This is a genomic window from Methylobacterium sp. Leaf469, assembly GCF_001424745.1.
Taxonomy (GTDB): Bacteria; Pseudomonadota; Alphaproteobacteria; order Rhizobiales; family Beijerinckiaceae; genus Methylobacterium.
Genome location: NZ_LMRE01000012.1, coordinates 166,028 through 278,738, shown reverse-complemented (window position 1 = coordinate 278,738; position 112,711 = coordinate 166,028). Strand labels below are relative to the sequence as shown.

Below are 112,711 nucleotides of genomic sequence, written 5' to 3'. Positions count from 1 at the left end.
GCCGAGTACAGGAAGGTCGCCGACGCGCACGCCCGCTCGGAGCTCGACAAGCAGCGCCTACCGCTGGCGAAAGCCCGCGCCAACCCGTTCCGGATCGACTGGTCGGGCTACCAGCCGAAGAAGCCGAGCTTCACCGGCACGCGGGTCTACTCCTCCTACGAGGTCGCCGATCTCGTGCCCTACATCGACTGGACGCCGTTCCTGCAGACCTACGAGTTCAAGGGCCGCTACCCAGCGATCTTCGAGGATCCGAACCAGGGGCCGGCGGCGAAGGCCCTGTTCGACGATGCGCAGGAGATGCTCGCGCAGATCGTCGCCGAGCGCTGGTTCAACCCGAAGGCGATCATCGGCTTCTGGCCGGCCAACAGCATCGGCGACGACATCGCCCTCTACACCGGTGAGAGCCGCTCCGAGAAGCTCGCGACTTTCCACGGCCTGCGCCAGCAATTGTCGAAGCGCGACGGACGTGCCAACACCTGCCTGTCGGACTTCGTCGCTCCCGCCGACACCGGTATCGCCGATTACGTCGGCGGCTTCGTGGTCACGGCTGGCCTGGAGGAGGTTCGTATCGCCGAGCGCTTCGAGCGGGCCAACGACGATTACCGCTCGATCCTGGTGAAGGCGCTGGCCGACCGCATCGCCGAGGCCCTCGCCGAGCGCATGCACGAGCGTGTGCGAAAGGACTTCTGGGGCTACGGCGCCGATGAGACCTATGCGCCCGATGACCTCGTGCGTGAGGAGTATGCCGGCATCCGGCCCGCCCCCGGCTACCCGTCGCAACCCGACCACACCGAGAAGGTGACGCTGTTCGATCTGCTCAAGGCGGAGTCGCGCATCGGTGTGAAACTCACGGAATCCTACGCCATGTGGCCGGGCTCCTCTGTGTCGGGCCTCTACATCGCCCATCCGGAGGCGCATTACTTCGGCGTCGCCAAGGTCGAGCGCGATCAGGTCGAGGATTACGCGCTCCGCAAGGGCATGGATCTGGGGCAAGTCGAGCGCTGGCTCGGGCCGATCCTCAACTACGATCCGGCCCGCTATCTCGCAGCGGCGGCGGAATAGGGTACGAAGCTCCTCCTCGCTTGCGGGGAGGGGCGATGATGGTTCGGACGTCGAAACGCGCGGGAGTGTGTCCGGGCAAGGCTTGACCGTGGGGACGGCTGCGCTTCAATGCCCGCCGAGACTTTGGCGAGGCCAGACGGAAGGGCGCCCCGATCGTGTACCGGCTGACCAGCCCCGTGCTGTCGACCAAGATGCCCGCGGCGCTGGCGGTCATCACCCTCGGCCTGCTGGCCTCGGGCTGCACCGGCTTCTCCTACCTGTCGAAGACCTATGTCAGCCTGACCCCCCAGGTGGTCACCATCGGCTGCAAGGATCCCTACGAGGTCTACGACCAGCGACGCCTGCGCAAGATGCTCATCGTCTCCAATTCCCTGCGGGAGGTCACCGGCTGCGGGATCGACGACCGGCTCGAGGGCGGCGACCCAGCCCTGACCCGAACCAAGCGGTTTCGCGATGCGGCCCGCACCTATCTCGACGAAACCGTGCGGGAGGATTGCCGGATCACCGGCGAGACCGTGTTCACGGATCTCCAGACGGAGTTCGCCTACACCTGTGCCGGTCCGATCGAGCCACGCGGGACCAAAGTCCCGCGCCTGCCGGGTCGCAACCGCGTCGGGCTCTGAAGGCTCGGCCCCGAAGGATCAGGTTTCGGGCGGATGCTGGAACGTCCGCTCGATGGCGTCGCCCGATGCGGCCAGCAAGGCACGCGCGAGGATGCGGGCTTCGTCCCGGTCGAGGGCGAGGATCGCGGTGAATGGCTGACCGGCGACATCGGGCAGGCCGATCTCGAGCTGTACGCCATCCGCGCTCTCCGCGACCGACAGGCTCCAGTCCCGGTCGTGTGACCCTCGGCTCATCGTCTCGTCACCCTCGTGGCGGGTGCGTCCCGCCGTTCCTGCATGACCGATCCCCTGCGATCAGGCCAGTCTCGCCCGGCGATTGACGTCGCGCCACCCGGTGGTGTTTGTGCGCCCCGACCCGCCCGGTTCATCGCCGGGTCCACAAACCTTCGAGAAAGACACCCATGTCCGAGATCTGGTTCCGCACCGGCGAAGCCACCGTGCTCGCCGCCGAAGGGCAGTACACCGATGCCATGCCAGAGGTGCTCATCGGCTCCACCCGTGGACCCGCCGGCCACGCCTTCGCGGGTATGATGGGGCAGGTTCAGGGGCACACCCGGATGTTCGTGGTGCGCGACCTCAACCAGCTCGTGCGCCCGGCGACGATGATGACCACCAAGGCCACCATCCACACGGCCGAGTACGTCGAACTTCTCGGCGGCGTGGTTCAGGCCGCAACGGGCGATGCCATTATCGACTGCGTCATCGAAGGCGTGCTGCCGAAGGATGGCCTCGACGATCTCTGCATGATCATCATGATCTGGCTCGACCCGCGCTGCGCCAAGGATACGAATCTCGACCACAAGGACCTCTACCGTACGAACTACGAGGCGACGAAGCTCGCCATCGCGCGTGCCATGAAGGGCGAGCCGTCCATCGACGAACTCATCGCCAACCGGAAAACGGTGAAGCACTACGCGTTGGAGGACGTGATCGAGTATTGAGCGCGAACGCCGGCCGTACGCATCGAAATGGTGGGCACGGCCCCTCGGGGATCGACGGTTTCGGGCCTTTCGCGGGCGGGCCCGCGACGGACCCCGACCGACCCCTACACAGACAGCCCGCATGGAGAACCGGAACCGGATGCCCCTCAAAATCATCGCAGCCATCGCGTTCGCGATCGGCGCTGCCTCGGCGGTCCAAGCTCAGGGCCTCGCACGCGGCGCGCAGGATGGCGCAGAACGGGGCGGCAATATCGCCGGCCCCCTCGGAGCGGCCGTCGGCAGCGCCATCGGGGGCGCCGTCGGCACGGCCAACGAGATCCTGGGGATCGATCGGCGCGAGCGCTTCCGCATCTATACGCAGGGCGAACGACGCCCCTCCTTCGCCCACAAAGGGCCGATTCAGGTCGGAACGGTCCTGCCTCCGAACGGTGTCGTGTACTACGACGTCCCGCCCGAATTCGCCCTGAAGGGTTTGAACTACACCATCGTCAACGATCATCCGGTTCTGGTCGACCCGGCGACACGCCGGATCGTCGAGGTGATCGATTGAGCTTGGATTAGGAACCCTGTTCCATATCGGCATTTCCGAAGGCCGGCGTGCCGCTTCGGATCCGATCTTCTGGAAAACGGACATGGCCGGCCCGGGCGGACGTATCCAACCCGAGCCGGCCAAGCCGAATATCAGTGGCCGGTCCTTCGCGAAGGACCGACGGCGTTGTCAGCGGTCGCGACGCTCACGCACCGTGCCGCGCTCCTCGCGGCGCTCCATGCGCTCTTCGCGCCGATCCGGATCGACACCGAGGACGCCACCGACCGTGCCCGTCGCGGCTCCGACCGCACCGCCGACGATGCCACCGACCGGCCCGGCCGCGCGATTGCCGTCCTCCACGCCGCGTTCCGCGCCGCGTACGGTTCCCTGGGCCTGAGCCGAGGCCGACAGGGCCAGGGGTGCGAGAACGAGGGTGCTTGCGAGAATGAAAGCCTTCATGGCCGTCTCCTTGATCTGCTGCGCTGGAGGCCCCGCGGCGTGTCGCGCCGACGGGGCCAGCTCATGAGGTCAACGAACGACGGCCGGATTGGTCCCCATCTCCGACACTTCTTGCCGCGAGGGAGGACCAGCGGGGCTTCCGAGCCAACCGATCAGCAGCTCAGCCGGCGGCCTTCGCGGCGGCCGAACTTCTGATAATGCGCCAGCGCCGAGGTCAGTTGGCCGGCACGCAGGGCTTGGGCGACGTCGGGGTTGCACCGCACGTAGGAGCGCTCATCGAACCCGCCACCACCGCCCCGATCCGCATAGCCCGAATCGCGACCACGCGACCCGCGTCCGCGATCGTCGTAATCGTCGTCGCGATCACGGCGTCTCTGCCCATAATCACGATCGCCATAGCCCGAGTCGCGCCGGTCATAACCGTAATCCCGCCCGCCGTAAGGCTGAGCCTGTGCGAGATCCACCGGGACCAGCAGGCTCATGCCGACAGCCGCCACTGCAAAAAAAGTTCTCATCGTGTGTTCTCTCCCCAACTAAGCACCACAACGATCCTGGGCCGTCGTCGGTTCGATCATCGGCCTCAATGCGCGAATGACGATCTGCCGAAGAGCCCGACGGATAGGATTGGCTCGGCACGAACCGCGTCGTCAGCAGCGGCAATCTAATCTGGCACTCCGTAGGACTCGACTGATGTGTGAGCCGTTTCTCGGCGCACGAATACGTAGATGGCTTCGCGTCCGGTGTCCGAACCGTCGAAATCGCCCAGCACACCCGCGAGGCTGAGGCCGCACCGCTCCGCATTCCTGACGATCTCGGTTCGATCGACGGCATGATAGACGAGTTCTTCCCGCGACTGCCGCGTGATCGTCCCGGCGGGATCGATCAGGGTATACTCCATCACCTGACAGAATCGGCCGGTGTCCTCTGCGAACGTTCGCGCGACCACGCGGATACGGACGCTGTCCCCGGCCGCATTGTACGGACCGGACAGTTCCTCGTCGCCGAGGGGCTGGCGCAGCATGGCATGGGCGGGCAGATGGATCGCCGCCTTGCCGCCGGGTTTCAGATGCCGGGCGACGACCGCCAGGGCGTCCGCTCGCGCGGTGGGCGTGCCCAGATGCGCGTAGCCGTAGAACGGGATGATCGCTCCATCGAATTGGCGGTCCAACACGATGCGGGTCATGTCGCCCTGCATCAGGGCGATGCGGCTTCCCACCTCCGGCGGCAGGCGCTCGCATTTCATGGCGGCGCGCTGGATCATCGCGGGCGCCAGGTCGACGCCGAAGACGCCGTAGCCGCGCTCCGCCAGGGCGATCACGATCCGGCCGGTGCCGCAGCCGAGTTCGAGGACCGACGATCCGGCGGGGCCCACGATGTCCGCATAGAAGTCGATATCGCCCCGAAAGGGATAGGCGCTCGAGACGACATCGTAGAACGCCGCACTCAAGCCGGTATCGTCGTAGTAGGGGAGGTTGCTCATCGCATATCCAAGGAGGCTGACCCGTCGCCCATGGGCGGCCGGTCAGACGTTCCGTTGTCCTGCCGCACGATGGAAGCGCGCCTCAAGTGCCGGTCTGCTCGCGGCCGATGCGGCTGTGACGGCGGCTCCAGCTGAAATAGATCACGAAGCCGATGGCGAGCCACATGAGCAGGCGCAGCCAGGTCTCGCCATCCAGCGACACCATCATGGCAAAGCAGCTCACGATACCGAGGATCGGCACCAGGGGGACCAGGGGCGTGCGATAGTCGCGTCGTGCATCGGGTTGGGTCCGGCGCAGGATGATCACGCCGGCACAGACGAGCATGAAGGCCAGCAGCGTACCGATGCTGGTCATGTGGCCGAGCTGGCTGATCGGAAGGAAGCCGCCGAGCGCGCTGGTGAAAACCATAAAGAACAGGTTCGAGCGGTACGGCGTCTTCCAGGTGGGATGAATCTTGGAGAAGAAGCCCGGGAGCAGCCGGTCCTGGCTCATGGAGTAGAACACCCGGCTCTGGCCGAGCAGCAGCACCAGGATCACCGTTGAGAAGCCCGCGATGACGCCGAGCGTCACGAGGCTGCGCAGCCACGGAAACGGCGTCTGTGCGATGGCGGTGTTCACGGGCGCCGCATCGCCCCTCATCTGGTCGTAATGCACGAGGCCGGTGAGCACGCCGGCGAACAGGATGTAGATGACCGTGCAGATGGCAAGGGAGCCGAGGATTCCGATCATCATGTTGCGCTGGGGGTTCTTGGCCTCCTGCGCCGCCGTCGATACGGCGTCGAAGCCCACATAGGCGAAGAAGACGACGCCCGCGCCGCGCATGATCCCGCTCCAGCCGTACTCGCCGAAGGTGCCGGTGTTCTCGGGGATGAACGGCACGTAGTTCTGCGCCTTGATGTAGAACAGGCCCACGCCGACCACGACTGCCACGACGGCGAGCTTGATCATCACCACGACGGCGTTGACCCGGGCCGACTCGCGGATGCCGATCATCAGGAGCGCCGAAGCCGCCACGATGATCAGAATCGCCGGCAGATTGACGAGGCCGTGCGCCGTCACGCCATCGACGGTGTAGGTCTCGAACGGCGAATGGACGAGGCTCGGCGGGAGGTTGATGCCGAGGGTGTCACGCAGGAAGCGGGTGACATAGCTCGACCAGCTCACCGAGACGGTGGCGGCCCCGACCGCATATTCGAGGACGAGATCCCAGCCGATGATCCAGGCGACGAGTTCACCCATGGTGGCATAAGCGTAGGTGTAGGCCGAGCCCGCCACGGGGATCATGCCGGCGAGTTCGCTGTAGCACATGCCGGCAAACGCGCAGGCGATGGACGCGATGGCGAACGAGATCACCACGGCCGGGCCAGCGTGTTCGGCCGCCGCGATGCCGGTGAGGGAGAACAGGCCGGCGCCGATCACCGCGCCGATCCCCAGCGCGATCAGGCTCCACGGCCCGAGGGTGCGGGCGAGCTTGTGCTCGCCGCCCTCGGCATCGGAGTTCAGCCGTTCGAGGGATTTCGTCCGGATGAGGTCGTCCGCCAAACCGCCGGCCATGCAACGTCTCGCTGTTGGAAATCCGTGAGATGGCCGCGACGTTAACGCAAATTATCCGATGTACCAGCCGGTCGCCGTGCGCCCGTGGCGGTTGTCCCACGCGAGGGCCATCAACGCGTCCGGGCAGCGGCGAACGAGCCCTCGATCAGATCCTTCAGAATGTCGGTGGCGGAAGCCGTGATCGCGGCTCCGGCGGTGCGTGGCATGCCGGCCACGAAGGGGGGCTGCGGAGCGTACTCAGCCACGAGCTGGCTGGTCCGGGCGTAGTCCGGATCGCGCAGGCGCGCGGACAGCGCCAGGGCGAAATCGAGACCGGCCGAGATGCCGGCGCTCGTCACGCGATTGCGGTCGAACACCACCCGTTCATCCACGGGGATCGCACCGAAGAGGGGCAGGACCCCATCGCGCACGCACCAGTGCGAGGTCGCCCGGTATCCCGTCAGCAGGCCCGCCGCGCCGAGGATCAGGGACCCGGTGCAGACGCTCGTGACCCAGGCCGCCCGCCCGGCGCGATCGCGTAGGAAAGCGAGCAGCCGCTCATTGCGCATCTGGTCGGGCGTTCCATCGCCGCCGGGCACGATCAGGACATCAAGGTCCCGCGCACAGGTCTCGAAGTCCGCGGTCGCGACGATCTCGAGTCCGGTATCGCTGGCGACGGGGCCGATCCGCTCGGCCACCAGATGGAAACTCGGACCCGCGAGACCAGCCAAAAGGGCCTGGGGCCCGACCACGTCCAGGGCCGTCATCCCCGGAAACAGCACCATGGCGATCTGCCGGAAAGGCGCCGGGTGGGCCGTCGTTTCGGCGAATAACGGCTGGCTACCCGTTGCGGAAAATCCGGCCGACAGTATGCCCATCGTCGCGAGGGTCACGGCCTCGCGACGGCTCGGTCCGGCATCGGCCGCCGGCCCGTGTTCGGGGCCGGCGCGACGTCCCGCAGGATCAGGCGGACTTGAGATGGGCGGCGAGATGCTTGTTCATCTCGAACATCGTGCACTTATCCTTGCCGAAGACCTTCTTGAGCTTGTCGTCGGCCAGGATCTCGCGCTTGTTCTCCGGGTTCTGAAGCTCATGCTTCTTGATGTATTCCCAGACCTTGCTGACGACCTCGCCACGGGGCAGGGCGGCATCACCGACAACGGCCGCGAGCTCGGGCGACGGCTTGAGCGGCTGCTGGAGAGCGTTCGGCTTGGCGCCCTCGCCCTTGGGGGCGGCGACCTTCTTGCCCTTTGCGGCGGTCTTCTCGGCGGCCGGCTTCTCGTCGCCAGTCGCGGCGCTCTTGTCCGCGCTCTTGGTGGCACTCTTGGTCGTGGTCTTGGCCATGGATTTCCTCCAGAGGTTCGGCAGCGAGCGCCGGTACGCCCACGGCACGAGGCCTCGGAGCGCATAGCTGCAACAACTAAGCAGTGTTGCGACCGTTCCAAGGGAAATCCGCCCTGTGCTTGGGAGCCGTCCACAGGGAGCGCGCCCTATCAACAGGATCGCTCCCGGCGCACGTGGAGAAGTTCAAGGCGCACATTCGAGATCTTGATCGGTGTCGGCGTTGTACTTTGCCTTGTCCGAGCGCGAAGCCAGCGATTCCAGCGGGCGGTAGCGCTCGCGCGATGCCGAGCCAAGGCCATGACTTGCAATGGTTTTCTCGAATTCTCGCAACGCCGGCCGGTAGGGCGGAGGTCTACGGCGATCCCTTGTTCCGGCGGCGACCGACCTCGCCGGAATACGGCCGGCTTCAGCCGAGGGTGCGCGGCGGACTACGCGGTTCGTCCTTGCCCGCGAGGAACGAACTAATTTTCGCCCTTGATGGATCGACCGCCCGACGCGGCTTTTGCGCCTTCCGGAAACGGACGGTTAAGCCTCCGAGGCCGAGGGTCCGGCCATGATCATCGCCGTCTTCGCCCTCGCCCTCTGTGCGGCCCTCGCTCTCATCGGCGGTCTTGGAGCCGTCATCGCGTCCGAGTCCGGCACCGTCTCGGACGCGCCGCACGGCGCCGGGTACATCTGAGGTACCCTTCCAGGGAGAGCGATCCGGGAACCGGGGCGGGGCGCTCGCGCGTTTGCCGTTCCAGACATCCCGGAGCGACGAAATGCCGACCGATCTTCCCAATGAGCGCCCGATCAGGCCAGCCGGGACCCTCGAACTCGATCCCAAGGGTGAAGGAGTCGCCATCGACGAGACGCCGCGCCTCATCGCCTCGGACAAGGTCGAGGGTACGGCGGCCTACGACGCGGACGGCGCGCATCTCGGCACCGTGCATAATTTCATGGTGGACAAGGTTTCGGGACAGGTCGCCTACGCGGTGCTGTCGTTCGGCGGCTTCCTCGGTCTCGGTGAGAGCTACCATCCGCTGCCGTGGCGCTCGCTGCGTTACAGCGTCGAACTCGGCGGGTATATCGTCGACATCGACAAGGATACCCTCGCCCGAGCTCCGACGCACGGGGCCGGCGAAGATCCGTTCGCCGATCCCGCCTTCGGCGGACGCCTCGACGATTATTACGGCGGCCGTCGCTCCGCGATCTGAACTGCCTTAGGACAAGGGCCGGCGCATCGAGCGCCAGCCCTTGGACGCGCAGATCCCGGGTGGCCTTAGAACTTGCCGCCGACGCCGACGCCGCCCGAACCGAGGCTGGGGGTCATTCCACCGCTGCCCGAGCCCGAACGCCCGTCCGCGCTGCCTTCGATGTCCTCACGGCGAATGCGCCGCTCTTCCGACGCGGACGCGCGGGCGACGCCGCCTGCCGAGCGAGGCAGATCGAGTCGCCGCGTCGGCGTGGTCTGGATCTGGTTTCCATCGGCATCGACGCGGGCCGAGCGCGGACCCGATGCGTTCGGGACCGAGCCACGCATCGAGGGCGGCGGGCCGACATCGCTCTCCGGCATCACGCCGCCGCTACTGCCGAGCGCCTGGCAGCCCGCCAGGGCTGCGGTGAGGAGCGCCGCGGCGCTGGCGTTTCGAATGAAGGGCATCGGCTCAAGTCCTCGGACGATCGGGCACCCCCACACGGTGGGGTCTGGGCGAAGTTTCGCGTGTGTACGACGCGGGTTTGACGAAAACCAGACGAGGCGGATCGATCCCGACGACACAGGTCGGGAGATCGGATTCCAGCGAGATCCGTGACCGCGCCGCGAGGCGCTGGGACGCAGCCGCACTCGGCCCTCGAATTGGCCGATTGCGAACCGCAAGGCGGAATGGCAGAGCTGTGCGGGACCCTGCGCGGATCCGCGGAGTCGGCCCGGTTTTTGCCCACAGATTTTTGGCCGATGGTCCTTGCCGGATCTCGCCTTCACAACTTCGCCTTGGTCATTGCGCAGTGACACGAGACCCGGACATGGGACCCGCTCCGTTGTGGGAACCCGCCGGATGGGTCCGTGTCCTGTCCAAGGGCCGGCGCGATCATCGCTCGGGGAACGCACGTGTTCAGATTTGTCCGGATGATCGCCGCGACGACGATCAGCCTCGGGGCCGCCTCCGCTTTCGCCGAGGATACGCCCCCCGGCAGCAAACCCGCCGAGGTACCCGCTGCGCCCGCAGGGCCGAATGGGGCCGCTCCGCCTGCACCGCAGGCGCCCCCGGCGCCGACCTCCGTCCAGCCGGCACCTGCTCCGACGGGCGCTGCGAACCCGGCTCCGGCCCAAGCGCCGGTTCTGCCCACGGGGACTCCCGCCACGGTCCTCGACACGGCGGATTACGAGGGCGTGCTCGGCAAGGCCGTGCGCAGCGCCACCGGCGAGGACATGGGCCGGATCATCGACATCATCCTCGACAAGGACGGCCGCCCCCGCGCCGCCATCATCGATTTCGGCGGCTTCCTCGGCGTCGGCTCACGCAAGATCGCGGTGGATTGGCGCTCCATGCGCTTCACCTCGGACGGCAAGCCGACGCGCCTCGTCCTGCAATTGTCCCGGAATCAGGTCCGCGTCTCGCCGGAATACAAGGCGGGCGAGCCCATCGTGGTCCTTGGGCCGGCGAGCCCGGCTGTCCCCGAGGGCGAGCCGCCGGCTGCCGCCCCCGTACCACCCGCTGCGGCCCCGGCTGCCGCGCCCGTCGCGCCCCCGGCTCCGACCGCCGAGAAGATGCCCGAGAAACCGGCAGAGAGAACGCCGGACAAATGACGGTTCCCCTCCCGAAGGACCGGCGCCCCCTCAAGCCGAGGGAGGTCGTCCGGTCCGAATTCCGGCCGCGCCCGATGCCTCGGCGCGAGGCCCTGGCCGATGCCGCGGAGGGTCCCGCCGACATGAAGGCGATCTCGCGCACCAGCAGCCAGGGCCTCGATGGGTTCGCGTTCTTCGTCGCCAACCTCCAGACGGGGTTCGGGCCGTTCCTCGCCGTGTACTTCACCCAGGCGAAGTGGACCCAGTCGGACATCGGCTTCGCGCTGACCATCGGCAGCCTCGTCAGCCTGCTCGGTCAGGTCCCGGGCGGGGCCTTCGTCGATGCCATGCGGTCGCTCCGCTTCGCCGCCGGCTTCTCGGTCGTCGCCATCGCGCTCAGCGCCTTCGCCCTGGCCATGTGGCCGAACTTCCTCATCGTCATTCTCGCCATGGCCGCCCATTCGGCGGCGAGCTGCATCCTCACGCCGGCCATCGCCGCCATCAGCATCGGTCTCGTCGGCCATGCCCGGGCCGGTGAGCGCCTCGGGCGCAACGCGAGCTTCTCGGCCCTGGGCAACGCCGTCGCCGCCGCCGGCATGGGAGCCTGCGGCTACTATCTTTCCAACGACGCGGTGTTCTACCTCACCGCTTTCCTGATGATCCCGACGCTGGTGGCCCTGTCGTTCATCCGGGCCGACGAGATCGGCCCCGTGACCGTGGCCAAGGCGCCGGGTCCCGCCCCTGGGGCCGTCGCGCCCCGGCGCGACGGTGTCGTCCGCGCCCTGCTGGCGAATCGGGCACTGATGTGCTTCGGCGGATGCATGATGCTGTTCTTCCTCGCCAATGCGGCGATGCTGCCCCTGGTGGGCAGCATGCTGACCCTGCGCGCCAGCGAAACCGCGACCGCCCTCATCGCCGCCTGCATCGTCGTTCCGCAGGTGGTGCTCGCGGTCTCGGGGCCGGCCGTCGGGCGCGCCGCCGAGCGTTGGGGCCGCCGCCCGCTCCTCCTCATCGGGTTCGCCGCCCTGCCGATCCGCGGTCTGCTGTTCGCCTACACGAGCAGCCCCGAACTCCTCGTGGCGATCCAGGTGTTCGACGGAATCTCGGCCGCGGTGTTCGGCGTGATGGTGCCCCTCGTGGTATCCGACGTCACCCGGGGCACCGGGCGCTTCAACCTCGCGCTCGGTGCCGTCGGCACGGCCATGGGGATCGGGGCCGCCCTGTCCACATCGCTCGCCGGCATCATGGCCGATCGCCTGGGGAGCCATTCGGCCTTCCTGGGCCTCGCCGCGGTGGGCTTCGCCGGCTTCGTGATGATCGCTCTGATCATGCCCGAGACCCGACGGTCCACCGTCGCTTAATCCCCGGGGTGGGGACTGGGCGGCATTGAATTCGCTTGCCGCTCAAGCCGCGTTCAGGTTTCTTCCTTGAGAACGGACGAAGCTGGACGTTAGCGTGCAACGCTCGACCGAGCTTCGCGTTGCGATCCTTGGGGGCACATAAGTCGCGTGCGGATCGCGCACGGGCTTCGTTCGAGGGACGGCAGGCGCGGGTCTGCTGGAAAACGGGATTGTCACCGCGATGGAAGACCTGTGCGTCTATGCAGACAGGCCGTTCGCCTTCGTCGCGCGCTACCTGCGCCGCCGGGCACTGCCGCATCTCGTGATCCTGTGCGCCGTGCTGGGCGCCGTCGGTTTCTCCGTCAGCACGGATTACGCCCTCAAGGGGGTCGTCGATGCCCTGAGCAAGGGGCCCGAGGCCGGCCTGATCTGGGGCGCGCTCGCCCTGCTCGTCGCCTTCATCGCCGCCGACAACATGCTCTGGCGCGTCGCCAGCCTCACGGGGTCGTTCACGTTCGTCGGCGTGACCGGCGACATCCGCCGCGACCTGTTCCGCCACATGACCGGGCATTCGCCCTCGTTCTTCGCCGATCGCCAGCCCGGCACCCTGGCCTCGCGCATCACCGCGACCTCGAACGCGATCTTCACCGTCGAGAACATGTTCGTGTTCAACGTGATGCCGCCTTGCGTCGCCGCCTTCCTGTCGATCCTCTACATCGGCACCGTCAGCCTCACGATGGCCCTGGTGCTCGCCGGCATCTTCGCCGCCGTCGTGTTGCTGATGTTCAAGATGGCGGCCGCCGGTAAGCCGCTGCACCACGATTTTGCCGCCAAGGCGGCTTCCGTCGACGGTGAGATGGTGGATCTCGTCGGCAACATGCCCCTCGTGCGCGCCTTCTCGGCGTTCAAGCGCGAATACACCCGCTTCGACGGCACCATCGGTGTCGAGATGCGCTCGCGCCGTTCGTCGCTGCTCTACCTCGAGAAGCTGCGTATCGTGCACGCGATCCTGACCGTGCTGGCCGTGCTCGGACTGCTCTATTGGGCCATCACCCTATGGGAGGCGGGGGCTGCATCGAACGGGCAGGTGGTTCTCGTCTGCACGCTCGGGATCCGCATCCTCGCCGCCACCCGCGATCTCGCCGTCGCCCTCGTGGACGCGACCCAGCACACGGCCCGCCTGTCGGAGGCCCTGCACACCCTGCTGCAACCCCACGATCTCACCGATCACCCGGAAGCCGTGCCCCTGTCGGGGACCGGCGCGGAGATCACGTTCGACCACGTCGCCTTTTCGTACCCCGACGGGCGCGCCGTGTTCACCGACTTCGACCTCGCCATCCAGCCCGGCCAGCGCGTCGGTCTCGTGGGCAAGTCGGGCGGCGGCAAATCCACCTTGTTCTCCCTGCTCCAACGCTTCTACGACGCGCAGGGCGGGCGCATTCTCCTCAACGGACAGGACATCCACCGCGTCACGCAGGACTCCCTGCGCGAGGCGATCACGGTGGTGCCGCAGGACGTGTCGATGTTCCACCGGACCCTGCGGGAGAACATTCGTTACGGCCGGCCCGACGCCTCTGACGAGGACGTGTGGAAGGCGGCCGCCGCGGCCCATTGCACCGATTTCATCGAAGCGCTGCCGGAAGGGTTCGACACCATCGTGGGTGATCGGGGCGTGAAGCTCTCGGGTGGCCAGCGCCAGCGCATCGCCATCGCGCGGGCGATCCTCAAAGACTCGCCGATCCTGCTTCTCGACGAGGCGACGTCGGCCCTCGATGCCGAGTCCGAGGAAGCGATCCGTCACGCCCTCGCCAACCTCATGAAGGGCCGCACGGTCATCGCCATCGCGCACCGCCTCTCGACCCTGAAGGACTTCGATCGAATCGTGGTGCTGGAAGGCGGCCGCATCATCCAGGACGGCTCGCCCGACAAGCTCACGCATCTCGACGGGTTCTACCGCGAGCTGATGAAGAAGGAATCCATGTCGCTGTCGCTGGCCGCGGCCTGAGGGCTACAGCCTCGGGCGGGCGACCTGGAGAGTCTAAGGCCCGCTGCCGCCCAACGTGCGGATCGCGGAGATGATCGCGTTGGCGCGGTAGGGCTTGGTGAAGAACACACTGCCCTCCGCGAGGCGCGGCGGCGTCTGGGTAAAGCCCGTCGCGTAGATGATCGGGAGGCCGGGCCGCAGGCGGCGTGCCGCTTCGGCGAGCTGCCAGCCGTCCATTTCACCCGGCAGACGGATATCCGTGAACAGGACGTCGATGGCCGCATCGCTTTCGATGAACGAGAGAGCGATCTCGGCGGTGGTCGCCTGGGAGACGGTGAAGCCCGCATCCTCGAGTTCTGCGGCGACCACTTCGAGGAGCATGATCTCGTCCTCGACGATGAGGACCCGTGGAGCGGTTTCGGTCATGGGATGTGTCGCGGCTCCGGTCAGGCGAAGCGGGGAGGGGGCAGGGCGGTCGTCAGCAGCGTCGGCTCTTCGAGGATTCGCGTCACGGGTCGTGCCGCCGCCTCGAAATGGCGTGGCAGGTAGACTTGCACCGTGGTGCCTTCGCCGGGCCGGCTGTCGATGGCGATATGGCCCCCCGACTGCTTGGCGAACCCGAAGGCCTGGCTCAGGCCCAGGCCCGTGCCTTCGCCCACGGCCTTGGTGGTGAAGAATGGCTCGAAGGCGCGCGCGGCGACCTCCCGGCTCATGCCGCAACCCTTGTCCGTGACGCTGATCAGAACGTGATCGGCAGCCGGCAATCCGACCAGACCGCCCGCTTCGGCGGCAGGTACGTTGCGGGTACGGATCGTTGCCCGCCCGCCTTCCGGCATGGCGTCCCGGGCGTTGACGGTGAGATTCAGCAGCACGTTCTCCAGCTGATTGGCATCGACGCGCACGGGCCACAGGTCGGGTGCCAAATCCATTTCCGGCGGCTCGGCGGTGTTCAGGGCGCCGCGAAGCAGCTCGGTCAGATCCTCGATGAGTCCGTTGACGTCGAACCGGGTCGGCTGCAGGGGCTGGCGCCGTGCGAAAGCCAGCATCTTCTGCACGAGGCTCGCGGCGCGCTCGGCGCCTTTCAGGGCATTCGTGCGCGCGCGTTCGGCGCCGCTGTCGAGGGAAAAGCGTTCGAGGCGGTCGAGGTTGGCGATCACCACCCCGAGCAGATTGTTGAAGTCGTGCGCGACGCCGCCCGTCAGGGCGCCGATGGCCTCCATCTTCTGGGTCTGCCGCAGCATCGCCTCGGCCTGCTCGCGCTCGTGGATCGCCGTCTGGAGGGCTGCGAGGGCGGCATCGCGCTCCGTGACACGGGCAAGGAGCTCCGCATTGGCGCGGCGCAGGGTCTCGGGGGAGGGGAGCGCCAGCGCGCGCGGCAGCAGCAGCCAGAGCAGAATCGCCGTGAGCAGCGAGATCACCGCCGTGAACGCCTTCACCAAGGCCTCGGCGGCGTAGTCCGGCACCCATAGGGTCCAGATCGCGAAGAAATGCGTGGTGCCGCAGGCGAGGATGAAGCTGGCGAAGGCCCAGGCCATCCATCCGAACGCGACGTCACGGCGCTTCGTGACGAACACCCCGAGCGCCACGGGAATCGTGAAGTAGGCCAGGCCGATCACGAAATCCGAGACGACGTGCGTCCAGATCAGCTCCGGCCGCCACAGCAGGCAGATGCCGTGGGGGGACAGGTCGCTTCGGTCGAGGAAGCTCCCGAGGGCATCGAGCATGGCACAGTCTCAGGGTCGGTTTGCAAGGCGTGCGACGCACGATGCGGATTCGCGTGACGACGATGGCGCGTTTTTGCGATCCGCGAAACCGGATCGCCGCGCACTGGCGCCCGGTCTCCCGCCGCGCGCCTACTCGACGATGATTTTGTAACCCTGGCCCATGCGCAGGGTCGCCCCGCGCTCCAACCCATTGAGGACGAGGAAGCGGTCGCTGGCCCGGTCGGACACCAGCATGCGCTGCGCGAGCGTATCCACGGTGTCGGTGGGCGTGGCCGTCACCACCTGCACGCGCAAGGGGCGTAGGGATTGGGTCTCCGCGGCCCCGACGGCCGCGAGGCTTTCCGTCCAGCGTCGGAAGGCCGCGTCCGGGTCCGTCATGCCCTTGGCGGCCATGATCATCCGGAAGGTCGTCTCGCCCATGCGGATCGCGGCGAGGCGGAAGGTCCAGTCCTTGCCCCGCGACAGGGCGGTGACGGCCGGATTTCCACCGATGGCCCGGTTCTCGAGGGAGCCGGGCTCGATGGCATCGTTCCAGGTCGCCTTCAGCACGTCTTCGAGACCCTGTCCGGCCGGGTTCTCCACCTGATCGAACAGGAGGCGTCGGCTGCCTTCGGGAGTCGTGCCGAGGACGGCGTTGCGGGTGTTCTCGATGGTGAAGCCATCCGGCACCTCGAAGGCGATGCCGAGGCCGGGATGCAGGAAGCGGCGGCCGCGCACCAGGCCGTCGCCCGGATTGTCGCCGTAGGCGATGCCGTCCACCGCCGCGAGATAGCGCGCGCGCTCGTCTACCCCGAGGCCGGGGGCGCCGATGAGGCGTGCCGCCCGCGTCACCAGGGTGATGCGCTCCTGCGTACCCGGATGGGTCGCGAGCATGTCGGGTTCGCCCGCCTGCCCGGTTCCGGTCTTCATGCCCGTGGTTCGGCTGAGCGAGCGCAGGAAGCGCCCGGCACCGAACGGGTCGTAGCCGGCCCGTGCCAGGGTCTTCACCCCGACGCCGTCCGCCTCGAGTTCCTGGTCGCGGGAGAACCGCGCCAGGGCGAATTTGGACTGGCTCTGCAACTGCGCGCCCGTGGCGGGATCGTTCAGGACGTCGGCGACGACCTTGCTCACGAGCTGGGAGCGGAGCGCCAGTTCCGTGCGAGCCGTCGCGTGGCGCAGGGTGACGTGCGCGATCTCGTGCGAAAGGACGGCGGCGATCTCGGAGGTGTCGCTGGCGAGCGCCAGTAGACCCCGGGTGACGTAGAGACGGCCGTTCGGCAGCGCGAAGGCATTGATGACCGGCGAATCGAGGAGGGTCACCGCATAGGTCTCCTCGGGCCGGTCGGTGGCCCGCACCAGCCGGTCGGTGAGCTCGGTCAGGAGTTTCAGCGCGGCCGGAGCCCGATACTCGCCCCCGAAGGACGCGACCAGCTTGGCGTGATCGGCGTCGGACGCGGTGCGCTCGCGGCCGGTGACGCGCGGCGCCCCCGCCGGCACGGCGACCACGGCGGGCTGCAGGGTGGCACCGGTCTGATCGCCGATGCAGCCCGACAGCAGGGCCGACAGCAGGGCCGACCGGAGGAGAGCTGTCGCGCATGCGCCAGCGGTGCGGCCCGCGGGCGCCGCCAATCCGTTCGTGATCCTGTGCGCCCGCGTCATACCGTTCAGCGCCCCTGCGCCGTATCCAGGATTTCGATCATGTCCGCGCTCGCCACATCAAGGGTCGGGCCGCGCCAGACCTCGACGATGCCCCGAACCCGGACGAGACGGCCACGCAGGGTCGCCGCACTCAAACCACGTTCCTGCAATTGGCGCCAAGTGCGTTTCGACACGGTTACGGTCAGTCCGTCCTCGCCCCGCCGGGCGAAGTCGAGATAGGTCCGCCGCGGCCGTTCGCCGACCCAGAGGACCCGCCCGCGCGCCACCACGAAACCGCCGAGGCGCAGCCTCAGGGCGGCACCGTCCTGGGCATCCTGCTCCGCCTCCCGCCACAGGCCGCGCCCGGCCTGACGCGCGCCGGATTCGACTGCGAGCAAGCCGGGGCGACACAGGCTGTCGCGCTCACCGGCATCGACGGTGGCGAGGCCCGCTTCCACGAGGCCGCCGGCGAGATCGAGGGCGCCGTCCGCCACGCCCGCGTCGACATGGGCGCGGCCCCAGCGATCGGTCTCTCCACGCGCCACGAGGATGAGAGGAACGCTCCGCTGCGTCTCGAGCCAAGCGGCCGCAGCCCCTGCGAGTTTAGGATTATCCGGCCAGCGCAGACCGTCGAGGACCCCGCGGGCGCCGGATGCGAAGACGAGTTCGCCCCGGAGGCCGACGGCAGTCAGGGTGGTCGTACCGAACGGAGTGGTCCTGCATTCGGGTGCGACGGCCATGGCGGGAACCGCTCCGCAGACCCCGGAGACGCAGACCCCGGAGATCAAGAATGCCAGGATACGCGTGCCGAACGCGCCGCCGCGCCGCCGCTGCTCCGTCATGGTGAAACGATCCCCGTGGCCTCGGCGGGCATTGTGGGAGATGGCGGAGGCAGGACAAGCGCGGCGCGTTCCCAAGCTGTCGTTTCGACCGCCCTGCGGCAGCCCCGCAACAGGAGTGGCGCAGCCCGGTTGGCCTGATCCGGGGTTGGTGTTACGAAGACGCCGGTGAGTCTCCGTAGCTCAGCTGGACAGAGCACAGGTTTCCTAGACACAAATTGGGCGCCGCGAGGGGAAACCGCGCGGCGGATCCGCTCAAATTCGGGGAAAGCCCGAGGGTCCGTGTCACAGCGGGCCCCGCCGATCCCGAGCCAAGCCCATCGTTCTCCGCGAGGCGTGCGACGGGAAGGTGTAGAGACTAGACGGGCGGCACCTAACGGCTTCCTCGGAAGCCCATGGTGGAGGGATAGTCCAGGCCACGAACGTGCCCGCAAGGGGGCGGCGGCGGAAGCCGAAGTGGTATGAAACCTGGGGTCGCAGGTTCGAGCCCTGCCGGGGACGCCACCATTCACCGAAGCCCGTGCCGCATACTTGCGGGATCGCGTGGCCCTTACCCGTCGCGGCGGGGGATGGCCGAGCTTTTCCTCCGAGATCCGGTGGAAGGCCGCGTTACGGAACGAGCAGAATGGCTGGCCAGAAGACCGACGCGCGGGACGTGCATGTGGGTCGGCGCATCGCCGAGCAACGCAAGAAGGCGTCGTTGACCCAGAAGCGGGTGGCCGAGCGCTTCGGCATGTCGGCCGCGCAGCTTCAGAAGTACGAGAAGGGCACCAACCGGATCAGCGCGCTCCACCTCGAGAGCTTCAGCCGGATGACCGGGGTGCCGGTCACGTACTTCTTCGAGGACCTCGTTCACACGGACGAGGAGGCTGCCGTCGGGTTCTCGGAGCCGCCACAGCAACCTTACATTCCAGGCGACAGTTGGCAGGGCCTCGCGGACGCGGTGGCCCGCCACGTGTCGGAGCATTTCTCCGATGCGCGGCGTCAGGAATTGGCGGCGGCTGTGCAGGCGCTCCATGCCAAACTCAAGGCCTGATCAAAGCTCACTTTGTTCTTTTTAAAGAACGCGTCCGGTTTTTCGGCTTGACCGTCCCCATGGGCGGTGCGAGAACCCCGGCCTTCCGTAGGCCGGGGTAGACGCATCGCACGAGGCGCACCCGAAAACCGGGTATGCTGTCCATGGCACGTTCCAATTATCTGTTCACGAGCGAGTCCGTCTCGGAAGGTCATCCGGACAAGGTCTGCGATCGGATCTCCGATACGGTCGTGGACGCCTACATGGCGGCGATGCCTGAGGCCCGTCTCGGCGTCGAGACCCTGGCGACCACCAATCGCATCGTCATCGCCGGCGAGGTGCGCGGTCCGGATTCCGTGACCTTCGAGCACCTCGAGCACCTCACCCGTGAGGCCGTGAAGGACATCGGCTACGAGCAGTCGGGCTTCCACTGGAAGAACAACGACATCGCCATCCATCTCCACGCCCAGTCGGCCGACATCGCCCAGGGCGTCGATTCGTCCGGCAACAAGGACGAGGGCGCGGGCGACCAGGGTATCATGTTCGGCTACGCGTCCGACGAGACGCCCGAACTGATGCCGGCACCGATCTACTACGCCCACAAGATCCTCAAGGACCTGGCCGACGCCCGCAAGGGTAAGCAGGGCGATGCGGCCAAGCTCGGCCCCGATGCCAAGAGCCAGGTCACCGTGCGCTACGAGAACGGACGCCCCGTCGGCGTGACGCAGATCGTCCTCTCGACCCAGCATATCGACGAATCCCTGGATTCGGCCGACGTGCGCGCCATCGTCGAGCCCTACATCCTCGCCGCCCTTCCGAAGGATTGGGTCTCCGAGGAGACGGTCTGGCACGTGAACCCCACGGGCAAGTTCGTGATCGGCGGCCCCGACGGCGACGCTGGCCTCACCGGCCGCAAGATCATCGTCGACACCTACGGCGGTGCGGCTCCGCACGGTGGCGGCGCCTTCTCGGGCAAGGATCCGACGAAGGTCGACCGCTCGGCGGCCTACGCCGCACGCTATCTCGCCAAGAACGTCGTCGCGGCAGGGCTCGCAACCCGCGCCACCATCCAGCTCGCCTACGCCATCGGCGTGGCCAAGCCGCTGTCGATCTACGTCGATCTCCACGGTACCGGTCAGGTCGACGAGGCCAAGCTGGAAGACGTTCTCATGAACGCCTTCGATCTGTCGCCCCGCGGCATCCGGACGAAGCTCGGTCTCAACAAGGCGATCTACGCCCGCACCTCGGCCTACGGCCACTTCGGCCGGGCCCCAGAGGCGGATGGCGGCTTCTCGTGGGAGCGCGTCGATCTCGCCGACAGCCTCAAGTCGGCTTTGTCCTGATCCCATGACCATGGGGCGGGATGAACTCCCGCCCATCGCGGGCGGGGATGCCGTCGAGGGCGCTGACCGTGCCTTCTTCGGACGACGCAAGGGCAAGCGCCTGCGCGCTGTCCAGGAGCAGCGCCTCGAAGAATTGCTTCCGAGCCTGCGGGTCGTTCTGCCGGCACAGGGCGAACGTCTCGATCCGATCGGCCTGTTCCCGGTCCCGGTGGACGAGGTCTGGCTCGAGATCGGCTTCGGCGGCGGCGAGCATCTCGCGGCCCAGGCCACGGCCAATCCACGCATCGGCTTGATCGGCGCCGAGCCCTTCGTCAACGGCGTGGTCAAGCTCCTGCGCGCCGTCGACGACGGGGGTCTCTCGAACGTTCGGGTGTGGGACGAAGACGCCACTGCGTTGCTGGCGGCGATTCCCGACGGTGCCCTGGCGCGGGTCTACCTGCTCTATCCCGATCCTTGGCCCAAGCGCCGACAGCGCAAGCGCCGCTTCGTCTCGGATGAGTCCTTGCGTGAGATCGCGCGTGTCCTGAAACCCGGCGGCGTGTTCCGCTTTGCCAGCGACATCGACGATTATGCCGGCTGGACCCTCGTGCGTGCCGCTCGCTGCCCCGCGCTCACCTGGACCGCTGTGCGCGCGGACGATTGGCGCGTGGCGTGGTCCGATTGGCCGGGAACGCGCTACGAAGCGAAGGCCCTGATCGCCGGGCGTGCGCCCACCTATCTGGAATTCCGGCGCGCCTCGGCGGATTGAGGGGCTTTCCGACGGGGCTTCTTTTTTCCGGGGCAGAGCCCTTCTCGTTTCCGGGGCAGAGCCCTTCTTGTTTCCGGGGCAGAGCCCTTCTTGCAGGGGTGGAACCCCCCTATACAGGGGAAGGGCCCCCATTGCGGGGGGCACAACCCCTCTTGCCTTCCGTCGCCCGAAGGCTTTGCATGCGCTCGGTGCGTCGGTTTCCCAAGATCGGCGAAGGTCTTCCCGAAGTTCTGGGAAGCTTGCATGCGGCGGGGTGCCGTTGAGCGAGGTTGCGGTTTGAGCGACGTTGCGGATCACAACGGGACGGCGCCGCCTCCACCGCGCGCGAACGATCCCGCCGACGTAGCGTTCACTGGGGCCGTGATCGGCCTTCTCGTCATCGGCCTTGGCGATGGCCGTATTCGCACGGCCAACCCCCATCTCTGCCAACTCTTGGACTACCCCGACGGGGGGCTCACGGGGGTGGAACTCACCCGCCTCGGTGAAACCGCCCTGCCCGTCACGAACGGCATCCGGCGCTGGCATCGCGCCGATGGCGGCATCCTCGATGTCCATGTCCGGTCCTCGCCCCCTACGAATGGCGTCCAAGTGGTCGTGGTCGATGCGGTGGACGCCGACGACCTGGTGCCGGCCGTCGAGAATCAGGCAGCCCTCACCGCGGCCGGCGTCGGCGAATGGCGCTTCGATACGGCGACCGGCCTCATCTCGCTGTCGCGACGCGCGGCCTTCATCCTCGGCGACCGGCCAGGCGTCCGGTTTTCCTGGGCGACCCTGCGCGGCCGCCTGGACGCGGAGGAGGTGGGGCGGATCGAGACCCAAGTGCGATCCGCCCTGGCGGAGGGTGGGCCCTTCGCCCTGCAATGCCGGTTGCGCCGGGCCGACGACGGAACCGAGATCCATCTCGGCTTGCGGGGCGAGGCGAGCCGGAATGACGGTGTATCCGCCGGCATCGTCGGTGTCGTGCAGGACATCACCGCACAGGTCGTCGCCCGCACGGCCCTGCGCGCGGGGGAGCAACGCCTGCGCATCGCCACGTCGCTCGCCGCCCTCGGGATCTTCGAGTGGCACATGCTCGACGATCAGGCGGTCTGGGAGAACGAGCGCATGTTCGCGATCTTCGGGCGCAGCGTCGAAGATGGCGCCGTGGGCAAGCGCGAATTCTTGGAGCACATCCTCCACCCCGACGATCGGGCGGCCTTCCGCTCCGCGATCACGAACGCCCTGCGCGGCGATGCCGTGCTCAAGGCCACGGGGCGGATTCGGCGCCGCAGCGACGGAGCGTGGCGGATCATCGATCTCGCCGGGCGCTTCGAGCGCGATGCCCCCCACCGGCTGCCGCGCCGGCTCATCGGGGTCGTGGCGGACGTCACCGAGCGGCGCATGGCCGAGGAGCGCCAGACCCTCCTCATCCGCGAACTGCATCATCGGGTGAAGAACACCCTCGCGACCGTGCAGGCCATCGTCGGCTCGACGGCCCGCACGGCCTCCAGCATCGAGAGCTTCTACGAGGCCTTCGTCGGGCGGATCATGTCCCTCGCCCACACCCATTCGGTGCTCACCGAGGACACGTGGCAGACCGCGTCCCTGCGCACCCTGCTCGCCAACGAGTTGCGACCCTACGCCGACGGTGACATGGACGGGGCCGGGGATGCCCGGATTCACCTGAAAGGTCCGGCCGTGGATCTCACGTCCGAACTCGCCGTCCCCATCGGCATGGCGATCCACGAACTCACCACGAACGCGGCGAAATACGGAGCGCTCTCGACCCCGGATGGACGTGTGGTGATCACTTGGGATCTGGTGCCGGACGGCCCGGCCGGGACCCTGCGCTTCGAGTGGCGCGAGAGCGGCGGTCCGACGGTGCGCGCGCCGACGCGCCAGGGGTTCGGTTCACGCCTGCTCCAGCGCGTACTCACGGCCCAGGTCCGGGCGGACGTGACGATCGACTATCCGCCGGACGGTTTTCATCTCCGGATGCTGGCGCCGTTGCCGGCACGCAGCACGGTTCTGGACCCCCGCGGCTAAGGGGGGGACGAGGAGGCGCCTCAGGCGGCCCCCCGCGCATCGGTTTCGCCGCCGGCTTCCACGAAGGCCTTCAGCTCGTCGAGGGAATCGAAGCTGAAGCGTCCACGCGGCGTCTCCGCTTCGATGGAACCGTTGGCGTACATCACGTACGTGTTGCCGCCGGACGCATAGGTTCCGACGATCTCCGGTTTGTCCTCGACGGCGGGCGTTTCGGGCACCGGCGCGGGCTCGGGGGTGATGTCGGCCATCGTATCCAGGGTCGGATACAGACGGACCGGCTCCCCCGGGGCGTCGGTGCCGGTGTCGAACAGGGCCATGGCGCGATGATCCTCCGGCGGAGCGGCCTGCGCCGCGACCGATTCGGGTTCGTCAGAGCGGGGCTCGGCAGGCGAGATCTCGGCAGAAGAAGTCTCGGCAAACGTTGGCTCGGGAGCGAGGGGCCGCACCTCGGCGCTCGGCGCCTGCGCGTCCAGCGGCGGCAGGAGATCGGGTAGCAGCGGCTCCACGGTCTCTGGGGGCGGCGGGGCAGGAAGGTCGATGTCGGGCGGGAGAACGAAGGTCGGCTCCGGCCCGCGACCATGGGGCCCCGCGCCGAATTTCGCCTGGTCCGGTTCGGCGGCAGCGAGTGCCTGGGCTCCGAGGCCGGCGGCCCCGAGACCCAATCCACCCATGGCCATGCCGCCCATGCCGAATTCGCGGCTTTCGGGGCCACCGAGGCTCGGACGCTGGCGCATCGGCCTTTCGCCGAGGGCCGGCATGGCAAACGCCGGTTCGGAGACCTCGGGCTCGGGTGGGCGTGCCGCGAGACTCTCGACCGGGGGCGTCGCGGCCCGCACCTCGCCCAGGCGCCGCCCGAGGCCGCGCAGGTGGCTCGCCACCGTGGCGAGGCCCAGAACCACCGCCCCCGCAGACGCGGTGGTCGCGCCGGCGACGGTCATCGCCATACCGCTCTCGAGGCGCACGAAGGGAAACCCCTGAACGACCGATGCAACACCACCGACGATCATCAGGACGGCAAGCGCGAACAGCGCAATGATCATGGAACTCTCGAAAAACGCCCGCACCCGGAGTGCGGCGCGCACAGTAAGGCCCTGCCGGCCTTTTGCAAAATCGAAACCCCGGACACAGGCCATGGGCCGCTCGGGCGTTGCCGCCGTGTCGGCATCCACTTAGGTATCGGCGCGTTGGGTGTGCGGATGGCCGGCGGATCGTCCTGCCTGCCTTCGCATTCCCTGACGTAACGACCCGGAGATTTGCCGATGACCTTCACCCTGCCCGAACTGCCTTACGCCTATGACGCGCTCGGCCCCTACATGTCGAAGGAAACCCTCGAGTTCCACCACGACAAGCACCACAAGGCCTATGTCGACACGGGCAACAAGCTGCTCGAAGGTACGGGTCTCGAAGGCAAGAGCGTCGAGGAGGTTCTGACCTCCGCCTACGGCAACAACCAGCCGCTGTTCAACAACGCCGGTCAGCACTACAACCACATCCACTTCTGGCAGTGGATGAAGCCCAATGGCGGCGGTGCCGTGCCGGGTGCCCTTGCAAAGAAGATCGACGAGGATCTCGGCGGCTTCGAGAAGTTCAAGGCTGACTTCATCCAGGCCGGGATCGGTCAGTTCGGCTCGGGCTGGGCCTGGCTCGCGGTCAAGGACGGCAAGCTCGAGATCCAGAAGACCCCCAACGGCGAGAACCCCCTGGTGCACGGCGCGAAGCCGATCCTCGGCGTCGATGTCTGGGAGCATTCCTACTACATCGACTATCGCAACCGCCGGCCCGACTACCTCAAGGCGTTCATCGAGAATCTGGTGAACTGGGAGCACGTGGAGAAGATGTACGGCGAGGCCATCGCCTGATCGTTTCTTGACTGCGCGCCGCGAGCCATCGAGGCTCGTGGCGCCTCTTTCGGTTCGCGCCTCGACACGCGGCCATTCCCCACGAAGGCAGCCCGCCCCCACAAGAGGGGCCGAGCGCCCCGAAGAGCAACATCCTTTCTCGTCTCCCCGATTGTCTCCATGATCCGCTCCATCCTCTCCGTCGGCGGCTGGACGCTGGTGTCACGGGTCACCGGGTTCGCCCGCGACGTGGTGATGGCGGCGATCCTTGGAGCGGGTCCCATCGCCGACGCGTTCGTGGTGGCGTTCCGGCTGCCGAACCACTTCCGTGCGATCTTCGGCGAGGGTGCGTTCAACACCGCCTTCGTGCCGACCTACGCCGGCCTGTCCGAGGCCGCCGAGGCGGGGGCGGCCCGGCGCTTCGCCGACCGTATCTTCACCCTGATGCTGCTGGTCCAGGTCGTGTTCCTGGCCCTCGCGATGCCGGCGATGCCGTGGGTGGTCAGGGCCCTGGCACCGGGATTCTCCGAGGATCCCGAGCGCTTCGCCCTGGCCGTCTCGCTCACACGGATCACGTTCCCCTACCTGCTGTTCATGACCCTGGTGACGCTGTTCTCCGGCCTGCTCAATGCGCAGCGGCGCTTTGCGGTGGCGGCGGGCGCGCCTGTGCTGCTCAACCTGTCGATGTTGGTGGCGTTCAGTCTGGCGTTCCTGTTCCCGAACGCGGCCTACGCCGCCGCCTGGGGCGTGTCGGTCTCCGGCGTGCTGCAATTCGCCCTGCTGTGGTGGGCATGCCGACGCTCCGGCATCGCGCCCTCCCTCGTGCCACCGAGCCTGCGCGACCCCACCATGACGCGGTTTTTCAAGGTCCTGGGTCCGGCAGTGATCGGTTCGGCCGGGTTCCAGATCGCGTCCTTTGCGGACACCATCATCGCGAGCTTCCTCCCCACCGGCGCAGTCTCGGCGCTCTGGTATGCCGACCGTCTCTACCAGCTGCCCTTCGGGGTCATCGCCATCGCGGCCGGCACCGTGCTGCTGCCGGAGATGAGCCGGCGAATCGCCGCCGGTGACGCGGCGGGCGCGCATGCGGCGCAGAACCGGGCGGCTGGTTTCTCGCTCGCCCTATCGGCTCCCTTCACCATCGCGTTCCTGACCTTGCCGGGTCTGATCATGGTGGCCCTGTTCCAGCGTGGCGCGTTCGGTGCCGAGGATGCGGCACGCGCCGCTTCGGTGCTCGCCGCCTATGGGCTGGCGCTCCCAGCCGTGGTGCTCCTGCGCAGCGCCCTGCCGAGTTTCTACGCCCGCCAGGACACGATGACGCCCCTCATCGCCTCGCTCTCGGCCATCGCGATCAATGTCGGATTCAAGGTCGTGCTCACGGGCCCTTACGGCGTCACCGGTCTGGCGCTCGCCACCGCCATCGGGCAGTGGGTCAATCTCGCGATTCTGGTGGTGCTCGCCTGGCGGCGCGGCTGGATGGCACCGAGCCGGGGGCTCGGCATTACCCTCGTCGGCGTCACCATCGCGTGCGCCGCTCTGGCCGTCGTCGCCCGCTATGGACTGTCGGTGGTCGAGGGTGTGGTGCCGGCTCTGCCGCATCTGCGCGAAATCGTAGTCCTCGGTGTGCTCGGCACCGCAGGAGCCATCGTCTATGGACTGATCCTCCTCGCGACCCTTCGGGTGTTCGGCCTGCGCCTGCGCAGGGCTTGACGATCCGGAGTGCGGCGCACCTGCGACGAGGGAGATCCGATGCCGCGGTAGAATGAGCTTACAGACTCGGACGGGCTCCGGATTGCGCGCCTCGGGCAGGCAATCGAACGAGCGCGGAACCCGGCCGATGAGCAAGGACGCCCCCGGGAATTGAGTCGCATCGGCGCTGCCCTCGACGACCCTAGATCGAACCGATGCATCGTACCTTCACCATGACCCGGGCCGCCGGGCTCGAGCGCCTCTCCGATTTCCTCGAAGGCCCCGGCGCCGCATACTCTGCGGACCGCAACACCGACCGGGGGCTGGGCAACGGGCCGAGCACATCGATGCTCTCGCCCTATCTGCGCCGGCGCCTGATCACGGAGGCGGAAGTCGTGGCCGCCGCGGATCGGGCGTTCGGCGATGGCGGAGCGGAGAAGTTCGTCTCCGAGGTCTCCTGGCGAACCTACTTCAAGGGACATCTGGAGACCCACCCGGCGGCCTGGACGGACTTCCTCGCCGAGGTCGGACACGGGCATGAACTGCTCGCCGCCGAACCCGGACTGCGCCGCATCCACGAATCGGCCATTGAGGGCCGAGCCGGCATCGACGGGTTCGATGATTGGGCGCGCGAACTCGTCGAGACCGGCTGGCTGCACAATCACGCCCGAATGTGGTTCGCCTCGATCTGGATCTTCACCCTGCGCCTGCCCTGGGCGCTCGGGGCCGCATTCTTCATGCGACACCTCGTCGATGGCGATCCGGCCAGCAACACGCTGTCCTGGCGCTGGGTCGCTGGCCTGCACACCCGCGGCAAGCACTACGTCGCCCGTGCGGAGAACATCCGACGCTACACGGAGGGACGCTTCGACCCCGTCGGTCTCGACGAATACCCGGACGCCCTCGACGAGCCGATGCCGCCGCGGGAGGTGGCGTTGCTGCAGGCAGATCCGATGCCGGAAGGCGATGTCGCGCTGCTCCTGCACCTCGACGATCTCCACCCGGAGAGCCTGCCGCTCCGCGGGACGAAGATCGTCCGGATCGGAGGTCTGATCGTTCATGCCCAGGGTGCGTCCGATCGTGTCAAGGCCGCGGACGAGGCCGCGATGGCGGATGCCTTGGCCCGGGCGGCGGCGCATTTCGCGTGCCCGGCGGCCCCGGTCGGGAACGGCTGGGCGGACGGCCTGCCGGTGGTGACGGCCTGGGCTCCGGTCGGACCATCGGCGACGGCGATGCCGGATGGGTGCTTACGCGTGCGGCGAGCCTGGGACGATGCGGCGTGGCCGAAATCCACGCGCGGCTATTCCCGTCTCCGCTCGGCGATCCCGGCCCTGCGCGGCGCCTGACTTCGCATTCTCCGCCGTGTCGCCTCGCGATGAGCAAACCACTCCCGATCGGTCTCAGGCCCCCGGATCGTCAAGACGGAAGACGGAAGACGGAAACGATGCATCAGCGGGGACCCGTGGCGCTTGTCCGGAGGTGCCCGTCCGCAGATCCAGCAAAGTGAGCACCGAAGCGAAACCCAGGAGCGACGTCCCGCCGGTCACCGGCTGTGCGGGCGCGTCCCGCGGGCGGACTGGTGCGAGCGGCGGCGGTGCGCCCGGGACGATCCGTCACCCCACGGGCGTCGGCGGAACGGACTGCCGGGGAACGTCCATGACCGTTCAGGGCTCGCCCGTGCCGGTATCGGCCAGCGGGGCGATCGTCTAAATGTCTCTCGCGAAACTCCCGCTGCACCGGGGCGCACAGAGCGAGCGCTGGCGGTGATCGGGAGTTTTGTGAGGCCTCTGAGCCGTCGCTTCGCGAACTTCCCTCGATTCTCACTGGCCGGGCGCGGCTGGGGTGCGCGGAGGCGGACCCTCTCTCGCTCTCGGCCGTTGCGTTTGGGCGTGGCGGTTGCGGCGCTGTTCCCACGGAAGCGGACGGCATGGACATCGAGAACGAGCGCCTACGCACCGAGAACCGCGAACTCCAGGCCGAGATCGCGCGGCTGCGCGAGCGGAACATCTCGCATGTGCGTCGACCGGAGAGCGGTCAGCAGACGTCCGCGGCGGATGTCGACCTCCTGTTCACGGCTGCGGAGAAGACCCGCATGCCCCAGATCGTCACCGACCCCAACCAGCCCGACAATCCCATCGTTTTCGCCAATCGGGCTTTCCAGGATCTGTGCGGCTACTCGGCCGAGGAATTGATCGGCCGCAACTGCAGGTTCCTGCAGGGACCGGACACCGATCCGGCCGATATCGCGCGCGTTCGCGACGCCATCTCGGCCCGCCGCGATGTGGTGGTCGAGATCCTGAATTACCGCCGTGACGGTTCGACGTTCCGCAACGAACTCTACGTCAGCCCGGTCTTCACCCCGGAGGGCCAGCTACGGTACTTCTTCGCCAGCCAGCTCGATGTCACCCGGTTCCGGACCGAGGAGGGCATGCTCGCCGAGAGCGAGGCGCGCTACCGGACCCTGTTCAACGCCCTCGACGCCGGCTTCTGCGTGATCGAGATGCGTTTCGACGCGGAGGGAAAGGCCATCGATTACCGCTTCGTCGAGGCGAACCCTGCTTTCGCCCGTCATACCGGGCTCGACGACGTGGTGGGCAAGTGGGTGAGCGAGGTGGTGCCGGACCTCGAACGGACCTGGCTCGACACCTACGGGGCCGTTGCCCTATCGGGGCAGGCCGTCCGGTTCGAGAGCGGGGTCGTGGCGCTGGGGCGCTGGTTCGAGGTGCAGGCCCTGCGCATCGGCGAGCCTGTCCAGCACCGGCTCGCCTTGCTGTTCAACGACGTCACCGACCGCCGCCTCGCGGAGGGCGTCCTGCGGGATACCGCCCGCGAACGGACCACGGAACGCGATCTCGTGTGGCGTGCCAGCCGCGATCTGCTCGTGGTCTGCGGTTTCGATGGCATCTACCGTGCGGTCAATCCGGCCTGGACCGAGATGCTCGGCTGGTCCGAGGGTGACCTCGTGGATACGTCCTTCGACGACTACGTCTACCCCGACGACAAGGAGGCGGCCGCGGCGGCCTTCGCACAGCTTCGCGCCGGCGAGGTTCTCGACAACCTCGATGTACGGATCCGGGCGGCGGATGGCAGCTATCGCTGGGTGTCGTGGAACGCGATCCCCCAAGGCGATCACTTCTATGCAGCCGGTCGCGACGTCACCGAGCGTCGCGCCCTGGAAGAGCAGCTCCGTCAGTCCCAGAAGCTGGAGGCCGTGGGTCAGCTCACGGGCGGCGTCGCGCACGACTTCAACAATCTGCTGACGGTGATCCGGTCCTCGACCGACCTCCTGAAGCGTCCGGACCTGTCCGAGGAACGCCGGCAGCGCTACATCGGAGCCATCTCCGACACGGTCACGCGCGCCGCCAAGCTCACGGGCCAGCTCCTCGCCTTCGCGCGGCGTCAGGCCCTGACGCCGGAGGTGTTCGACGTCGGCCGCAGCGTCGCTTCCGTCGCCGACATGGTCGGAACCCTGACGGGTGCGCGCATCCGGGTCGTCACCAACGTCACCCCGGTCCGGAACGCCGAGGGCGAGGACGTCCCCCACCTCATCGATGCCGACCCGAGCCAGTTCGATACGGCCCTGGTCAACATGGCCATCAATGCACGCGATGCCATGGGCGGCGAGGGTCGCCTCGATATCGGCGTGCGGCGCGCCTCCGGCATTCCGGCGGTCCGGGCTCACCCGCGCATCCCGGGCGACTTCGTCGCGGTGTCGGTCCGCGACACGGGAACCGGAATCGCTGAGGGCGACCTCGACCGGATCTTCGAGCCGTTCTTCACCACCAAGGGCGTCGGCCAGGGCACAGGTCTCGGCTTGTCCCAGGTGTTCGGTTTCGCCAAGCAGTCGGGTGGCGAAGTTCTGGTCGAAAGCGCGCCCGGCAGCGGCACCACCTTCACCCTCTACCTGCCCCGCGCGATGGGGCGGCACATGGCCGAAGAGACGGACGACGAGCCCGAGCCCCTCGCCGACGGCCATGGGACGCGGGTTCTCGTGGTCGAGGACAACGAGGAGGTCGGCGCTTTCGCCACCCAGGCCTTGCGCGAACTCGGCTACGAGACCGCCTGGGCGATGAACGCCGAGAAGGCCCTGGAGATGCTGCAGGCCCCCCCGGGCTTCGACGTGATCTTTTCCGATGTCGTGATGCCGGGGATGAACGGCATCGATATGGCCCGCGAGATCCGGCATCGCCATCCGGGAATGCCGGTGGTGCTCGCGTCTGGCTACAGCCATGTCCTGGCCGAGGAGGGCACACACGGCTTCCCGTTCTTGAAGAAGCCCTATTCGGTGGAGGATCTGTCGCGAATCCTGCGGCGGGCCGTGAGCCGGGCGGCCACGGGAGCTTCGCGGCAGCGACGCTGATCGCGCCGCTCGCTCGAGGCATTCGGGCTCGAAGGAGAAGGCAAGCGCTCGGTTCGGCCTTCGACGATCGACCGTAGAGCCCGCGTCGCCGCGTACCCGAAGACCGCGCGCGTCAGCCTGTCCTGGTGGTTGAGCCCTGACGGTTGAGTCCGTTCGGGGGGGCGGTTGCGGGATAAGACGCGGTCGACGCGCATCCCGCCGCTGGGGCCGGAGGTGGCGGCGCGCGTGGTGGCTCTGACGCAAGGCGATCCGCCCGGCGCGACCACGCATTGGACGGCCGCTGCCATGAGCAAGGTCGCGGCCATCAGCGTTTCGTCGGTGCAGTGGATGCTGGAGCGGGCACGGTCTGCAGCCGCATCGGGTCCGGTAGTTCAAGCTCTCCACCGATCCGGCCTTCGCCGCCAAGTTGCGTGACGTCGTTGGGCTCTACGTCGACCCGCCCGCCCGCAGGACCCGTTGCCGATGAAGCCGGGCAAGCCGACGACCCGCACCCACGACTACAAGCGCCACCGCAGGAGTTTATCCGCTTCCTCAATGCAGTCGAGGCGGCGGAAACGGCGGGCAAGATCGTCAACGCGATCCTAAACAACTATGCCGTTTGGCTGGACACCAATGGCGTTGGCGATGCAGATGGCCCCGCTCGTGGCGATGTTGACGAGGCTGGCACCGCCGAAATTCACGCCTCCGCCGGTAATCGTCTAGCTCTGAGCAACGGTGCTGAAAGTCCAGCTATCCGGCGTGATCGGGCCGACCCGTACGTTGATGGCGGTGGCGCCCGTGTCGGTGAAAACGGCAGACCGGCCCGCTTCGATCGGAGCCGTCCCGTTATTCCGATTGGGTCCGGGGCTGTAATCGCCGGTCGTCGTGGTGGCGCCTGTGCCCTCTCCAAATCGACGATTGCGCGTGGGCCATGCCGGTCCCGACGGCGAGGGACGCGGACCACCAGCCCGGAACGGGCGAGCACGCCACGCGCCCGGACGGCCAACACCGCAACCGCCCGTAGGGTCTCCCGCAATTGCCGCCGCCCGATCCGCACCGCCGGGCGCACCTTCCGGATGCGCAGGGGGTTCAGCCGGGCGACGAGGGCGGCCGGAGTCTCGACGGCGAGGGCCAGCCAGCGGGCGATCCGCTCGCGCAGGAGCGTCGCGGCCACGGGCGGCACCGTCGGGGTCTGGCACGGCTGAACGCTAAACCCGACAAGGGTTGTCGAGGCCAGCAGGAGATCGCGCGCCCGGAGGCGGGCCGATCCGACCGTGATGTTGCTGCCTGTCATAACCCGACCCTTGACGCCAGACCGATCCCGTCGGTCCCGTCCGACGGGAGGTTCGGCGCACTTAACCTCCGCTGGCAGCGGATGGCGCGCTATTGCCGATTGTCTGAGCGTTCCGATTTTCCGGATTGCCCATCCAGTTCATCACACGATCGAGAGTAGGTCGGTCAAGCGAGCCCGCCGGTCTTCGGCATCCCTGAGCTTTGCGGCCCGTCTCGGTGCGAAAGCTTGGCTACGCTCGGCACGATCCAACGGCGGTGGGATGTGGGCTAGCCCCTGGGCGCCACAGCGCATCTGCAGGCGCAGCGAAGCGTGGGCCGATCTGGCTGGACTCCCGGTTGCGGTCGGCTGGGCAGGAAGCCTCGGCCGAGATGAGCCTTAGGCGAATCAATCTGAGGTTGCCGTTGGGAAGGGTATACCTGGAACTGAAGTGACGACCGTTACTGCATAAATATTGAGTAACGAATCGGGGTGTACATATTCTGCGATAGCTATCCAGTCTGAAATTTGGTGTCGGAAGCAGATCGTTGCCCGAAAATCCCAACAGATCGATCGAGCGCCAGCGGGCGCCCCGGAACACAACGAACTGGATTGGCCTCATTCGGACCCCCGATGGGGCTGAGACGCCCTGTACGGTGAAGGATGTTTCAAGCACGGGCGCCAAGATCGGCGTGCCGGCGCACATCGAGCTTCCGAACGATTTCATGCTGAAGATCATCGGCATGGACTACGTCTGCTCGGTCAAGCTCGCGTGGCGCGCCGGAAGCCTTGCGGGCGTGCGGATCCTCCAACTCGCCAAGTTGCCCCCGAAGCCGCTGACGCCGCAGCAGCAGGCCGAGGCCGCCGACCGGGCGCCGCATCAGTCCTTGGGAACCCGGCGCGGTCTGCGTCGTGGTTGAGGCCATCGGCACGGCGCCGGCCGACCGCGCGAAGCGCGTCCTCTGGGTCACGGACGATCCGGGCCGCAACGCCGCGCTGATCCCCCAGCTCGCGCCGGCTTTGGCCTGCCGGATGCACGATCTCTACGCCGATCCGGCTCCGGCTGAGCCGTATGCGACGTTGATCTGCGACGTCGTCGATCTCGATGAAGGCGCCATGATCCGCCTGCGCGCCCTGCGCGCCCTCTCGCGGATCAAAGGGCCGCTGATCGTCGTTCAGACACACGAAAGCCGCCGTACCCGCCTCCAGGCCGTCGAGTTGGGGTCCACGCACATCCTGCCGGCCCCCGTCGACGTGCAGCGCATTCGCGCCGCCCTCGGGGTGGCGGAAGCGCCGCCGACGCCGCTCGCTCCGCATGTCGCCGCACAGGCGGCACGGGTCAGCGCGTTCTACACCGACGTGTTCGTCGCCGATCGCCCGATCACGCCGACCCTGATCGACAACGGCACGGAGCTCGTCGCGCGCGCGATCGGGGAGACCGGCATCCGGGACTGGATCGGGGCGATGCACCGCTTCGACGACGCCACCCACCAGCACTGCCTGCTGGTTGCCGGCGTCGCGGCGGCCTTCGCCACGCATCTCGGCTTCGGCGCCCACGAGCGGCACCGCCTGACCAAGGCCGCACTCGTGCACGATGTCGGCAAGATCCACGTGCCACCCGCGATCCTTAACAAGCCCGGCCGCCTCGACGACGCCGAGTTGGCGGTGATGCGGCTCCACCCCGGGCAGGGGCACGCCATGCTCGCCGGGGAGGGGTTCGAAGCGGAGATGTTGAGCGTGGTGGGCTCACATCACGAATTGCTGGACGGGTCGGGCTACCCGGACGGGCTGAAGGATGCGGAGATCCCCGACCTGGTGCGCCTGATCACGGTCTGCGACATCTACGCGGCGCTGATCGAGCGGCGGTCCTACAAGCCGCCGATGCCGGCGGCAAAGGCCTACGCGATCCTGACGGAGATGGACGGGCGCCTGGACCCCGTGCTGGTGCGGGCGTTCGCGCCCATCGCCGGCGGGTTCACCGACTGATCGGGCGGTCGATCCCGCGCCCACCCCGCAGGTGCATGGCCTCGGCGAAGTGGATGCAGGCGGTGGCATCAGCGGGAAAAGCCGTTGTGCTGGAAAGCCGCCATCGCGGTGGCGACACGCGTTTCAGTCGAGGTTTTCCCGCTGGACGGCTCGGTCCCTAAACGTCTCATGCCATTGCGGATTCCGGCATTGACTGTACGTCCCGGGTTCGGTGTGTGTCCCATACGTTGTCTGCGCGTCGACTTGTTCGGTCGTCCCGGGGAGATCCATGCGATGTAAGGCGTTGACGATGCGAGGCCTGGACATTGGTCTTCAGGGCGGGCGCCCCGGCACTCGCCATCGTCATGCGCGTCGCCTCGGCAAAGGAAGCGCGGGCATGTGATGGGCTTCCGATGGGTTCGACGCTCGGCATGCCACTCATACTGGGCGGAACGCGCGTTGTGTTCCACATATAGCCCGAGAACAGCCGTTGCCGATCACGACATGGACTGCCGTAGTACTCCCCCCAAAGGCTCCCTGCCGGCTCGAACCGTTCCGCAGCTGGACCAAGCGATATCGTCCCCGTTCAGCACGAACGTCAGTGGATCAACCACTGTCCGACAAGCACCAGGGTCGCCGAATAGACGGCCTTGTGATCCTCATCACTCACCAGAATCGTATAGGCGAGCCGATCATTGCTGTTGCAGGCCTGCTCGCGCGCGATTTCGGGCAGGACTCGCATCGCTTGCGATTTCACCTCGTCCAGGCTGGAGCACTCGATGCCGACCGCATCGAAATGTGATGTGCCATCGTGAATGTCGAAATAGTACAAGGCCACAGATTCACTCCGCGCTTGTCTGGCGAGAGCAATTTTCGCTCTCGCACGCTGCGTCTCAAGTATCGAGACGGGCTGGGGCTATAGCTAGTCAGGTCATTTTCCGGTGGCTACTGATCTTATGTGCGACCGGGTAACAGGCGGGTACGCTTTGTTCGGCCTAGGCCGCATGCCTGCTCTTGATGCCCATCACCGTGTAGCAGGTCCGGTTGCGGCCGTTCGCCTTCGCTTCGTAAAGGGCTGCGTCGGCCAGACCGAACAGGTCTTCGGGCGTACCGCCCTTCCATGGCAGGCTGAAGGCGAGGCCGATGCTCACGGTGACCGGTCCGACATCGACGCCATCAGCCCAGACGACGAGCTCGCCGACTGCCGCGTGTACCCGGTCGGCGATCCAGGCGGCTCCCTCCGGTTCGATGTCCGCCAGGAGTATGGAGAATTCCTCGCCACCGACGCGGGCGACGAGATCGTTCGGGCGACGTGCGCTCCGCTCCAGGGCGCGGGCGAGCGCCTGCAGAACTCGATCGCCGACGGCGTGCCCGTAACGGTCGTTGTAGCGCTTGAAGTGATCGGCATCGATGGCGAGCAAGGCCACAGCGCCGCCGCGACGGCGCGCCTCGTCCCAGATCCGTTCCGACGACTCCTCGAAGCTGCGCCGGTTGTGCAGCGCCGTGAGCGCATCGGTGCGGGAAAGGCAGGCCAACTCGGCTTCCGCGGCAGCGCGGCGCCTGAGTTCCCATCCGACCAGGAGCGACAGCCCGACCGTGAGGCCGCACAGGACCAGTACGAGGGCGCCGATCACAAGAGCCTTCGCCCGCCACTCGCCCTCTATTTCCTGCGTGTGGAGGGCGACGTTCAGGATCAGCGGTAAGTCGGCCACCTGCGTGAAGGTGTACAATCGCTCGAGCCCGTCGCTCGGGGTGATGCCGACGAAGCTTCCGCGAACCTCGCGCAGGAAGCGTTGGACGTTCGGCGAATCCGCGAAGTTCGGGGCGAGCACCGAATTGGGCTCGGGATGGCGCACGAGGCGCGTGCCGTCGTGCAGGAACAGGTTGATCGTCCCTGCCCGTCCGAGTTTGATCCGGTCGAACAGGCGGTTGAAGTAGTGCAGCGACAGGCTGCCGAGCACGACGCCGCCGAAGGAGCCGTCGGCCTTGTCGATCCGCCGGCTGAGCACGACGATCGGTGTGCCGCTGAGCTGTGAGATCAGCGGCCGGCTGATCTGGAGGCCCAGGTGGGGGTTGGCCTTGTGGGCCTGGAAGTAGGGGCGTTCGGCGCTGTTGAGGCGGCGCACTGGCCAACTCGCGGCGTCGAAGGCCACATCGCCGTTCTCGTCGAGCACCAGCATCACGCCGAGGTCCTTGGCATTGACGGCGCGGTCGAACAGGATGCGTTGGCGGAACTGCGGCGCGATCTCGCTCAAGCCCGGCAGCTTGAGATTGTCGACGATGCCGAGCAACGCCAAGTCGATGATCTCGATGTTGCGATCGATGTCGCGCTCGATCACCTGCAGCAGGTTTCGGGAGGTTTGCTCCGCCTTGTCCCAAGCGTCCTGACGAAGTTCCATCAGCATCACGACGCAGACGCCGAGCATGCCGAGAGGTGCCAGGATCCCGAGCCCGATCCAGACCCGGGCGGACCGGAAACCGGGTGCGACGGTTGCTGCCACCGGCTTGACCACCCGCGCAATCGCGGGAGCGATCCGCGTTGTCATGCCGGCGATCTGCGGCATCCGGCCCATCGGCAAGTCCTCGTGTGGTGGTCTTACAGGAACATCGCGTCGACGGCGTCCTGGCTGACGGCAGCCGTGCCGGGCAGTGCGGGACCGTTCAGCAGCGATTGTTCTTCATCCGGCCTAGCGCCGACCGCCTTGCGGGCTGCCGGTCTGGCCGACCCCGTCGTCCCGGCTTGACCCGTCCAGAGGCGCCGCATCTCACCGACCCGCTCCTCGACATAGGCGATGGTGCGAACGACCTTCGAGATCCGCTGCCCCGTGAGATCCTGAAAATTGCAGGCCTCGAAGATGGCCTGCATCTGGCGCTGGATGGCCTCGGCGTCCGCCCGGGTCGCAACGTCCTGCGTCCGTCTGGCTATCCCACGGGCGAGGCCGTCCACGGTCTCGGAGGCGGTGAGGATGCTGTCGGTGGCCTGCTCCGTGCCGAGAACCACGGCTTGCAGTTCGTCGCAGGCTCGCCCGGCCTCATGCTCCTGTTGCAGTTCGGCGATTTCCCGGTGAGTGCGCACGATGGCTTCGGAAATGGAAACCAGATGTTGCTGCAGGCGAGCGGTACGATCGTCGAGGACGGGCTTGCTGCTGATCATTGGGTCGATCGCTACTCGCTGGTGGTGCGCCACCATCGATAACCTATAGTTGTTAAACAAATCGGAATTGAACCCTGTTCTCCATTGTTCGGTGATTGATGGGATATTTCAGGATGAGTTTGTGTTTGCGGCTGACCGAAGACGCTGTGTCGGAAAAAGCAATCACCCTCACGATTGCTGCAATATCTTAGTATTGAACCAAAAATCGTTTCTCTGTCTCCGCCCGATCGAATGCCCCACGGCCAAGTCGGCGTGGGCTCGGTGTATCCCCCACACAGCCTGCCCCGGCTGATGACGTCGTCGATGAGTGCGACAAGGCGGATAATCACATCATTGTCCGTCTCGCAGCCGGTCGGACCGGCTCCTACGCTCGCGTTCGTTCGAGGAAGCGCGAGCCGAACCAGGATCGAGACTGGCGGAGATCGAGACGTGCGGTCCTTGTGGAAATCGTCCGTCGAGCGGCGACCTACGCGATGAGGGATCCCGACGGTCGGACCTTTCGACGATGCCGGCCGGATCGAATAGGGTCACGTCGCGATCCGGCTGGATGGGAACGACGAAAGCAGCGGGCTCTTGCCCGTGATGCCTCGACGGCTCGGGCATCGCTTGTCCGGACCTCGACGAACGGGGGTGTGGATTCCTCCGGTCCGACTCGTCACGGAACAGATCGGAACCGAACATCCGGCGTCCGGTCGTCCGTCGAGATCGGTGCCTTTGCGAGAGTATGGAGCGATCGCGTTCCAGCAACGAACGGGCCGGCTGCGGTCCCAGTCCGAAGCCTACTTGAACACCTGGATCATCGCCGGGGTGAGGATCACCACGAACAGCACCGGCAGGAAGAACAGGATCATCGGCACGGTGAGCTTCGGCGGCAGGGCCGCGGCTTTCTTCTCGGCCTCGTTCATCCGGGTGTCGCGGCTCTCCTGGGAGAGCACACGCAGGGCCTGGCCGACGGGCGTGCCGTAGCGCTCGGCCTGGATGAGGGCGGTGGTCACCGCCTTGACCGGGTCGAGGCCCGTGCGATTGGCGAGATTCTCGAAGGCTTGGCGCCGGTCGGGCAGGAACGACAGTTCGGCGGTCATCACCGCGAGTTCCTCGGCGAGCACGATGGACTGGGTCGCGATCTCCGTGCTCACCCGTCGGAAAGCGTGCTCGACCGACATGCCGGATTCGACACAGATCAGGCTGAGGTCGAGGGCGTCGGGCCAGGCCTTCCGGATCTCGGTCTGGCGCTTCTTGGTGGCGTTGTGGAGGTAGAGCTCGGGCATCTTGATGCCGAGAAGCACGGCGGCGATCACCATCATGGCGCGGATCGCCACGGGCTGGTCGATGACGTTGAGGACGAACAAGTAGAGGATCGACGCCACGAGCATCGCGATGGGCGTCACCATGCGGAAGAACAGGAACCCGGTCTCGGCGCCTGGGGAGCGGTAGCCGGCCATGAGGAGCTGCTGTCGCGCCGTCTCGGTTCCGAGCCAGCGGCTGAGGTTGAACTGCTCGACCACGCGCTTCATGTAGGCTTTCGGCGCCACCCGAAGGGTCGCCTTGGCGGCGGTGTTCGACAGGCGTTCGCGCTCGCGCTGGCGCAGCTCGTCGCGCTCCTCCCCGACCATCTTCATGCGCTTGCCCAGGCGATCGGGCTCGATCAGGGGCTGGAGCAGGGCGAAGGCGGTGGCTGCCGCCGCGATTCCGGCGAGCGCCATTCCGAGGAAGCGCGGATCGATGAGCTTGTGGGCGAGGACGTCCAGCATGGTTTTCAGGCTTTCGCGCGGTCGCGCTCCCGTCAGAAGTCGAAGCTGATCATCTTCTTCATGGTGAAGATGCCGAGCGACATCCAGATCGCCGAGGCGACGAGGCCGATCTTGCCGATATCCGTCGTCCACAGCAGGGCGATGTAGTCCGGGCTGGCGATGTAGGTCAGGGTCGCGACCACGAACGGCAGCGCCGCGATGATGCCGCCCGACGCCTTGGCCTCCATGCTCATCGCCTGGATCTTGCCGGCCATCTTCTTGCGTTCGCGCAGCACCCGGGAAAGGTTGGCCAGGGCCTCCGAAAGGTTGCCGCCGGATTTCGCCTGGATCCCGATGACGATGGCGAAGAAGTTCACGTCCGAGACGGGGACGCGCTCGTGCATCTTCACCAGGGCTTCGCCCAGGGACAGGCCGAGGGTCTGCGACTCGACCACGATCCGGAACTCGGAGCGGATCGGCTCCTCGGCCTCGCGCGAGATGATGCGGAAGCAGTCGCTCACGGGAATACCGGCGCGCACGCCGCGCGTGATGATGTCGATGGCGGTTGGCAACTCGGCGATGAAGCGCGCGACCCTGCGCTTGCGCCAATGGGCGAGAAACCACATCGGCAGACCGAGTCCACCCGCGAAGATCGCCGCGAGGGTCGCCGGAATGCTGCTGATGGTCAGATAGGCGACGAGGCCCAACAGGAAGGCGAGCACGCCCGAGACGACGTAGTACTGCTCCCGGCTCCAGGTCAGGCCGGCCTGGGCGATTCTGAGCTCCAGGCTGGCGCGGGTGCCGGCCTTCTTGGCCTCGATCTCCTTGAGGCTCTTCGCCACCTGCTCGCGCCGGCTGGTGGTGACCGCGCGCGCGCTCGCCCCCGGCGTCACCACGCTGATCGCCCGGCGGCGCTGGCTCGCGCGCTTCTCGCCCGTCATGAGCGGGGTCAGCATGACCCAGGCGACTGCGCCGGCGGCCAGGGCGGCGAGCCCGGCGGCGAGGGGCAGGTTGGCGTTCACGGCGTCACCGTGGGGATGCGACGGACCCCGTCGCTCAAGAACGGGTGCCTCACAGGCTGCCCTCCTCCAGTACGGCGGCGGCGTCGAGGGCCGCAGCCAGGGCCTTCTCCTCGCCGTAGTACCGCGCCCGTTCCCAGAACCGCGGCCGCCCGATACCGGTGGAGCGATGCCGCCCGATGAGCTTGCCGTTCTGATCCTCGCCGAGGATGTCGTAGAGGAGCAGATCCTGGGTGATGATCACGTCGCCCTCCATCCCCATCACCTCGGTGATGTGCGTGATGCGCCGCGAACCGTCACGCAGGCGGGTGGCCTGAACGATGATGTCGATGGAGCCGCAGATCATCTCGCGCAGGGTCCGCGACGGTAGGGTGAACCCGCCCATGGTGATCATCGATTCGAGGCGGCTCAGGGCCTCGCGGGGCGAGTTGGCGTGTAGCGTGCCCATCGAGCCGTCGTGACCGGTGTTCATGGCCTGGAGCAGATCGAAGGCCTCCGGGCCGCGAACCTCGCCGACGATGATCCGTTCCGGCCGCATGCGGAGGCAGTTCTTCACGAGATCGCGCATGGTGACCTGGCCCGAGCCCTCCATGTTGGCCGGCCGGGTCTCGAGGCGCACCACGTGGGCCTGCTGGAGCTGCAGCTCGGCCGCGTCCTCGCAGGTGATGATGCGCTCGTCGTGGTCGATGTAGGCCGTGAGGCAGTTCAGCAGGGTGGTCTTGCCCGAGCCCGTGCCGCCCGAGATGACGACGTTGCAGCGCACCCGGCCGATGATCTGCAGGATGCGCGCGCCCTCCGGCGAAATCGCCCCGAAGGTGACGAGCTGGTCGAGGGTGAGCTTGTCCTTCTTGAATTTACGGATGGTCAGCACCGGTCCGTCGATGGCCAGCGGCGGCGCGATGATATTGACGCGCGAGCCGTCCGGGAGACGCGCGTCGCAGATCGGCGAGGCCTCATCGACGCGTCGGCCGACCTGGCTGACGATCCGCTGGCAGATGTTCATGAGCTGCTGATTGTCGCGGAACCGCACGCCCGTGAGCTGGATCTTGCCGCCGACTTCGATGAAGGCCCGGTTGGCGCCGTTCACCATGATGTCGGCGATGTCGTCGCGCATCAGAAGCGGCTCGAGCGGACCGTAGCCGAGGACGTCGTTGCAGATGTCGTCGAGCAGGTCTTCCTGCTCGTTGATCGACAGGACGATGTTCTTGAGACCGATGATCTCCGAGACGATGTCGCGGATTTCCTCACGGGCGGATTCGGCATCGAGGCGAGCGAGCTGCGCCAGATCGATGGCCTCGATCAGCGCGCCGAAGATCATGCTCTTGGTGCGGAAGTAATCCTCGGATTTTGCCGCCTCGACCACGGGCTGGACGGGCACCGGCACCTCGACGCGCGGGCGCCCCGCCGGTTCCTGGTGGATCGGCTGGGTCGCGACTGGACGCGGGGCGAGGTGCATGGGGGCGACCTGAGCGGCCGCCGAGCCGTGTCGCCTACCGAACATGGGGGATGTCTCCGGTCGAGGGAGCTGGGACCGGGCGGCGATGCGGATCGCGCATCACGACGCCTTGCGGCGCTGCAGCCGCGCCAGGAGCGGCTCGAGAAGGTTCGCGCGCGGGCGCCGCGTCTCGGAACGCCCCACGAGGGTGGCGGCCAGCGCCGAGAACACGTCCGTGACCTTGGCCCCGGCCTGCACCTCGGCGATCATCTGGCCGTTGTTTGCCGCCGTTCCGAACAGGGCCGGCTCGAAGGGCAGGCTCGCGGTGATCGGGGCGTCGAGGGCCTTGGCGAACTCGGCGACGCTGATCTCGGGGCGCTTCGACATGCCGACGCCGTTGAGGACGACGCGCGCCTTGGCGTCGTTCGGGCGGTTCTGCTGGAGCAAGGTCAGAAGGTTCTTGGTGTTGCGCAGGGACGCGAGTTCGGGTGCGCTCACGATCAGGATCTCGTCGGCCGAGACGAGGAGACGTTTCGACCAGGCGGTCCAGACATGCGGCACGTCGAGGACGACGCACGGGACCGTGTTGCGCAGGAGGTCGATGACGGCGTCCATGGCCTGTTCCGACAGGTCGATGGTCCGGTCGAGGGTCGCGGGCGCGGCGAGAAGGGTGAGGTTGTCGGCGCATTTCGACAGCAGGCGGTCGAGGAGGTTCGCGTCGAGGCGCTCGGGCGAGAACACCGCTTCGGCGATGCCCTGGGGCGGATCCTGGTTGAAGTTCAGGCTCGCGGTGCCGAAGGCGATATCGAGGTCGGCGATCACCGTCGCAGTGTCCTGCTCCCGGGCGATGGTCCAGGCGAGGTTGTGGGCGAGGGTGGACGCGCCGACGCCGCCCTTTGCACCCACCACCGCGATGGTGCGGCCGACGGGCTTGGCGCCCGGGGCCGAGAACAGGTCCGATATCGCCTGGATCAGCATGATCGGATCCACGGGCGCCATGAGGTACTCGCTCACCCCGCGCTGAAGGAACTGGCGGTAGAGCATCACGTCGTTGACGTGGCCGATGACGATGACCTTGGTGCCGGCGTCGCAGACTTCGGCGAGGGAATCGAGGCATTCGATCGGGCGTGACTTGGCCCCTTGCGTCTCGATGACGATGACGTTCGGGGTCGGCGCATGGCGATAGGCTTCGACGGCGGCGGCACCGCCGCCCATCTGCACCTTCACGTGAGCCTTCTGCATCCGCCGGTCGGAGCTCGCGGCTTCGATCACGACAGCCGTGTCCTGGGTCTCGCAAAAGGCCTGGATCGTGATCCGCGGCACCGGGGCGATGAGGCGCTCGGGTGTCTGGTTCGGGTCCACCATGGCTCTGGTTCCGGTTCAGGTTGCCCCGAAGGGCGCATTCGGGAGTCGCGGGTTTCGGTCGATCGGCACGTCTTCGGACTCGGCACCCCGGAGCAGGCGCCGCGGCCGGGGGCTACTGCGAGACCTGGGATTTCACGTCAGCCTTGCCATCCTGGCGCCAGGGAATTGACGGATCATTGCCGGCCCGCAATTTCTCGATGTTCTTCGTGCGGCGGACGGTGTCGATGCGCCCCTCGGGACGGCCGCGCACGAGATCGATGGGATCGGCGACTTGAGCGGCGATGTTCGACTGCGTCGAGCAGCCGAAGTTCCAATGGGCCTCGTTGCGCCCGTTGAAGGCGGCGTCGCCGACCCCGAGATCCTGCGGCCACGATCCGCACTGGCCCGCGACCTTGGCCTCCATCCGCTGGAAGCTGAGGCGCAAGGGGGCGACGAGGGTCGGGGTTGCGACCGCGTAACTCGTCACCACGAGTTGTCCGGGGGCCAAGCCGCCCTCGGCGCTCATTCGGCGGATGGCCGCGCCCGTGCGTTCGACGGCGGCCCCCATGGCGGGGGCGACGCCCCGCGGCATGTCGAGGACGAGGGTGCCGCGGCCGTAGCGCCGGAAGTCGACGAGGAACGCATCGATGTCGGCGGCCTGGCGCGGATCGATGTGGCCGGTGCCGGTGACGAACACGTCGAGGCTGCGGCCCGCATCCGTGAGGGCGATGGGGTGCCGTGCCCGGTAGTCCGTCGGATAGAGCGAGCCCGTCGTCGCCGGAGCACGGTTCTGGCACGCGCCGAGGAGCGCCGTCAGGGCGCTGATTGCGGCCAGGGCTTTGAGCGTGGAAGACTTAGGCGTGGGAGACGCGGGCATGGAAGGGGTCCTGGCGGAACGGGGGCCGGGTCTTTGAGCGGGTAGGACTAGTCGGTGATGAAGCCGACGCGGCCGCGATAGGCCGGTCCGAGCGGACTTGCGCCCGCGACGCCGTAGAGGCGGTTCAGGCGTCCGAGCAGGATGCCCTGCGCGTCCTGGGCGTCGACGAAGCCGTCGTCTGGCCGCGTGGGCTGGCGCGCCTCCATCGGCTTGGCGATGTAGGGGGTGACCATGATCATCAGCTCCGTCTCCTGGCGCTGGTAGTCGCGCGACCGGAACAGGGCACCGATGATCGGCAGGTTGATCAGTCCTGGCAGCCCCGAGATGGTGGCTTTGTTGCGCTGCTGGATCAGGCCGGCGGTCATCATGCTGGCGCCGGAGGCGAGCTCGACGGTGGTCTCGGAGCTGCGCACCGTGAAACCCGGCACGGCAATGTTGGAATTGCCCTGACCGATGTTGATGGAATTCTGCTGGTCTATCTCGGTGACGTCTGTGCCGACGCGGATCGAGATGCGGTTCTCGGCCAGCACCACGGGTGTGAACGTCAGGCTGACGCCGTAGGGCTTGAATGCGATGGAAGGGGTGCAGATCTGGTTCGTGCCGGTGCCCTGAACGCAGGCGAGGGTCGCCGGCACCGGGATCTGGCCGCCGGCGGTGAACTTCGCCGATTCGCCCGAGATCGCCGTGAGGGTCGGTTCGGCCAGTACGCGGGAGACGCCCGCCTGCTCGAACGCCCGGAGGGTCGCCGACAGGCTGGCGCCGCCCGTTCCGGTGACGGTGCCGGTCAAGGCGTTCCCGCTTGGAAAAGATCCCCCGTTAAGGGCCAGGGGTGCCGTGTTGACGAGGTTCAACCCCGACCAGTTGCCGCTGATATTGATGCCGAACTGCTTCAGCACCGTGCGGGCGACCTCGACCACGGTCACGCGCAGCATCACCTGATCGCGGCCCCGGATGGTGATGTTGTTGATCACCGTGCCTCGGGTCGGGGTGCTGCCCGCGGCGGCGCCCGCCGAGGCGCCGCCCGCGCCCGCAGAGCCGGACTGGCCCACGAAGGCGTTGGCGATGTCGATGGCCTGGGAGGCTTCCGCCGCGGAGTTGACGCTGCCGGACAGGATGATCGAGCTGCCGGCGGTGCGGATGTCGAACCGGGCATTCGCGATGCTCTGGGTGAGGATCTGGCGCAGGGCGCCGAGCTGGAGGTCGCGCGCCACGGTGACGTCGAGGGCGGTGATCTGTCGGCCTTCGCCGTCCATGATGAAGATCGAGGTGGCGCCGTCCTCCATGCCGATGACGAACACCTTGCGGGTCGAGCGCACGACGGCGTTGGCGACCTTCGGGTTGGCGACGAACACTTCCTTGGCGTCGCGCGGCAGGTCGATGACGATGGAGCGGCCCATGGTCAGCTCGATCTTGCGCGAGGTCGCGGCCTCGTTCGAGCCCACGGCGAGCACGGGCGCCGGAGCGAGGTCGGGCACCGGCCGAGCCGTGACCGGACCGGCGAGGAGGCTCGCAAGGACCGGCACCACTAGGATCGGCAGTTGGCGGGTGGCGCTCCGGGATCGGACAATCATCGGTAAAACCCCTGTCATCGCGTTCGCCGGAGCCATCAGCGCCGCGACTGTTGCTTGGAGACGCCGAAGCGCACGACCGTCACACCACCCTCGCCGCGGGTGTCCGGCGCCACCTCGGTGGTGCGCCCGGAATCGACGAGGCTGCGCAGGGACAGGGAGAGCTGGCCGACCTTCTGGGCCAGGGTGACGATCTCGGCTTGCGCCGGCGTCAGGGCGAGGGTCGTGGTCTCGCCGGTCACGACGTTGCTGCCGTTCTTTTCCTGGACGATCTGGCCGACGGCGAGCACGCGGATGTCCGTGAGGATGGTCTCCGAGATCTGTGTCTCGGATCCACCGGCCTGCATGGCCTCCTCGTCGCGGTAGGTTCGGATGAGGTCGACGTGGTCGTTGGGCAGGATGAAGCCGCCGGCGGAACTCGATCCCCGCGAATCGGTGACGATGGCCACGGCGCGCATGCCGGATGGCAGGATGGCGGCCATGAACCCACCGTCCGAGCGGGCGAGCTTCTGGGGCCGGATCGGCTCGCCGGAGAGGAACCCGGAGCGGGCGATGGAGCCTGTGATGTCTTCCAGGCCCTTGGGCTGGCTGGTGCGGGTGATGTAGCCGGGCGTGATGGCCTGATCGGGCCAGGGCTGCCAGCGCAGATCCGCTGCCTGGAGGCTTTGCCCCATCGGCAGCTCGGCCGCGGCGACGAGCACGTCGGTCGTCGGCAGGACCGGCGGCGGCGGCGCGGCCAGGATCACGGGAGCCGGGGGTTTGTCGTCGCCGCTCATCAGGTAGGCGGCGAGGCCGCCGGTGACCAGGGCGATGGCGAGGACGGCAAGGCGGGCGGGTTTCATTGCCGGGGATGAACCTGTGGGACGGCCGAGTGCCGCGCCCCGTCACGATGGTCCCGGATTCCTCAAATTAGGGTTAAGACTTCCTGCTGGATTGCGTGGTCCGCCGGTCACCGCGAAGGCGCTGCCGTTCGTCCGCGTCGATCAAAGACCGAGGGCCCGCGTCCAGATCGCCGTCTCGGGCAGGACCATCACCGCCGCGAAGGCCAGCGCGATACCGTAGGGTACGCCCGTGCGCTTGTCGTGGAGGTGGAGGAGGAACGGCATGCGCGACAGGGTCGACCCGACGAACACCGGCAGGGGCTGCGAGCGCAGGGCGAGAATCGCCACCGTGAGCACGCCGCCCGCCAGGGCCGCGAGGGTGAAGTAATCGAGCAGATGGTCGAAGCCGATCCAAAGGGCGGTGCCCGCCGCGAGCTTTGCGTCGCCGCCGCCGATATGCCCGAGGGCGAATAGGGTAAAGGTTGCAGCAAGGACGAGTGCGCCGGCCCCCACATGGAATGCCAACTCGGTCCATCCCAACCCGAAGCTCGCCGCGATGACAACGAAGCCGGCTACGAGCGCGAGCATGACCCGGTTCGGGATCAGCATCGTCAACAGATCGTTGACGGCAGCGTAGACCATCAGGAACGGGAAGACGATCAGAACGCTCGCGGCGGCCATGGTGAAGCTTCCGGGATGAGAGTGAGTCATGAGGCATGTCGAACGCCGCAGGCCATCGAATTCGAGAACCACGGCGTTGCGGAAGCTTCGTGAAGTCCACCGGATGGCGGACCCGCGAAAAGGGAGGAGGCGTGACCGGTCATCACGCCTCCTTCAAGCCCTTCGATCTTCGTGCTCGACATCGTGGAGGTTAGGATCCACGTTTCGATTTACGGTTTTAACGAAATCGTCGATCTGTCTACTGTGATTATTTGGTAGTGGCGGTTGTTCTCGCAGTATCGAGGCCAGTGCCGATGCTCGTGAACGTTGTCTTGATCGACGAAGAAACCGTGCTGAGCGAGGCGATGATCGCAACCGCGATGAGCGAGGCGATGAGGCCGTACTCGATGGCGGTGGCGCCGGACTCGTCGGAGGCAAAACGCTTGAAGATGTTCGTCATGACGCAGGATCCTTGTTCGACCGAGAAGAAATCAGGTGCCGTCGAAGATCGTCACGTTTCGTCCGGCGACAGAAACGACATTGCCCGTCCCACGTTGCAAATCGGTTAAACGAGTCGCCGAAAGCTGGGCTCGTCCGGTCCGATCGCAGCATGGTAAAGCTATCGTAAAGACTAGACCGTCTGCGAAGACGATGGAGGAGGCGGTTCGCCGGTGTCGTGCCCGGTCACGGCCCGTCCTTAGGGGCCTGTTTACCCTCCCTGTGTTTTGGTGATCCGTCGGCTCGACGAACGCGGTCGACCGCCGCTCCAATCCGCGCGGGTGCGGTCCCCAGGCACGAGTGATCCCCATGGACGACCGTTCCCCAGCTTTCCGATCCACCGCGTCCCGTGCGGTAGTTCCGTTGCTCGCCGCCCTTCTGCTCGCCGCCGCCCTCGGACCGGCCGCCGCGCAGGCGCCGACTTTGGTGACGGTGACGGTGGACAACGCCAAGGTAATCCGCTTGCCGGAGAACACACAGACGGTCATCGTCGGCAATCCGATCATCGCCGACGTGTCCCTTCAGAAGAACGGCGTCCTCATCCTCACGGGCAAGAGCTTCGGCTCGACCAACCTCATCGCCCTCGACCGCGGCGGCAACATGCTGGCCGAATCCACCATCAGCGTGCAGGCGCCCCAGGCCGCCGTCGTCACGGTGCAGCGTGGCCTGGAGCGCGAATCGTATTCGTGCACGCCCAATTGCCAGCCCTCGGCGCAGCTCGGCGACTCGACGCGCTATTTCGGCGAAGTCAGCGGCCAGGCCGAAGCCCGCCGTGCCATGGCGGTCGGCGGGAAGTAGACCGCCTTCCCCTTCGCTTCCTCAGAGGGTCTGGTTGTAGGCACCGACCCCGTCGTTCTCGCGCAGCACCCCGTCCACCGCCGCGAACATGGCATGGAGGCGGTCCTCCGAGATCGGGCTCTCGATCACCACCACGAGTTCGGGTTTGTTCGACGAGGCCCGCACCAGTCCCCAGGTGCCGTCCTCGGTCGCGACACGGACGCCGTTGACGGTGACGAGGTCCGTGATCCTGGCGCCCGCGAGGGTCTCGCCCGCGTCCAACATCGCCCGGAACCGCGCGGTCACGGCCTCGACCACCCCGTACTTCACCTCGTCGGCGCAATGGGGCGACATGGTCGGCGAGCCCCAGGTCTTCGGCAACGCTCGGTAGAGGTCGGCCATGGAGCGCTCTGGATTGCGGTCGAGCATCTCGATCACCGCGATGGCGGTGAGCAGTCCGTCGTCGTAGCCGCGCCCGATCGGTTCGTTGAAAAAGAAATGCCCCGACTTCTCGAAGCCGGCAAGCGCCCCGAGCTCGTTGACCCGGCGCTTGATGTAGGAATGCCCCGTCTTCCAGTAATCCGTCCGGATCGCCAGGGCCTGGAGCTCGGGGTCGGTGTGGTAGAGCCCCGTCGACTTCACGTCGACCACGAAGGTGGCGCCGGGATGCAGCTTGCCGAGGTCGCGGGCGAGCATGACGCCGATCTTGTCGGCGAAGATTTCCGCGCCCTCGTCGTCGACCACGCCGCAGCGGTCGCCGTCGCCGTCGAAGCCGAGTCCGACATCCGCCCCCGTCTCCTTCACGCGCGCCGCGATGGCGTGCAGCATCGCCATGTCCTCGGGGTTCGGATTGTAGCGTGGGAAGGTGTAGTCCGGGTCGACATCGAGGGGGATCACCTCGACGCCCAGGGCCTCGAGAAGTTGCGGCGCGAATGCTCCGGCCGTGCCGTTGCCGCAGGCGGCCACCACCTTGAGTTTTCGCGAGATCGGTTTCGCCCGCGCCTTCAGATCGGCGAGGTAGACCTGCGAAAACCCCTCGACGAACTCGTAGGCGCCCCCATCCCGGTAACGGTAGGTTCCACCCAGCACGATCTCCTTCAGGCGGCCCATCTCCTCGGGGCCGAAGGTCATGGGCCGGTTGGCGCCCATCTTCACGCCGGTCCAGCCGTTGTCGTTGTGCGAGGCGGTGACCATGGCCACGCACGGGCAATCGAGGGCGAACTGCCCGAAATACGCCATGGGGGACAGGGCGAGGCCGACATCCTTCACCCGCAGGCCCGCCGCCTGCATGCCGGCGATGAGGGCGAGCTTGATGGAGGACGAGTAGGCCCGGAAATCGTGGCCCGTGACGATGTCGGGGCGCACGCCCATCTCGTGCACGAGGGTGCCGATGCCGAGGCCCAGCGCCTGCACGCCCATCAGGTTGATGTCCTGCGGGAACAGCCAACGTGCATCGTATTCGCGAAACCCCGTCGGCTTGACCAGCGGCAGTTCCTCGAACGCGAAGGTGTTCGGCACGAGCGCGGCGTGGGGCTTGGGGAACATCGCGGGGCCTCTCCAGGATCTCGATGAGGCTTATCCGAACGGCGTCGACAGAAGAAGTCCGGGCGGCGCTGCCCCCGGCACCTTCGCCTGAAGCCGACGCGTTCGCGTCCATCCGGGGGCCACTGTCCCTCCGGCGTCGTGCGGGGCGGGTCCTTGAACCCGGGCGCCCCCCAGGCTATAGGCAACCCGCGCCCGCCAGACACCCTTGGAGGCACGGGCGCGAATCGGGGTTCGGTGTGGCCGTCCGTTTCGGGCGGCCTTTCGTTGTTCCCCGGCTTGTTTCAATCTTTGAAGGATCACGCCATGAGCGCAGTCAAGACGCTTGAGGCCGTGGCACGCGACCGGGTCGGCAAGGGGGCCGCCCGGGCCGTTCGTCGCCAGGGCCAAGTTCCCGCCGTCATCTACGGCGGCGGCCAGGCCCCGCAGGCCATCGCCATCGACCTCATCCGCACCCGCACCCTGATCTACGCCGGCGGTTTCAAGACCACGCTGTTCGAGATCAACGCCGGCGGCAAGAAGACCCGTGCGATCCCGCGCGACTTCCAGCTCGACCCGGTCAACGGCGTGCCGCTGCATGTCGACTTCCTGCGCGTCGTCGCCGGCCAGTCCATCACCGTCGAGGTGCCGGTGCACTTCATCAACGAGGACGCGGCCCCCGGCATCAAACAGCGCGGCGGCACCCTCAACATCGTGCTGCACACCCTGGCCCTCGAAGTCGCCCCCGATGCGATCCCCGAGGCCGTCGAGATCGACCTGACCGGCCGCGAGATCGGCGACGCCATCCACATCGCCGACGTCAAGCTGCCGGCTGGCGCCACCTTTACGGGTGAACCCGACGCCACCGTCGCCAACGTCGTGCCGCCGACGGTGCTCGGCGCCGAGGTGGAGGCCGAGGAGGCCGCCATTGCCGAGGCCCAGTCGGCCGAAGCCGCCGAAGAGAAGATCGAGGAGGCCGCCGAGGCCGCCGAGGACGAGAAGAAGGAGGACTGAGACCTGGGGCTCCCCCCGGTTTCACGTCCCTGAGGATGCCCCGGCCGCGAGGTCGGGGCATTCCTGTTTCCAGACCCTTTTCACCTGTTCCCAGACTCCCTCGCTGGTCCGGTTCTCCCTCGTTCGGCAGGAAACGTCGCGCCATGCGCCTGATCGTCGGCCTCGGAAATCCGGGCGCCCGCTACGCCCGCAACCGCCACAACATCGGCTTCCTCGCCCTCGACGAGATCGCGCGGGTGCACCGGGCCGGTCCGTGGCGGAAGAAGTTCCAGGGTGAGATCGCAGAGGCGGTCCTGGGAACCGAGCGCGCGGTCCTGCTCAAGCCGCAGACCTTCATGAACGACTCGGGCCGGTCCGTCGCCGAGGTGCAGCGCTTCTTCAAGATCCCCCTCGGCAGCGTGATCGTGCTGCACGATGAACTCGACCTCGCCCCGGCCAAGGTCCGGGTGAAGCTCGGCGGCGGCAATGCCGGGCATAACGGCCTGCGCTCGATCACGGCCCAATGCGGCAACGACTATCACCGGGTCCGCCTCGGCATCGGGCATCCGGGCGACAAGGCCCTGGTCCACGCCTACGTGCTCAACGATTTCGGCAAGGACGAGGGGCCCTGGCTCGACGATCTCAACCGGGCCATCGCCGACCACATCGCCCTGCTGGCGGCGGGCGAGGATGCGAGCTTCCAGAACAAGGTTCACCTCGCCATGGCGGGGCGCGGCTGGGACGACGTCAAGGGCGTCGGCGAACGGGCGAGTTCGGGCAAGCCCGCTTGAGGCTGCGAATTGACACGAAAACACGGGGACACGATATCGGGTGCGGAACTGGGGAGCGGGCGATGAAGAATGTCACGGTGACAATGGACGACGCGGTTCTGCAACGCGCTCGTGTGGCGGCGGCGCGGGACGGTAAGAGCTTGTCGAAATTCATCGCCGAGACGGTCGAAGTCCGAGTTGGACGTCCGCTCAATCAGCTCGAAGCGCTCGAGCAATTCCTGGCCGGGCCCCTTCTCCCCCTCACCGATGAGAACGGGAAGGCTCCTTCACGCGATGATCTCTACGACTGATCTCGTTTTCATCGATACGAACGTTCTCATCTACGCACGAGACGACCGCAATGCGACGAAGCGCGAGCGGGCTCGCTCCTGGCTTGGAACGGTCGGAGCGAGCGGGCGGGCGCGCACCAATCTTCAGGTTCTCAACGAACTGACTCGGTGGCTCCTGAAGAAGGAGAGCCATCGCTCAGCGGACGACATTCGCTCGGACATCGCGGCCCTGCGAAGCTGGGGCGATCGTCCGATCTCGGAGGAGGACGTGGAATTGGCATGGTCCGTCCGAAACCGGCTTGGATATCAATGGTTCGACTGCCTGCTCGTGGCAGGTGCTTCGCTGGCCGGCTGCCGGTTCTTCCTCACCGAGGATATGGGACACGGCACGGTTTTCGAGGGGCTGGCCCTCATCGATCCCTTTCAAGCGTCGCCAAACGACGTGTTTCAACGGAACTGACACCATGGGCTTCAAATGCGGTATCGTCGGCCTGCCGAACGTCGGCAAGTCGACCCTGTTCAACGCGCTGACGCAGACGGCGGCGGCGCAGGCGGCGAACTATCCGTTCTGCACCATCGAGCCGAATGTCGGCGAGGTGGCGGTGCCGGATCCGCGCCTCGACGATCTGGCGAAGATCGCCGCCTCGAAGGAGATCATCCCGACGCGGCTTACCTTCGTGGACATCGCCGGCCTCGTGCGCGGCGCCTCGAAGGGCGAGGGCCTCGGCAACCAGTTCCTCGCCAACATTCGCGAAGTCGATGCCATCGCCCACGTGGTGCGGTGCTTCACCGACGGCGACGTGACCCATGTGGAGGGCAAGGTCGATCCGAAGGCCGACATCGAGACCATCGAAACCGAACTGATGCTCGCCGACCTCGACAGCCTGGAGAAGCGCCTGTTCGCCCTGGAGAAGAAGGCCAAGGGCGCCGACAAGGAGGCCAAGGAGGCCCTCGACCTCGTGAATCGCGCCCTGCCGCTCCTGCGCGAGGGCAAGCCGGCCCGCCTCGTTCCCCGCAAGCCCGAGGAGGAGGCCCTGTTCCAGACCCTCGGGCTGATGACGGCCAAACCCGTCCTCTATGTCTGCAACGTCGACGAGGGCGACGCCGACAAGGGCAACGCCTATTCCGACGCGGTGCTGGCGCAGGCCAAGGCCGAGGGCGCCAAGGCGGTCGTGGTCTCGGCCAAGATCGAGAGCGAGATCGCCGTGATGCCGGTCGCCGATCAGGGCGACTTTCTCGAGGCCGTGGGTCTGGCCGAGCCCGGCCTCAACCGCGTCATCCGCGCCGGCTACGAGCTTCTCGGCCTCATCACCTACTTCACGGTCGGCCCGAAGGAGGCCCGCGCCTGGACCATCGAGAAGGGCACGCGGGCGCCGGCGGCGGCGGGCGTGATTCACACGGACTTCGAGAAGGGCTTCATCCGTTCCGAGACCATCGCGTTCGCCGACTACGTCGCCCTCAAGGGCGAGAGCGGCGCCAAGGAGGCCGGCAAGTTTCGTCTCGAGGGCAAGGAGTACGTGGTCCAGGACGGCGACGTGCTGCACTTCCGCTTCGCCAACTGAGCGGGCGCATGACCGGTATCGCTTTCGAGGATTTCACCCCCGGCGCCGTCATCGAGGGCGGGCCGATCACCGTGACCCGCGAGGAGCTCGTCGCGTTCGCGCGGGAGTTCGATCCGCAGCCGTTCCACCTCGACGAGACGGCCGCCGAGGCGACTTTCGTCGGGCAGCTCATCGGCTCGGGCTGGCAGAGCGCCGGCTTCGGCATGCGGCTCCTGCAGAAGCACGTCTTCCGGGGCGCGACCTCCATGGGCTCGCCCGGTGTCCTGCAGCTGCGCTGGCTGCGGCCGGTGCTGCCAGGGGATACCCTCGGCATCTCCGTGAAGGTCGACAGTTGCCGGGCCTCGAACACCAAGCCCGACCGCGGCTTCGTGCGGTTCGACCTGACCCTGCGCAACGGCCGCGACGAGGCGGTGATGACCCAGGCCTTCACGGTGATGTTCGCCCGCCGGGGGGCCACGCCGCTGCCGCCGCGTGTGGTCAATCCCATCGAGCCGAGCGCACCCGCGGAGGGGACCGACGCGGTGCAGCTCGATTTCCTCGCGGATGCCCCCATCGGGGTCGCCCGCGACCTCGGGCATCACCTCTTCACGCCCGAAGCAATTGTGGCCTATGCGAAGGCCTACGATCCGCAGGCCTTCCACCTCGATCCGGCCGCGGCTCGGGAGACCCATTTCGGCGCGCTCTGCGCATCCGGCTGGCACACGGCCGCCGTCTGGATGAAGCGCCTCCACATCACCCGCGCCCGCGACATGGCGCTCACCGCCCGGTCGGGCCCGGTGCCGCAGCTCGGACCCTCGCCGGGATTCCGCGACATGCGCTGGCTCGCCCCGGTCTATGCCGGCGACACCCTGCGCTATGCCTGCGCCCTCACGGCCAAGCGCCGATCGGCCTCCCGCCCCGGCTGGGGCCTCGCGACCCACCACAACACGGCGGTGAACCAGCACGGCACCAAGGTGTTCGAGTTCACCGGGTCGGTGTTCTGGCAGTGGGCGCCCGTTCACTGAGCGCGGAGGCGGCCTGTTGCGTCGTGTGTCTCTCCGACCAATCGTGTGCCTTGGCATTCACGTCGAGGCGGCGCACCTCGATGTCTTCTGGGGAGATGGAACGTGAGTGCTGCTTCGAAGACCGAACGCACCACGGAGACGATCCGGGAGCGTCACGATCGGCTCCGCCGTCAGGGGTTGCGGCCGGTGCGGATCTGGGTCCCCGATCCGCGTGCGGCCGCCTTCGAAGCGGAAGCCCATCGGCAGGCCGCGGCCGTTGCATCGCGTGCGGAGGCCGCCGACGACCAGGATTTCATCGATTCGGTCTCGCGCTGGGACGATGCGTGAAACGCGGCGAGATCTGGACCGACTCGGGCGGAAAGGACTATGCTGGAACACCCCGACCCGTCGTCATCCTTCAAGAGGATCGGTTCGACGCGACCGACTCCATCACGATCTGTGCGTTCACGACCGACCCGACAGATGCGCCCCTGATCCGTCTCGCCGTGGTGCCGAATCCCAGCAACGGCCTGCGCGCTGTATCCCGTCTGATGGTCGACAAAATCACGACCGTTCCGAAATCGAAGCTTGGACGGCGTCGCGGGACGCTCGACGCCGTGGACAGCGTTCGGCTCGATCGTGCGCTCGTCGTTTTTCTTGGTCTGACGCCCAGAAATCAGGCCGAAGACGAGGGTTGAGGGCGTCTACGCCGCCGCCCGCCGCTCCGGGTACAGCGACAGCAACCCGTCCGCGCTCGCGCGCGCCACGCCGCGCTCGGTGATGATGCCCGTCACCAGGCGGGCCGGGGTGACGTCGAAGGCGGGGTTGGCCACGGGGCTGCCGGGGGACACCACCTCGATGGTCGCGAAGGCGCCGTCGGGGAGGCGGCCCGTGAGGTGCGAGACCTCGCGGCCGTCGCGCTCCTCGATGGGGATCTGGGCCACGCCGTCGTCGAGGGTCCAGTCGATGGTCGAGAACGGCAGGGCGGCGTAGAACGGGATGCCGTTGTCGGAGGCCGCCAGGGCCTTCAGGTAGGTGCCGATCTTGTTGCAGACGTCGCCCGAGGCCGTGGTGCGGTCGGAGCCGACGATGCAGAGATCGATGCGGCCGTGCTGCATGAGGTGGCCGCCGGCATTGTCGGCGATGACCGTGTGGGGCACGCCGTGGGCGTTGAGCTCGAAGGCCGTGAGCGCCGCGCCCTGGTTGCGCGGCCGGGTCTCGTCCACGAACACGTGGACCGGCACGCCGGCATCGTGCGCGACGTAGATGGGGGCGAGCGCCGTGCCCCAATCGACGGTGGCGAGCCAGCCGGCGTTGCAATGGGTCAGGACGTTGACGGTGCGGCCGGTCCTGGCGTGGAGATCGGCCAGGATCTTGGCGCCGTGCACCCCGATGGCGTGGCAGCTCTCCACATCCTCCTCGGCGATGCGCCCGGCCTCGGCGAACGCGAAGGCGGCACGCTCGGTCTCCGGCACCGTGCGCAGCTTGGCCGCGACCCGGTCGAGCGCCCAGCGCAGGTTGATGGCCGTCGGGCGCGTGTCGGCGAGGAACTCCACCGCCCGCTCGATGCCGGCATCGGACGAATCCTCGGCGAGGCCGAGCGCCAGGCCGTAGGCCGCCGCCACGCCGATGAGGGGCGCGCCGCGCACCACCATGGTGCGGATGGCGGTGCCGGCCTCGTGCATGGAGGCGAGACGCTTCAGTTCGAACGCGAAGGGCAGTCGGGTCTGGTCGATCACCTGCACGGCGGCGCCGTCGGCATCGGGGAAGATGGTGCGGTAGGGCTGGCCGTCGATCTTCATGGCGCGCGTCCGAGAGGTGAGGGGCCGGGCGGGAGGCCGAGCCTTTACGTCAGAACGCCCCGGCGAGGCCAGCCTGTGCGAGAGCGATGCCGGCGCACGTACCATGTTCGCCGGGTCTTCGGGGGAGGGGGCATGCATTCTGCGGACCGTAGGAAGCCGATCCGTTCACGGTCGGAACCCGCTCCACCGTTTGAGAAACTTGACTCGCGGGTGTCGGCGTCCTAACCGAGCCCAATCGATTCCGACGATCCGATCGTCAGCACGAACGCCGACCGGCCCCATGAGGCCGGAGGTCAACGCCCGACAGCGCGATGCGCCCTCGGGCGAGATTCGCGTTGGGGTAGAGGGCGTCGATCCCTCGTTCGTTCGAAAGCCGCATGCCCAACGCCACGCCCGACACGTCGAACACACCGCTGCGCGTCGCGGACGCGGTCAACGACGTCTGCCCCTGGTCGGGCAAGCCGATTTCGGCCGATTCATTGACCCTCTACAACGGCGCCGTCGTGGGCTTCTGCAATCCCGAATGCCGGGACAAGTTCGCCCGTGCGGTGCGCAGCTTCGAGAACGCCCTCCAGGCGCGCCGGGCTGCGAGCGCAGGCGTCAACCAGTGATGCGCGACGGCGTGACGAGACGTGACGGAACGGGATTCGCCGTGACGATCCTGGTCCAGGGAGCCTGACGCATGTTCGAAGGCCTGTCCGATCGCCTGTCCGGCATTCTCTCGGGGCTGACGCGCCGCGGCGCTCTCACGGAGGCCGACGTCACGGCCGCCCTGCGGGAGGTCCGGCGCGCCCTGCTCGAGGCCGACGTCGCCCTCGAAGTGGTGCGCGACTTCACCGAGAAGGTGCGCGAGAAGGCTGTCGGTGCCGTCGTCGTCAAGTCGGTCACCCCCGGCCAGATGGTCGTCAAGATCGTCAACGACGAGCTGACGGCGATGCTGGGCTCGGATGTCGGGCTCATCGACCTCAACGCGCCCGCCCCCGTCGCCATCCTGATGGTCGGCCTCCAGGGTTCGGGCAAGACCACCACGACGGCCAAGATCGCCCGCCGGCTGGCATCGCGCGACAAGCGCAAGGTGCTGCTCGCCTCCCTCGACACCCGGCGCCCGGCCGCCATGGAGCAGCTGGCGATCCTGGCGCGTCAGGTCGAGGTCGAGTGCCTGCCCATCGTCGCCGGCCAGTCGGCCGTGCAGATCGCCCGGCGCGCCATGGATGCGGCCCGCCTCGGCGGCTTCGACGTGGTGATGCTCGACACCGCCGGCCGCACCACCCTCGACGAGGCGCTGATGCAGGAGGCGGCCGAGGTCAAGGCCGCCACCAACCCGCACGAAGTCCTGCTGGTGGCCGACGCCCTGACCGGCCAGGACGCGGTCGTCACCGCGCGGGCCTTCGACCAGCGCCTCGGCGTCACCGGCATCGTGCTCACCCGCATGGACGGCGATTCGCGCGGCGGCGCGGCGCTGTCCATGCGCGCCGTCACCGGCAAGCCGATCAAGCTCGTGGGCACCGGCGAGAAGGTCGATGCGCTCGAGGAGTTCCACCCCTCCCGCGTCGCCAACCGCATCCTCGGCATGGGCGACATCGTCTCCCTCGTGGAGAAGGCCGCCGAGACCATCGACCACGAGCAGGCGCTCCGCACCGCGGAGAAGATGCGCAAGGGCAAGTTCGACCTCGACGACCTGTCGATGCAGCTCGCCCAGATGGAGAAGATGGGCGGCATCGGTGGCCTGATGGGCATGCTTCCGGGCATGGGTCAGATCAAGAAGCAGGTCGAGAACGCCAACCTCGACGAGAAGATGTTCGCCCGCCAGCGGGCCATCATCTCGTCGATGACCGCGCAGGAGCGCAAGAATCCCGACCTCCTCAAGAACTCCCGCAAGAAGCGCATCGCGGCGGGTTCGGGGACGAAGGTCGAGGAGCTGAACAAGCTCCTCAAGATGCACCGGACCATGGCCGACATGATGAAGGCCATGGGTTCGGGCAAGCGCGGCATCGGCCAGGCCCTCGGCTCCATGTTCGGCATGGGTGGCGGAATGGGCGGCGGCGGGATGCCGGGTGGGATGCCGGGCCTGCCCCCGGGCATGCCGGAGCCGACGCCCGAGATGATCGCCGACATGCAGAAGCAGTTCGGTGGCAAGCTGCCTCCGATGCCCCCGGGCCTCGGCGGTGGGGGCAAGATGCCGGGCCTTCCGGGGCTCGGCGGCAAGGGCCTGCCCGGCCTCGGCGGCTTTCTGCCGGGGAAAAAGAAATGAGCGGCCCCGAGACCATGGCGGCGCAGGGGATCGACCCCGAACTCGTGCGCCTGCGCGAGAGCATCGACAATTTCGATGCCGCCCTGATCTACCTGCTCGCCGAGCGGTTCCGCTGCACCCAGCGGGTCGGCGAACTGAAGGCCCGCAAGGGCCTGCCCGCTTCCGATCCCGGGCGGGAGTCGATGCAGATCGCCCGCCTGCGCAAACTCGCGATCGACGCCAAGCTCGATCCCGATTTCGCCGAGACCTTCCTGACCTTCGTGGTCAAGGAAGTCATCCGGCACCACCAGACGATTGCGGCCAATCACAACGCAATCGAAGAGAGAAAGTAGACACCATGTCCCTCAAGATCCGTCTCACCCGTGGCGGCGCCAAGAAGCGCCCGTACTACCGCATCGTCGTCGCCGACGCCCGCGCGCCCCGCGACGGCCGCTTCATCGAGAAGGTCGGCGTGTACGATCCCATGAAGGCCAAGGACGATCCGGCCCGCATCGTGTTGGAGTCCGACAAGATCCAGGCTTGGCTCGCCAAGGGCGCCCAGCCCACGGACCGCGTTCTGCGCTTCCTCGACGCCGCCGGCCTCGCCAAGCGCCCCGTGCGCAACAACCCGCAGAAGGCCGAGCCGGGCGAGAAGGCCAAGGAGCGCGCCGCCAAGCGCGCCGAGAAGGCCGCTGCCCCGGCCGAAGACGCCGCGGCCTGAGGCGTCAGCGATGGCCCGCCGTCCCCCCGGTCACACGCCCCACGGGGACGGCGGACGCCGCGCGCGTCCCGGACGCATCGGCGAGAGCGTACCGACTTCGGCCCACCGACTGAGGCCCGATGCCGATGCGCCCCTGCCCGCCACCGATCCGAGCCTCGTCCAGATGGGCGAGTTCGGCCGGGCGCATGGGCTCAACGGCGAGATCCGCCTGAAATCCTACACCGGCGACCCGCAGGCCATCGCGTCCTACGGCCCGCTCCTCGGCGCCGACGGCCGCCGCATCGAACTCACCGACGTGCGCCAGGCCGGCGGTGCCGCGCCCGACCTCCTCGTGGTGCGGGTCAAGGGTGTGACCGACCGCACGGGGGCGGAAAGCCTCAACCGCCTCGCCCTTTACCTCCCCCGCGAGCGTCTCGGCACCGTGGCGGACGCGGACGAGTTCTTCACCGCCGACCTCGTGGGCCTCGACGTGGTCGACACCGCGGGCACCCGCCTCGGCACCGTCGCGGACGTGCCGAATTACGGCGGCGGCGATCTCCTGGAGATCAAGCCGGCGCTCGGCGGCGCCACGGCGCTGCTGCCCTTCACCAAGGCCTTCGTGCCCGAGCTCGACATCGCCGGTGGTCGGGTGGTGATCGACCCGCCCGAAGACCTGTTCGCTCCGGCCGGACCGCGCCCGCCCGACGAGCCGGTTTAGGGAAGATCTGACGTTTAGTCGTTGTCCTGAACGTCGGTGATCGGTGGCAACCGCACTTGATCGCCCGGCTGCCCTCTCGTCGCCATCTGTTCGAGGGCAACTCCATCGAGGACGTAATACACCTTGTCAGACTTGGCTGCGCCCAGTCCGTCGTAAAGCGATCGTGCCGTGATGTTCCCGGTCGAGGTGGACCACTCGACCCTCGTGCTGCCTGCAGCCTTCGCCGCTTGGGCAACCCCCGCCATCAAGTCCTGCGCGACACCGAGCCGACGTGCGGCTTGGCCGACGTAAATTTGCTGGACGTAGGTGAAGGCGAGCAAGCCAGCGACAGGGTAGAGAGATGTGAATGTCGCAAAGCCGAGCAGACGGGCATCGTCATGCGCCACGATGATGTCGACCTTTCGGGCCTGCCGAAGGATGTCCTTGACGACCACCAAATCGGACCTGATGGTTGCCCCATATGAGCCCGCCATCTCGATCATAAGATCAGCTAAGGCTTCGGCGTCAGAATCTTCGAAACGACGGACCTGCATTGCCAACTGACCTCCGAGCGCCAATCTCCGCTCCGTTACATGGTCGATGCAAGGCATGTCACCGGCGAGTGTTGGTTAGGGCCGCCTCGCGTCAAAAGTGACAGTAAGACCAGGATTGGTCCCATCCGTCAGCCTTCCCCCCTAATCCCGTCCCTCCAGCATCACCGCCTTCGCCCGTTCGATGGGCGCCGGGCTTCGCGCCATGGGGCCGTCGAACGGGCGCTCGTGTAGAGCGACGACCCCCAAAGTCGTCACCATGGCGATGGAGAACATGACGAGCGTCGTCGCCTGCGCCACGGGGCGTTCGAGGTGGACGAGGCCGATGGCGACGAGGGTCAGCCCGGCCAGAACCATCAGGGTCAGCCATTTCGATTGATCCCCCTGGGCGTCGCTGAGCGCGAGGCGTTCACCCCGGGCCGTACGCAGGTTCATCACGGCGTCGAGCAGGAGGGCATGGGCGGCCCGGCCCGCCGCCTCGTGCTTGGGGTCGGCCGACACCGCCATCAGGCGACCCAGGGCGGCCCCCGCCACGGGCGACGACAGCCCGTCCGTCATCTTCGGCCATTCGTCCAGGATCAGGGCGTTGGCGTAGGTCACGAGGGCGGCACGGATCTCGCTCATGTCCGACACCGTGGCGAGGCTGAGATCATGGGCCGCCAGGAGGTTCGAGCGCTCGTTCTGCACCACCCGCCCCGCCTGACGCTGGCGCTCCCACGCATCGTTGGCGACGGTACCCGTGAGCAGGGCGAGCAGCACCGAGATCGCGGTGAAATAGGCCGGCACCATGCCGGTGCCGAGGCGCAACAGGATTGGCCGGGTCCGGCGCGAGTTGGTCAGGAGCACGAGGAGCCCGGTGGCTCCCGCGAAGACACCGCCCAGGCTGGTGAAGATCAGCCAGACCGGAAAGTCGAGCCACAGGCCGAGGATCACGCCGCGCCTCCCGTCGAAAAGTTCGTCGGGACCGTAGCGCCAAGCCGGCTACCGAAGGGTGAACCGCCCTCAGCGCGGCGTCGGAGCGGTGCGGGTCGCCGTGTCCCGGCAGGGCCGGATCGCGGCGGGCTCCGGCCGGTCCGCGGCGGCGGGGGCCGCGAAGATCGCCAGGTAGCCGACGCCCCCGTCGAGAACCTGGAAGCCGGTCTCCCGGTAGCCCGCGGCGGCGAGTTCGCAGCGCAGCAGGGCCGGCGGCGTACCGTGGCGGGAGGGAATCGCATCGGCGTCGACGATGCCGACCCGGCCGCCGGGCTTCATCGCCGTCGCCAGATTGTGGAGCAGGCCGAAGGGCTGGGTGATCTCGTGGTACATGTGGACGAGAACCGCGGCATCCACGGAGCCCGGCGGCAGCCGGGGATCGTGCGCCTCGCCCCGCACCACCGTGACGTTGGGGAGCGCCGCCACGCGGCGTTCGAGGCCCGCGAGGTAATCCGGGGTCACGTCCTCGGCGAGCACGCGGCCCTGGGGGCCGACCCGCGTCGCCAGCCGCACGGTGTAGTAGCCGCTGCCCGCGCCGATATCCGCGACGGTCTGGCCCGGCCCGATCCCCATGAGGCGCGCGACCTGCCCGACCTCGTCGACCCGGTCGCGCTGCCCTTCCTGGGCCCAGAGCGGCGCGATGATCTCCGCCACCGGCCGGTCGGGTTTCGGGAAGGCGGCGGCCGGGAGACCCGGCGGCCCGAGGGGGTCGGCGGCGTGCGCCGGCAAGGGCAGAAGGCCGAGGAGAGCGGCGGCAAGCGGAGCGAGGCGCATCATGCCGGGACAACGGGTTCCGGTCTGCAAAAGTGCCCGCCCCGCGCGCGTTGACCCGCCGCCCCGCCCCGCGTCATGGAGCATCATGACTGAAGATAGCACGGCCTGGCGCGCCACCCTCCTCACCCTCTACCCCGAGATGTTTCCCGGGCCGCTTGGTCACTCCCTCTCGGGCGAAGCCCTGGCGCGGGGCACCTGGACCCTGGAGGCTCGCCAGATTCGCGAGCACGGCCTCGGCCGCCACCGCGCCGTGGACGACACCCCCGCCGGGGGCGGGGCCGGCATGGTGCTGCGCTGCGACGTGCTGGCGGCGGCCCTCGACGCGGCGGCCCCGGTGGACGATCCGCGCCCGCGCCTGCTCATGAGCCCGCGCGGAAAACCCCTGACTCAAGCCCGCGTTCGCGCCCTGAGCGCGGGGCCGGGCGTCGTCGTCGTCTGCGGTCGGTTCGAGGGCGTCGACGAGCGGGTCATCGCCGGACGCGGCCTGGAGGAGGTCTCCATCGGCGACTACATCCTGTCCGGCGGCGAAATCGCAGCCCTGACTTTGCTCGATGCCTGCGTGCGCCTGCTCCCCGGCGTCATGGGCAAGCTAGCCTCGGGCGTCGAGGAGAGCTTCGAGGGCGGGCGCCTCGAATACCCGCACTACACCCGGCCCCGGGACTGGGAGGGGCGAACCATCCCGGACGTGCTCACCGGCGGCAATCACGGTGCCATCGCGCGCTGGCGCGCCGAGGAGGCCCTCCGCCTCACCCGCGAACGCCGGCCGGACCTGCTCGACCCATCCGAGCGGTGAGACACAAGTCATGGTGGGGCGAATAAGCCGTTTGTAGGCTGCCTCAAACGGCTTTTATCGAAAGCCAACTGAGTTTCATAAAAAGAAACTTGCCCCGACGCCGCGCGCGGTTCACTGCTCCGGGCGGGCCACTCCTCCCCAACGAGGAGCTTTCATCTGTAAGGATGACCACCATGAGCCGACCCACCACGCGCCCCCGCGTGCCGAATTTCTCGTCCGGTCCTTGCACCAAGCGCCCCGGCTGGAGCCTCCAGGCCCTCGAAGGCGCCGCCCTCGGGCGCTCCCACCGCTCGGTGATCGGCAAGGCCAAGCTCAAGGAAGCCATCGACCTCACCCGCACCGTGCTGCAGGTGCCGGCCGATTACCGCATCGGCATCGTTCCGGCTTCCGACACCGGTGCCGTCGAGATGGCCATGTGGTCGATGCTGGGGACGCGCACCGTCGAGGTCGTGGCCTGGGAGGCGTTCGGCCTCGAATGGGTCACGGACGCCCTCAAGGAACTCAAGATCTCGCCGAAGGTCCATGTGGGGGATTACGGCATCCTGCCGGATCTGTCCGCCGTCGATACCCGGAACAACGACGTCATCTTCACCTGGAACGGCACCGCCGCCGGCGTCCGCGTGCCCGATGGCGACTGGATCGCGGCCGACCGCGAGGGCGTCACCATCTGCGACGCCACCTCGGCCGCCTTCGCCATGCCGCTCGCCTGGGACAAGCTCGATGTCGTGACCTTCTCCTGGCAGAAGGTCATGGGCGGCGAGGCCGCGCACGGCATGATCGTGCTCTCGCCCCGTGCCGTCGCGCGCATCGAGGGCAATACGCCGGCTTGGCCCGTGCCGAAGGTCTTCCGCATGGCCAAGGACGGCAAGCTCATCGAGGGCATCTTCAAGGGCGACACCATCAACACGCCCTCGATGCTGGCAGTGGAGGATTACCTCGACACGCTGAACTGGGCAAAGAGCATCGGCGGCCTCGAGGCGCTCTTCGCCCGTGCCGACGCCAACGCGAAGGTGGTCCACGACTGGGTCGCCCGCACCCCATGGATCGGCCATCTCGCCGCCGATGCCGCCACCTACACCAACACCGGCGTGTGCCTCGTGATCACCGATCCGGACGTGCTGGCGAAGGGTGAAAAGGCCGTCGAGGCCGTGGCCAAGGGGATCGCCGACACCCTCGACCGCGAGGGCATCGCCTACGACATCGGCGCCTATCGCGATGCCCCGGCGGGCCTGCGCATCTGGTGCGGTGGCACGGTGGAGGCCTCGGACCTCGAAGCGCTGATGCCGTGGCTCGACTGGGCGTTCGCCGCCGAGAAGGCGAAGCTCGCGCAGGCCGCGTAGGGCCGCCCCCCCTCTGCGGGGGAGGATGCCGGATTCGTACACCCGCACCGTCGCCGTTCTGAAGGCCCGAAGGGGTTCATGAAAGGCGCGACCGGCCCCCTCTCCTGGAAGGAGAGGGTTGGGGTGAGGTGTGCGAACCATCCGAAAAGGTCACACACCTCACCCTGTCCCTCTCCTGGAATGTGTGGGGGCCCGCGCTGCCCGCGATCCGTGTGAAAACGGTCGTCCGCAGGAAAGGGGCGAGGTGCCCTGCGCCAAACCCCAAAATCCCTTTTCCCAGAACCCGGAGGCCATCATGGCTGCTCCCAAGGTGCTCATTTCCGACGCTCTCTCCGATGCGGCCGTGCAGATCTTTCGCGACCGCGGCATCGACGTCGACTTCATTCCCGACCTCGGCAAGGACAAGGACGCCTTCACGGCGATCATCGGCCATTACGACGGGCTCGCCATCCGCTCGGCCTCCAAGGTCACCAGCAAGGTCATCGCCGAGGCGGGTCGCCTCAAGGTGATCGGCCGGGCCGGCATCGGCGTCGACAATGTCGACGTGGCGGCGGCGACCGCCCGCGGCATCATCGTGATGAACACGCCCTTCGGCAATTCCATCACGACGGCCGAGCACGCCATCGCGCTGATGTTCGCCCTGGCCCGCCAGCTGCCCCAGGCCGACGCCTCGACCCAGGCCGGCAAGTGGGAGAAGAACCGCTTCATGGGCGTGGAGCTGACGGCCAAGACCCTGGGCATCATCGGCTGCGGCAACATCGGGGCCATCGTGGCCGACCGGGCCATCGGCCTCAAGCTCAAGGTGGTGGCGTACGATCCCTACCTGTCGCCGGAGCGTGCCGTGGAGCTCGGCGTCGAGAAAGTCGAGCTCGACGCCCTGCTGGCCCGGGCCGACATCATCACCCTGCACGTGCCGATGACGGACAAGACCCGCAACATCCTGTCGGCCGAGGCCATCGCCAAGACCAAGCGCGGCGTGCGGATCGTCAACTGCGCACGCGGCGGCCTCGTCGACGAGGTCGCCCTGCGGGCCGCCCTCGATTCCGGTCATGTCGCCGGCGCGGCCCTCGACGTGTTCGTCACCGAACCCGCCAAGCAGAACCCGCTGTTCGGGCATCCGAACGTCATCTGCACGCCGCATCTCGGCGCCTCCACCAACGAGGCCCAGGAGAACGTCGCCCTGCAGGTGGCCGAGCAGATGTCCGACTACCTGCTCCAGGGCGCCATCACCAACGCCATCAACTTCCCCTCCATCTCAGCCGACGAGGCGCCGCGCCTGAAGCCGTTCGTGGCCCTCGCCGAAAAGCTCGGCTCGTTCCTCGGGCAGCTCACGGAGGCGCCGATCAAGGGCATCCGCATCACCTACGAGGGGGCGGTGGCCTCCATGAACACCCGTGCGCTGACCTCCGCCGCCATCACGGGCGTGCTGCGGCCGTTCCTGCAGGACATCAACATGGTGTCGGCCCCGGCGCTCGCCCGGGAGCGGGGGATCGTCGTCGACGAGATCAAGCGCGAGGGTGCGGTCACGGATTTCGAATCGGTGATCCGCATCACTGTCGACGCCGAGGACATGCCGCGCGACGCGGCCGGGACCGTGTTCCACGACGGCAAGCCCCGGGTGATCGAGATCCGCTCCATCGCCATCGACGCGGCCTTCGCGCGCCACATGCTCTACGTGCGCAATCACGACAAGCCGGGCTTCATCGGGCGGCTGGGCAGCATCCTGGGCGAAGCGAACGTCAACGTGGCGACGTTCAACCTTGGCCGCGAGGAGGAAGGTGGCAGCGCCATCTGCCTGTGCGCCGTGGATGCGCCGGTGTCGGATGCGGTGCTGAAGCAGATCGACGCGATCCCGCAGGTGCGCCGGGTTCGGGCCGTGAGTTTCTGAAACGGGCTCGGTGGACGCGCGGCGCCCGGGGCCACCCGGGCGTCGTGCGATCCCCCTCCCAGCCCGGCCGTACGGATCGGTGAAGCGCGGGTTACGTCCCTGCAAGGCGGGGCTTGATCACATCCGACAATGGCGGGCCGCCGCCGGAAACGCAGGGTTCGCGAAGCCGCGGCCTCGGACGGGCGTCAACGGTCGGGCGTCGGAAGTCCGGGCAGGGCGGCCAAGGCGGGATCGGAGATCGCCATCACTTTGAATAGGCTGCCCATGCCGCGCCGGGCCGGATCGGTGAGGCGCGAGACGGCTGCGGCGATCCGAACCGCCTGCTGCGGCGTTGCGCCGGCTCCCAGGCGCTCGGCACGCGCGCCGAGGCCAAGGGCCTGAAGGAAATCACGCTGGTCGACCGGTCCGTGCACCCGGGCGCCTTCGGCCGAGGCGGCCCGAGCCAGGGCGGAGAAATCCACGTGGGTGGTGAGGTCGGCTTCCCCCGGTGCCGCCAGGGGATCGACGAAGCGGTGCTGCGCCACCGCCTGGAGCGAATCGCCGAAGCCCGGCTGCGTATGGCCGTAATCAATGGACAGCAGGGCGCCCCGGTCGCGCACGAGGCGCCGGGCGAGGATGCGGACGGTGTCGAGGGCGGCGCCCGGCAGGGTGAGGATCACGCCGACAGGGGCTTGATGCACGATGCGCGGATCGGGCTCCGCGCCGAGCCCGAAGGCGAGGCGCTCCCCCTCGGGTGTCAGGCCGATGCAGCGCTCGAACCAGCCACGCTCCGTACGCTGGAACTGGTGCACCGGCAGGGCGTCGAAGAATTCGTTGGCCACCACCAGGGCGGGCCCCGGCGGCACGGTCTCCACCGTCTCGTGCCAGGTCGGCCGGACGGCGGCGAGACGTTCGGCCTGCGCCGCCCGCAACACCGGACTCGTCTCGACGAGGTGGAGGTGGGGGCGAAGATCCGGGGCGGCGCGGGCGAGGGCCCGGAGCGCGTCCTGCATCAGGGTGCCGCGCCCGGGGCCGAGTTCCACCAGTGCGAGGTCGCCGGGCGCGCCGAGGGCACCCCAGGTGGCGGCGATCCAGATGCCGACGAGTTCGCCGAACATCTGCGAGATTTCCGGCGCGGTGGTGAAATCCCCGGCCGCGCCGAGGGGATCGCGCGTGCGATAATAGCCATGGACCGGATGGCCGAGGCAGACGTCCATGTAGCGCGCCAGCGGCATCGGCCCCGTGGCGAGGATCTCGTCGCGCAGAATTGCGAAGAGCGGCGTCGTCACGTCGGATCGGTCCGGGCGGGATCGGGCCGCCTGGAAACGGATTCCCGCGGTGCGGTCACGCCACGGGCGGCGAGCAGAATGGTGGCGATGCCGACCAGCGCCATAGGCACGCAGAGCAGCATCCCCATGGTGATTCCGCCGGTGCGCCAGCCCTCGGTGCCGAAGAGGTAGCCGAGCTGCCGGTCGGGCTCGCGGAAGAATTCGCAGAACGTCCGGGCGAGGGCGTAGCCGAGGACGAAGATCCCGCTGAGAAGCCCCGGCCTGCGGAAGCCGAACACCCGTACCGCCACAGCCATCACCCCGAACAGCAGGGCGCCTTCCGTGGCCGCCTCGTAGAGCTGACTCGGGTGGCGGGGCAGGGGGCCGCCGGAGGGAAACACCACGGCATAATCGAAGTCCGGGGCGATACGGCCCCACAGCTCGCCGTTCACGAAATTCGCGATGCGGCCGAAGAACAGCCCGATGGGGACGGTGACGGCGGCGAGATCGAACAGTTTGAAGGGCGCGAGATTCCGCGAGCGCGCGAACAGACCCATGGCCAGCACCGCCCCGAGGAACCCGCCATGGAACGACATGCCGCCGTTGCGGATGGCGAGGATCTCCAGGGGGTCGTTCAGGTAGAGGGGCAGGTTGTAGAACAGCACGTAGCCGATGCGCCCGCCGAGTACGACGCCGAGCGCCACCCAGACGATGAGATCGTCGATGTCGTCGAGGCTCGGCCGTTTGCCGGCCCCCCAGAGCCGGTCGATGGCCACGAGCCGGCGGGCGTAGAACCAGCCGCCGAGCAGGCCCGCGATGTAGGATAGCGCGTACCACTTGATGGTGAGCGGCCCGATGGCCACCGCCACCGGATCGATGGCGGGAAACGGCAGGGCGAGGAGCGGTGGCATCGGCGGGCGTCCCGATCTGAGCGGCTCTCGCGGACCTCCCGCGGCCCCTCACGGGCCCGGATTGGGGCGGGTAGCCCCGAGGAGTTCCGCGAGGGACTCCGAAGCCGGGCATTGGACGCGTGGGGCCGGGCGCGTCAAGGCCGAGCCCTGCACGGGGCTCATGTGAGGTGGGGCAGCCTCAGCCCTCCGCGATGAGCAGGATTCCGTGCGCGTCGGGACCCGCGAGACCGATCACGCTGCCGTCGCGTGCGGCGTGAAGCGGAACGTGCGGCCAGTCGCGCGCGAGCCGGTCGCGAAGGGCCGGCAGGTCGCGGAGGCCGAAGCGGAGCCGGGAGGTGAACCGGTCGCGGGCCGTGAAGGGCCGGCGGGCGGCGGTGGGAACGGGCGCGCGGTAATGCATGAGTTCGACGTGCGGCACCGCCGCCGCGTCGGGCCGGAGCGCGATCACGTCGACCACGGGCTCGTCCAAGCCGTCGAGGGCGGCCTGCTCGTGCCCGCTGTTGCGGCTCAGTCCGTCGAGGTGCAGCCCGAGGGCGTCGCGGAAGAATGCGATGGCGGATTCCGCGTCCGCGACCGTGATGGCGGAATGATCGATGCCGCGAAACAGGCCGGGGGCTTCGGCCCAACGCCGGGCGCCCGCACCCTTCGGAAAGGCCAGGAGCTCCAGGGGATGTCCGTCGGGATCGCGAAACTTCCAGGCTGTGACGCCTCCGGAGGTGGGCGGCAGGCGCTGCGGACCGCCGCGCGAGATCGGCACGGGTGCGAAGGAGTCGAGGCGCGCGACGGCGCGGTTCATGTCCGCGACCACGATGGCGGCGTGCTGGAACCACGGATCGTTGGCCAGGGCACCGATGGGGTAGCGCTGACCGGGCGTATCGAAGGCCAGGAACTCGATGCTCTGGTCCCCAAGCCCTATACGCAACCGCCCCCCGCTGGCCTCCGGAAGGCCGAGCGCATCCAGTACGGCGCTCGGGATGCGTTCGACCGGGCCGAGGCGGCGGAAATCGAGCCCGTCGCGGTAGAACGCCTCCGTTCGGGCGAGATCCGCCACCGTGCGACTGAGGCCGAGGAGACGGGTGACGCGGGGCCTCACAGCAGGCGCGCTCCGCGCTGGTTGAGGTAGATCGCTTGGAGGCGCTGGCCGGCGCAGAGGAACAGGCGCGACCGTTCGCGACCGCCGAAGGCGAGGTTGGCGACGGGGCCGGGCGTCAGGATCTTGCCGAGCAGGGCGCCGGACGGGTCGATGCAGTGGACGCCGTCGCCGGCGCTCGACCACAGGTTCCCGTCCGTATCGCAACGGAACCCATCGGCGAAGCCGGGCTCGACCGTATGGAACACCCGCCCGCCGGAGAGGCTGCCGCCTGCGCCGACCACGAACACCCGCAGGTGCCGCGTCGGCGCATCGGCGAATTGCAGGCCGCTTTCGGCGATGTACAGCCGGGTCTCGTCGGGCGAGAAGCACAGGCCGTTCGGCCCTTCGAAATCGTCGGCCACGATGGTGAGGTCGCCCGTTGTCGGGTCGAGGCGGTAGACCCGTGCCGGCAGTTCGGAGACCTGCTTGCCGCCCTCGTAATCCGTCTGGATGCCGTAGGGCGGATCGGTGAACCAGATCGTCCCGTCGGACCGGCAGACGATGTCGTTGGGCGAATTCAGGCGCCGTCCCTCGTACCGGTCGGCCAGCATCGTGACGGTGCCGTCGAGTTCGGTCCGGGTGATGCAGCGCCCGCGGTGCGAGCACGACAGCAGCCGCCCCTCGCGGTCGCGGGCATGCCCGTTCTCGAAGCCGCTCGGCGCGCGGAAGACGCTGAGGCCGCCGTGCTCGCTCCAGCGCATCACCCGGTCGTTGGGCAGGTCACTGAACAGGAGTTCGTCCCGGTCGCCGAACCAGACCGGGCCCTCGCACCAGCGAAACCCTTCCGCGAGGGTCTCCAACGGAGCGTTCGGCAGCACGAAGGCGCGAAAGCGCGGGTCGTGGATCTCGAAGCCGTCCATGGCGACCCCCTCAGGTGAAGCGGCCGGGCTGGTTCACCGTGGGGGACACGTCGAGGCCGACCACCATCATGGTGCAGGGTTCGTCGCCCACGGTGCCGGAGAGATGTCCCTTGCGGCCGTCATGCGCCACGGTGTTCTGATCTTCGCCGAACATGAGGTCGCCCGGCCCCATCTCGACCCGGTGCCCGTCCATGGTCTCGACGAACCAGCGCCCCGTCAGGACGGCGATCCACTGGGGCTTCGGGTTCTCGTGCCATTCGCCGACCCAGCCGACGGGGAGCACCGTGAAGGTGACGCCCGCCTTGGTCGGGTCCTGCTTGTCGTTCCATTGCGGCGCCACATCCGGGCCGACACCCTGGAACCGGAAGTTCGAGAGGGTGAACCGCTCCTGGCGGCTGATCCCCTCCGGGTCGGTGAAGACGTGCCAATAGGGCATGGTCGGCGTCGTTCCGGTCATGGCGTCGTTCCGGTCATGGCGTCGTTCCGGTCATGGCGGGTTTCCTGTCTCAGGGTCGGGCTGGTGCGGCTGGTATACGGATCTCCGCCGCTTGCGGGCCGCTCGAGAAGGGATGGTGCGCGACCTGCGAGGCCGGGGCGTAGCCGCCGATCACCACGAGCAGCAGACCGCCGACGAGGCCGAAATTCTTGAAGAAGTCCCAGAAATGGGCGCGCCCTTCGCCGTCCCGCGACCAGAAGCCGGGGAACTCCCAGAAGCGGTGGAACAGCACGGCCGTCACGCCGCAGAAGCCGGCGAGTAGAAAGGCGCCGGCCCGGTCGTACCAGCCGATCACGATCATCACCGGCGTCATCGTCTCGACGAGGATGCCAAGCACGAGGAGCAGCGCCGGAAACGGCAGGGGGCCGGAGGCGGCCTGGGCCAACGCCTCGTCCCAGTGAACCACCTTGTCGTAAGCGCTCAGGGGAAACATGCAGACGAGGCAGATCTTGGCGAGCAGCGGCACCGCCACGAGATCGAGCCAGGTCATCGGCCGGTATCCGCTGCGTCGGACGCAGGGTTCACAGCGAACGCAGCGATCATCGGAGCCTCGTGCGGTGTTGCAGGGCACGAGCGTGCCCTGCCCGCTTCCAACGCCACTCCGTCCGTACGGTTGCGCCCACGCGCGTCATTGTGTGCACCGCAGCGCGGAACGGGGCGGACGGGTTCACGTTGGCCGTCTCGAACGTCCGGCGGATCGTTCGGCACGGCTGCCCAGCCCAGGATCGACCCATGTCCCAGGATCGTTACGACGTCATCGTGATCGGCAGTGGTCCCGGCGGCGGCTCCCTCACGGCGGCCCTGGCGCCGACGGGAAAACGCATCCTCCTCCTCGAGCGCGGCGACTACCTGCCTCGCTCGCAGGCGAACTGGAGCGCCAAGACCGTGTTCGTGGACGGTGCCTATCAGGCCAAGGAAACGTGGTACGGCGGCGATGGGCGGGCCTTCAGTCCGGCACTGCACTACTACGTGGGCGGCAACTCGAAGGTGTACGGCGCGGCCCTCCTCAGGATGCGCGAGCGCGATTTCGAGGCTGTGCGCCACGTCGATGGTGTCTCACCGGCCTGGCCGCTCGGCTACGACGTGTTCGAGCCGTACTACACCCGGGCCGAGCGCCTGTTCGCCGTCCATGGCAATCGGGGCGAGGACCCGGGGGAGCCCTGGGCGAGCGCACCCTACGATCACCCCGCCGTCTCCCACGAGCCGCGCATCCAGCGGCTTTCGGACGACTGGGCCCGGCACGGCCTGCACCCATTCCACCTACCGCTGGGCATCAAGCTCGACGAGCGGAACGGCCGGCCGACCCCGACGAGCACCTGCATCCGCTGCGACGCCTTCGACGGGTTCCCCTGCCTTCTCAACGGCAAGGCCGACGCTCAGGTGATGACCGTCGATCCGACGCTGGCCGCGTACCCGAACGTCACCCTCCTCACCAACGCCTACGTGTCGCGTCTCGAAACCGATGCGTCGGGCCGCCGGGTGACCTCCGTCCACGTCACCCGAAGCGGCGAAGAGGAGCGCTACAGCGCCGACATCGTCGTGGTGGCGTGCGGAGCCCTTTCGTCGGCCCTGCTGCTCCTGCGCTCGCATTCCGACGCGCATCCGAACGGTCTCGCCAACGGATCGGATCAGGTCGGGCGCAACTACATGCGCCACAACATGTCGGTGCTGATGGCGCTGTCGAAGGAGCCCAACGACACGGTCTTCCAGAAAACGCTGGCGGTGTCGGACTACTACTTCGAATCGAAGGCCTGGGAGTATCCGATGGGTCTGATCCAGATGTGCGCCAAGACGCATCCCGATCAGATCCGCGGCGAGGAATTCCCGAAATGGACGGGCTTCCTGCCCGAGGCGCCCTTCGCCATGGTGGCGCGCCATTCCATGGACTTCTGGCTCCAGAGCGAGGACCTGCCGCACCCCGACAACCGGGTGAGCCTCGGAGCGGACGGTCGGGTGATCCTCGACGTGACGGAGACCAACCGCGAAGCCCACGACCGCCTGCGCGACACCCTGGAGGGCCTGCTCCAACCGGCCGGTGCCTACACCTACCTGTTCGAGCGCTCGCTCTACCTCGGCAAGAACATTCCCCTGAGCGGCACCGCCCATCAGGCCGGGACCCTGCGCTTCGGCACCGATCCCCAAACCTCGGTGCTGAACCTCGATTGCCGGGCGCACGAGGTCGACAATCTCTACGTCACCGATGCGAGCTTCTTTCCGTCCATCGGCGCGGTGAACCCGACCCTCACCATCGTGGCGAACGCGCTCCGGGTGGCGGCGCACCTTGAGGAACGTCTGGGCTGAAAGCGGAAGCGCCCGGGGCGAACCCCGGGCGATTCTCCGCGTCGTAAGCCGGTCCGGGCGCTCAGGCGGCCCTGACGGTGGCGAGGAATCCGTCCACTTCGGCCCGCAGGCTCTCTGACTGGCGCGATAGATCGGCGGAGGCGCGCTGGACCTGTGCGGCGGAGGCGCCCGCTTCCTCGGCGGAGGTCGCCACCGCGGCGATGTCCTGCGTCATCGCCCCCGTGCCGGCCGAGGCCTGCCCCATGTTGCGGACGATCTCCTGGGTGGTCACGCCCTGTTCCTCGACGGCCGCCGCGATGCTGCCCGTGACCTGGCTCATCCCCTCGATGCGTCCGACGATGCCCTGGATCGCGCCGGCGGCCTCCCCGGTGGCAGCCTGGATCGCCTCCACCTGCTGGCCGATCTCCGTGGTGGCGCGCGCGGTCTGCTCCGCCAGATTCTTGACCTCCGCGGCGACCACGGCGAAGCCGCGGCCGGCCTCGCCGGCGCGTGCCGCCTCGATGGTGGCGTTCAGGGCCAGCAGGTTGGTCTGCCCGGCGATCTGGGAGACCATCCCGACGACGTCGCCGATGCGCGCGGCGGCCGTCGAGAGCCGGCGCATGGTGTCGGCGGTGCGGCCCGCCTCGTCCACGGCCTTGCGCGACATGTCGGCGGCCTGCTCGACCTGGCGGCCGATCTCGCCGACGGTCGCACCGAGCTCCTCCGCCGCCGTCGCGACGGCGTTGACGTTCCCGGCCGTCTCGTTGGCGGTCGCCGCGACGGTGACGGAGCGCTGCGCGGTTCCGGCCACGGCGGTGATCATGCTGTCCGACGCGGCATTGAGGCCGGAAGCCGCCTGCGACACCGTCTCGACGATCCGTCCCACGGAGCGCTCGAAGCCGTCGGCGAGCTCGGCGAGCAGCGCGCGGCGATCGGTCTCCTCCCGCATCCGCGCGGCGGCGGTGGTCTCGAGCTGGCGGGCGGCGTCCTCCAGGGAGATGTCGCGGATGGTGACGACGGCCCGGGCGATGCCGCCGATCTCGTCGGCGCGTCCGCTGCCCGGCACGTCGGCCAGGGTTTCGCGGCGGGCGAGGGCGTCGAGGGCACGGGTGAGGGCGCCGAGGGGACGGACGATGCCCCGGGCGAACAGGAGACCGAGGAGGGCGGTGAGCACCAGGACGCCGAGGGCGGTCAGCGCGAGGGCGCGGGTGAGGGTGCCGACGGCGCCGAGGATCTCGGTGTCGGATTGCGCCGCGACCAGGGTCCAGGGGGCGCCCATCACCGAAACCCGTGCCGTTGCCGCCATCCGGTCACCATCGGCGGTGGCATAGGTGAAGGGACGGTCGGTGTTGAGGAGCGCTGGGCTCAGGCCGAGACCGGCCGCTTCCATTCCAGCCGATATCTTGCCAGCCGATATCTTGCCAGCCGAGACCTTGCCGGCCGATCCGGCGCCCGCTTGGGCGACACCCAGGGGCGGGTTGCTGCGCAGGCGACCGTCGGTGCCGACCGCCACGACCTCTCCGGTGTCGCCGAGACCGCCGCGGTCGGACAGGGTCCGGTCGAACAGGGCAGGCGTGACGCGCATCACCACGAAGCCCATGCGGGTCGCCGCCTGGCCCGTGCCCATGGCGACGTTGGCCCGGCGCGTGATGGATTGCCCGAGGAACGCCGACGGTCCGGCTTCGGCCGGATAGGCGGCGAAATCCTCGTAGAGCGTCGCCGTCGCATCCGCGCCCTTCAGGCGTTCGATCAGGCGGGCGAGCCCGGTCTTGGCGAGGTCGGCTTCGGACAGGGCATGGGCGAAGTCGGCACCCTTCGTGGTGGTGTAGACGATGCGCCCGTCCTCCGAGACGAAGATCAGGTCGGCGTAGCCGCGCCGCTCGATGAGCTTGCGCGCCACCTCCTGCACCTTGGCGTGCCGGCGCGCGTACATCGTGCCCGCCGCTTCGGCATTCAGGCGATCCTCGAGCTTGGTCGGGGACGTGTAGGCCTGCACGACGGCGGCGAACTCGGCCTTCGCCGGATCGAGGGCCTCGACGAGATCCGTGAAGTTGCCACCGACCTGCGGATTGGCCGCCGTGGTGGCGAGATCGCCGGCCGCGCGCTCGGCGACGAGTTCGATCCCGATCTTGCGCGCCGTCGCGGCGAGCTGGAGCCGGTCCTGCGCCCCTTCCATGAGGCCGGAGCGAGCGAAGTACCAGCTCAGCCCGCCCATCGCCGTGGCGCTGACGAGGGCGAGCCCGACCGTGATGGCCGGCAGGCGGATCTTGAGGCTGGAATAGGCGGACATTCGGGGGGCACCGGGGCGAGAACGCCTCGGTTTACCGGGCAATTTCTAAGGAAGACTTATCCCCGTCCTATGCCGGCAGCTAAAATCTATTGAGTTCGAATCATAACTCGATCACATCTGCCCTGCGAGATAAAATGCTTCCCACTACTGATCTGCGATAGAATTTCGTCGGTGTCCGACGTGGGACCGTACCCCGATGGCTCGATAGCCTGAACGTCTCCGCAACCGGACGAGGCATCTGCCCGCTCATGTGTGGTCGTCGAGGAACATCCGGTAGGCGGGGTTATCGGTCTCGTCGATGCATGGATAGCCTAGGGCCGCGATGGCCGCGTCGAAGCGAGCCCGTTCGGTCGGCGGCACATCGATCCCGGCGAGTACTCGGCCGTAATCGGCACCGTGGTTGCGGTAGTGGAACAGGGTGATGGCGAAGCCCTCGCCGAGACCGTCGAGAAACTTCATCAGGGCGCCCGGGCGCTCGGGGAACTGGAAGCGATAGAGCCGCTCGTCGGAAAGTCCGGTCGCCCGGCCGCCGACCATGTAGCGGATATGGACCTTAGCCATCTCGTTGTCGCTCATATCGAGGGCTCGGTAGCCGGCCGCCGAGAGCTCCGCGATGAGCGCGCGCTTCTCGACCGCGCCGCCAGGCAAGTTGATGCCGACGAAGATCTGCGCCTCGCTGCCGCGCGCATAGCGATAATTGAACTCCGTGATGGCGCGCGGACCGAGGGTTCCGATGAAGGCGCGGTAAGCGCCCTGCCGCTCGGGAATCGTCACGCCGAGCAAGACTTCGCGCTGTTCGCCGATCTCGGCGCGCTCGGCGATGTGGCGCAGGCGGTCGAAGTTGAGATTGGCACCGCTTGAGATCGCCACCAGGGTGCCGGTTCCGGCACCCTCGCGCGCCGCGTAGGCCTTGGCCCCGGCCAGTGCGAGCGCGCCCGACGGCTCGGAGATCGCACGGGTGTCGTCGAAGATGTCCTTCACCGCCGCGCACATGGCATCGGTGTCGACGGTGATGACGCCGTCGAGGTGTTCGCGGCAGAGGCGGAACGTTTCCTCGCCGGCCTGGCGCACGGCGACGCCGTCGGCGAATAGGCCGACGGTGGGCAGCATCACGCGTTCGTTCGCCGCGAGCGCCGCCGCCATGCAGGCGGCGTCGTCCGGCTCGACGCCGATCACCTTGGTCTCGGGCCGCAGGTATTTCACGAAGGTGGCGATTCCGGCGGCCAATCCACCGCCCCCGATGGGGACGAAGATCGCCTCGATGGGCCCGGAATGCTGGGTCAGGATCTCCATGCCGATGGTGCCCTGGCCGGCGATCACGTCGGGATCGTCGAACGGGTGCAGGAAGGTCAGGCCTTGCGCCACCTCCAGTTCACGGGCGTGGCCGAGGGCTTCGTCGAAGGCGTCGCCGAACAGGATCACTTCGGCGCCGCGCGCCCGGCAGGCATCGACCTTGATGGCCGGCGTGGTGCGCGGCATCACGATGACGGCCCGCACGTTCAGCCGCGCGGCGGCGAGCGCCACACCCTGCGCGTGGTTGCCGGCGGACGCGCAGACGACGCCGCGCGCCAGCACCTCGGCCGAGAGGCCCGACATCTTGTTGTAGGCCCCGCGCAGCTTGAACGAGAACACCGGCTGCAGGTCCTCGCGCTTGAGGAGGACCGGGCGCCCGAGGCGCGCGGACATGCGCGGCATCGGGTCGAGGGGGCTCTCGACGGCGACGTCGTAGATGCGGGCGGTGAGGATCTTTCGGATGTAGTCGGTCAAGGAGACGGGTGTCCGATTCGGGTGGGCGACGGTTCGGTTACCCGCACATAGGTCCGGCGCACGAAAGACGCGAGGCCGCTTCGCCGATCGGACCCCGGCCACCGTGCGGCTTACGGCTGCGCGTCGGCTCAGCTCACCCGCTCGAACAGGGCGGCGAGCCAGACGAGGGCCGCGACGGCCTGGGCCAGGAAAGCCCCGGCGGAGGCCAGATCCTTGACGATGCCGATCTTGGGGTGATGGCCGGGGTGGAGATGGTCGCAGAGCTTTTCGATGGCGGTGTTGAGGAACTCCGCCGCCAGCATGAGCAGGAGGCTCGCCACGAGAGCGACGCGGACCCAGAGGCCGGCGCCGACGAGGAACGCCAGTGGCAAACCCAGGAGCAGCAGGGCGAGTTCGAGGCGCACCGCCCGCTCCGTGCGGGCGCCGTGGGCGAGGCCGCGCCAGGAATTGAGGAAGGCGACGAGCAGCGCGCGCATGGTCAGGCCTTTGGAGCGCCCGCCGGAGCACCCTTGGCGATCCACTTGGCGAGCAGCGGTCCGGTGATCAGCACCACGAAAAGCCGCAGGGTCTGCACCGCGAGCACGAACGACACGTCCGCCTTCGAGCCCACCGCGATGATCGCCACCGAATCGAGGCCGCCGGGACTCGTGGCGAGGTAGGCGGTCAGGAAGTCGATGGGCAGGATTTGGGTGAGGCCGTAGGCCCAGACGGCGCAGAGCGCGATGACCGCGACGGTGGCGATGAGGATTCCGGGCAGGGCCGTCACCGTCTCCCGCAAGGTCTCCCGGCGGAAGCGCAGGCCGACGTACCAGCCGATGGTCGCGTAGGCGAGGTCGAGGAGCGGGATCGGCAGCGCCATGCCGACGAGTCCGGCGGCGTGGAGCGCGGATCCGAGGAGCATCGGTCCGATCAGGGCGGCGGCCGGCAGGCGCAGGAGGTGTGCGAGGGCAAAGCCCACGGCCGCCACCGTCAGGGTCACCAGGACGGTCAGCGGCGGTGTCGTGCCGGCGGCCGGTGCGGCCGGCGCTGCGACATCGGTGAGGAGGCGTGCGACCGCGGAGGCCGACAGCACCACCACGACGACCCGGACATATTGCATGAAGGCGACGAGGCGCGGATCGGCGCCGTACTCCTCCGACATCGCCACCATGGCGGCGGCTCCCCCTGGGGAGGAGCCCCAGGCGGCGGTGGTGCCGGGCAGGATGCGCAGGCGCGTCAGGGTCCAGCCGACGACGGCGCCCGCCACCACGGTGACGAGGACCACGGCGAGGATGATCCACCCGTCTTCCGTGATGGTGGCGACGATCTCGGCGGTGACGGCTTTTGCTACGAGGCAACCGATCATCGCCTGTGCGGCGAGGAAGCCGGGCTTCGGAACGCCGAGCCCGGCGCCGCCGACGCCGAACGCGATGGCGGCCAGCATCGGCCCGAGCAGGAGGGCGGCGGGAAAATGCCCCAGCGTCAGGCCGTACGCGAGGGCGCCCGAGGCCGCGACGAGCGCCACCCAGAGGCCGAGGGACCGGAAGAACTGCACAGCGGGAGCCGGGAGGCGAGAGCGGGGGAGGGAGGGCCGTAGGGGAGATCTGGCGCGCTACACCGGATCGGAGACGCTGTCACGACGGGCCGATGCAGGTGCCGAAGCCCCGTCGTCGCGGCAGGCGGTGGTACCGGCCGGTGCGTGCGCGCGGAAGAAGGCGGCAAGGTGCGCGAGGCCGGCGCCGCGCGGATCGCTGGCACGCCAGGCGAGAGCGACGGTACGGCCGGGACCGTCGACGTCGAAGCCCCGCGTCACGGTAAGGCCGCTCGGATCGGGCGCCGCCGGCACGGCGAGGGCCGGCAGCAGGGTGTAGCCGGCCCCCGCCGCCACCATGGAGCGCAGGGTCTCCAGACTCGTGGCGTGGCGGCCGGCCGTACTGCCGGCGCCGCAGGCCGCCACGGTCTGGTCGCGCAGGCAATTGCCTTCATCGAGGAGAAGAAGGTCCGGCCCGGCGATGTCGCGGGCCCGCAGGGCGCCGCCGCGGGCCAGGGGATGCTCGGCCGGGCAGGCGAGCAGGAACGGCTCAATGAACAGCGGCGAGATCGTCAGCCCTGACGACGGCACCGGCAGGGACAGCAGGGCGGCGTCGATGCGCCCGTCGCGCAACCCTTCCAGAATTTCCGCCGTGCGCGCTTCGCTCAGCGCCAGGGCCAGCAGCGGGAATTCCTGGCGCAGGCTGCGCAGGACAAAGGGAAAAAGGTAGGGGCCGAGCGTCTGGATGGCCGCGAGCACGAGGCGGCCGGTGAGCGGCGCGCCGCGTCCCTCGCTCGCCAGCACCAGCAGGCGCTGCGCCTCGGCCAGCACCGTGCGGGCCTGCCGGACGATGCCTTGGCCGGCGGGGGTGAGCATCACCCGGCGGTTGCCGCGCTCGAACAGGACGAGGCCCAGGGATTCCTCGAGCTTGCGCACCTGCACGCTCAGGGTCGGCTGGCTGACGTTGCAGCGCTCGGCGGCGCGACCGAAATGCGTCTCCTCGGCGACGGCCACGACATACTCGAGGTCGCGCAGGGACAATCCTGACAGGTTCATAGGTTGCGTCTATCAGAACGTTTGCCACGATGCATTGGCCAAACGATCCACGGGGGTCCATAAGCTGGTCTCAGAACAATTCCAGGGTCGATGGCGTTCGCGAGCCACGGTGCTCCGAACCCATCCCCCGGTCCGATTCAACCATTTGGAGAGAGCACCGCATGAGCGATCAGCGCCCGATTCTGACCACCCGTCAGGGCCACCCGGTTCGCGACAACCAGAGCACCCGCACGGTGGGCGAGCGCGGTCCGGCGACCCTCGAGAACTACCAGTTCATCGAGAAGATCACGCATTTCGACCGCGAGCGCATTCCGGAGCGCGTGGTGCACGCTCGCGGTGCGGGCGCCCACGGCTACTTCGAGGCCTACGGCAAGATCGGCAACGAGCCGGCCTCCAAGTACACCCGCGCCCGCGTGCTCAATGAGACCGGCGTGAAGACGCCGATGTTCGTGCGCTTCTCCACCGTCGCGGGCGCCAAGGAGTCGCCTGAGACCGAGCGCGACCCGCGCGGCTTCGCGGTGAAGTTCAAGACCGTCGACGGCAATTGGGATCTCGTCGGCAACAACCTCAAGGTCTTCTTCATCCGCGACGCGATCAAGTTCCCCGACATGATCCACGCGTTCAAGCCGGACCCGGTGACGAACCGCCAGGAGGCGTGGCGCTTCTTCGACTTCGTGGCCCAGCATCCCGAAGCCATCCACATGGTCACCCACCTGAAGTCGCCATGGGGCATCCCGGCCAACTATCGGGAGATGGAAGGCTCGGGCGTCAACACCTACAAGCTCGTCAACGACCAGGGCGAAGCGGTGCTGTGCAAGTTCCATTGGGAGCCCAAGCAGGGCATCCGCAACCTGACTTCGGCCCAAGCCTCCGAGATCCAGGCCAAGGATGTCGGCCACGCCACCCGCGACCTCTACGACAACATTTCCAAGGGCAACTTCCCCGAGTGGGAATTCTGCGTGCAGATCATGCCCGACGGCCCGAACGACCACCTGTCGTTCGATCCCCTGGACGACACCAAGCTGTGGCCGGTGGAAGACTTCCCGCTGCTGCCGGTGGGCCGCATGGTGCTCGACCGCGTGCCCGACAACTTCTTCGCGGAAGTCGAGCAGTCGGCCTTCGGCACGGGCGTGCTCGTCGACGGTATCGACTTCTCGGACGACAAGATGCTCCAGGGCCGGACGCTGTCCTACTCGGACACGCAGCGTTACCGCGTCGGCGCCAACTACCTCCAGCTGCCGATCAACGCGCCGCAGCCCGGCGTGAAGGTCTATTCGAACCAGCGCGACGGCCAGATGACCTATGGGGTCGACGGCCATGGCCAGAACCGCCACATCAACTACGAGCCCTCGACCATCGGTGAGGGCCTCGCCGAAGCGCCCAAGCCCGCCAAGGACTACCACCAGCCGGTGGAGGGCCACCTCGGCCGCTTCCAGACCTCGCGCACCGAGGACGACTACACGCAGGCCGGCGTGCGCTACCGTTCGTTCCAGGATTGGGAGCGCGACGACCTCGTCGCCAACCTCGTCGGCGACATGAAGCAGTGCCCCGAGGCGATCCAGCTGCGGATGGTCTGGCACTTCTCTCACGCGGATGCGGATTACGGCCGCCGCGTCGCCGAGGGGGCGGGCATCGATCTGGCGAAGGCCCTGGCCCTGCCGCCGCTTCCGGGCCGCGCGGCTCCGGGCAAGCGCCTCCAGGCCGAGACCTACACGGACGGCAGCCAAGCCCACCGCGTCGCCGCCGAGTAAGCCTCAGGCGCCGTAGACCGGCGTCACCGGAACCCCAGCCCCGCACGGCCCCCCGGCCGTGCGGGGTTTTTCGTTGGTCCGAGGGATCGTCGGCGGCTGTCCCGCCGCAGGGGGCGCCGTCTCATACCGGTTGATCGCTTCGCGATGCGGATTTGGGCTTCGCTCAAGCGCCGCGCGGGCTGTCTGAGACTGTCTCCGAATTGATCATCCGGAGTCAGTCTCAAGCGCCGCGCGGGTCCGGCACGCCGACGGTCCGGTTCTGCCCGGCCCAGAAGCTGCAGATCAGTGCGCCCCCGGCGATGAGACAGAACAGGGTGACGGAGGCGCCCCAGCCGCCGGTGAGGTCGTGGGCGAGGCCGAAGCCGAGGGGGCCGAGGGACGCCAAGGTGTAGCCGACGCTCTGGGACATGGCGGCGAGATCCGCCGCGCCGGCCGTGTCGCGGGCGCGCAGGACGATGAGGGTGAGGCCGAGGCCGAACAGGCCTCCGAGGGCGCCGCCCAGCAGCATACCGAACGGCAGAGCGAGACCGAGGGGCCCGAAGACCAGGCCCAGGATGGTCACCACGGCGAGGCCCAGCAACAGCATGGCGAACAAGCGCTGGTCCTTTGCCCGCGCGGCGAGGGACGGCACGACGAGGGCGAAGGGCGCCTGCCCGATGCTCATGAGGGACGCGACGTAGCCGGCCTCCATGGCGCTGAGGCCTCGGTCGTGCAGCACCACCGGCAGCCAGCCGAACATGATGTAGGCGAGCGACGATTGCAGGCCCATGAACCCGGTCACCTGCCAGGCGAGCCGGTCCCGCCACAGGGGGCGCCGCCGCACGGCGCGTTCGGCCGGGTCGGGCGCGCGGGCGAAGGGGAGCCACGCCAGGGTGGCGACCAGGGCCGGGACGCTCCAGAGGCCGAGGGCCGTGGACCAGTTTCCGGCGGCCTGCGTCAGGGGCACGCTGAAGCCCGCCCCGGCGGCGGCCCCGAGACACAGGACCATGGTGTAGAGCCCGGTGACGCGGCCGACCTGGGTGGGGAACTCGCGCTTCACGAGCCCCGGCAGCAGGACGCCCGACAGGCCGATCCCGAGGGCGGCGAGGCAGGCGCCGGCAAAGAGCGGTCCCAATCCGCCAAAGCCCCGGAGCCCCGAACCGAGGGTGACGATGGCGACGGCGAGCAGGACGCCGCGATCGGCGCCGAGTCGGCGGATCACGAGGGGGCCCAGCACGCAGGCGAGGCCGATGCACAGCACCGGCAGGGTGTTGAGGAGGGCCGCACCCCGGGTCCCGAGCCCGGTCGCCGCCTGGATCGTCTCGATGAGCGGCCCGACGGTGGTCAGGGCCGGGCGCATGTTGAACGCGACGAGCAGGATGCCGGCGCCGAGGAGGAGGGGACGCGCCGCTGACACCGGCCGGCTCACGCCGACCGCCGTCGCGCCGTGAGCGCCAGGATGAGGGTGAGGCCGAGCAGGATCGCGAAGGGAGCGTCGCCGAAGCGGGCGTAGGGGGTACGATCGGCGAGCCGCACGGGGAGATCGGCGTCGAGGACGCCCTCGACCCCGACGGGCAGGCTCGCGACGATCCGGCCATGGGCGTCGACCACGGCCGAGATGCCGGTGTTGGCGTCGCGCACCAGGGGCAGGCCTTCCTCGACGGCGCGCAGGCGCGCCTGGGCGAAGTGCTGGCGCGGGCCGGGCGTGTCGCCGAACCAGGCATCGTTGGTTAGGTTGAGGATCAGGCCCGGCACCGGCGGCGGTCCGCTCGGACCCGCTTCCGGCACGATGGCGCCGGGGAAGATCGCCTCGTAGCAGATGGTGGCGGCGATGGGCGGTAATCCCGGTACCGACAGGATGCGCTGACGGGCTCGGTCACCGGCGGTGAACCCGCCGGGAATCGACACGAACTGACGGATGTGCAGGGCCCGCAGGAATGCGTCGAGGGGATCCGGCAGATACTCGCCGAAGGGGACGAGGTGAACCTTGTCGTAGACTTCACCGAGTTTCGGCCCGGCCGCGAGGGTGAGGATCGCGTTGAAGAAGTGCGGGCGCTCGCCCGGGAGCGGCGTGTCGGCCCGGGCCGCGCCCGTGATCAGCTGCTTGCCCGGCGGCAGGGCGGCGGCGATGCGGGCCAGGGCCGCCGGGTCGCGCTGGATCAGGAACGGAAACGCCGATTCCGGCCAGATCACGTGGGTGACGTCGGACAGGCCCGACCGGTCCGGGGCGGCGGCCCGGTCGCTGAGCTCGATGTAGCGGTCGAGGATGTCCTCGCGGTTCTCGGGGCGGAACTTGGCGTCCTGGTTCAGGTTCGGCTGGACGAGGCGCAGCCGGATGCCCGCCACGGTGGCGTCGGGCCCTGCCGGCAGGCGCGCCGCGCCGAAGAGCGCCATGGACCCGAGTACGATGCCCGCCAGAACGGTCGGCACCAAACGGGCGGACGGGGACGCGCCCGTCGCGAGGGTCGCGGGAGCGGCGGCGATCAGGACCGCCAGGAGGGTGAGGCCGTAGAGGCCGATTCCGGCCGCACTCTGCATCAGCCAGAGGTTCTGGCCGAGCGCCATCCCGAGGGTGTTCCACGGGAAACCCGTGAACAGGTGGCCGCGCAGCCACTCGCAGGCGGCGAGCCCGAAGGCGAGGGCGAGGACGCGCCCCGCGCCCGGCGACCAGACGAGGCGGGCCAGGGCGAACCCGAACCCGTAGAACACGCCCAGCACCGCCGGCAGGCCGATCACTCCGAGGGGCAGGGCCCAGGCGAATTCCTCCGCTTCCACCAGGAAGGCCGAGCCAAGCCACCACAGGCCGGCCGTGAGATAGCCGAACCCCCAGGCCCAGCCGATGAGGCCGGCGGTCCGCAGGGTATGCCAAGCACGGCGGCCCGTGGGGGCGCCGTCGAGGAGCCAGACGGCCACCGACAGAGCGACGGCGAGGGCCGGAAGGGCGCCGAAGGGCGGCATCGCCAGGGCCCCGAACGCCCCGGCGCAATAGGCGACGAGCAGCCGGCGCCACCCCGCGCTCAGCATCACCCATTGGGCGAGGAGGGCGAGGGGGCCGGGCGCCGGCATGGCGTCGGCGCGGCCAAGAGTCATCGAACGACCGTCGCCGTCACGATGCGGGGGCTTCGAGGCTCGGATTGGGTGCGGGCGGCGGCAGCGCCAGCGGCACCACCGACGCGATCTGCGCATCGCTGCGCTTGAGACGCAGGCGCTTCACCCGCCGTGGATCCGCGTCGAGCACCTCGAATTCGAGGTCGCCCGGGCCGGCGATGAGTTCGCCGCGCGAGGGCACGCGTCCGGCGAGGGTCACGATGAGGCCCCCGATGGTGTCGATCTCCTCCGCCATCTCGCCGACTGCCGCGACGAGGTCGACGCCGCTCGCCTCCGACACCTCGGCGAGGCCCGCACGGGCGTCGGCCACGAAGACGTCGCCTTCGCCCTCGACGCGCTGCACGAGGCGGCCTTCGGCGACGTCGTGCTCGTCCTCGATGTCGCCCACCACCATCTCGACGAGATCCTCGATGGAGATGAGGCCGTCCGTGCCGCCGTACTCGTCGATGACCAGCGCCATGTGGGTGCGGGTCGCCTGCATCCGCACGAGGAGGTCGATGGCCGGCATGGAGGGCGGCACGAACAGGACCGGACGCTGGATCCGGGTGGAGGCGAGGGTCGCCGAAAGATCGACGCTGGCGAGGTTGAGAGTGCGCAACGCGCGGGCACCCCGGCGGGGCCGCGGGACCGGTGTTTCGTCCGAAGGCTCGGCGGGGGAGGACTCGACGGGGGTCGCGCCCGGCCGCCGATGGCCGACCTCCGCGCGGGCGGCGATATGCTCGACGAAGTCGCGGATGTGGACCATGCCCTTCGGGTCGTCGAGGGTCTCGCCGTAGACGGGCAGGCGCGAATGCCCGGCCGTGCGGAACAGCTTGAGCAATTCGCCCAGACTCGTGTCCATGGACACGGCGACGATGTCGATGCGCGGGATCATCACGTCGTCCACCCGCACCTTGTGCAGGCCGAGCACGTTCTTGAGCATGGCGCGCTCGATGGGCGAGAAGGCGTTCTCGCCCGAATCGGGCTCAGCCAGCCGGTCCTCGATATCGTCGCGCAACGAATCGCGCGGCCGGAGGTGGAAGACGTGCAGCAGACGGTCGTACCAGGGCTCGCGGGGGTGAGCCTCACCGTCGTTCGCGCTGGGCGCGGCCTGGGCCGCGCCGCGACTTCGATCGTTCGTCATGTCTCTCTGATCTGGGATGACGGGCGTTGCTGCCGCTCAATCGGCGTAGGGATCGGGCATGCCGAGGGTGGCGAGGGCCGCGATTTCGAGCGCCTCCATGGCCTCGGCGTCCGCGTCGCCCGTCTCGTGGTCCTGACCGAGGAGGTGGAGGGTGCCATGGACAAGGAGGTGCGCGAGGTGGTGACTGAGCGGCTTCGATTGCTCGGCACTCTCGCGCAGCATCGTGTCATACGCAAGAACGACATCGCCGAGCGGCCGCGCCATTCCCGCATGGGGGGGCTGCGGGGGCGCAGGAAACGACAGGACGTTGGTGGGCTTGTCCTGTCCGCGCCAAGTCCGGTTCAGGGCCTGCACCGCAGCGTCGGTGGTGAGCAGGACGCTGACCTCCACCGCTTCCTTGGGGGAATCCGGTGCGATGGCGAGCCCGGCCTCCACGGCGCGGATCACGAACGCTTCGAGGTCCGGCACCACGTCGTTCCAGCGTGCGTCCTCGACGGCGACGTCGATTTCGGTCTCGATCATGAATTGGGCCGGCGGCGCGGATTCGGGTTGCGGTCGGATTCGTGCTCGCCGTGGGCGGCCGATTCGTAGGCGGTGACGATGCGGCGCACGAGGTCGTGGCGTACCACGTCGACGTCGCGGAAGGTGACGCGACCGATGCCCTCGACGCCGTCCAGGATCTTCACCGCCTCGACGAGGCCCGAGCGCTGGCCCGGCGGCAGATCGACCTGGCTCGGATCGCCCGTGATGATCATCCGGGAGTTTTCGCCGAGGCGCGTCAGGAACATCTTCATCTGCATGGAGGTGGTGTTCTGCGCCTCGTCGAGGAGCACCACGGCATTGGTGAGGGTGCGTCCGCGCATGAAGGCGAGCGGCGCGATCTCGATGATCCCGGTCTGAAGGCCACGGTCGACGTGGCGGGCTTCCATGAAATCGTAGAGCGCGTCGTAGATCGGGCGCAGGTACGGATCGACCTTGTCGCGCATGTCGCCGGGCAGGAAGCCGAGGCGCTCGCCGGCCTCGACGGCCGGGCGGGACAGGATGATGCGCTCCACGTGACCCTGCTCCAGCAGCGAGACGGCGTGGCCGACGGCCAGCCAGGTCTTGCCGGTGCCGGCCGGGCCCTCGGCGAACACGAGTTCGCGGGTGCGCAGCAGCTTGATGTAGGCGTCCTGCGCCGTGTTGCGGGCGCGCACGGCGCCGCGCCGGCGGGTGGCGATCTGGTCGAAGACCGGCCGGTCGGGCTCGGCGCTGACCTCGGCCGCCGGGAACAGGGTACCCTGCTGCGTCGTCTCTTGGATCGCGCCGTCGACGTCGCCGAGCGTCAGGGCGGTCCCGCTGGCCCGGACGCGGGCATAGAGGCGCTCGAACACCTTGCGGGCAAGTTCCGCCGCCTCGGGCGAGCCCTTGATGACGAGGTGGTTGCCCAAAGCCGTGGCGGTGACGCCGAGGCGCCGCTCGAGATGGGCGACGTTCTGGTCGTACTGGCCGAAGACGAGGCTCGCGAGACGGTTGTCGTCGAAGGTCAGGGACGCCTCGAGGGATTCGACGATCTCGCCCGCCCGCGCCGCCGGGCCGCGCCCGCGCAAGGGGCCGATCCGTCCGATCCCGTCAGATGCTGCCACGCCGGTGTCCTTCGATGGTGATGCCACGGAACGGGGCCGCCACGCTCACGCCGCGACCGCCGCATCGGCGACGGTCTCGCCGAACAGGCTGTTGGAGCCGGCCCTGACGATCCGCACGGGCACGAGGGTGCCGATGGTGGATGTGGGCGCGTCGAACTGAACGGGTAGGAGGTGAGGCGTCTTGCCCGCCACCTGACCGGGGTGGCGCCCGGCCTTCTCCACGAGAACCTCGACCACGGCGCCGACATACGAGGCGTTGAAGGCGTGGCGCTGCGCATCGAGAAGGGTCTGCAGGGCGTGCAGACGGCGGGTCTTCACGTCCTCCGGCACCATGTCGTCCCACTCCGCCGCGGGCGTTCCGGGGCGCGGGCTGTACTTGAACGAGTAGGCGCTGGCGAAGCCGATGTCGGCGACGAGCCGCAGGGTCTCCTCGAACTCCGCCTCGGTCTCGCCGGGGAAGCCGACGATGAAATCCGACGACAGGGCGATGTCGGGCCGCACCGCCCGCATCTCGGCGATGCGGTCGCGGTAGCTCACGGCCGTGTGCTTGCGGTTCATGGCCTTCAGCACCCGGTCGGAGCCCGACTGCACCGGCAGGTGCAGGAACGGCATCAGGGCCGGCAGGCTGCCATGGGCCGCCACGAGGTCGGACGTCATGTCGTTGGGGTGGCTGGTGGTGTAGCGCAGGCGTAAGATGCCGGGCAGCGACGCGATCTCGCGCATGAGGTCGGGCAGGGTGGCCGACCCGCCGTCGAGGCCGACGCCGTGATAGGCGTTCACGTTCTGGCCGATAAGGGTGATCTCGCGGGCGCCGCCCTGGAGCAATCGCTCCGCCTCGGCCCGGATCGCCGCCACGGAGCGCGAGACCTCGGCGCCGCGGGTGTAGGGCACCACGCAGAAGGCGCAGAACTTGTCGCAGCCCTCCTGCACGGTGAGGAAGGCCGTGACCCCGAGGGTGCGCCGCGCCGGCAGGTGGTCGAACTTGTCCTCGACGGGGAATTCCGTATCGACCACGCGCTTCGTGCGCGAGCGGGCGAGGAGATCGGGCAGGCGGTGATAGTTCTGCGGGCCGACCACCACGTCGACGCTCGGCGCGCGGGACAGGATCTCGGCCCCCTCGGCCTGGGCGACGCAGCCCGCCACCACGATGCGGGTGTCGTGTCCGGCGGCGGCGCGCTCGGTCTTGAGGACGCGCAGGCGTCCGAGTTCCGAATAGACCTTGTCGGCCGCCTTCTCACGGATGTGGCAGGTGTTGAGGATGACGACATCCGCCTCCTCCACCGTGTCGGTGGCGGTGTAGCCCTCAGCGCCGAGCACGTCCGCCATCCGGGTGGCATCGTAGGCGTTCATCTGGCAGCCGTAGGATTTGACGAAGGCTTTCTTCAACAGTCCGGTCCCGACCCGTGGTTCGCCACGGCCTTAACACGGTTCCGGCACGACGTCGCGACCCGGAAGCCGGATCAGAGGGCGGGCACGCCGGAGGCTGTGTCATCGGGGGCGGCGTCGGGCAGGAGGCGCGCGCCGCCCCAGACCGCGCCCTTGGGCGGGCGACCGGTGACCGCGCGCTGAAGGGCCTCGCGCACGGAGGCCTCGGCCAGGGCCGTCGCGCGCTTGCGGTCGGTGCCGGCCTCGAACGCGATGGGGGCGCCCCAGACCACGTGCACGTCGATGGGGCCGTTCGCGAAGAAGTCGGAGAGGTGAGGGGCGAGCTCCATGTCGCCGTACCACGCCACGCCCGGCCGCTCGGACCGGACCATCGGCAGACCGTTGCGGCGCGGATAGGTGATGGCGAGGGGCTGGAGACGGATGCGGTCGGGGCCGCCGGCGGTTCCGTCGATCGCGGCGCGGGCCGCACCCACGAGGGACGAGCGGAACGGCAACAGGCGGGTGCCGTCCCCTGTCGTACCCTCGGCGAACAGCACGATGAGATCGCCCGAGGCCAACCGGCTGGCGACGGTGGCGTTGACGTGGGCGGTGGCGGCGCGGCGCGCCCGGTCGATGAACACCGTGCGCTGGAGCCGCGCCAGGGTGCCGACGACGGGCCAGCCGGCGATCTCGGATTTCGCCACGAAGGAGAGCGGGCGCAGGGACCCGAGCACCAGTATGTCGAGCCAGGAGATGTGGTTGGCGAGCACCAGGGCCGCCTCGCCCGGGTCCGGCGGTGTGCCACTCTGGGTCACGCGCACGTCGAACAGGCGCAGGAAGACCCGGTGGAAGCGCGTCGGCAGGTCCCCGGCGAGGCGCCCGCGCCCGTAGCGCAGGCTGAGCAGATGGGGGCCGACCATCAGCCCGAAGGCGAGGGCGCAGAGCGCGAGGCGCAGGAGCGTGCCGATGCGGGTCATCGGGCCGCCGCCGGACTCACGCCAGCTCGGAGGTCATGGTGAGGGCGGTGGCGCGGCTGCCGTCGGCGCGGTGGTAGTAGCCCGTACGCGCGCCGACCTGCCGGAAGCCGTGCCGGGCGTAGAGCTTGAGGGCCGGTGCATTGCCCTCGTCGACCTCGAGATGGACCCGCCGTACGCCGTTGACGGCGAGATGGGCGAGATGGTCGCCGACGAGCCGGCGGCTCAAGCCGTTGCCGCGCGCGCCCGGCGCCAGCACGACGGTGAGGATCTCGGCCTCGTCGGCGGCTTTGCGCGAAAGGACGAAGCCCTGGATGGTGCCGCCCTTCCACAGGGCGTGGGCCTCGGTGGAGCGCTCGCACAGCATGCGCTCGAACTCGTGGGCGTCCCACGGGCGGGCGAAGGCGGTGGCGTGGAGGCGAGCGAGGGCGCGAGCCTGACCGGAATCGCGCAGGATGGCGACGTAGGGCGCACCGCCCCAGGCGTCCCACCACGCGGACCACATCTCGAAGGGCCAGAACGGAGTGACGGGTCGCGTCATCGGCGGGCGAGCCTCGCGTGATCCTGGGGCTGCGCGTCGGGGCCGCGCAGGTAGAGCGGGCGGGCGAGAGCCTGGGCGGGGTCGGCCAGCATACCGAGGGAGGCGGTCCAGGCGATGTCGGCGGCGCCGGTTCCGGCGAGCTGTACGTCGAGGCCGCGCCCCTTGAGAAGGGCGGCCAGCGCCGGCGCGCCGGAGCCGACGAGGGTCACGGTGCCGTCGAGCATGGCGGCGGCTTCCTCCAGGGGGAGAAGACTCGGGGGGATGACGATTCCGTCGCCCATGCTCATGGCCTGGACGTAGACGGCGCCGTGGCGGGCATCGATGGCGGCGACGATGAGGCCTGCACCGTTGAGAGCGAGGAGCGGAGCGAGGAGCGCCGACAGGGTGGTGACGCCGACCACGGGAATGCCGGTGGCGAGCCCGATGGCGCGGGCCGCCGAGAGACCGACGCGCAGGCCGGTGTAGCTGCCGGGCCCGACGGTGACGGCGACGCGGTCGAGGGCCTCGAAGCCGCCCTCCACGCGGGCGACCACGCGCTCCACCATGGGCAGCAGGGCCTCGGCATGGCCGCGCCCGAGGATCATCGACTCGTGGGCGAGGAGATCGTCGGACTCGTCCGTCGCGATGCAGACGGAGCAGGCGTCGAGCGCCGTGTCGATGGCCAGGATACGCAACGTCACTCCCGATGTGCCCCGGCCCCGCGTGAGCCGATCACGCGCCCGCCGGGAGCTCGATGGTAGGACAAAAACGGCCGCCCCGTGAGAGCGAGGCGGCCGTTTTCGATGAATTCACGGTGCAGTGTTGCCGCTTTGCGCCGCAAGTCGGCGCGGTCGGTCTCAGATGGCTTGAACTTCGCGGATCTCGGGCAGAAAGTGGCGGAACAGGTTCTGTACGCCGTGCCGCAGGGTGGCGGTGGAGGAGGGGCAGCCCGAGCAGGCGCCCTTCATCTCGAGGTAGACGACGCCTTCCTTGTAGCCTCGGAAGGTGATGTCGCCGCCGTCGCCGGCGACCGCCGGGCGCACGCGGGTCTCGAGGAGGTCCTTGATGGTGACCACGGTCTCGGCGTCGGCCGGATCGAAGAATTCCTCCGCTTCGTCGTCCTCGGAGCTGGTGCCCTCGGCGAGCACCGGGGCGCCGGACTGGAAGTGCTCCATGATCGCGCCGAGGATGGCGGGCTTCACCTGCGGCCACAGGTTCTCGTCCTCCGCCTTGGTGACGGAGATGAAGTCGTGGCCGAAATAGACCCCGGCGACGCCGGGCACGTCGAACAGGCGCTGCGCCAGGGGCGAACGGGCGGCGGCCTCGGCGTCGCGCGCCTCGAAGGTGCCGGTGTCGAGAACGACGCGGCCGGGCAGGAACTTCAGGGTGGCGGGGTTCGGGGTGGCTTCGGTCTGGATGAACATGGGTACGAAATCCTCGTCCGCGGCGCCGGTTCAAGGCCGGCCGGGAATCATGCCGGGATCGCCCGGCATGGATATCCATGTGGACCCCGTGGGCGATTTTCTCAACTCCCGGGGGGAACTCGGAGCCATGGCCGCCTGGGGAAGGATCGGTGCTTCTCGGAGAGCGCGCGGCCCGAAACAATCGACGCCGCGTAGACAAAAATACACGCCTCGTGTATGGCCCGCCTCAACTCAAAACAGGATGCCGAAATCCTGACGCCCACGATCCCATCCGGGGATCCCGGGCGCGCACCGGCAGGACGTGACCGATGAACATCATCCAGCAGCTCGAGCAGGAGCAGATCGCTTCGCTCAACAAGACCATCCCCGACTTCCAGCCCGGCGACACGGTCATCGTGAACGTCAAGGTGAAGGAAGGCGAGCGCACCCGCGTGCAGGCCTACGAGGGCGTGGTGATCGCCCGCTCCGGCGGCAGCCTCAACGAGAGCTTCACCGTCCGCAAGATCTCCTACGGCGAGGGCGTCGAGCGCGTGTTCCCGCTCTACGCGCCGCTCATCGATTCCATCGTCGTCGTGCGTCGCGGCAAGGTGCGTCGCGCCAAGCTGTACTACCTGCGCGACCGTCGCGGTAAGTCCGCCCGTATCGTCGAGCGCGCCGACCGTCCCGCCGAGAAGGCCGCCAAGGCCGACGCGTCGAAGGCGAACAAGGACGCCCGCAAGGCCGAGAAGGCCGCCAAGTCCGCCGCGAAGACCGCCGCCGCGGAGTAGGTTTTTTCGGATATCCATCCATGGAAAAGGCCGGGCGATTGCCCGGCCTTTTTCGTTTGTCCATCGTGCCGATCCGCTTCCTCATCCTGAGGTGGTGGAGCGAAGCGGAGCCCTCGAAGGAGGGCTCCAAGGATCGCATTGGGAATGGAGCCCTCCTTCGAGGCCGCTGGCGCGGCACCTCAGGATGAGGTGATCGGTGGGATGAACGGTATGGGAAACCGTCACCCGCTCAGCCCCGCCGCAACGCCTCCAGCACCTTCGCGCCCGGACGACCCGTCGCCGGCATGCCGAGGCTGCGCTCGATCTCCTTGATGGCGTCGCGGGTCTTGGACCCGACTTTGCCGTCCGGTTCGCCGACGTCGTAGCCGCGGGCGGCGAGCCGGGTCTGGAGGTCGCGGCGCTCGGCGCGCGACAGGGGCGGGTCGTCGGTGGGCCACTCGGCTTGGATGCCGGGGCGCCCACGCAGGCGGTCGGACAGGACCGCGATGGCGAGGCCGTAGGATTCGGCGGCGTTGTAGGAATACAGGGCGTCAAAGTTCTTGGTGACGGCGAAGGCGGGGCCGTTCACCCCGGCGGGGATCAGGATGCCGATGGGCGCGTCGCCGGAGAGCGGACGCCCGTCGATCCGGGTCACGCCCATGGCGGCCCAGTGGGAGACGGCGTGGCGGTTCTTGCGGCCGGCACCGCTGGCATTGAAGCCGCGCGGCAGGCGCACCTCGTAGCCCCAGGGCTGGCCGTTCTGCCATTTCGCCACGCGCAAAAAGTTCGCCGTGGAGGCGACGGCATCGGGGACCGAATCGACGAGGTCGCGGCGCCCGTCGCCGTCGCCGTCGACCGCCAGCCGCTGGTAGGTGGTGGGCATGAACTGGGTCTGGCCGAAGGCGCCGGCCCAGGAGCCGTTGAGGCGGGAGGGATCGATGTCGCCGCGCTCGATGATCTTGAGGGTGGCCATCAGCTCGCCCTTGAAGAAGTCCTTCCGGCGGTGGTTGGCGCAGATCAGGGTGGCGAAGGACTGGACCAGCGGCATCTTGCCGAGGTTCTTGCCGAAGTTCGATTCGACGCCCCACACCGCCGCAATGGTGTAGCGGTCGACGCTGTAGCGCGATTCCGCGTTGGCGAGGGCCTGGGCGTGCTGCTTCATGGCCGCCTTGCCGTCGTCGACGCGCTCGTCGTCGACGAGAGCCGCCATGTAGTCCCAGATCGGTGTCTTGAACTCGGGCTGGGCGCCGGCGAGTTCGAGGACCTTGGGGTCGTGGGCGATGCCGTTCGTCGCGGCGCGGAAGGTCTGGGCCGAGATGCCCTGCGCGGCGGCCTGGGCCTGGAGCCCGGCGAGGCAATCCTGGAAGTCGGCCCGGGCCTCGGGGGCTGCCGTCGCACCCGCGAGGCAGAGGAGGGCGGTGAGCGTCGCGCGCGGCGTCATGGGGCGGTCTCCGGAGCGGATGTTCGGGTCTGCCCACCGTTAAGGCGTGCCCATGGTAAACGAACCATGAGCACGTCCGGTCTCAGGCCCAGCCGCGCGCGGCGATCTTCGCCTCGTAGGCGTCGATGGCCGGGGCCCGCTTCAGGGTCAGGCCGATCTCGTCGAGGCCGTTGAGGAGGCTCTCCTTGCGGCCCGGATCGATGTCGAAATGCAGGGTGCCGCCGTCCGGCCCCTTGATGGTTTGGGCCTCGAGATCGACGGACAGGGTGGCGTTGGCGCCGCGCTCGGCATCCTCGAACAGCTTTTCCAGATCCTCGGCCGAGACCGTGATCGCCAGGATGCCGTTCTTGGCGCAGTTGTTGAAGAAGATGTCGGCAAAGCTCGTGGAGATCACGCAGCGGATGCCGAAATCCGTCAGCGCCCAGGGCGCGTGCTCGCGCGACGAGCCGCAGCCGAAATTGTCGCCCACCACGAGGATCTTGGTGTTGCGATAGGCCGGCTTGTTGAGGACGAAGTCGGGGTTCTCCGAGCCGTCGTCGCGGTAGCGCATCTCCGAGAACAGGCCCTTGCCGAGCCCCGTGCGCTTGATGGTCTTGAGATACTGCTTGGGGATGATCCGGTCGGTGTCGACGTTGATGATCCGCATGGGGGCCGCGACGCCCTCGAGGGTGGTGAATTTTTCCATTGTGGTTCGTCCGGTCCGGAAAACGTGTCGGACCGTCTCTACCAGTGCACGGGTGCGACCGGAACCGTCCGTCCATCTTGTCGCGCGCATGTCTCGCGAACGTCGTCGGCCTGGCCTATGCTCGGGGCGACGCGACCCATCCGGAACCAGCCGATGACCGAGACCGCCAACCAGTTCAAGAAGGCACCCAAGCGCAAGAAGGAGAAGACCCGCTCCGTCTCCGTCTCGCCGGAGATGCGGCAGGCCTATGCGGACCTCATCAAGCAGAAAGAGGAACGCGAGGATTACGCGAAGCACCTGCCCTCCGAAAAGGGCAGGTGATCGTTAGGGAAGGTGATCGTTCGGGCAGTCGAGCGTGAGAGCCTCAGACCCTGAGGCTCAGGCTTACTTGTTCTTGCCGGCCTCGATCACGTCTTCCACCGTGCGCAGGCCGGCGCGCGGGGCGTTGACGAGGCAGGCCATGTTGCCGGGTGGGTGCTGGTTCTTCCACATCTTGGTGTGGGCCTGGGGGATCTTCTCCCACGGGAACACCTCGCTCATGCACGGATCGATGCGCTGATCCATGACGAACTGGTTGGCGGCCGAGGCCTGCTTGAGGTGGGCGAAGTGCGAGCCCTGGATGCGCTTCTGGCGCATCCAGACGTAGCGGGCGTCGAAGGTGATGTTGAAGCCGGTGGTGCCGGCGCAGAACACGATCATGCCGCCGCGCTTGGCCACCAGGGTCGAGACCGGGAAGGTCGACTCGCCCGGGTGCTCGAACACGATGTCGACGTCGTTGCCCTTGCCGGTGATGTCCCAGATCGCCTTGCCGAACTTGCGGGCTTCCTTGAGCCAGGTGTTGTACTCAGGGCTGTTCACCTTCGGCAGCTGGCCCCAGCAATCGAACTCCTTGCGGTTGATCACGCCCTTGGCGCCAAGCCCCATGACGTAGTCGCGCTTCGACTCGTCGGAGATCACCGCGATGGCGTTGGCGCCCGACGCCGCGCAGAGCTGGACGCCGAACACGCCGAGACCGCCCGAGGCGCCCCAGATCAGGACGTTCTGGCCCGGCCGCACGGTGTGGGGGGCGTGGCCGAACAGCATGCGGTAGGCGGTGGCGAGGGTCAGCGTGTAGCAGGCCGCCTCTTCCCAGGTGAGGTGCTTCGGCCGGGCCATGAGCTGGCGCGACTGCACCCGGCAATACTGGGCGAAGGAGCCGTCCCCGGTCTCGTAACCCCAGATTCGCTGGGACGGCGAGAACATCGGATCGCCGCCGTTGCACTCCTCGTCGTCGCCGTCGTCCTGGTTGCAGTGGATGATGACCTCGTCGCCGACCTTCCAGCGCTTCACCTTGGCGCCGACCTTCCAGACGATGCCCGACGCGTCCGAGCCCGCGATGTGGTACTCGCCCTTGTGCACGTCGAAGGGCGAGATCGGCTCGCCGAGGCCGGCCCAGACGCCATTGTAGTTGACGCCGGCGGCCATGACGTAAACGAGCACTTCGTCGTCGCCGATCTCCCAGACGGGGAGGACTTCGAGCAGGTGGGACTGTTCCGGCGGCCCGTGGCGCTCGCGCCGGATCGCCCAGGCGTACATCTTCGCCGGCACGTGACCGAGGGGCGGGACCTCGCCCATCTCGTACAAGTCCTTGATCTCAGTCGTGCTCGACGCAGCGCTCGCGGCCATCTCAGGCTCTCCCTTATCTTGTTGTGAGCGACCCTATATCGGCGAACCGGAAGCGCTCCAAGGCCCCAGAAAGGCCATGAAGGCCCGGTGCTTGTGGGCGACTCGCTGTCCGGGCGGCGGCCTGTATTCGTATACAATATTTTTCGCGACGTTGCTGAGCGATGCCGCGGCGTATCCTGTCGGTATTTCAGATGCTTAAGTGCATCGCGGCATCCGACTTTGGTGATGCCCCGTTCAATTCGCTTTCGCCGTGCATCTAGAATTTTTCCAAGCCTTCGCGTGTCGCGGCCCGCCTGCCGAACCTTCGGCCAGATGACGCGCGCGCTGCGCTTGGTTAGGGTGCCGGCCATCACGCGCGGTCAAGCGCGGCACAGCATCCAACGGAGTCGAGTGGAATGAGCGCGAACGCGACCGTCGCCGAGGTCAAGCGCGACAAGCCCTGGATCATCCGGACCTATGCCGGGCATTCCAACGCCAAGGAATCGAACGCGCTCTACCGGGGCAACCTCGCCAAGGGGCAGACCGGCCTGTCCGTGGCCTTCGATCTGCCGACGCAGACGGGCTACGACCCCGACCACGAACTGGCGCGCGGCGAGGTCGGCAAGGTCGGCGTCTCGATCGCGCATCTCGGCGACATGCGGACCCTGTTCGACCAGATTCCGCTGCAGCAGATGAACACGTCGATGACCATCAACGCCACGGCGCCGTGGCTGTTGTCGCTCTACCTCGCCGTGGCCGAGGAGCAGGGCGCGCCCCTCAGCGGCCTCCAGGGCACGACCCAGAACGACATCATCAAGGAATACCTGTCGCGCGGCACCTACGTGTTCCCGCCGGCCCCCTCCCTGCGGCTCACCAAGGACGTGATCCTGTTCACGACCAAGGAAGTGCCGAAATGGAACCCGATGAACGTGTGCTCCTACCACCTGCAGGAGGCCGGGGCGACGCCGGTGCAGGAGCTGTCCTACGCCCTCGCCATCGCCATCGCGGTGCTGGATACCGTGCGGGACGACCCCGATTTCGACGAGGCGAGCTTCGCCGACGTGTTCAGCCGGATCTCGTTCTTCGTGAATGCCGGCATGCGGTTCGTCACCGAGATCTGCAAGATGCGGGCGTTCTCAGAGCTTTGGGACGAGATCGCCCAGGAGCGCTACGGCATCACCGACCCGAAGAAGCGTATCTTCCGCTACGGCGTTCAGGTGAATAGCCTCGGACTGACGGAGCAGCAGCCCGAGAACAACGTCCACCGCATCCTCATCGAGATGCTGGCCGTCACCCTGTCGAAGCGCGCCCGCGCCCGCGCCGTGCAGCTTCCCGCCTGGAACGAGGCGCTCGGCCTGCCGCGCCCCTGGGACCAGCAATGGTCCATGCGCATGCAGCAGATCCTCGCCTTCGAGACGGATCTCCTCGAATACGACGACATCTTCGACGGCTCGACGGTGATCGACGCCAAGGTCGAATCCCTCAAAGCCGAGACCCGCAAGGCCCTGGAGGAGATCGGTGGCATCGGCGGGGCCGTGGCCGCCGTCGAGACCGGCGCCCTCAAGCGGGCGCTCGTGGAATCCAACGCCAAGCGCATCTCGGCCATTGAGGCCGGCGATCAGGTCGTCGTCGGCGTCAACAAGTTCCAGGCCGGGGAGCCCTCGCCCCTCACCGCCGGGGAGGGGGCCATCTTCACCGTCTCGGAGACCGTGGAGATGGAGGCCGAGCAGCGCATCCGGGCGTGGCGGTCGCAACGCGACGGCAAGGCCGTGGAAAAGGCCCTCGCCGATCTCGAAGCCGCCGCGCGTTCCGGCGCCAACATCATGCCGGTGTCCATCGCCGCCGCGAAGGCCGGGGTCACCACCGGCGAGTGGGGCACGCGCCTGCGCGAGGTGTTCGGCGAGTACCGCGCACCCACGGGTGTCGGCCTCGACACGGTGTCGTCGGGCGCGGCCGAGGAAGCCAAGCTCCTCATCGCGGATCTGGGCGAGCGCCTCGGCGAAACGCCGAAGCTCGTGGTCGGCAAGCCTGGCCTCGACGGCCATTCCAACGGCGCCGAGCAGATCGCCCTGCGCGCCCGCGACGTCGGCTTCGACGTGACCTATGACGGCATCCGCCAGACCCCGGCCGAGATCGTCGCCAAGGCCAAGGAGACCGGCGCCCACGTCGTCGGCCTGTCGATCCTGTCCGGCTCGCACGTGCCCCTGGTGCGCGACGTGAAGGCGAAGATGCGCGAAGCCGGCCTCGACCACATCCCCGTGGTGGTGGGCGGCATCATCTCGCCCGACGACGAACTCGTGTTGAAGAATATGGGCGTCACGGCGGTCTACACGCCGAAGGACTACATCCTCGACACCATCATGGTCGGGCTGGCCAAGGTGGTGAATCGGGCGCTGGACAAGCAGGCCGTCGACAAGGCTGACGGGGTGAATTCCCGCAAGGATGCCGAGAAGGTCTTCTGACGCTACCGAGCCGTTGGAAAGTCTGAGGACGATCGCCTCGGGCGTTCGGGGGTACTGGAAGTAACGCCACGCTTTGCCATCCCGGGGCCCCCAGCGGACCCGGGTTCGCCTGCGACGCCCCGGAACGACACCCTGCCCCTATGCGAGTGCCCTGTGTCTGGCAGGGGAGGACCCGGCCGAGACCCACGCCGCTACGGGTCTGTCCTGTACCTGAGCGAACGCGGCCGAAGATCGTCGGATCACTAATCCTCCCAGGCCGAAAAGAACGGAACGGCTCCCCCCGGACGCCCAACGGACCGCCCATGCTCCTCGCGCCCCTCGTCGCCGTTCCGCTCGCCGCCGGCTTATGCGCGGCCCTCATCGTTGCCCTGCAGCCGCTGCTCCGGCGCTATGCCCTGGCGCGTCCCAATGCCCGGTCCAGCCACACGGTGCCGACGCCGCAGGGGGGCGGCATCGCCATCGTGCTGGCGGTCTTCGCCACCGTCGGCGTGGTGCTGGCCCTGCGCGGCGCCGGACTCGATGCCCTGGAAGCCCTCGTCCTCGCCCACGCCGTCCTGTTGCTCGCGATCCTGGGCGCCGTGGACGACATCCGTCCCCTGCCGGCCTCCCTCCGCCTCGGCGTACAGGGCCTCGTGGTCGCCGGACTGGTGCTGGCGGTGGGCGGGCGCCTGATGCCGGGCCTGCCGCTGCCCCTCGAACGGGGCGTCGCGATCCTCTCGGGACTCTGGTTCGTGAACCTCGTCAACTTCATGGATGGGCTCGACTGGATGAGCGTGGCCGAGTTCGTGCCCCTCACGGGCGCCCTCGTGTTCCTCGGCCTGTCCGGAGGGCTGCCGTTCCTGCCCATGCTCGTCGCCGCCGCGCTCCTCGGGGCAGTGCTCGGCTTCGCGCCGTTCAACCGCCCCGTGGCCCGGCTCTTCCTGGGCGATGTCGGGTCGCTGCCCCTCGGGCTCCTCGGGGCGTGGCTGCTCTACCGCCTCGCCGCGGAGGGTGGGCTCGCCGCCGCGATCCTCCTGCCGCTCTACTATCTCGCCGACGCGACCCTGACCCTGGGGCGCCGGTTGCTGCGGCGGGAGCCGGTCTGGCAGGCCCATCGCTCGCACTGGTACCAGCGCGCCACGGATAACGGGTTCCCGGTGGTCGCCGTCGTGGGCCGTGTGTTCGTCCTCAACCTCGCTTTGGCGGCCCTAGCCAGCGCGACCTTGCTTTGGCCGTCCTGGCCCGTCACCGTCCTGGCCTCGGGGGCGGGGGGCGCCCTGGTGGCAAGCCTCCTGCACGCCTTCGGGCGGCGCCGGGGGCCCGGTTAAGGCAGGAGACGATCTTGGGCGGACAGCTCATCGCATTGACGGGCTCCACCGGCTTCATCGGCCGGCATCTCCTCCACGCCCTCTCGGCCCGGGGCTACCGGGTCCGCGTGCTCCTGCGCCGGCCCGTCGCCGTACCGGATGGGGCGAGCGGCGCCGTGGTTGGCGACCTCAGCCGACCCATGAACATGGCTGCGGCTCTGGCCGGCGTCGATGCCGTCGTCCACTCGGCGGGCCTCGCCCACGCCATGTCGGGCACCCCCGAGGACGATTACCGAACCTCCAACACGCAGGCCACGCGGCGCCTCGCCGAAAGCGCGGCGCGGGTCGGAATCCGCCGTTTCGTGTTCCTGTCCTCGATCCGCGCCCAGATCGGACCGAGCGCCGCCGGACCCGTCCGCGAGACCGATGCGCCCGAACCCACGGACGCCTACGGACGCTCGAAGCGCGACGCCGAGGCGGCCCTGGCCGAGATCGGCCTCGATTGGGTCGCCCTGCGGCCGGTCCTCGTCTACGGTCCCGGGGTGAAGGGCAACATGGCGGCCCTGCTGCGCCTCGCGCGCACGCCCTATCCGCTGCCGTTCGGGGGCTTCACGGCACGGCGCTCCCTCGTGTCGGTGGACAATCTCGCGGCGGCGGTGGCCACGGCGCTCGCTGCACCGGCCCCCCTCGGCCGTGCCCTCGTGGTCGCCGAGCCCGATCCCCTGACCCTGCCCGAGATGATCGCGGCCTTGCGGCACGGCCTCGGCCGGGCGCCGAAGCTCGTCGCGGTGCCGCCCGGCCTCATCGGGGTCGCCTGCCGTCTGGCGGGACGGGAGGAGGCCTATGCCCGCCTCTCGACGGGGCTCGTCGCCCGGGCCGACGGCCTGTCGGCGCTAGGGTGGGCCCCGTCGCACACGACGGGCCACGGCCTTGCCGCTTTCGCCCGAGCCGAGACCGCATGAAAAAAGGCCCGGCGCAGCACGCCGGACCTTTTTCCCTTCGATCCCTAAGGCTCAGCGGCGGACGTCGAGGACATCGCCCGAGCGGCTGTCGAGCACCACGGAGATGTCGTCGCCGCGGCGATCCGAGCCGCGCACGATCATCCGGGGGCCGCGCCGGTCGACACCGTCGACATCGATGAGGCCTTCACGACGGGCAATGCGGGCCGCCTCGCCTCGGGTCAGCTCGCTGCGCGGCGGGCCACGGTCGTCGTAGCCGCGGCGGTAGCCGGGATCGACCTGAACGCCGCCGGGTCCGATGGAGATGCCCTGCGCGAGGACCGGCGCGCCGGCGAGGCCGAGGGCCGTCGCGAACAGGCTGCCTGCCAGAAGCTTCGAAACACGCTGCAAGATCTTCTCCTCGGATCGACGGACCGGCACCGGTGTCGTTCGGCCGGCCCGGTCCCTGATGTTCGGGTCAGCGCCTCAATTCGGAAGCGCGACCGTTGGTTCCCGCGATTTACGCGAGGGATCAACCGGGATCGGACCCTGCGGTTCCGCCATTGTCCTGGCGCCTGCCGCCGGACGGTTGCGGAAATCGGGTATCGCCTCGCCGAACACCGCTTCCGCCGCCGCCCGGTCCTGGGCCGCCACCGCCGCGTGAAGGCGCACGACCCAGCCGTCCAGGACCGTCCGGTCGGCGAAGACGGGCCGCGCAGCCATCACGCCGTCGATCCCGTCGAGGGCGATTCGGGGCTCCTCACGGGCGAACAGGATCTCGTTGAGGCGCTCGCCGGGCCGCGAGCCCGTATGGACGATGTCGATGTCGACGCCCGGTTCGAAGCCGGCGAGCCGGATCATCCGCTCGGCGAGATCCCCGATCCGCACGGGCTGGCCCATCTTGAGCACGTAGACCGCCGCGCGCTGGTCGATTCCGTTGGCGCAGGTGGCGACCCGTGCCTCCCGGTCGGCATGGGAGGCGGCGGTGAGGACGAGGTCGGCGGCCTCCCGCACGGTCATGAAGTAGCGCACCATCTCGGGGTCGGTGACGGTGACGGGGCCGCCCCGGGCGATCTGCGCCTTGAACACCGGCACCACGGAGCCGACGGAGCCCAGCACGTTGCCGAATCGCACGGCGATGAGCCGCGTCGGGACCGTTCCGGCCGCGCAGCTCTGCGCGGCGTCGTGGGCCTGCGCCACCATCTCGGCGAAGCGCTTGGTGGCGCCGAGCTGCGACACCGGCTCGATGGCCTTGTCGGTGGAGATCATCACCAGGGCCCGGGCACCCACCGCCAGGGTGGCCTCCGCGACATTGATGGAGCCGAACACGTTGGTCTTGATGCCCTCGGTCCAGTCGCGCTCGAGGTAGGGCACCTGCTTCAGGGCGGCGGCGTGGAACACGTAGTCCGGCCGGAACGCAGCGAAGACCGCGTCGAGGCGGTCGCGGTCGCGGATGTCGGCCAGCACGCCGGTGACGTGCGCCCCGGCGATATCCGGCCGGCTCAGGATGCCGTGGAGCGCCGGCTCCGAGCTCTCGACCACGAGCACGGCGGCGGCGCCGAACGCTACGGCCCGGGCGCAGATCTCCGAGCCGATGGAGCCGCCGCCGCCGGTCACGATCACCCGAGCGCCCGTGAGCAGGCGCTCCAGGCGCGGCCGGTCGATGGCCACGGTGGGGCGCAGGAGCAGGTCTTCGATCTCCAGGGGTGCGAGGCCGGCGTCGCGCATGTTCTCGCCAAGACTCGTCACCCGCGACAGGGGCAGGCCGAGGCGGCGGGCCCGGGCGATGAGGTCGTCGGGCGCGGCCTCCGGAGCGAGCGCGCTCGGCACGGCGACGAGGCGGCGCACGGGGGTGCCGTCGCGGGCGAGATCGGCCACCACCCGTTCGAGGTCGGCGAACGATCCCAGCACGGGCACGCCCCGCATGGTCTGGCCGGTCTCGTCGGCGCGGGGCGACAGGATGCCCTTGGGCGCGAGGCGCCGCACGGAGCCGGATTCGATGGCCCGGACCAAGATCTCGATGTCGGTGCCGCGCCCGAGCAGCAGGGTCGGGGTCGTTGCGGTGCGGGCGTGGCTCTGCCGCGAGCGGGCATATTTCAGGTAGCGGAAGGCGAGACGCGGGCCGCCGAGGAGGAAGATCTGCAGGACCCAGTACAGGCCTATGGCGATCTTGCCGAAGAAGTAGAACCCGTACATCGTCGAGGAGACGAGGACGTAGTCGAGCACGAGGAGGGTCAGGGCGAGTACGCTCGCCGCCCGCACGATTCCGGCGAGATCCGGCAGGGAGGCGAAGCGCCACTTCGTCCGGTAGAGCTTGAACCGCGCGTAGACGAGCCCCGCGAACATCACGAAGGGCGGCAGCAGCAGGGGAAGCGCGTGCAGGCGCTCGGCGAGGAGATCGCCGTTGAAGCGGAACACGAAGGTGAGGATCACGGCCAGAGCGGTCGCCACGCAATCGTGGACCACCATCACCGCGTTCTTGTAGGTGCGCTGCTGCATGAACTCCGGCCCATACGGGCTCCGGCCGAGGCGCGGTATCGGCGCCGCGCCCGTTCCTGTCAACGCGGCGGGCTTACCCGCCGGGGCGGAGTGCCTTCAGCACGGCGTCGTCGGTCTCGTCGAGATCGGGGGCGTCGATGTGGCGGAAACGGGCCTGGATCAGGCCGAAGGCGCCGAAGGCGAAATGCCCGGCCGCCACGATGGCGAGAAGCACCCAGCCGTAGGGCTGGGCCCGCAGGGCCGCGAAGGCCCCGGCCAACCCCTTCACCTCGGAGGAGGCTTGGTACCACGCCGCCGCGAGGAAGAACCCGCCGATGATAAGGAAGGCGACGCCGCGGGCCGCGTAGCCGAACTGGCCCACGGGTTTGGCCCAGTGGCACTGCCCGGCGTCGAGCTTCAGGCGGTCCGTGACCTTGCCGGTGGCAGCCTTGACGAGGAAGGCGACGCCCCCCGCCATCACCCCGAGGCCGATGAGCCCGACGAGCCAGAGGCCGAAGGGTTTCGACAGGAGCCAGGCGGTCCAGTCCTGCATGCCGTCGCCGCCCCGCGCACGGCCGAGGCCGAGGGCGAGACTGCCGGCGGTAATGGCGAGACCGGTGTAGATCACCGCGCTGCCGATATGGGCGGCGCGGACGACGAGACCCTTCGGCGAGGTGCCGCGACGGTCGGCGTCGGTCAGGCCCTCGACGAAGCGCCACAGGGCGAAGCCGAGGAGGCCGATGGCGATGAACCCGACGAGGACGCTTCCGAACGGACCGGCGAGGACCCAGCGGATCGCGCTCTCGCTGTCGTCGGCCCGGCCACCACGTCCGAGGGCTGCCAGCAGCGCGAGACCGCCGACGATGCAGTAGACGACGCCGCGCGCGCCGTAGCCGGACCGGGCGAGGCGTTCGATGACGTTTCGGCCGAGGAGGTTCACGGAAATCCCGGGGGTGGGGCTGCGATCACTCCACCGAACGCGCGGCCTTGCCCGAGAGTGCCACGTAGAAGCCGAGACCGTCGCCGGCCGGCAGGGTCTGGAGGCGTTCGACGAGCCCCTTGCGCTTGGCGTCGAGGAGCAGGCGCCCGGTGGGCTGGAACAGGGTCTCGCCCCCGCCCTCCGGCGGCGGATCGAGGCGGATGGCCACCGTCTTGCTCTTTCCGAAGCGGCTGCGCTCCAGCATGTCGGCGAGGGACGCTTCCGCCGTCGGGCGGTTGGTGCCGCGCAGGTCGAGCACGGATTCGGCGTCGGTGACGCCGAGGGCGCCACGGAGCTTGTCGGCGTAGAAATCTTCGAAGTGCGGCAAAGGGCGAAACCTCGGATGGGCGCGACGGCTCCGATCCTGAACCGAACGGACCGCTTCGTCCAGGCGTCGCCATGAGGCCGAACGGCGCTACAGGATGCGGCGATCGAGGCGCAGGATGCGACACGGCGCGCCGCTCTCGGCGGCCGGCGCGTGGGGCGCCCGGATCAGCAAGGCTTCGGCCTGGCCGAGGACGGACAGCATCGAGGAATCCTGCCGGTTCTCCGGGTGGACCACCGGCAGGCGGTCGGGCGCCGTATCGAGGCGCGCGCGCAGGTAGTCTTGCCGCCCGTCGTTGGCCGGCATGGCGTGGCCGAGGATCGCCGGCTCGCTGCGGTCGGCGCCGGCTTGTGGGTCACCCAGCAACGCCCGGATCGCCGGCACCACGAACAGCAGGCCGCAGACGATGGACGAGACCGGGTTGCCGGGTAGCCCGATCACCGTGGTGGGACCGAGGCGCCCGTGCATCAGCGGCTTGCCGGGACGCAGGGCCACGCGCCAGAACCCGAGTTCCAGCCCCTGGCGGGTGAGGGCCGACTGCACGAGGTCGTGGTCGCCCACCGACGCGCCCCCGAGAGTGACGAGGAGGTCGGCCTTTGCCGCGACGGCCCGGAGGAGTGCGGCTTCCAGGGCCTCGAGGGTGTCGCCGACGATGCCGAGGTCGAGGGTCTCCGCCCCGGCCTCGCGGGCCAGCGCCGCCACCGCGAGGGCGTTGGAGGCGACGATCTGGTCCCAGCGCGCCGGCTCGCCCGGCGCCACGAGTTCGTCGCCGGTTGCCAGGATGGCGACCCGGGGGCGCCGGCGAACGCCGATCCGGCCATGGCCCGCTGCCGCCGCGAGGGCCGTGCGGCGGGCATCCAGGCTCTCGCCGGCCCGCAAGAGCACATCGCCTTCGTGAAAGTCGAGGCCGCTCGGGCGCACGAAGCGCTTGGCCGCCACGGGCTCGCGGGCGACGACCCGGCCGTCCCCGGCTTCGGCGTTCTCCTGGATCAGGATGGCGTCGGCGCCCTCGGGCACCGGGGCACCGGTGAAGATGCGAACGGCCTCGCCCGGCCCGATCGAACCCGCAAAGCCATGGCCGGCCGCGCTGGTGCCGATCACCCGCAGGGTGGCCGGGCAGGTGGCGACGTCGTCGGCGCGCACGGCGTAGCCGTCCATGGCGGAAGCGGGGAAAGGGGGCTGGGTGCGGGTGGCCCGCACATCCTCCGCCAGGGTCCGACCGGCGGCTTCCGCGATGGCGACGGTATCGGCCGGGACGGGGCCGGCGATGCCCGCGAGGATGCGGGCGAGCGCTTCCGCGACGGGGATCGGCCCGCTCAAACGGCATCCTCCGCCAGATAGGCGCCGGAGCGGCCGCCATCCTTGGCGAGCAGCCGGATACCCTCGATCCGCATGCCCCGGTCGGCGGCCTTCACCATGTCGTAGATGGTCAGGCACGCCACCGAGACGGCGGTGAGGGCCTCCATCTCGACGCCGGTGGGACCCAGCACCTTGACCTCGGCGGCGACCCGCAGGCCCGGCAGGGATTCGTCGATGGTGCAGTCGACCCGCACCTTCGAGATTAGGAGCGGGTGGCACAGGGGGATGAGCTCGTGGGTGCGCTTGGACGCCATGATGCCGGCGAGCCGCGCCGTGCCGATGACGTCGCCCTTCTTGGCGTCGCCCTCGCGGATGAGCGCCAGGGTTTCGGGCAGCATCACCACGGTGCCGACGGCCCGCGCCGTGCGGGTGGTGGCGGCCTTGTCGGAAACGTCGACCATGTTGGCCGCGCCCGCCGCGTCGAGATGGGTCAGTTCGGCCAACGGTCCGTCCTCATTTGTCCCCGAACAGCAGGTGCCGGGTCGCTTCCGCCACGTTGTCCTGCCGCATCAGGCTCTCGCCGACGAGGACCGTACGCAGGCCGTTCTCTCCGAGGCGCACCACGTCGGCGTGATTCGAGATGCCGCTCTCGGCCACCGCGATGCGGTCCTCCGGCACGCTGTGGCCGAGGCGGATCGCCGTCTCGAACGAGACCTCGAAGGTCTTGAGGTTGCGGTTGTTGATGCCGATGAGCGTCGTCCCGAGCGGAATGGCGCGGGCGAGTTCGGCATCGTCGTGGACCTCCACCAGCACGTCCATGCCGAGATCGTGCGCGGTCTCGACCAGGGCCTGCGCCTCGTCGTCGTCGAGGCAGGCCATGATGGCGAGGATGCAGTCGGCACCCCAGGCCCGCGCCTCGAACACCTGATAGGGCTCGAACAGGAAGTCCTTGCGCAGGACCGGCAGGGCGCAAGCGTCGCGCGCCTGGGTGAGGTACTCCGGCTTGCCCTGGAACGAAGGCGTGTCGGTGAGCACCGAGAGGCAGGTGGCGCCGCCCGTCTCGTAGGCGTTCGCGATGGCGGCGGGGTCGAAATCGGCCCGGATCAGCCCCTTCGACGGCGAGGCCTTCTTCACCTCGGCGATGAGGGCCGGCCGCCCTTGCGCGATGTGCGCCGCGATGGCGGCGGCGAAACCGCGCGTCGGCTCCATGCCGGCGACGCGCTTCTCGAGCTTGGTCTGCGGCACCCGCAGCTTCGCCTCGGCGATCTCGCGGCGCTTGTAGGCCTCGATGCGGGCGAGCACGTCGCGGCGCCCGGGGGAGGCCGTCTCGTCGGTCGCGGGATCGGGCGTCGCGGGATCGGACATGGGGGCCGCCTTCAGGCGTTCGAGACGTGGACGAGGGCGGCCAGCGTCGCGCGGGCCGCTCCGGAATCGAGGGCGTCTTGCGCCCGCACGACGCCCTCGCGGAGGGTCGCGGCGGCACCCGCCACCACCAGGGCGGCGCCGGCATTGATCACGCCGATGTCGCGGTAGGCGTTGCTGGCGCCTTCCAGCACCCCGTGCAGGGCGGCGGCGTTGTGCTCCGGGTCGCCGCCGCGCAGGGCGTCGAGGGTGTGGAGGCTCAAGCCGACTTCGCGCGGGTCGAGGGTCGCGTGGGTGATGTGGCCCCCGTCCAGGGCGACCACGGCCGTGGGGCCCGTGACGGTGATCTCGTCGAGGCCGTCGGAGCCGTGCACGGTCCAGACCCGCTCGCTGCCGAGCTCGGCGAGCACCCGGGTCAGGGGCTCGGACCAGGCGGGGGACGAGACGCCGAAGAGCTGGAACTTGACCCCGGCCGGGTTGGCGAGCGGCCCGAGGAGGTTGAAGATCGTGCGGGTGGGGAGTTCGGCCCGCACGGGCGCCACGTGACGCATGGCGCCGTGGTGGGTCTGGGCGAACATGAAGCACAGGCCGGCCTCGGCGAGGCAGCGGGCGAGGCCGTCGGGATCGAGGCCGATGCGGACGCCCAAAGCCGCAAGCACGTCGGCGGCGCCCGAGCGCGAGGTGGCGGCGCGATTGCCGTGCTTGGCCACCGGCACGCCGCAGGCCGCCGTGACGATGGCCGCGAGGGTGGAGACGTTGTAACTCCCCGAATGATCCCCACCGGTGCCGACCACGTCGACGGCGCCCGGAACGGCGGCGACGGGCAGCATCCGCGCGCGCATGGCCTCGACGGCGCCGACGATCTCGTCCGCTGTCTCGCCGCGTACCTTGAGGGCGATGAGGAAGGCGCTGGCCTGGACCGGCGTCACCTCACCGGACAGGAGATCGTCGAAGGCGCGCCTCGCCTCGGCGCGGTCGAGGCTCGTGCCGGCGGCGACTTTCGCGAGGAGCGGCTTGAACGAATCCACCTGAACGAATCCACCGGCCGTCTGGAATGAGATCAATCAGTGCTGACCGATCGCTCAATGCACGCCGGGCCGGCCCTTGTCACGTGCCGCGTTCCAGGCCGCCGCGATGTCGAGGAAATTCCGCAGAATCTGCGACCCGTGATGCGACAGGATGCTCTCGGGGTGGAACTGCACCCCGTGCACCGGCAGGCGCGTGTGCTGCAGCCCCATGATCAGTCCGTCGGCTTCCGCCGTCACCGCCAGGGCCTCCGGGCAGTTCGTCCTCTCGACCACGAGGGAATGGTAGCGCGTTGCGTCGAACGGGCCGTTGAGCCCGCGGAAAATGCCGGACGCCCGGTGCTCGATGGACGAGACCTTGCCGTGCATGGGTGCCGGCGCCCGGACCACGTCGCCGCCGAAGGCCTGCCCGATGGCCTGGAGCCCGAGGCAGACGCCGAAGATTGGGATCTCGGCCGAGAGGTCCTTGACCACCTCGAGGCAGATGCCGGCCTCGTTGGGCGAGCACGGGCCCGGCGACAGCACCACGGCATCGGGGCCCCGTTCGCGGATCTCCGCCAGGGTGACCTGATCGTTGCGCACGACCTCGATGCACCCGCACAGGGGGCCGATCAGGTGGACGAGGTTCCACGTGAACGAGTCGTAATTGTCGATGACGAGGACGTTGGACATCGTTCGCTCACTGGCCATGCACGGCGGTTTGACCGCGCAGGGCGGTCCGGTCAATCGTGGGGCCTACTGCCCCCGCCGCGCCTGGCTCGCATACATCACCGCGTCCTCCGCCGCGCGGAACAGGGCCTTGGCCTTGTTGACGCATTCCTGCTGCTCGGAGGCCGGGTCGGAATCGTAGACGATGCCGGCGCCGGCCTGCACGTGCATGCGGCCGTCCTTCACGATGGCCGTGCGCAGTACGATGCAGGTGTCCATCTCGCCGCGGGCGCCGAAATAGCCGATGCACCCGCCGTAGGGACCGCGCTTCTCGCGCTCCAGCTCGTCGATGATCTCCATGGCCCGCACCTTGGGCGCGCCCGAGACCGTGCCGGCCGGAAACCCCGCCGCCAGGGCGTCGAGGGTGTCGTGGCGCGGATGGAGGTCGCCCTCGACGTTGGAGACGATGTGCATCACTTGGCTATAGTATTCGAGGAAGAACGAGCCGGTGACGGTCACCGAGCCGATCTTGGCGACGCGGCCGACGTCGTTGCGACCGAGATCGAGCAGCATGAGGTGCTCGGAGCGCTCCTTCGGGTCGGCGAGGAGCTCGGCCGCCAGGGCCTTGTCCTCGGCCGGCGTGGCGCCGCGCCGCCGGGTGCCGGCGATGGGCCGGATGGTGACGCGCGCGTCACGCACCCGCACGAGGATCTCGGGCGACGAGCACACCACCTGGAACGCCTCGAAGTCGAGGTAGCACAGGAACGGGGCCGGGTTCGTGCGCCGCAGGGAGCGGTAGAGCGCGATGGCCGGCAGGGTGAAGGGCGCCTCGAAGCGCTGCGACAGCACCACCTGGAACACGTCGCCGGCGACGATGTACTCCTTCGCCCGCGCCACCATGCCGAGATACTGGTCCGGCGTGGTGTTCGAGACGGGCTCGGGGGCCGCCATGGCGCGCGGGTCGCTGCGCGCCTCGATGGGGAGCGGGCCTTCCAGGGCATCGGCCACCCGCTCGAGGCGGGCGAGGGCGGCCTCGTAGGCGGCGCGCGCGGGGATTCCGGGCTCCGGCCGCACGGGGCCGACCACGGTGATCACGTCGCGCACGGAATCGAACACCACCATGACGCGGGGGCGTACCAGGATCGCGTCGGGCACGCCCAGCGGATCGGGGTTCGGCTCGCCCAGCTTTTCCATGGCGCGGACCATGTCGTAGCCGAGATAGCCGAACAGCCCCGCCGCCATGGGGGGCAGGGCGTCGGCGTCCGGGTCGGGGTCGATGGCGCTCTCGGCGATGAGGGCGCGCAAGCTCGCGAGCGGGCTCGCCGCGTCCGGTACGAAGTCGGTCAGGCCGGGGTCGCGGGCAATCTCCGGCCGGCCGTCGCGGCAGCGCCAAGCCAGGTCGGGATCGAGCCCGATCATCGAGTAGCGGCCGCGAACGACCCCGCCTTCGACGGATTCGAGCAGGAAAGCCGCTCCCGAATGGCTGGCGCGTAGCTTCAGGAACGCGGCGACGGGGGTTTCGAGGTCGGCCAACAGGGTGAGGTTGAGGAGGGTCGGACGTCCCGCCTCGTAGGCCTGCACGAAGGCCGCGTCGTCCAATGCCTGTGTCATCGCCCGATCAATACTCACCGCCGCCGACGGCGCGGCGGAAGGCCGTCTGGTTGACGGTGATGCCCACCGATTTCTGCACCTCGGCGATGTACTCGCCGAGCACGTCGTCGGCGAGCGTCGACTGGAAGCGCTTGGCGATGGCCTCGTCGGCCGGGGCGCCGGGGACGTAGGCCGGCATGGTGGCGGCCGTGACCTTGAACAGGGCCCGGCGCTCACCGGCCTCCGCCGAGGCCGCCTTGCCGACGGCGGTTGCGAAGATGCGGTTCACCACGTCGGCGGTGAGGTCGCCCTGGGGCTGGTTGCGGGCGATGTCGGACACGGTCTCGACGTTGAGGCCGGCGGCCTGCGCCACTGTCTCGACGGTATCGCCCTTGTCGAGGCGGTCGGACAGCTCCTTGGCTTTGGCCGCGAGGAGGCGCGCGCTCTCGGCGGCGCGCCAGCGGGCCACGACCTCGTCGCGGACGCTGTCCAGGGGCTTGTCGTGGGCGCGATCGATATTGGTCACGTCGTACCAGACATAGCCGCCCGACTTCGTACGCAGGGGTTCGTTGTCGCCACCGATCTCTGAGCGGAACAAGGCCGCCACGGTGGTCTCGCGGTCGGGGATGCCGGCCACCGGATTGCCCTCCGCGTCGAGGCCCTGCGCGTTCAGGGCCGGCACGGCCACGAGGGGAAGACCGCGATCCTTGGCGATCTCGGGCAGCGACTTGGTGTTGGCGCGGGCATCCTCGATGGCGTCGTGGGCGGTCTCGATCCCGCTCGTCGCCCGCTCCAGCGCGATGGTCTTGGCTATCTCGGCCTGGACGTCGGCGAGCGGCTTCAGGGTCTCGGGCTCGATGGCGGTGACCCGGAGCAACACCGTGCCGAACCGGCCCTTCACGGGCTGGCTCACGGCGTCCTTGGGCAACGCGAACGCGGCGTCGGCCACGGGCTTGTCGAACAGCTCGGCCTTGGTGAGGGTGCCCAGCGTCAGATTCTTGGCGTCGGCGCCGCTCTCGGCGGCCACGGCCTCGAACGGCGCCTCGTTGGCCTCGATCTTCCGGCGCGCCACCGCCGCCGCCGCCTCGTCGGGGAACACGATCTGCTGGATCGTGCGGCGCTCGGGCGTACCGTACTTCGCCCGGTCGGCCTCGTAGCGCTTGGCGATGTCCTCGGGGCTCAGCGCCTCGGGCTTCGCCATGGCCTGGGGATCGAGGACCAGCAGGTTCACCGCGCGGGTCTCGGGCGCCCGGAACGCGAACTTGTTCTCCTCGTAGAAGGTCTTGATCGCGTCGTCCGTGGGCGCCGGGATCTCGCCGACGAGGGAGGGCGGCAGCATCATCAGCGCCACGGCGCGCCGCTCCGTGGTGTAGCGGTGCACGGCCTCGCGCAGGGCCGCCGGCACGTGAAGGTCGGAGGCCACGGCCTCGGCGAGCTGGAGACGGGCGGCGACGGAGCGCTGCTCGCGCACGAAGGTCGCCTCGTTGAGGCCGGCACGCTGCAGGGTCTGGAAGAACAGCGACGGATCGAACTTGCCGTCTGCGCCCTGGAAACTCTTCTCCTCGCGGATGGCGCGCAGGACCGCGGCATCGGGGATGCTGAGGCCGAGGGACGCCGTCTGCTGGTCGAGGGAGGCCTCGCTCACGAGCTGGGCCAGTACCTGACGGTCGAGGCCCAGCGCCCGGGCCTGATCCGGCGTCAGGGTGCGGCGGGTCTGGCTCTGGTAGCGCTGGAGCTGGTTCTGGTAGGCCGTGCGCACGGCCTCGGCCGAGATCGGCGTCTTGCCCACGGTCGCGACGGTGCTGGTCGAGCCGGCACGGAAGAACTCCTCGACGCCGAAGATCGCCACGCCGGCGATGAGGAAGACGAACACCACGGAGAGGATGATCTTACCGAGCCAGTGCTGGCTCGCCTTGCGCATGTTCGTCAGCATCGAAGCGTCCGGGTTCTTGTCTTCGGGAACGGGGCGCGGCGAGACCGGCCCCGTTCTGTAAGGTCGCCCGCGATAGACCATCCGCGCCCCATCGCAAAGACCGGCGCGCAAAGACCGCCGCTCCTGCGCTCCGCCGGTTTGCGCCCGGCCCGGCTGATCTGGTAGGGCCGGCGCGAAGCTGGACGGGTCGAGACGCGGAGCGAAGATTCCATGACGAAGGCGGGGCGC

Annotated in this window: 109 protein-coding genes and 1 pseudogene (2 of these 110 cut by a window edge); 45 read left to right on the top strand and 65 right to left on the bottom strand. The window is 68.6% G+C overall.

Going from position 1 to position 112,711, the window contains the following annotated elements; all coding sequences use genetic code 11:
* Nucleotides 1-1,062 carry the end of a methionine synthase gene (gene metH, locus ASG60_RS09135; protein WP_056385139.1) on the top strand. 2,691 nt of this gene lie to the left of the window's left edge, so 1,062 of the gene's 3,753 nt are visible here — the last part of the coding sequence; its start codon lies off the left edge, out of view; it ends in the stop codon at nt 1,060-1,062.
* A 191-nt stretch (nt 1,063-1,253) separates the two neighbouring features.
* Entirely contained in the window at nt 1,254-1,685 is a 432-nt protein-coding gene (locus ASG60_RS09130) for a hypothetical protein (RefSeq protein ID WP_056170711.1), read from the top strand.
* A gap of 18 nt (nt 1,686-1,703) precedes the next feature.
* Here the strand turns inward: ASG60_RS09130 and ASG60_RS09125 are convergent, their stop codons facing one another.
* On the bottom strand, nt 1,704-1,919 hold the full coding sequence (locus ASG60_RS09125) for a hypothetical protein (RefSeq protein WP_056385137.1): 216 nt from the start codon (nt 1,917-1,919) through the stop codon (nt 1,704-1,706).
* Nucleotides 1,920-2,086: 167 nt separating this feature from the next.
* Here ASG60_RS09125 and fae point away from each other — a divergent pair, with 167 nt between their 5' ends.
* The gene (gene fae / locus ASG60_RS09120; protein ID WP_056385135.1) at nt 2,087-2,626 is read left to right on the top strand and encodes a formaldehyde-activating enzyme; all 540 of its coding nucleotides are present in this window, start codon (nt 2,087-2,089) and stop codon (nt 2,624-2,626) included.
* 139 nt (nt 2,627-2,765) lie between these two features.
* Nucleotides 2,766-3,176, top strand: a complete 411-nt coding sequence (locus ASG60_RS09115) for a DUF1236 domain-containing protein (protein WP_056170708.1) — start codon at nt 2,766-2,768, stop codon at nt 3,174-3,176.
* A gap of 168 nt (nt 3,177-3,344) precedes the next feature.
* Here the strand turns inward: ASG60_RS09115 and ASG60_RS09110 are convergent, their stop codons facing one another.
* The 6 genes from ASG60_RS09110 to ASG60_RS09085 form a co-directional block, all read right to left on the bottom strand.
* Entirely contained in the window at nt 3,345-3,614 is a 270-nt protein-coding gene (locus ASG60_RS09110) for a hypothetical protein (RefSeq protein ID WP_056170224.1), read from the bottom strand.
* Nucleotides 3,615-3,766: 152 nt separating this feature from the next.
* Nucleotides 3,767-4,129, bottom strand: a complete 363-nt coding sequence (locus ASG60_RS09105; protein WP_056385133.1) for a hypothetical protein — start codon at nt 4,127-4,129, stop codon at nt 3,767-3,769.
* A gap of 146 nt (nt 4,130-4,275) precedes the next feature.
* On the bottom strand, nt 4,276-5,094 hold the full coding sequence (locus ASG60_RS09100; protein WP_056385130.1) for a class I SAM-dependent methyltransferase: 819 nt from the start codon (nt 5,092-5,094) through the stop codon (nt 4,276-4,278).
* 82 nt (nt 5,095-5,176) lie between these two features.
* Nucleotides 5,177-6,649, bottom strand: a complete 1,473-nt coding sequence (locus ASG60_RS09095; RefSeq protein WP_056385128.1) for an amino acid permease — start codon at nt 6,647-6,649, stop codon at nt 5,177-5,179.
* A 110-nt stretch (nt 6,650-6,759) separates the two neighbouring features.
* The gene (locus ASG60_RS09090; protein ID WP_056385126.1) at nt 6,760-7,413 is read right to left on the bottom strand and encodes a DJ-1/PfpI family protein; all 654 of its coding nucleotides are present in this window, start codon (nt 7,411-7,413) and stop codon (nt 6,760-6,762) included.
* 178 nt (nt 7,414-7,591) lie between these two features.
* Complete coding sequence (locus tag ASG60_RS09085; protein WP_056170210.1) at nt 7,592-7,972, bottom strand: SWIB/MDM2 domain-containing protein; 381 nt, start codon at nt 7,970-7,972, stop codon at nt 7,592-7,594.
* 553 nt (nt 7,973-8,525) lie between these two features.
* Here ASG60_RS09085 and ASG60_RS23745 point away from each other — a divergent pair.
* The gene (locus tag ASG60_RS23745; protein WP_274533785.1) at nt 8,526-8,651 is read left to right on the top strand and encodes a hypothetical protein; all 126 of its coding nucleotides are present in this window, start codon (nt 8,526-8,528) and stop codon (nt 8,649-8,651) included.
* Between the two features lie 82 nt (nt 8,652-8,733).
* The gene (locus tag ASG60_RS09080; protein ID WP_056260698.1) at nt 8,734-9,168 is read left to right on the top strand and encodes a PRC-barrel domain-containing protein; all 435 of its coding nucleotides are present in this window, start codon (nt 8,734-8,736) and stop codon (nt 9,166-9,168) included.
* 65 nt (nt 9,169-9,233) lie between these two features.
* Here ASG60_RS09080 and ASG60_RS09075 read toward each other — a convergent pair whose 3' ends face one another.
* Complete coding sequence (locus tag ASG60_RS09075) at nt 9,234-9,614, bottom strand: hypothetical protein (protein ID WP_056385124.1); 381 nt, start codon at nt 9,612-9,614, stop codon at nt 9,234-9,236.
* Nucleotides 9,615-10,079: 465 nt separating this feature from the next.
* Between ASG60_RS09075 and ASG60_RS09070 the strand changes: the two genes are divergently transcribed.
* The 3 genes from ASG60_RS09070 to ASG60_RS09060 all read left to right on the top strand — a co-directional run bounded on the left by ASG60_RS09070 (nt 10,080) and on the right by ASG60_RS09060 (nt 14,084).
* Nucleotides 10,080-10,760 carry a PRC-barrel domain-containing protein gene (locus ASG60_RS09070; protein WP_056260696.1) on the top strand — a complete coding sequence of 227 codons (681 nt, stop codon included), beginning with the start codon at nt 10,080-10,082 and terminating at the stop codon, nt 10,758-10,760.
* Complete coding sequence (locus ASG60_RS09065; RefSeq protein WP_056359527.1) at nt 10,757-12,100, top strand: MFS transporter; 1,344 nt, start codon at nt 10,757-10,759, stop codon at nt 12,098-12,100. Before ASG60_RS09070 ends, ASG60_RS09065 begins: the two co-directional genes overlap by 4 nt.
* A 220-nt stretch (nt 12,101-12,320) precedes the next feature.
* A complete protein-coding gene (locus ASG60_RS09060) occupies nt 12,321-14,084 on the top strand; it encodes an ABC transporter ATP-binding protein (protein ID WP_056170195.1) in 1,764 nt (587 codons plus the stop codon).
* 33 nt (nt 14,085-14,117) lie between these two features.
* Here ASG60_RS09060 and ASG60_RS09055 read toward each other — a convergent pair whose 3' ends face one another.
* From ASG60_RS09055 to ASG60_RS09040, 4 genes are all read right to left on the bottom strand, one after another.
* The gene (locus tag ASG60_RS09055) at nt 14,118-14,489 is read right to left on the bottom strand and encodes a response regulator (protein WP_056170193.1); all 372 of its coding nucleotides are present in this window, start codon (nt 14,487-14,489) and stop codon (nt 14,118-14,120) included.
* A gap of 20 nt (nt 14,490-14,509) precedes the next feature.
* Entirely contained in the window at nt 14,510-15,787 is a 1,278-nt protein-coding gene (locus ASG60_RS09050) for an ATP-binding protein (RefSeq protein WP_056385122.1), read from the bottom strand.
* 129 nt (nt 15,788-15,916) lie between these two features.
* Nucleotides 15,917-17,425, bottom strand: a complete 1,509-nt coding sequence (locus ASG60_RS09045; RefSeq protein WP_082531677.1) for a M48 family metalloprotease — start codon at nt 17,423-17,425, stop codon at nt 15,917-15,919.
* 5 nt (nt 17,426-17,430) lie between these two features.
* Nucleotides 17,431-18,246, bottom strand: a complete 816-nt coding sequence (locus ASG60_RS09040) for a DNA-binding protein (protein WP_082531676.1) — start codon at nt 18,244-18,246, stop codon at nt 17,431-17,433.
* A gap of 622 nt (nt 18,247-18,868) precedes the next feature.
* Between ASG60_RS09040 and ASG60_RS09035 the strand changes: the two genes are divergently transcribed.
* The 4 genes from ASG60_RS09035 (at nt 18,869) to ASG60_RS09020 (ending at nt 23,374) form a co-directional block, all read left to right on the top strand.
* Nucleotides 18,869-19,279: a helix-turn-helix transcriptional regulator gene (locus tag ASG60_RS09035; protein WP_056260689.1), complete on the top strand. Its 411-nt coding sequence runs from the start codon at nt 18,869-18,871 to the stop codon at nt 19,277-19,279.
* 143 nt (nt 19,280-19,422) lie between these two features.
* The gene (metK, locus tag ASG60_RS09030) at nt 19,423-20,601 is read left to right on the top strand and encodes a methionine adenosyltransferase (RefSeq protein WP_056170702.1); all 1,179 of its coding nucleotides are present in this window, start codon (nt 19,423-19,425) and stop codon (nt 20,599-20,601) included.
* 4 nt (nt 20,602-20,605) lie between these two features.
* Nucleotides 20,606-21,349, top strand: coding sequence for a tRNA (guanine(46)-N(7))-methyltransferase TrmB (locus ASG60_RS09025; RefSeq protein WP_082531675.1), 744 nt, complete (start codon nt 20,606-20,608; stop codon nt 21,347-21,349).
* Between the two features lie 360 nt (nt 21,350-21,709).
* Nucleotides 21,710-23,374 carry an HWE histidine kinase domain-containing protein gene (locus tag ASG60_RS09020; RefSeq protein WP_244476626.1) on the top strand — a complete coding sequence of 555 codons (1,665 nt, stop codon included), beginning with the start codon at nt 21,710-21,712 and terminating at the stop codon, nt 23,372-23,374.
* 20 nt (nt 23,375-23,394) lie between these two features.
* Here ASG60_RS09020 and ASG60_RS09015 read toward each other — a convergent pair whose 3' ends face one another.
* Complete coding sequence (locus tag ASG60_RS09015; RefSeq protein WP_056385118.1) at nt 23,395-24,414, bottom strand: hypothetical protein; 1,020 nt, start codon at nt 24,412-24,414, stop codon at nt 23,395-23,397.
* Between the two features lie 219 nt (nt 24,415-24,633).
* On the opposite strand from ASG60_RS09015, the gene ASG60_RS09010 reads away from it, so the two are divergent.
* The 7 genes and pseudogenes from ASG60_RS09010 (at nt 24,634) to ASG60_RS08985 (ending at nt 34,496) form a co-directional block, all read left to right on the top strand.
* The gene (locus ASG60_RS09010) at nt 24,634-25,233 is read left to right on the top strand and encodes a superoxide dismutase (protein ID WP_056170175.1); all 600 of its coding nucleotides are present in this window, start codon (nt 24,634-24,636) and stop codon (nt 25,231-25,233) included.
* Nucleotides 25,234-25,392: 159 nt separating this feature from the next.
* A complete protein-coding gene (gene murJ, locus ASG60_RS09005) occupies nt 25,393-26,922 on the top strand; it encodes a murein biosynthesis integral membrane protein MurJ (RefSeq protein ID WP_056385116.1) in 1,530 nt (509 codons plus the stop codon).
* A 194-nt stretch (nt 26,923-27,116) separates the two neighbouring features.
* Entirely contained in the window at nt 27,117-28,247 is a 1,131-nt protein-coding gene (locus ASG60_RS09000; RefSeq protein WP_244476615.1) for an FAD-binding domain-containing protein, read from the top strand.
* A 581-nt stretch (nt 28,248-28,828) separates the two neighbouring features.
* Nucleotides 28,829-31,261 carry a PAS domain S-box protein gene (locus ASG60_RS08995; protein ID WP_056385115.1) on the top strand — a complete coding sequence of 811 codons (2,433 nt, stop codon included), beginning with the start codon at nt 28,829-28,831 and terminating at the stop codon, nt 31,259-31,261.
* A gap of 219 nt (nt 31,262-31,480) precedes the next feature.
* Nucleotides 31,481-31,857: pseudogene (locus tag ASG60_RS23425) on the top strand (IS630 family transposase); the annotation flags it as partial.
* A gap of 1,309 nt (nt 31,858-33,166) precedes the next feature.
* Nucleotides 33,167-33,430: a hypothetical protein gene (locus ASG60_RS08990; RefSeq protein WP_056385113.1), complete on the top strand. Its 264-nt coding sequence runs from the start codon at nt 33,167-33,169 to the stop codon at nt 33,428-33,430.
* Nucleotides 33,423-34,496: an HD domain-containing phosphohydrolase gene (locus ASG60_RS08985; RefSeq protein WP_244476614.1), complete on the top strand. Its 1,074-nt coding sequence runs from the start codon at nt 33,423-33,425 to the stop codon at nt 34,494-34,496. Before ASG60_RS08990 ends, ASG60_RS08985 begins: the two co-directional genes overlap by 8 nt.
* A gap of 577 nt (nt 34,497-35,073) precedes the next feature.
* Here the strand turns inward: ASG60_RS08985 and ASG60_RS08980 are convergent.
* From ASG60_RS08980 to ASG60_RS08925, 12 genes are all read right to left on the bottom strand, one after another.
* Complete coding sequence (locus tag ASG60_RS08980) at nt 35,074-35,313, bottom strand: hypothetical protein (protein WP_056385111.1); 240 nt, start codon at nt 35,311-35,313, stop codon at nt 35,074-35,076.
* 157 nt (nt 35,314-35,470) lie between these two features.
* Nucleotides 35,471-37,039, bottom strand: a complete 1,569-nt coding sequence (locus tag ASG60_RS08975) for a sensor domain-containing diguanylate cyclase (protein WP_244476613.1) — start codon at nt 37,037-37,039, stop codon at nt 35,471-35,473.
* Between the two features lie 32 nt (nt 37,040-37,071).
* Nucleotides 37,072-37,665, bottom strand: a complete 594-nt coding sequence (locus ASG60_RS08970; RefSeq protein ID WP_244476612.1) for a protein phosphatase CheZ — start codon at nt 37,663-37,665, stop codon at nt 37,072-37,074.
* Between the two features lie 743 nt (nt 37,666-38,408).
* Nucleotides 38,409-39,380 carry a type II secretion system F family protein gene (locus ASG60_RS08965; RefSeq protein ID WP_056170156.1) on the bottom strand — a complete coding sequence of 324 codons (972 nt, stop codon included), beginning with the start codon at nt 39,378-39,380 and terminating at the stop codon, nt 38,409-38,411.
* Nucleotides 39,381-39,412: 32 nt separating this feature from the next.
* Nucleotides 39,413-40,381, bottom strand: a complete 969-nt coding sequence (locus ASG60_RS08960; RefSeq protein ID WP_056170153.1) for a type II secretion system F family protein — start codon at nt 40,379-40,381, stop codon at nt 39,413-39,415.
* A 49-nt stretch (nt 40,382-40,430) separates the two neighbouring features.
* Complete coding sequence (locus ASG60_RS08955) at nt 40,431-41,879, bottom strand: CpaF family protein (RefSeq protein ID WP_056170152.1); 1,449 nt, start codon at nt 41,877-41,879, stop codon at nt 40,431-40,433.
* A gap of 54 nt (nt 41,880-41,933) precedes the next feature.
* Entirely contained in the window at nt 41,934-43,178 is a 1,245-nt protein-coding gene (locus ASG60_RS08950; protein WP_056385107.1) for an AAA family ATPase, read from the bottom strand.
* Between the two features lie 112 nt (nt 43,179-43,290).
* Nucleotides 43,291-44,034, bottom strand: a complete 744-nt coding sequence (locus ASG60_RS08945) for a CpaD family pilus assembly protein (RefSeq protein WP_056260666.1) — start codon at nt 44,032-44,034, stop codon at nt 43,291-43,293.
* 47 nt (nt 44,035-44,081) lie between these two features.
* Nucleotides 44,082-45,605 carry a type II and III secretion system protein family protein gene (locus ASG60_RS08940; protein WP_056385105.1) on the bottom strand — a complete coding sequence of 508 codons (1,524 nt, stop codon included), beginning with the start codon at nt 45,603-45,605 and terminating at the stop codon, nt 44,082-44,084.
* A 35-nt stretch (nt 45,606-45,640) separates the two neighbouring features.
* Nucleotides 45,641-46,444 carry a Flp pilus assembly protein CpaB gene (gene cpaB / locus ASG60_RS08935; protein ID WP_056304488.1) on the bottom strand — a complete coding sequence of 268 codons (804 nt, stop codon included), beginning with the start codon at nt 46,442-46,444 and terminating at the stop codon, nt 45,641-45,643.
* Nucleotides 46,445-46,585: 141 nt separating this feature from the next.
* Nucleotides 46,586-47,104 (bottom strand): prepilin peptidase, encoded by a 519-nt coding sequence (locus ASG60_RS08930; protein WP_056359731.1) that lies wholly within the window; start codon nt 47,102-47,104, stop codon nt 46,586-46,588.
* A 247-nt stretch (nt 47,105-47,351) separates the two neighbouring features.
* Entirely contained in the window at nt 47,352-47,543 is a 192-nt protein-coding gene (locus tag ASG60_RS08925) for a Flp family type IVb pilin (RefSeq protein ID WP_056359506.1), read from the bottom strand.
* Between the two features lie 401 nt (nt 47,544-47,944).
* On the opposite strand from ASG60_RS08925, the gene ASG60_RS08920 reads away from it, so the two are divergent.
* On the top strand, nt 47,945-48,379 hold the full coding sequence (locus tag ASG60_RS08920) for a pilus assembly protein N-terminal domain-containing protein (protein WP_244476611.1): 435 nt from the start codon (nt 47,945-47,947) through the stop codon (nt 48,377-48,379).
* Nucleotides 48,380-48,400: 21 nt separating this feature from the next.
* Here the strand turns inward: ASG60_RS08920 and ASG60_RS08915 are convergent, their stop codons facing one another.
* On the bottom strand, nt 48,401-49,903 hold the full coding sequence (locus ASG60_RS08915) for a phosphomannomutase/phosphoglucomutase (protein ID WP_056359500.1): 1,503 nt from the start codon (nt 49,901-49,903) through the stop codon (nt 48,401-48,403).
* A 303-nt stretch (nt 49,904-50,206) separates the two neighbouring features.
* On the opposite strand from ASG60_RS08915, the gene ASG60_RS08910 reads away from it, so the two are divergent.
* The 8 genes from ASG60_RS08910 to ASG60_RS08875 all read left to right on the top strand — a co-directional run bounded on the left by ASG60_RS08910 (nt 50,207) and on the right by ASG60_RS08875 (nt 55,175).
* The gene (locus ASG60_RS08910; RefSeq protein WP_056170127.1) at nt 50,207-50,893 is read left to right on the top strand and encodes a 50S ribosomal protein L25/general stress protein Ctc; all 687 of its coding nucleotides are present in this window, start codon (nt 50,207-50,209) and stop codon (nt 50,891-50,893) included.
* Nucleotides 50,894-51,036: 143 nt separating this feature from the next.
* A complete protein-coding gene (pth, locus tag ASG60_RS08905; RefSeq protein ID WP_056260655.1) occupies nt 51,037-51,663 on the top strand; it encodes an aminoacyl-tRNA hydrolase in 627 nt (208 codons plus the stop codon).
* Between the two features lie 62 nt (nt 51,664-51,725).
* The gene (locus tag ASG60_RS08900; protein WP_056170121.1) at nt 51,726-51,953 is read left to right on the top strand and encodes a hypothetical protein; all 228 of its coding nucleotides are present in this window, start codon (nt 51,726-51,728) and stop codon (nt 51,951-51,953) included.
* Entirely contained in the window at nt 51,937-52,392 is a 456-nt protein-coding gene (locus ASG60_RS08895; protein WP_056385103.1) for a PIN domain-containing protein, read from the top strand. Before ASG60_RS08900 ends, ASG60_RS08895 begins: the two co-directional genes overlap by 17 nt.
* A 4-nt stretch (nt 52,393-52,396) precedes the next feature.
* Complete coding sequence (gene ychF / locus ASG60_RS08890) at nt 52,397-53,494, top strand: redox-regulated ATPase YchF (RefSeq protein ID WP_056170114.1); 1,098 nt, start codon at nt 52,397-52,399, stop codon at nt 53,492-53,494.
* Nucleotides 53,495-53,502: 8 nt separating this feature from the next.
* Complete coding sequence (locus ASG60_RS08885) at nt 53,503-54,498, top strand: MaoC family dehydratase (RefSeq protein WP_056385101.1); 996 nt, start codon at nt 53,503-53,505, stop codon at nt 54,496-54,498.
* 102 nt (nt 54,499-54,600) lie between these two features.
* The gene (locus tag ASG60_RS08880) at nt 54,601-54,825 is read left to right on the top strand and encodes an antitoxin MazE-like protein (protein ID WP_056385099.1); all 225 of its coding nucleotides are present in this window, start codon (nt 54,601-54,603) and stop codon (nt 54,823-54,825) included.
* A complete protein-coding gene (locus ASG60_RS08875) occupies nt 54,822-55,175 on the top strand; it encodes a type II toxin-antitoxin system PemK/MazF family toxin (protein ID WP_056385097.1) in 354 nt (117 codons plus the stop codon). Before ASG60_RS08880 ends, ASG60_RS08875 begins: the two co-directional genes overlap by 4 nt.
* 6 nt (nt 55,176-55,181) lie before the next feature.
* On the opposite strand, the gene mtnA is transcribed toward ASG60_RS08875, so the two are convergent.
* Entirely contained in the window at nt 55,182-56,279 is a 1,098-nt protein-coding gene (gene mtnA / locus ASG60_RS08870) for an S-methyl-5-thioribose-1-phosphate isomerase (RefSeq protein ID WP_056385094.1), read from the bottom strand.
* A 377-nt stretch (nt 56,280-56,656) separates the two neighbouring features.
* Between mtnA and ASG60_RS08865 the strand changes: the two genes are divergently transcribed.
* The 5 genes from ASG60_RS08865 to rimM all read left to right on the top strand — a co-directional run bounded on the left by ASG60_RS08865 (nt 56,657) and on the right by rimM (nt 59,927).
* Nucleotides 56,657-56,890 (top strand): hypothetical protein, encoded by a 234-nt coding sequence (locus tag ASG60_RS08865; RefSeq protein ID WP_056385091.1) that lies wholly within the window; start codon nt 56,657-56,659, stop codon nt 56,888-56,890.
* Nucleotides 56,891-56,961: 71 nt separating this feature from the next.
* A complete protein-coding gene (ffh, locus tag ASG60_RS08860) occupies nt 56,962-58,530 on the top strand; it encodes a signal recognition particle protein (RefSeq protein WP_056385090.1) in 1,569 nt (522 codons plus the stop codon).
* Between the two features lie 14 nt (nt 58,531-58,544).
* A complete protein-coding gene (locus ASG60_RS08855) occupies nt 58,545-58,862 on the top strand; it encodes a chorismate mutase (RefSeq protein WP_056170686.1) in 318 nt (105 codons plus the stop codon).
* Nucleotides 58,863-58,867: 5 nt separating this feature from the next.
* The gene (rpsP, locus tag ASG60_RS08850) at nt 58,868-59,230 is read left to right on the top strand and encodes a 30S ribosomal protein S16 (RefSeq protein WP_056170094.1); all 363 of its coding nucleotides are present in this window, start codon (nt 58,868-58,870) and stop codon (nt 59,228-59,230) included.
* Nucleotides 59,231-59,240: 10 nt separating this feature from the next.
* A complete protein-coding gene (rimM, locus tag ASG60_RS08845; RefSeq protein WP_056385087.1) occupies nt 59,241-59,927 on the top strand; it encodes a ribosome maturation factor RimM in 687 nt (228 codons plus the stop codon).
* Between the two features lie 14 nt (nt 59,928-59,941).
* Here rimM and ASG60_RS08840 read toward each other — a convergent pair whose 3' ends face one another.
* The 3 genes from ASG60_RS08840 to ASG60_RS08830 form a co-directional block, all read right to left on the bottom strand.
* On the bottom strand, nt 59,942-60,460 hold the full coding sequence (locus ASG60_RS08840) for a GNAT family N-acetyltransferase (protein WP_210168488.1): 519 nt from the start codon (nt 60,458-60,460) through the stop codon (nt 59,942-59,944).
* A 141-nt stretch (nt 60,461-60,601) separates the two neighbouring features.
* On the bottom strand, nt 60,602-61,390 hold the full coding sequence (locus tag ASG60_RS08835; protein WP_056385084.1) for a DUF4239 domain-containing protein: 789 nt from the start codon (nt 61,388-61,390) through the stop codon (nt 60,602-60,604).
* A 69-nt stretch (nt 61,391-61,459) separates the two neighbouring features.
* On the bottom strand, nt 61,460-62,206 hold the full coding sequence (locus ASG60_RS08830) for a methyltransferase domain-containing protein (protein ID WP_056385082.1): 747 nt from the start codon (nt 62,204-62,206) through the stop codon (nt 61,460-61,462).
* Between the two features lie 82 nt (nt 62,207-62,288).
* Between ASG60_RS08830 and trmD the strand changes: the two genes are divergently transcribed.
* The 3 genes from trmD (at nt 62,289) to serA (ending at nt 66,224) form a co-directional block, all read left to right on the top strand.
* Nucleotides 62,289-62,996: a tRNA (guanosine(37)-N1)-methyltransferase TrmD gene (gene trmD, locus ASG60_RS08825; protein ID WP_056385080.1), complete on the top strand. Its 708-nt coding sequence runs from the start codon at nt 62,289-62,291 to the stop codon at nt 62,994-62,996.
* A 173-nt stretch (nt 62,997-63,169) separates the two neighbouring features.
* Nucleotides 63,170-64,336, top strand: a complete 1,167-nt coding sequence (locus tag ASG60_RS08820; protein ID WP_082531692.1) for a phosphoserine transaminase — start codon at nt 63,170-63,172, stop codon at nt 64,334-64,336.
* Nucleotides 64,337-64,631: 295 nt separating this feature from the next.
* A complete protein-coding gene (gene serA / locus ASG60_RS08815; RefSeq protein WP_056260635.1) occupies nt 64,632-66,224 on the top strand; it encodes a phosphoglycerate dehydrogenase in 1,593 nt (530 codons plus the stop codon).
* A gap of 185 nt (nt 66,225-66,409) precedes the next feature.
* On the opposite strand, the gene ASG60_RS08810 is transcribed toward serA, so the two are convergent.
* The 6 genes from ASG60_RS08810 to ASG60_RS08785 form a co-directional block, all read right to left on the bottom strand.
* Nucleotides 66,410-67,438, bottom strand: a complete 1,029-nt coding sequence (locus ASG60_RS08810; RefSeq protein WP_056385287.1) for an SAM-dependent methyltransferase — start codon at nt 67,436-67,438, stop codon at nt 66,410-66,412.
* A gap of 50 nt (nt 67,439-67,488) precedes the next feature.
* Nucleotides 67,489-68,382: a prolipoprotein diacylglyceryl transferase gene (gene lgt, locus ASG60_RS08805; RefSeq protein ID WP_056385076.1), complete on the bottom strand. Its 894-nt coding sequence runs from the start codon at nt 68,380-68,382 to the stop codon at nt 67,489-67,491.
* 178 nt (nt 68,383-68,560) lie between these two features.
* A complete protein-coding gene (locus ASG60_RS08800; protein ID WP_056385074.1) occupies nt 68,561-69,475 on the bottom strand; it encodes a VOC family protein in 915 nt (304 codons plus the stop codon).
* The gene (locus ASG60_RS08795; RefSeq protein ID WP_056170070.1) at nt 69,472-70,374 is read right to left on the bottom strand and encodes an SMP-30/gluconolactonase/LRE family protein; all 903 of its coding nucleotides are present in this window, start codon (nt 70,372-70,374) and stop codon (nt 69,472-69,474) included. The genes ASG60_RS08800 and ASG60_RS08795 overlap by 4 nt, the downstream gene beginning before the upstream one ends.
* A gap of 10 nt (nt 70,375-70,384) precedes the next feature.
* The gene (locus ASG60_RS08790) at nt 70,385-70,831 is read right to left on the bottom strand and encodes a cupin domain-containing protein (protein WP_056170068.1); all 447 of its coding nucleotides are present in this window, start codon (nt 70,829-70,831) and stop codon (nt 70,385-70,387) included.
* Nucleotides 70,832-70,880: 49 nt separating this feature from the next.
* On the bottom strand, nt 70,881-71,360 hold the full coding sequence (locus ASG60_RS08785) for a DoxX family protein (protein ID WP_056385072.1): 480 nt from the start codon (nt 71,358-71,360) through the stop codon (nt 70,881-70,883).
* A 242-nt stretch (nt 71,361-71,602) separates the two neighbouring features.
* Here ASG60_RS08785 and ASG60_RS08780 point away from each other — a divergent pair, with 242 nt between their 5' ends.
* Nucleotides 71,603-73,171: a GMC family oxidoreductase gene (locus ASG60_RS08780; protein ID WP_056170060.1), complete on the top strand. Its 1,569-nt coding sequence runs from the start codon at nt 71,603-71,605 to the stop codon at nt 73,169-73,171.
* 61 nt (nt 73,172-73,232) lie between these two features.
* Here ASG60_RS08780 and ASG60_RS08775 read toward each other — a convergent pair whose 3' ends face one another.
* From ASG60_RS08775 to ASG60_RS08755, 5 genes are all read right to left on the bottom strand, one after another.
* Nucleotides 73,233-75,440, bottom strand: coding sequence for a methyl-accepting chemotaxis protein (locus tag ASG60_RS08775; protein ID WP_056385070.1), 2,208 nt, complete (start codon nt 75,438-75,440; stop codon nt 73,233-73,235).
* Nucleotides 75,441-75,686: 246 nt separating this feature from the next.
* A complete protein-coding gene (gene ilvA / locus ASG60_RS08770) occupies nt 75,687-77,207 on the bottom strand; it encodes a threonine ammonia-lyase, biosynthetic (RefSeq protein ID WP_056385067.1) in 1,521 nt (506 codons plus the stop codon).
* Between the two features lie 128 nt (nt 77,208-77,335).
* Nucleotides 77,336-77,683, bottom strand: a complete 348-nt coding sequence (locus ASG60_RS08765; protein ID WP_056170050.1) for a diacylglycerol kinase — start codon at nt 77,681-77,683, stop codon at nt 77,336-77,338.
* A 2-nt stretch (nt 77,684-77,685) separates the two neighbouring features.
* Nucleotides 77,686-78,741, bottom strand: coding sequence for an AbrB family transcriptional regulator (locus ASG60_RS08760; protein WP_056260615.1), 1,056 nt, complete (start codon nt 78,739-78,741; stop codon nt 77,686-77,688).
* Between the two features lie 57 nt (nt 78,742-78,798).
* Nucleotides 78,799-79,773 (bottom strand): LysR substrate-binding domain-containing protein, encoded by a 975-nt coding sequence (locus ASG60_RS08755; protein WP_056385065.1) that lies wholly within the window; start codon nt 79,771-79,773, stop codon nt 78,799-78,801.
* Between the two features lie 161 nt (nt 79,774-79,934).
* Here ASG60_RS08755 and ASG60_RS08750 point away from each other — a divergent pair, with 161 nt between their 5' ends.
* Nucleotides 79,935-81,524, top strand: a complete 1,590-nt coding sequence (locus ASG60_RS08750; protein ID WP_056385063.1) for a catalase — start codon at nt 79,935-79,937, stop codon at nt 81,522-81,524.
* Nucleotides 81,525-81,744: 220 nt separating this feature from the next.
* On the opposite strand, the gene ASG60_RS08745 is transcribed toward ASG60_RS08750, so the two are convergent.
* The 10 genes from ASG60_RS08745 to ASG60_RS08700 form a co-directional block, all read right to left on the bottom strand.
* A complete protein-coding gene (locus ASG60_RS08745; RefSeq protein ID WP_244476610.1) occupies nt 81,745-82,920 on the bottom strand; it encodes an MFS transporter in 1,176 nt (391 codons plus the stop codon).
* A gap of 8 nt (nt 82,921-82,928) precedes the next feature.
* A complete protein-coding gene (gene lnt / locus ASG60_RS08740) occupies nt 82,929-84,593 on the bottom strand; it encodes an apolipoprotein N-acyltransferase (RefSeq protein ID WP_056385057.1) in 1,665 nt (554 codons plus the stop codon).
* A gap of 16 nt (nt 84,594-84,609) precedes the next feature.
* On the bottom strand, nt 84,610-85,734 hold the full coding sequence (locus ASG60_RS08735; RefSeq protein WP_056260607.1) for a hemolysin family protein: 1,125 nt from the start codon (nt 85,732-85,734) through the stop codon (nt 84,610-84,612).
* 36 nt (nt 85,735-85,770) lie between these two features.
* Nucleotides 85,771-86,256: an rRNA maturation RNase YbeY gene (ybeY, locus tag ASG60_RS08730; RefSeq protein WP_056170028.1), complete on the bottom strand. Its 486-nt coding sequence runs from the start codon at nt 86,254-86,256 to the stop codon at nt 85,771-85,773.
* A complete protein-coding gene (locus ASG60_RS08725) occupies nt 86,253-87,323 on the bottom strand; it encodes a PhoH family protein (RefSeq protein WP_244472982.1) in 1,071 nt (356 codons plus the stop codon). The genes ybeY and ASG60_RS08725 overlap by 4 nt, the downstream gene beginning before the upstream one ends.
* Nucleotides 87,324-87,404: 81 nt before the next feature.
* A complete protein-coding gene (miaB, locus tag ASG60_RS08720; protein WP_056385056.1) occupies nt 87,405-88,745 on the bottom strand; it encodes a tRNA (N6-isopentenyl adenosine(37)-C2)-methylthiotransferase MiaB in 1,341 nt (446 codons plus the stop codon).
* A gap of 74 nt (nt 88,746-88,819) precedes the next feature.
* Nucleotides 88,820-89,701, bottom strand: a complete 882-nt coding sequence (locus tag ASG60_RS08715) for a lysophospholipid acyltransferase family protein (protein WP_056385053.1) — start codon at nt 89,699-89,701, stop codon at nt 88,820-88,822.
* A gap of 16 nt (nt 89,702-89,717) precedes the next feature.
* Nucleotides 89,718-90,239: a GNAT family N-acetyltransferase gene (locus ASG60_RS08710; RefSeq protein WP_056170018.1), complete on the bottom strand. Its 522-nt coding sequence runs from the start codon at nt 90,237-90,239 to the stop codon at nt 89,718-89,720.
* Nucleotides 90,236-90,913 (bottom strand): tRNA (adenosine(37)-N6)-threonylcarbamoyltransferase complex dimerization subunit type 1 TsaB, encoded by a 678-nt coding sequence (gene tsaB, locus ASG60_RS08705; RefSeq protein ID WP_056304591.1) that lies wholly within the window; start codon nt 90,911-90,913, stop codon nt 90,236-90,238. The genes ASG60_RS08710 and tsaB overlap by 4 nt, the downstream gene beginning before the upstream one ends.
* A 162-nt stretch (nt 90,914-91,075) precedes the next feature.
* On the bottom strand, nt 91,076-91,642 hold the full coding sequence (locus tag ASG60_RS08700) for a NifU family protein (protein WP_056170015.1): 567 nt from the start codon (nt 91,640-91,642) through the stop codon (nt 91,076-91,078).
* A 308-nt stretch (nt 91,643-91,950) separates the two neighbouring features.
* Here ASG60_RS08700 and rplS point away from each other — a divergent pair, with 308 nt between their 5' ends.
* Nucleotides 91,951-92,409, top strand: coding sequence for a 50S ribosomal protein L19 (gene rplS / locus ASG60_RS08695; RefSeq protein ID WP_056170012.1), 459 nt, complete (start codon nt 91,951-91,953; stop codon nt 92,407-92,409).
* Between the two features lie 229 nt (nt 92,410-92,638).
* On the opposite strand, the gene ASG60_RS08690 is transcribed toward rplS, so the two are convergent.
* Nucleotides 92,639-93,829 (bottom strand): lytic murein transglycosylase, encoded by a 1,191-nt coding sequence (locus tag ASG60_RS08690; protein WP_056385051.1) that lies wholly within the window; start codon nt 93,827-93,829, stop codon nt 92,639-92,641.
* 82 nt (nt 93,830-93,911) lie between these two features.
* Nucleotides 93,912-94,514, bottom strand: coding sequence for a 3-isopropylmalate dehydratase small subunit (leuD, locus tag ASG60_RS08685; RefSeq protein ID WP_056170005.1), 603 nt, complete (start codon nt 94,512-94,514; stop codon nt 93,912-93,914).
* A 153-nt stretch (nt 94,515-94,667) separates the two neighbouring features.
* On the opposite strand from leuD, the gene ASG60_RS23125 reads away from it, so the two are divergent.
* Nucleotides 94,668-94,835 (top strand): hypothetical protein, encoded by a 168-nt coding sequence (locus ASG60_RS23125; RefSeq protein WP_187272997.1) that lies wholly within the window; start codon nt 94,668-94,670, stop codon nt 94,833-94,835.
* A gap of 63 nt (nt 94,836-94,898) precedes the next feature.
* Here ASG60_RS23125 and ccrA read toward each other — a convergent pair whose 3' ends face one another.
* Nucleotides 94,899-96,179, bottom strand: coding sequence for a crotonyl-CoA carboxylase/reductase (ccrA, locus tag ASG60_RS08675; protein WP_056170002.1), 1,281 nt, complete (start codon nt 96,177-96,179; stop codon nt 94,899-94,901).
* A 395-nt stretch (nt 96,180-96,574) separates the two neighbouring features.
* On the opposite strand from ccrA, the gene ASG60_RS08670 reads away from it, so the two are divergent.
* The 3 genes from ASG60_RS08670 (at nt 96,575) to ASG60_RS08660 (ending at nt 100,868) form a co-directional block, all read left to right on the top strand.
* Nucleotides 96,575-98,620, top strand: coding sequence for a protein meaA (locus ASG60_RS08670; RefSeq protein WP_056385049.1), 2,046 nt, complete (start codon nt 96,575-96,577; stop codon nt 98,618-98,620).
* Nucleotides 98,621-98,922: 302 nt separating this feature from the next.
* On the top strand, nt 98,923-99,927 hold the full coding sequence (locus tag ASG60_RS08665; RefSeq protein WP_056385047.1) for a glycosyl transferase: 1,005 nt from the start codon (nt 98,923-98,925) through the stop codon (nt 99,925-99,927).
* A 14-nt stretch (nt 99,928-99,941) separates the two neighbouring features.
* Complete coding sequence (locus ASG60_RS08660; protein ID WP_056385045.1) at nt 99,942-100,868, top strand: NAD-dependent epimerase/dehydratase family protein; 927 nt, start codon at nt 99,942-99,944, stop codon at nt 100,866-100,868.
* A gap of 51 nt (nt 100,869-100,919) precedes the next feature.
* Here the strand turns inward: ASG60_RS08660 and ASG60_RS08655 are convergent, their stop codons facing one another.
* The 11 genes from ASG60_RS08655 to ASG60_RS08605 form a co-directional block, all read right to left on the bottom strand.
* Complete coding sequence (locus tag ASG60_RS08655) at nt 100,920-101,255, bottom strand: PepSY domain-containing protein (RefSeq protein WP_156398843.1); 336 nt, start codon at nt 101,253-101,255, stop codon at nt 100,920-100,922.
* Nucleotides 101,256-101,330: 75 nt separating this feature from the next.
* Nucleotides 101,331-103,343, bottom strand: a complete 2,013-nt coding sequence (locus ASG60_RS08650; RefSeq protein WP_056385043.1) for an SDR family NAD(P)-dependent oxidoreductase — start codon at nt 103,341-103,343, stop codon at nt 101,331-101,333.
* A gap of 73 nt (nt 103,344-103,416) precedes the next feature.
* Entirely contained in the window at nt 103,417-104,262 is an 846-nt protein-coding gene (locus ASG60_RS08645) for a DUF1206 domain-containing protein (protein ID WP_056385041.1), read from the bottom strand.
* Nucleotides 104,263-104,287: 25 nt separating this feature from the next.
* On the bottom strand, nt 104,288-104,629 hold the full coding sequence (locus ASG60_RS08640; RefSeq protein ID WP_056169984.1) for a hypothetical protein: 342 nt from the start codon (nt 104,627-104,629) through the stop codon (nt 104,288-104,290).
* An 87-nt stretch (nt 104,630-104,716) separates the two neighbouring features.
* Nucleotides 104,717-105,946, bottom strand: coding sequence for a gephyrin-like molybdotransferase Glp (gene glp, locus ASG60_RS08635; RefSeq protein WP_056385039.1), 1,230 nt, complete (start codon nt 105,944-105,946; stop codon nt 104,717-104,719).
* Entirely contained in the window at nt 105,943-106,428 is a 486-nt protein-coding gene (gene moaC / locus ASG60_RS08630) for a cyclic pyranopterin monophosphate synthase MoaC (RefSeq protein WP_056260586.1), read from the bottom strand. Before moaC ends, glp begins: the two co-directional genes overlap by 4 nt.
* Before the next feature lie 10 nt (nt 106,429-106,438).
* A complete protein-coding gene (trpC, locus tag ASG60_RS08625; protein ID WP_056385037.1) occupies nt 106,439-107,290 on the bottom strand; it encodes an indole-3-glycerol phosphate synthase TrpC in 852 nt (283 codons plus the stop codon).
* Between the two features lie 11 nt (nt 107,291-107,301).
* Nucleotides 107,302-108,315 (bottom strand): anthranilate phosphoribosyltransferase, encoded by a 1,014-nt coding sequence (gene trpD / locus ASG60_RS08620; protein WP_056385035.1) that lies wholly within the window; start codon nt 108,313-108,315, stop codon nt 107,302-107,304.
* A gap of 54 nt (nt 108,316-108,369) precedes the next feature.
* Nucleotides 108,370-108,984, bottom strand: coding sequence for an aminodeoxychorismate/anthranilate synthase component II (locus ASG60_RS08615; protein WP_056169973.1), 615 nt, complete (start codon nt 108,982-108,984; stop codon nt 108,370-108,372).
* Nucleotides 108,985-109,047: 63 nt separating this feature from the next.
* Nucleotides 109,048-110,571: an anthranilate synthase component I gene (gene trpE / locus ASG60_RS08610; RefSeq protein ID WP_056385033.1), complete on the bottom strand. Its 1,524-nt coding sequence runs from the start codon at nt 110,569-110,571 to the stop codon at nt 109,048-109,050.
* A 7-nt stretch (nt 110,572-110,578) separates the two neighbouring features.
* Nucleotides 110,579-112,483 (bottom strand): SurA N-terminal domain-containing protein, encoded by a 1,905-nt coding sequence (locus ASG60_RS08605; RefSeq protein WP_056385031.1) that lies wholly within the window; start codon nt 112,481-112,483, stop codon nt 110,579-110,581.
* 210 nt (nt 112,484-112,693) lie between these two features.
* Between ASG60_RS08605 and tpiA the strand changes: the two genes are divergently transcribed.
* Nucleotides 112,694-112,711, top strand: partial view of a triose-phosphate isomerase gene (gene tpiA / locus ASG60_RS08600; RefSeq protein ID WP_056169966.1) — the 5' portion only. The gene runs 747 nt beyond the window's last position; only the first 18 of its 765 coding nucleotides appear in the window; the start codon lies at nt 112,694-112,696; the stop codon falls past the right edge of the window.

Coding starts and splice junctions, on each gene's coding strand:
- ASG60_RS09130 (WP_056170711.1), top strand. CDS start 1,254: ATGCCCGCGGCGCTGGCGGTCATCACCCTCGGCCTGCTGGCCTCGGGC.
- ASG60_RS09125 (WP_056385137.1), bottom strand. CDS start 1,919: ATGAGCCGAGGGTCACACGACCGGGACTGGAGCCTGTCGGTCGCGGAG.
- fae (WP_056385135.1), top strand. CDS start 2,087: ATGTCCGAGATCTGGTTCCGCACCGGCGAAGCCACCGTGCTCGCCGCC.
- ASG60_RS09115 (WP_056170708.1), top strand. CDS start 2,766: ATGCCCCTCAAAATCATCGCAGCCATCGCGTTCGCGATCGGCGCTGCC.
- ASG60_RS09110 (WP_056170224.1), bottom strand. CDS start 3,614: ATGAAGGCTTTCATTCTCGCAAGCACCCTCGTTCTCGCACCCCTGGCC.
- ASG60_RS09105 (WP_056385133.1), bottom strand. CDS start 4,129: ATGAGAACTTTTTTTGCAGTGGCGGCTGTCGGCATGAGCCTGCTGGTC.
- ASG60_RS09100 (WP_056385130.1), bottom strand. CDS start 5,094: ATGAGCAACCTCCCCTACTACGACGATACCGGCTTGAGTGCGGCGTTC.
- ASG60_RS09095 (WP_056385128.1), bottom strand. CDS start 6,649: ATGGCCGGCGGTTTGGCGGACGACCTCATCCGGACGAAATCCCTCGAA.
- ASG60_RS09090 (WP_056385126.1), bottom strand. CDS start 7,413: ATGGTGCTGTTTCCGGGGATGACGGCCCTGGACGTGGTCGGGCCCCAG.
- ASG60_RS09085 (WP_056170210.1), bottom strand. CDS start 7,972: ATGGCCAAGACCACGACCAAGAGTGCCACCAAGAGCGCGGACAAGAGC.
- ASG60_RS23745 (WP_274533785.1), top strand. CDS start 8,526: ATGATCATCGCCGTCTTCGCCCTCGCCCTCTGTGCGGCCCTCGCTCTC.
- ASG60_RS09080 (WP_056260698.1), top strand. CDS start 8,734: ATGCCGACCGATCTTCCCAATGAGCGCCCGATCAGGCCAGCCGGGACC.
- ASG60_RS09075 (WP_056385124.1), bottom strand. CDS start 9,614: ATGCCCTTCATTCGAAACGCCAGCGCCGCGGCGCTCCTCACCGCAGCC.
- ASG60_RS09070 (WP_056260696.1), top strand. CDS start 10,080: ATGATCGCCGCGACGACGATCAGCCTCGGGGCCGCCTCCGCTTTCGCC.
- ASG60_RS09065 (WP_056359527.1), top strand. CDS start 10,757: ATGACGGTTCCCCTCCCGAAGGACCGGCGCCCCCTCAAGCCGAGGGAG.
- ASG60_RS09060 (WP_056170195.1), top strand. CDS start 12,321: ATGGAAGACCTGTGCGTCTATGCAGACAGGCCGTTCGCCTTCGTCGCG.
- ASG60_RS09055 (WP_056170193.1), bottom strand. CDS start 14,489: ATGACCGAAACCGCTCCACGGGTCCTCATCGTCGAGGACGAGATCATG.
- ASG60_RS09050 (WP_056385122.1), bottom strand. CDS start 15,787: ATGCTCGATGCCCTCGGGAGCTTCCTCGACCGAAGCGACCTGTCCCCC.
- ASG60_RS09045 (WP_082531677.1), bottom strand. CDS start 17,425: ATGACGCGGGCGCACAGGATCACGAACGGATTGGCGGCGCCCGCGGGC.
- ASG60_RS09040 (WP_082531676.1), bottom strand. CDS start 18,246: ATGACGGAGCAGCGGCGGCGCGGCGGCGCGTTCGGCACGCGTATCCTG.
- ASG60_RS09035 (WP_056260689.1), top strand. CDS start 18,869: ATGGCTGGCCAGAAGACCGACGCGCGGGACGTGCATGTGGGTCGGCGC.
- metK (WP_056170702.1), top strand. CDS start 19,423: ATGGCACGTTCCAATTATCTGTTCACGAGCGAGTCCGTCTCGGAAGGT.
- ASG60_RS09025 (WP_082531675.1), top strand. CDS start 20,606: ATGACCATGGGGCGGGATGAACTCCCGCCCATCGCGGGCGGGGATGCC.
- ASG60_RS09015 (WP_056385118.1), bottom strand. CDS start 24,414: ATGATCATTGCGCTGTTCGCGCTTGCCGTCCTGATGATCGTCGGTGGT.
- ASG60_RS09010 (WP_056170175.1), top strand. CDS start 24,634: ATGACCTTCACCCTGCCCGAACTGCCTTACGCCTATGACGCGCTCGGC.
- murJ (WP_056385116.1), top strand. CDS start 25,393: ATGATCCGCTCCATCCTCTCCGTCGGCGGCTGGACGCTGGTGTCACGG.
- ASG60_RS09000 (WP_244476615.1), top strand. CDS start 27,117: ATGCATCGTACCTTCACCATGACCCGGGCCGCCGGGCTCGAGCGCCTC.
- ASG60_RS08995 (WP_056385115.1), top strand. CDS start 28,829: ATGGACATCGAGAACGAGCGCCTACGCACCGAGAACCGCGAACTCCAG.
- ASG60_RS08975 (WP_244476613.1), bottom strand. CDS start 37,039: ATGCCGCAGATCGCCGGCATGACAACGCGGATCGCTCCCGCGATTGCG.
- ASG60_RS08970 (WP_244476612.1), bottom strand. CDS start 37,665: ATGGTGGCGCACCACCAGCGAGTAGCGATCGACCCAATGATCAGCAGC.
- ASG60_RS08965 (WP_056170156.1), bottom strand. CDS start 39,380: ATGCTGGACGTCCTCGCCCACAAGCTCATCGATCCGCGCTTCCTCGGA.
- ASG60_RS08955 (WP_056170152.1), bottom strand. CDS start 41,879: ATGTTCGGTAGGCGACACGGCTCGGCGGCCGCTCAGGTCGCCCCCATG.
- ASG60_RS08950 (WP_056385107.1), bottom strand. CDS start 43,178: ATGGTGGACCCGAACCAGACACCCGAGCGCCTCATCGCCCCGGTGCCG.
- ASG60_RS08945 (WP_056260666.1), bottom strand. CDS start 44,034: ATGCCCGCGTCTCCCACGCCTAAGTCTTCCACGCTCAAAGCCCTGGCC.
- ASG60_RS08940 (WP_056385105.1), bottom strand. CDS start 45,605: ATGATTGTCCGATCCCGGAGCGCCACCCGCCAACTGCCGATCCTAGTG.
- cpaB (WP_056304488.1), bottom strand. CDS start 46,444: ATGAAACCCGCCCGCCTTGCCGTCCTCGCCATCGCCCTGGTCACCGGC.
- ASG60_RS08930 (WP_056359731.1), bottom strand. CDS start 47,104: ATGGCCGCCGCGAGCGTTCTGATCGTCTTCCCGTTCCTGATGGTCTAC.
- ASG60_RS08925 (WP_056359506.1), bottom strand. CDS start 47,543: ATGACGAACATCTTCAAGCGTTTTGCCTCCGACGAGTCCGGCGCCACC.
- ASG60_RS08915 (WP_056359500.1), bottom strand. CDS start 49,903: ATGTTCCCCAAGCCCCACGCCGCGCTCGTGCCGAACACCTTCGCGTTC.
- ASG60_RS08910 (WP_056170127.1), top strand. CDS start 50,207: ATGAGCGCAGTCAAGACGCTTGAGGCCGTGGCACGCGACCGGGTCGGC.
- pth (WP_056260655.1), top strand. CDS start 51,037: ATGCGCCTGATCGTCGGCCTCGGAAATCCGGGCGCCCGCTACGCCCGC.
- ASG60_RS08900 (WP_056170121.1), top strand. CDS start 51,726: ATGAAGAATGTCACGGTGACAATGGACGACGCGGTTCTGCAACGCGCT.
- ASG60_RS08895 (WP_056385103.1), top strand. CDS start 51,937: ATGATCTCTACGACTGATCTCGTTTTCATCGATACGAACGTTCTCATC.
- ychF (WP_056170114.1), top strand. CDS start 52,397: ATGGGCTTCAAATGCGGTATCGTCGGCCTGCCGAACGTCGGCAAGTCG.
- ASG60_RS08885 (WP_056385101.1), top strand. CDS start 53,503: ATGACCGGTATCGCTTTCGAGGATTTCACCCCCGGCGCCGTCATCGAG.
- mtnA (WP_056385094.1), bottom strand. CDS start 56,279: ATGAAGATCGACGGCCAGCCCTACCGCACCATCTTCCCCGATGCCGAC.
- ASG60_RS08865 (WP_056385091.1), top strand. CDS start 56,657: ATGCCCAACGCCACGCCCGACACGTCGAACACACCGCTGCGCGTCGCG.
- ffh (WP_056385090.1), top strand. CDS start 56,962: ATGTTCGAAGGCCTGTCCGATCGCCTGTCCGGCATTCTCTCGGGGCTG.
- ASG60_RS08855 (WP_056170686.1), top strand. CDS start 58,545: ATGGCGGCGCAGGGGATCGACCCCGAACTCGTGCGCCTGCGCGAGAGC.
- rpsP (WP_056170094.1), top strand. CDS start 58,868: ATGTCCCTCAAGATCCGTCTCACCCGTGGCGGCGCCAAGAAGCGCCCG.
- rimM (WP_056385087.1), top strand. CDS start 59,241: ATGGCCCGCCGTCCCCCCGGTCACACGCCCCACGGGGACGGCGGACGC.
- ASG60_RS08840 (WP_210168488.1), bottom strand. CDS start 60,460: ATGCAGGTCCGTCGTTTCGAAGATTCTGACGCCGAAGCCTTAGCTGAT.
- ASG60_RS08830 (WP_056385082.1), bottom strand. CDS start 62,206: ATGATGCGCCTCGCTCCGCTTGCCGCCGCTCTCCTCGGCCTTCTGCCC.
- trmD (WP_056385080.1), top strand. CDS start 62,289: ATGACTGAAGATAGCACGGCCTGGCGCGCCACCCTCCTCACCCTCTAC.
- ASG60_RS08820 (WP_082531692.1), top strand. CDS start 63,170: ATGAGCCGACCCACCACGCGCCCCCGCGTGCCGAATTTCTCGTCCGGT.
- serA (WP_056260635.1), top strand. CDS start 64,632: ATGGCTGCTCCCAAGGTGCTCATTTCCGACGCTCTCTCCGATGCGGCC.
- ASG60_RS08810 (WP_056385287.1), bottom strand. CDS start 67,438: ATGCCGCTGGCGCGCTACATGGACGTCTGCCTCGGCCATCCGGTCCAT.
- lgt (WP_056385076.1), bottom strand. CDS start 68,382: ATGCCACCGCTCCTCGCCCTGCCGTTTCCCGCCATCGATCCGGTGGCG.
- ASG60_RS08795 (WP_056170070.1), bottom strand. CDS start 70,374: ATGGACGGCTTCGAGATCCACGACCCGCGCTTTCGCGCCTTCGTGCTG.
- ASG60_RS08790 (WP_056170068.1), bottom strand. CDS start 70,831: ATGACCGGAACGACGCCGACCATGCCCTATTGGCACGTCTTCACCGAC.
- ASG60_RS08785 (WP_056385072.1), bottom strand. CDS start 71,360: ATGACCTGGCTCGATCTCGTGGCGGTGCCGCTGCTCGCCAAGATCTGC.
- ASG60_RS08780 (WP_056170060.1), top strand. CDS start 71,603: ATGTCCCAGGATCGTTACGACGTCATCGTGATCGGCAGTGGTCCCGGC.
- ASG60_RS08775 (WP_056385070.1), bottom strand. CDS start 75,440: ATGTCCGCCTATTCCAGCCTCAAGATCCGCCTGCCGGCCATCACGGTC.
- ASG60_RS08765 (WP_056170050.1), bottom strand. CDS start 77,683: ATGCGCGCGCTGCTCGTCGCCTTCCTCAATTCCTGGCGCGGCCTCGCC.
- ASG60_RS08755 (WP_056385065.1), bottom strand. CDS start 79,773: ATGAACCTGTCAGGATTGTCCCTGCGCGACCTCGAGTATGTCGTGGCC.
- ASG60_RS08750 (WP_056385063.1), top strand. CDS start 79,935: ATGAGCGATCAGCGCCCGATTCTGACCACCCGTCAGGGCCACCCGGTT.
- lnt (WP_056385057.1), bottom strand. CDS start 84,593: ATGACTCTTGGCCGCGCCGACGCCATGCCGGCGCCCGGCCCCCTCGCC.
- ASG60_RS08735 (WP_056260607.1), bottom strand. CDS start 85,734: ATGACGAACGATCGAAGTCGCGGCGCGGCCCAGGCCGCGCCCAGCGCG.
- ybeY (WP_056170028.1), bottom strand. CDS start 86,256: ATGATCGAGACCGAAATCGACGTCGCCGTCGAGGACGCACGCTGGAAC.
- ASG60_RS08715 (WP_056385053.1), bottom strand. CDS start 89,701: ATGACCCGCATCGGCACGCTCCTGCGCCTCGCGCTCTGCGCCCTCGCC.
- ASG60_RS08710 (WP_056170018.1), bottom strand. CDS start 90,239: ATGACGCGACCCGTCACTCCGTTCTGGCCCTTCGAGATGTGGTCCGCG.
- ASG60_RS08700 (WP_056170015.1), bottom strand. CDS start 91,642: ATGTTCATCCAGACCGAAGCCACCCCGAACCCCGCCACCCTGAAGTTC.
- rplS (WP_056170012.1), top strand. CDS start 91,951: ATGAACATCATCCAGCAGCTCGAGCAGGAGCAGATCGCTTCGCTCAAC.
- ASG60_RS08690 (WP_056385051.1), bottom strand. CDS start 93,829: ATGACGCCGCGCGCGACGCTCACCGCCCTCCTCTGCCTCGCGGGTGCG.
- leuD (WP_056170005.1), bottom strand. CDS start 94,514: ATGGAAAAATTCACCACCCTCGAGGGCGTCGCGGCCCCCATGCGGATC.
- ASG60_RS23125 (WP_187272997.1), top strand. CDS start 94,668: ATGACCGAGACCGCCAACCAGTTCAAGAAGGCACCCAAGCGCAAGAAG.
- ccrA (WP_056170002.1), bottom strand. CDS start 96,179: ATGGCCGCGAGCGCTGCGTCGAGCACGACTGAGATCAAGGACTTGTAC.
- ASG60_RS08670 (WP_056385049.1), top strand. CDS start 96,575: ATGAGCGCGAACGCGACCGTCGCCGAGGTCAAGCGCGACAAGCCCTGG.
- ASG60_RS08665 (WP_056385047.1), top strand. CDS start 98,923: ATGCTCCTCGCGCCCCTCGTCGCCGTTCCGCTCGCCGCCGGCTTATGC.
- ASG60_RS08650 (WP_056385043.1), bottom strand. CDS start 103,343: ATGCAGCAGCGCACCTACAAGAACGCGGTGATGGTGGTCCACGATTGC.
- trpC (WP_056385037.1), bottom strand. CDS start 107,290: ATGTCCGATCCCGCGACGCCCGATCCCGCGACCGACGAGACGGCCTCC.
- ASG60_RS08615 (WP_056169973.1), bottom strand. CDS start 108,984: ATGTCCAACGTCCTCGTCATCGACAATTACGACTCGTTCACGTGGAAC.
- trpE (WP_056385033.1), bottom strand. CDS start 110,571: ATGACACAGGCATTGGACGACGCGGCCTTCGTGCAGGCCTACGAGGCG.
- ASG60_RS08605 (WP_056385031.1), bottom strand. CDS start 112,483: ATGCTGACGAACATGCGCAAGGCGAGCCAGCACTGGCTCGGTAAGATC.